Annotated in this window: 75 protein-coding genes, 1 tRNA gene and 1 pseudogene; 32 read left to right on the top strand and 45 right to left on the bottom strand. The window is 46.2% G+C overall.

Going from position 1 to position 91,130, the window contains the following annotated elements:
- The 8 genes from DN062_RS14885 to DN062_RS14920 form a co-directional block, all read right to left on the bottom strand.
- Window positions 1–700: IS91 family transposase (locus DN062_RS14885; protein WP_112160098.1), on the bottom strand; the 700-nt coding region annotated here is incomplete at its 3' end.
- Complete coding sequence (locus tag DN062_RS14890; protein ID WP_112160099.1) at window positions 697–1,548, bottom strand: tyrosine-type recombinase/integrase; 852 nt, start codon at window positions 1,546–1,548, stop codon at window positions 697–699. The genes DN062_RS14885 and DN062_RS14890, both read right to left, overlap by 4 nt.
- A 516-nt stretch (window positions 1,549–2,064) precedes the next feature.
- Window positions 2,065–3,243, bottom strand: a complete 1,179-nt coding sequence (gene prpF / locus DN062_RS14895) for a 2-methylaconitate cis-trans isomerase PrpF (protein WP_112160100.1) — start codon at window positions 3,241–3,243, stop codon at window positions 2,065–2,067.
- 21 nt (window positions 3,244–3,264) lie between these two features.
- The gene (gene acnD / locus DN062_RS14900) at window positions 3,265–5,850 is read right to left on the bottom strand and encodes a Fe/S-dependent 2-methylisocitrate dehydratase AcnD (RefSeq protein ID WP_112160101.1); all 2,586 of its coding nucleotides are present in this window, start codon (window positions 5,848–5,850) and stop codon (window positions 3,265–3,267) included.
- A 97-nt stretch (window positions 5,851–5,947) separates the two neighbouring features.
- Window positions 5,948–7,078 carry a bifunctional 2-methylcitrate synthase/citrate synthase gene (gene prpC / locus DN062_RS14905; protein ID WP_112160102.1) on the bottom strand — a complete coding sequence of 377 codons (1,131 nt, stop codon included), beginning with the start codon at window positions 7,076–7,078 and terminating at the stop codon, window positions 5,948–5,950.
- 57 nt (window positions 7,079–7,135) lie between these two features.
- Complete coding sequence (prpB, locus tag DN062_RS14910; protein ID WP_112160103.1) at window positions 7,136–8,029, bottom strand: methylisocitrate lyase; 894 nt, start codon at window positions 8,027–8,029, stop codon at window positions 7,136–7,138.
- Window positions 8,022–8,735, bottom strand: coding sequence for a GntR family transcriptional regulator (locus tag DN062_RS14915; RefSeq protein ID WP_112160104.1), 714 nt, complete (start codon window positions 8,733–8,735; stop codon window positions 8,022–8,024). Before DN062_RS14915 ends, prpB begins: the two co-directional genes overlap by 8 nt.
- Before the next feature lie 300 nt (window positions 8,736–9,035).
- Window positions 9,036–9,896: an alpha/beta fold hydrolase gene (locus DN062_RS14920; RefSeq protein WP_112160105.1), complete on the bottom strand. Its 861-nt coding sequence runs from the start codon at window positions 9,894–9,896 to the stop codon at window positions 9,036–9,038.
- Between the two features lie 108 nt (window positions 9,897–10,004).
- Here DN062_RS14920 and pabB point away from each other — a divergent pair, with 108 nt between their 5' ends.
- Both pabB and DN062_RS14930 read left to right on the top strand, forming a co-directional pair.
- Window positions 10,005–11,393, top strand: coding sequence for an aminodeoxychorismate synthase component I (gene pabB, locus DN062_RS14925; protein WP_112160106.1), 1,389 nt, complete (start codon window positions 10,005–10,007; stop codon window positions 11,391–11,393).
- Between the two features lie 249 nt (window positions 11,394–11,642).
- Window positions 11,643–13,472, top strand: coding sequence for a methyl-accepting chemotaxis protein (locus DN062_RS14930; protein WP_162301310.1), 1,830 nt, complete (start codon window positions 11,643–11,645; stop codon window positions 13,470–13,472).
- A gap of 47 nt (window positions 13,473–13,519) precedes the next feature.
- Here DN062_RS14930 and thrH read toward each other — a convergent pair whose 3' ends face one another.
- The 3 genes from thrH to DN062_RS14945 form a co-directional block, all read right to left on the bottom strand.
- Window positions 13,520–14,137: a bifunctional phosphoserine phosphatase/homoserine phosphotransferase ThrH gene (thrH, locus tag DN062_RS14935; RefSeq protein ID WP_112160108.1), complete on the bottom strand. Its 618-nt coding sequence runs from the start codon at window positions 14,135–14,137 to the stop codon at window positions 13,520–13,522.
- Between the two features lie 80 nt (window positions 14,138–14,217).
- Window positions 14,218–15,192, bottom strand: a complete 975-nt coding sequence (gene cysB, locus DN062_RS14940) for an HTH-type transcriptional regulator CysB (RefSeq protein WP_112160109.1) — start codon at window positions 15,190–15,192, stop codon at window positions 14,218–14,220.
- 93 nt (window positions 15,193–15,285) lie between these two features.
- Window positions 15,286–16,395: a DNA-binding protein gene (locus DN062_RS14945; RefSeq protein ID WP_112160110.1), complete on the bottom strand. Its 1,110-nt coding sequence runs from the start codon at window positions 16,393–16,395 to the stop codon at window positions 15,286–15,288.
- A 331-nt stretch (window positions 16,396–16,726) separates the two neighbouring features.
- Here DN062_RS14945 and acnB point away from each other — a divergent pair, with 331 nt between their 5' ends.
- The 3 genes from acnB to DN062_RS14960 all read left to right on the top strand — a co-directional run bounded on the left by acnB (window position 16,727) and on the right by DN062_RS14960 (window position 20,123).
- Window positions 16,727–19,324 carry a bifunctional aconitate hydratase 2/2-methylisocitrate dehydratase gene (acnB, locus tag DN062_RS14950; protein ID WP_112160111.1) on the top strand — a complete coding sequence of 866 codons (2,598 nt, stop codon included), beginning with the start codon at window positions 16,727–16,729 and terminating at the stop codon, window positions 19,322–19,324.
- Between the two features lie 125 nt (window positions 19,325–19,449).
- Window positions 19,450–19,884, top strand: coding sequence for a DUF2185 domain-containing protein (locus DN062_RS14955; RefSeq protein ID WP_112160112.1), 435 nt, complete (start codon window positions 19,450–19,452; stop codon window positions 19,882–19,884).
- Window positions 19,881–20,123, top strand: a complete 243-nt coding sequence (locus tag DN062_RS14960; protein ID WP_112160113.1) for a hypothetical protein — start codon at window positions 19,881–19,883, stop codon at window positions 20,121–20,123. Before DN062_RS14955 ends, DN062_RS14960 begins: the two co-directional genes overlap by 4 nt.
- A gap of 9 nt (window positions 20,124–20,132) precedes the next feature.
- Here DN062_RS14960 and DN062_RS14965 read toward each other — a convergent pair whose 3' ends face one another.
- The 16 genes from DN062_RS14965 to leuC all read right to left on the bottom strand — a co-directional run bounded on the left by DN062_RS14965 (window position 20,133) and on the right by leuC (window position 37,489).
- Window positions 20,133–21,107: a tRNA dihydrouridine synthase gene (locus tag DN062_RS14965; protein ID WP_239995806.1), complete on the bottom strand. Its 975-nt coding sequence runs from the start codon at window positions 21,105–21,107 to the stop codon at window positions 20,133–20,135.
- An 8-nt stretch (window positions 21,108–21,115) separates the two neighbouring features.
- Window positions 21,116–22,330 carry an O-succinylhomoserine sulfhydrylase gene (locus DN062_RS14970; protein WP_112160114.1) on the bottom strand — a complete coding sequence of 405 codons (1,215 nt, stop codon included), beginning with the start codon at window positions 22,328–22,330 and terminating at the stop codon, window positions 21,116–21,118.
- A gap of 9 nt (window positions 22,331–22,339) precedes the next feature.
- Window positions 22,340–23,866 (bottom strand): amidophosphoribosyltransferase, encoded by a 1,527-nt coding sequence (purF, locus tag DN062_RS14975; protein WP_112160115.1) that lies wholly within the window; start codon window positions 23,864–23,866, stop codon window positions 22,340–22,342.
- 50 nt (window positions 23,867–23,916) lie between these two features.
- Window positions 23,917–24,414 carry a CvpA family protein gene (locus DN062_RS14980; RefSeq protein ID WP_112160116.1) on the bottom strand — a complete coding sequence of 166 codons (498 nt, stop codon included), beginning with the start codon at window positions 24,412–24,414 and terminating at the stop codon, window positions 23,917–23,919.
- A 64-nt stretch (window positions 24,415–24,478) separates the two neighbouring features.
- Window positions 24,479–25,054 (bottom strand): SPOR domain-containing protein, encoded by a 576-nt coding sequence (locus tag DN062_RS14985; RefSeq protein WP_239995807.1) that lies wholly within the window; start codon window positions 25,052–25,054, stop codon window positions 24,479–24,481.
- 14 nt (window positions 25,055–25,068) lie between these two features.
- A complete protein-coding gene (folC, locus tag DN062_RS14990) occupies window positions 25,069–26,355 on the bottom strand; it encodes a bifunctional tetrahydrofolate synthase/dihydrofolate synthase (protein ID WP_112160117.1) in 1,287 nt (428 codons plus the stop codon).
- A 2-nt stretch (window positions 26,356–26,357) separates the two neighbouring features.
- Window positions 26,358–27,290, bottom strand: a complete 933-nt coding sequence (gene accD / locus DN062_RS14995; RefSeq protein ID WP_112160118.1) for an acetyl-CoA carboxylase, carboxyltransferase subunit beta — start codon at window positions 27,288–27,290, stop codon at window positions 26,358–26,360.
- Window positions 27,291–27,325: 35 nt separating this feature from the next.
- Window positions 27,326–27,496, bottom strand: a complete 171-nt coding sequence (locus DN062_RS15000) for a tryptophan synthase subunit alpha (protein ID WP_112160119.1) — start codon at window positions 27,494–27,496, stop codon at window positions 27,326–27,328.
- A gap of 177 nt (window positions 27,497–27,673) precedes the next feature.
- Entirely contained in the window at window positions 27,674–28,303 is a 630-nt protein-coding gene (locus DN062_RS15005; RefSeq protein WP_112160120.1) for a phosphoribosylanthranilate isomerase, read from the bottom strand.
- Between the two features lie 38 nt (window positions 28,304–28,341).
- Window positions 28,342–29,181 (bottom strand): tRNA pseudouridine(38-40) synthase TruA, encoded by an 840-nt coding sequence (truA, locus tag DN062_RS15010; protein ID WP_112160121.1) that lies wholly within the window; start codon window positions 29,179–29,181, stop codon window positions 28,342–28,344.
- A 17-nt stretch (window positions 29,182–29,198) separates the two neighbouring features.
- Complete coding sequence (locus DN062_RS15015; RefSeq protein ID WP_112160122.1) at window positions 29,199–31,853, bottom strand: motility hub landmark protein FimV; 2,655 nt, start codon at window positions 31,851–31,853, stop codon at window positions 29,199–29,201.
- Window positions 31,854–31,944: 91 nt separating this feature from the next.
- Window positions 31,945–32,949: an aspartate-semialdehyde dehydrogenase gene (locus DN062_RS15020; RefSeq protein WP_112160123.1), complete on the bottom strand. Its 1,005-nt coding sequence runs from the start codon at window positions 32,947–32,949 to the stop codon at window positions 31,945–31,947.
- Window positions 32,950–33,106: 157 nt separating this feature from the next.
- The gene (gene asd / locus DN062_RS15025; protein ID WP_112160124.1) at window positions 33,107–34,222 is read right to left on the bottom strand and encodes an aspartate-semialdehyde dehydrogenase; all 1,116 of its coding nucleotides are present in this window, start codon (window positions 34,220–34,222) and stop codon (window positions 33,107–33,109) included.
- A 79-nt stretch (window positions 34,223–34,301) separates the two neighbouring features.
- Entirely contained in the window at window positions 34,302–35,384 is a 1,083-nt protein-coding gene (gene leuB / locus DN062_RS15030) for a 3-isopropylmalate dehydrogenase (protein WP_112160125.1), read from the bottom strand.
- A 33-nt stretch (window positions 35,385–35,417) separates the two neighbouring features.
- Window positions 35,418–36,056: a 3-isopropylmalate dehydratase small subunit gene (gene leuD, locus DN062_RS15035; RefSeq protein WP_112160126.1), complete on the bottom strand. Its 639-nt coding sequence runs from the start codon at window positions 36,054–36,056 to the stop codon at window positions 35,418–35,420.
- Between the two features lie 11 nt (window positions 36,057–36,067).
- Complete coding sequence (gene leuC / locus DN062_RS15040; protein WP_112160127.1) at window positions 36,068–37,489, bottom strand: 3-isopropylmalate dehydratase large subunit; 1,422 nt, start codon at window positions 37,487–37,489, stop codon at window positions 36,068–36,070.
- A gap of 125 nt (window positions 37,490–37,614) precedes the next feature.
- On the opposite strand from leuC, the gene DN062_RS15045 reads away from it, so the two are divergent.
- The 3 genes from DN062_RS15045 to phaC all read left to right on the top strand — a co-directional run bounded on the left by DN062_RS15045 (window position 37,615) and on the right by phaC (window position 40,565).
- Window positions 37,615–38,487, top strand: a complete 873-nt coding sequence (locus DN062_RS15045; protein ID WP_112160128.1) for a LysR family transcriptional regulator — start codon at window positions 37,615–37,617, stop codon at window positions 38,485–38,487.
- A gap of 109 nt (window positions 38,488–38,596) precedes the next feature.
- Window positions 38,597–39,514: a poly(R)-hydroxyalkanoic acid synthase subunit PhaE gene (locus DN062_RS15050; protein WP_112160129.1), complete on the top strand. Its 918-nt coding sequence runs from the start codon at window positions 38,597–38,599 to the stop codon at window positions 39,512–39,514.
- Window positions 39,507–40,565, top strand: coding sequence for a class III poly(R)-hydroxyalkanoic acid synthase subunit PhaC (gene phaC / locus DN062_RS15055; RefSeq protein ID WP_112160130.1), 1,059 nt, complete (start codon window positions 39,507–39,509; stop codon window positions 40,563–40,565). Before DN062_RS15050 ends, phaC begins: the two co-directional genes overlap by 8 nt.
- A 38-nt stretch (window positions 40,566–40,603) precedes the next feature.
- Here phaC and phaR read toward each other — a convergent pair whose 3' ends face one another.
- The 5 genes from phaR to DN062_RS15080 all read right to left on the bottom strand — a co-directional run bounded on the left by phaR (window position 40,604) and on the right by DN062_RS15080 (window position 44,422).
- Window positions 40,604–41,122, bottom strand: a complete 519-nt coding sequence (gene phaR, locus DN062_RS15060; RefSeq protein WP_112160131.1) for a polyhydroxyalkanoate synthesis repressor PhaR — start codon at window positions 41,120–41,122, stop codon at window positions 40,604–40,606.
- Between the two features lie 26 nt (window positions 41,123–41,148).
- Window positions 41,149–41,418: a DUF6489 family protein gene (locus DN062_RS15065; RefSeq protein WP_112160132.1), complete on the bottom strand. Its 270-nt coding sequence runs from the start codon at window positions 41,416–41,418 to the stop codon at window positions 41,149–41,151.
- Between the two features lie 66 nt (window positions 41,419–41,484).
- The gene (locus DN062_RS15070) at window positions 41,485–42,639 is read right to left on the bottom strand and encodes an MFS transporter (RefSeq protein ID WP_112160133.1); all 1,155 of its coding nucleotides are present in this window, start codon (window positions 42,637–42,639) and stop codon (window positions 41,485–41,487) included.
- Window positions 42,640–42,792: 153 nt separating this feature from the next.
- Complete coding sequence (locus DN062_RS15075) at window positions 42,793–43,668, bottom strand: ATP-binding protein (protein ID WP_112160134.1); 876 nt, start codon at window positions 43,666–43,668, stop codon at window positions 42,793–42,795.
- A gap of 115 nt (window positions 43,669–43,783) precedes the next feature.
- On the bottom strand, window positions 43,784–44,422 hold the full coding sequence (locus DN062_RS15080) for a TetR/AcrR family transcriptional regulator (protein ID WP_112160135.1): 639 nt from the start codon (window positions 44,420–44,422) through the stop codon (window positions 43,784–43,786).
- Window positions 44,423–44,509: 87 nt separating this feature from the next.
- Here DN062_RS15080 and fabF point away from each other — a divergent pair, with 87 nt between their 5' ends.
- Window positions 44,510–45,775 carry a beta-ketoacyl-ACP synthase II gene (gene fabF, locus DN062_RS15085; RefSeq protein ID WP_112160136.1) on the top strand — a complete coding sequence of 422 codons (1,266 nt, stop codon included), beginning with the start codon at window positions 44,510–44,512 and terminating at the stop codon, window positions 45,773–45,775.
- A 331-nt stretch (window positions 45,776–46,106) separates the two neighbouring features.
- Here the strand turns inward: fabF and DN062_RS15090 are convergent, their stop codons facing one another.
- Window positions 46,107–46,475, bottom strand: coding sequence for an MATE family efflux transporter (locus DN062_RS15090; protein ID WP_338039982.1), 369 nt, complete (start codon window positions 46,473–46,475; stop codon window positions 46,107–46,109).
- 300 nt (window positions 46,476–46,775) lie between these two features.
- Complete coding sequence (locus tag DN062_RS15095; RefSeq protein WP_112160138.1) at window positions 46,776–47,894, bottom strand: beta-ketoacyl-ACP synthase III; 1,119 nt, start codon at window positions 47,892–47,894, stop codon at window positions 46,776–46,778.
- A 275-nt stretch (window positions 47,895–48,169) separates the two neighbouring features.
- On the opposite strand from DN062_RS15095, the gene hrpB reads away from it, so the two are divergent.
- The gene (hrpB, locus tag DN062_RS15100) at window positions 48,170–50,662 is read left to right on the top strand and encodes an ATP-dependent helicase HrpB (protein WP_112160139.1); all 2,493 of its coding nucleotides are present in this window, start codon (window positions 48,170–48,172) and stop codon (window positions 50,660–50,662) included.
- A 138-nt stretch (window positions 50,663–50,800) separates the two neighbouring features.
- Here the strand turns inward: hrpB and DN062_RS15105 are convergent.
- Window positions 50,801–50,877: transfer RNA gene (locus DN062_RS15105), tRNA-Pro, on the bottom strand.
- Window positions 50,878–50,940: 63 nt separating this feature from the next.
- Complete coding sequence (locus DN062_RS15110; RefSeq protein WP_112160140.1) at window positions 50,941–52,077, bottom strand: PQQ-dependent sugar dehydrogenase; 1,137 nt, start codon at window positions 52,075–52,077, stop codon at window positions 50,941–50,943.
- A gap of 184 nt (window positions 52,078–52,261) precedes the next feature.
- Between DN062_RS15110 and DN062_RS15115 the strand changes: the two genes are divergently transcribed.
- The 6 genes from DN062_RS15115 (at window position 52,262) to DN062_RS15140 (ending at window position 58,251) form a co-directional block, all read left to right on the top strand.
- On the top strand, window positions 52,262–53,269 hold the full coding sequence (locus DN062_RS15115) for a DctP family TRAP transporter solute-binding subunit (protein ID WP_112160141.1): 1,008 nt from the start codon (window positions 52,262–52,264) through the stop codon (window positions 53,267–53,269).
- A 68-nt stretch (window positions 53,270–53,337) separates the two neighbouring features.
- Window positions 53,338–53,817 (top strand): TRAP transporter small permease, encoded by a 480-nt coding sequence (locus DN062_RS15120; RefSeq protein ID WP_112160142.1) that lies wholly within the window; start codon window positions 53,338–53,340, stop codon window positions 53,815–53,817.
- Window positions 53,814–55,118, top strand: coding sequence for a TRAP transporter large permease (locus DN062_RS15125; RefSeq protein ID WP_112160143.1), 1,305 nt, complete (start codon window positions 53,814–53,816; stop codon window positions 55,116–55,118). Before DN062_RS15120 ends, DN062_RS15125 begins: the two co-directional genes overlap by 4 nt.
- Window positions 55,119–55,160: 42 nt before the next feature.
- Window positions 55,161–55,955 carry a D-hexose-6-phosphate mutarotase gene (locus tag DN062_RS15130; protein WP_112160144.1) on the top strand — a complete coding sequence of 265 codons (795 nt, stop codon included), beginning with the start codon at window positions 55,161–55,163 and terminating at the stop codon, window positions 55,953–55,955.
- A gap of 144 nt (window positions 55,956–56,099) precedes the next feature.
- Window positions 56,100–57,794 carry a glucose-6-phosphate isomerase gene (gene pgi / locus DN062_RS15135; RefSeq protein WP_112160145.1) on the top strand — a complete coding sequence of 565 codons (1,695 nt, stop codon included), beginning with the start codon at window positions 56,100–56,102 and terminating at the stop codon, window positions 57,792–57,794.
- Window positions 57,787–58,251 (top strand): methylglyoxal synthase, encoded by a 465-nt coding sequence (locus DN062_RS15140; protein ID WP_112160146.1) that lies wholly within the window; start codon window positions 57,787–57,789, stop codon window positions 58,249–58,251. Before pgi ends, DN062_RS15140 begins: the two co-directional genes overlap by 8 nt.
- A 122-nt stretch (window positions 58,252–58,373) precedes the next feature.
- Here the strand turns inward: DN062_RS15140 and DN062_RS15145 are convergent, their stop codons facing one another.
- Both DN062_RS15145 and edd read right to left on the bottom strand, forming a co-directional pair.
- Window positions 58,374–59,318 carry a glucokinase gene (locus DN062_RS15145; RefSeq protein WP_112160147.1) on the bottom strand — a complete coding sequence of 315 codons (945 nt, stop codon included), beginning with the start codon at window positions 59,316–59,318 and terminating at the stop codon, window positions 58,374–58,376.
- On the bottom strand, window positions 59,319–61,142 hold the full coding sequence (gene edd, locus DN062_RS15150; RefSeq protein ID WP_112160148.1) for a phosphogluconate dehydratase: 1,824 nt from the start codon (window positions 61,140–61,142) through the stop codon (window positions 59,319–59,321). It lies immediately after the preceding gene.
- A 165-nt stretch (window positions 61,143–61,307) separates the two neighbouring features.
- Between edd and gap the strand changes: the two genes are divergently transcribed.
- Both gap and pyk read left to right on the top strand, forming a co-directional pair.
- Entirely contained in the window at window positions 61,308–62,312 is a 1,005-nt protein-coding gene (gap, locus tag DN062_RS15155) for a type I glyceraldehyde-3-phosphate dehydrogenase (protein WP_112160149.1), read from the top strand.
- An 11-nt stretch (window positions 62,313–62,323) separates the two neighbouring features.
- Entirely contained in the window at window positions 62,324–63,772 is a 1,449-nt protein-coding gene (gene pyk / locus DN062_RS15160; protein WP_112160150.1) for a pyruvate kinase, read from the top strand.
- 46 nt (window positions 63,773–63,818) lie between these two features.
- On the opposite strand, the gene hexR is transcribed toward pyk, so the two are convergent.
- Entirely contained in the window at window positions 63,819–64,679 is an 861-nt protein-coding gene (gene hexR / locus DN062_RS15165) for a transcriptional regulator HexR (protein ID WP_193483900.1), read from the bottom strand.
- A 226-nt stretch (window positions 64,680–64,905) separates the two neighbouring features.
- On the opposite strand from hexR, the gene zwf reads away from it, so the two are divergent.
- Genes zwf through DN062_RS15180 form a run of 3 tightly spaced genes read left to right on the top strand, consistent with a single transcriptional unit; the run spans window position 64,906 to window position 67,799 of the window.
- Entirely contained in the window at window positions 64,906–66,378 is a 1,473-nt protein-coding gene (gene zwf / locus DN062_RS15170) for a glucose-6-phosphate dehydrogenase (protein WP_112160151.1), read from the top strand.
- Entirely contained in the window at window positions 66,365–67,081 is a 717-nt protein-coding gene (gene pgl / locus DN062_RS15175) for a 6-phosphogluconolactonase (RefSeq protein ID WP_112160152.1), read from the top strand. The genes zwf and pgl overlap by 14 nt, the downstream gene beginning before the upstream one ends.
- 46 nt (window positions 67,082–67,127) lie before the next feature.
- Window positions 67,128–67,799: a bifunctional 4-hydroxy-2-oxoglutarate aldolase/2-dehydro-3-deoxy-phosphogluconate aldolase gene (locus DN062_RS15180; RefSeq protein ID WP_112160153.1), complete on the top strand. Its 672-nt coding sequence runs from the start codon at window positions 67,128–67,130 to the stop codon at window positions 67,797–67,799.
- Between the two features lie 55 nt (window positions 67,800–67,854).
- Here the strand turns inward: DN062_RS15180 and DN062_RS15185 are convergent, their stop codons facing one another.
- Window positions 67,855–68,910, bottom strand: coding sequence for a LacI family DNA-binding transcriptional regulator (locus DN062_RS15185; RefSeq protein ID WP_239995808.1), 1,056 nt, complete (start codon window positions 68,908–68,910; stop codon window positions 67,855–67,857).
- Between the two features lie 88 nt (window positions 68,911–68,998).
- Window positions 68,999–69,982, bottom strand: a complete 984-nt coding sequence (locus tag DN062_RS15190; RefSeq protein ID WP_112160155.1) for a carbohydrate porin — start codon at window positions 69,980–69,982, stop codon at window positions 68,999–69,001.
- Between the two features lie 568 nt (window positions 69,983–70,550).
- Between DN062_RS15190 and DN062_RS15195 the strand changes: the two genes are divergently transcribed.
- The 5 genes from DN062_RS15195 to DN062_RS15215 all read left to right on the top strand — a co-directional run bounded on the left by DN062_RS15195 (window position 70,551) and on the right by DN062_RS15215 (window position 78,058).
- Window positions 70,551–72,587 (top strand): diguanylate cyclase domain-containing protein, encoded by a 2,037-nt coding sequence (locus tag DN062_RS15195; protein WP_112160156.1) that lies wholly within the window; start codon window positions 70,551–70,553, stop codon window positions 72,585–72,587.
- Between the two features lie 165 nt (window positions 72,588–72,752).
- A complete protein-coding gene (locus DN062_RS15200) occupies window positions 72,753–73,943 on the top strand; it encodes a thiamine pyrophosphate-dependent dehydrogenase E1 component subunit alpha (protein ID WP_112160157.1) in 1,191 nt (396 codons plus the stop codon).
- Window positions 73,936–74,913: an alpha-ketoacid dehydrogenase subunit beta gene (locus tag DN062_RS15205; protein ID WP_112160158.1), complete on the top strand. Its 978-nt coding sequence runs from the start codon at window positions 73,936–73,938 to the stop codon at window positions 74,911–74,913. The genes DN062_RS15200 and DN062_RS15205 overlap by 8 nt, the downstream gene beginning before the upstream one ends.
- Before the next feature lie 27 nt (window positions 74,914–74,940).
- On the top strand, window positions 74,941–76,194 hold the full coding sequence (locus DN062_RS15210) for a 2-oxo acid dehydrogenase subunit E2 (RefSeq protein WP_112160159.1): 1,254 nt from the start codon (window positions 74,941–74,943) through the stop codon (window positions 76,192–76,194).
- Between the two features lie 13 nt (window positions 76,195–76,207).
- The gene (locus tag DN062_RS15215; protein ID WP_112160160.1) at window positions 76,208–78,058 is read left to right on the top strand and encodes a protein kinase domain-containing protein; all 1,851 of its coding nucleotides are present in this window, start codon (window positions 76,208–76,210) and stop codon (window positions 78,056–78,058) included.
- Here the strand turns inward: DN062_RS15215 and speE are convergent.
- The 4 genes from speE to DN062_RS15235 form a co-directional block, all read right to left on the bottom strand.
- Window positions 78,055–78,900 carry a polyamine aminopropyltransferase gene (gene speE / locus DN062_RS15220; protein WP_205126750.1) on the bottom strand — a complete coding sequence of 282 codons (846 nt, stop codon included), beginning with the start codon at window positions 78,898–78,900 and terminating at the stop codon, window positions 78,055–78,057. The genes DN062_RS15215 and speE overlap by 4 nt on opposite strands.
- Complete coding sequence (gene speD / locus DN062_RS15225; RefSeq protein WP_239995809.1) at window positions 78,897–79,352, bottom strand: adenosylmethionine decarboxylase; 456 nt, start codon at window positions 79,350–79,352, stop codon at window positions 78,897–78,899. The genes speE and speD overlap by 4 nt, the downstream gene beginning before the upstream one ends.
- A gap of 28 nt (window positions 79,353–79,380) precedes the next feature.
- Window positions 79,381–80,472 (bottom strand): chorismate synthase, encoded by a 1,092-nt coding sequence (aroC, locus tag DN062_RS15230; RefSeq protein ID WP_112160162.1) that lies wholly within the window; start codon window positions 80,470–80,472, stop codon window positions 79,381–79,383.
- A 274-nt stretch (window positions 80,473–80,746) separates the two neighbouring features.
- A complete protein-coding gene (locus DN062_RS15235; protein ID WP_112160163.1) occupies window positions 80,747–81,508 on the bottom strand; it encodes a response regulator in 762 nt (253 codons plus the stop codon).
- Window positions 81,509–81,964: 456 nt separating this feature from the next.
- Here DN062_RS15235 and DN062_RS19235 point away from each other — a divergent pair.
- From DN062_RS19235 to DN062_RS15265, 6 genes and pseudogenes are all read left to right on the top strand, one after another.
- Window positions 81,965–82,069: pseudogene (locus tag DN062_RS19235) on the top strand (hypothetical protein); the annotation flags it as partial.
- Window positions 82,070–82,528: 459 nt separating this feature from the next.
- Window positions 82,529–84,802: a tellurite resistance TerB family protein gene (locus DN062_RS15245; protein WP_112160164.1), complete on the top strand. Its 2,274-nt coding sequence runs from the start codon at window positions 82,529–82,531 to the stop codon at window positions 84,800–84,802.
- Between the two features lie 4 nt (window positions 84,803–84,806).
- Window positions 84,807–86,132: an ATP-binding protein gene (locus tag DN062_RS15250; RefSeq protein WP_112160165.1), complete on the top strand. Its 1,326-nt coding sequence runs from the start codon at window positions 84,807–84,809 to the stop codon at window positions 86,130–86,132.
- Window positions 86,129–88,333, top strand: a complete 2,205-nt coding sequence (locus tag DN062_RS15255; RefSeq protein WP_112160166.1) for a DEAD/DEAH box helicase — start codon at window positions 86,129–86,131, stop codon at window positions 88,331–88,333. The genes DN062_RS15250 and DN062_RS15255 overlap by 4 nt, the downstream gene beginning before the upstream one ends.
- A gap of 230 nt (window positions 88,334–88,563) precedes the next feature.
- On the top strand, window positions 88,564–89,406 hold the full coding sequence (locus DN062_RS15260; protein WP_112160167.1) for a nuclease-related domain-containing protein: 843 nt from the start codon (window positions 88,564–88,566) through the stop codon (window positions 89,404–89,406).
- Between the two features lie 216 nt (window positions 89,407–89,622).
- On the top strand, window positions 89,623–91,050 hold the full coding sequence (locus DN062_RS15265; RefSeq protein ID WP_112160168.1) for a 7TMR-DISM family protein: 1,428 nt from the start codon (window positions 89,623–89,625) through the stop codon (window positions 91,048–91,050).
- Window positions 91,051–91,130 lie beyond the last annotated feature (80 nt).

Consider the following 91,130-nt stretch of genomic DNA (forward strand, 5'->3'; position numbering starts at 1 on the left):
ACTGAATCGCAGCCTTGCTATAAACGCACCAAGGCTTACTCATTACCTGCGTTAAGGTGCGATCGAATTCATCAGTGCAAATCGATGAGAAACCGCCATTCACTTTCGTCTCTCGAAGTGCACTCACCATCAATCCTCTAAACCGTTTAGAGAGCGCTTTTACTGGCAATAAGTATCCTTTGTTTCGACCTATCCATGACTGTGAGGACCTAATGACACCTGCAGGTATTAAACAGTGCAAATGCACATGGCGCGTTAGTTTCTGTCCCCATGTATGAAGAACGGCCGTCATTCCAAGTTGCCCATGCAGTTTACGCTGCCCCATCACATGAAGCGTCTTCCAACATGACTGAAATAGCAATCGGTAAATGACATCTGCGTAATCGTTTACCCAATCATTAAGTTCATGGGGTAACGTGAATACCAGATGAAAGTAAGATACTGGCAGTAACTGTTCCTTTTGTTTTTCACACCATGTGCGGCTGGCATTTGTCTGGCACTGAGGACAATGCCGATCCCGACAACTGTGATACCACAGCCATTGCGAGTGACATGCATCACATCGATACAACGCTGCCCCCATAGCTGAAGTACGGCAATCACAGATATGATTGAGAACTTGCCATTGTCTGGGTGTAGCGCGAAGGGTTCCTTGTTGTTTACAGTGCTCGATCACTTGCGCCAATCCTAACACGTTCATGAAACGCACCATGCAGGACCGAGTAAATCTTCCGAGACCTTTTGACAGGGCTCCATCATCGCTATCCATTGTAGATAGACTAGAGTCGTCGACAACTGCCGATGCCCCAATAGAAGCTGCAAACGGGTCAAAGGCATACCCGCCATCAGTTGATGGGTGGCAAAGGCATGACGCGGGCTATGGAAACGCACAGTTTTGCTTATACCTGCTCGTTTGGCTGCATCCTTAACCTCCAACCTTAAGTACTTGGGATCATAGGTACGATGCTTATCTAGACCATAAAACAACACATCTACTGGCCGATAGCGTTGCCAATAACATCGTAACTGCCGCTTAACACCCTCAGGAAATAGAACGTATCGATCTTTATTGCCTTTACCTTGGCGTACCTTTATGCGGTTATGTGGGCCATCTAAATCATCAATACGAAGTGCACAAATCTCTCCAATGCGCATCCCTGTCGCATACGATAATGCGATAGCCGATTGCTGCTTCAAATGCGTACAATGCTGAATAATCGAATGCACTTCATCTGGATAGAGTAAGTCTGGGATCTTTTGATCTTTCTTCTGATAAGGAAGCTGTAGGTAGTTCAACGGCCTACCGAGCACTTTATTGAATAAGAAATGAATAGCATGAACCGCTTGCCTGCAACTGGATCGCGACCAGGCACGTTCTCGTATCAGGTACAAAACATAGGCTTGCAGATCACGTTCCGTAAGCTCATCAGGTGAGCGATGAAAGTATCTAGCCAACTCCGTAAGCTGGTATAAATAAGCTCGGCAAGTACTTTTGGTGAAACCTTGGAGAGTCATCTTATCGATGACGTGTTGACGAAGTGGCGACATGGCTTAAACCTCCTAGTGATTAAAGGAGATTTAAGTGTGGACAAAAAACTAAGGGANCGCATATACTCACCTGTTTTTAAAGCACTTTTTGAAAATTCACTCAAGTCAATATACTTCAAAACGAGCACGCACGGTTCGTCAAATCACTCAGGCACGTTATTCTGGTCGCAAAGTTAATAATACATTGATCCTAATATAGTTTTTTTGAAATAACCAGTACAAACCGAGCGACCTAATAACATATTTAATCGACTATTCGTGCCAATCGATTGAAACACTAAAATAAACTGTATATTTATACAGAAACTCAACCCCTAAACAACAAACCCTAGAAGCGATTCGCGACCAGACATATGCCCCCCGACAATCTGCTGGTGCACACAAAGCAAATACAAACACTCATAAAAAACCCCGGCAAGCCGGGGACAAGATAGGTGAGTCCGAAGACTCAGATGCACATTTGCACAGGGCAAACTTCTAAAGCTCAGAACCTGAAACCTGAGCCTTAGAATGGGGTTAGAAGGTGTCGCCGGGGATACGTACCCACCCTTCCATTAATACTCGCGCACTGCGGCTCATCACCGCTTTGGTGGCCGTCCATTCGCCATCCACTTCAGCCGCCGCTGCACCAACACGCAGGGTGCCGGATGGATGACCAAAGACAACCGCATCACGTTCAACACCACCCGCTGCAAGGTTAACCAGAGTACCTGGAACCGCAGCCGCGGTCGCGATTGCAACAGAGGCTGTGCCCATCATGGCATGATGGAGCTTACCCATGGATAGGGCGCGCACACACACGTCAATATCATTGACGCTGATCGACTTACCACTGGATGCCTCATAGTCCGTTGCTGGTGCAACAAAGGCGATCTTGGGCGTGTGCTGACGCGCAACCGCTTCAGAGATATCCTGAATCAAGCCCATTTTCACCGCACCGTATGCACGCATAGTCTCAAAACGAGCCAAGGCTTCTGCATCGGAGTTGATGTCTTTTTGCAGCTCTGTGCCTGTATACCCTATATCCGCCGCATTGACGAAAATAGTTGGGATACCGGCATTAATCATGGTTGCTTTGAACGTGCCAACACCCGGAACCTCAAGATCATCCACTAGATTACCCGTTGGAAACATCGAACCTTCACCATCGGCGGGGTCCATGAACTCAATCACTACTTCAGCCGCAGGAAAGGTCACACCATCCAGCTCGAAGTCACCGGTCTCTTGAACTTCACCATTGGTAATGGGGACATGGGCGATGATGGTTTTTTGGATATTCTTTTGCCAAATTCGCACCACGCAAATTCCGTTTTCAGGTACACGCGCAGGATCAACCAACCCTTTGCTAATCGCAAAGGCACCGACGGCAGCGGTCAAATTGCCGCAATTGCCCGACCAATCAACAAAGGCCTTATTGATCGCGACCTGACCAAACAAATAGTCAACATCATGATCCGGCTGTTCGCTTTTGGCCAGTATCACCGTTTTAGAGGTGCTGGAGGTTGCGCCCCCCATACCATCAATTTGTTGGCCATACGGATCTGGGCTTCCAATTACACGTAACAAAATTTTGTTGCGTGCTTCACCCGGAACTTGTGCCACTTCTGGCAAATCAGTCAGGCTAAAAAACACCCCTTTCGAGGTGCCGCCACGCATATAGGTGGCGGGGATCTTAATTTGAGGGCGACTCGACATGGTCTCGCTCCTGCCTGTTAATTAGTGGGTCGACTCAAGAAAATCTTGAGCAAAACGTTGCAAGACACCACCCGCTTGGTAAACGCGCACTTCTGCAGCGGTGTCTAAACGGCATAGCATCGGCACTCGCAGGATTTCGCCATTTTTACGGTTGATGACCAATGTCATCTGTCCGCGTGGTGTCAGCTCGCCTTCTACGTCATAGGTTTCGGTACCGTCAATGTTAAGGGTCTGACGCGTCGTCCCCTCTTCAAACTGCAACGGCAGCACACCCATGCCAATTAAGTTGGTGCGGTGAATACGTTCAAAACCTTCAGCGGCAATGACTTCTACACCGGCTAAGCGCACGCCCTTCGCCGCCCAATCACGCGAAGAACCCTGACCATAGTCGGCTCCGGCTACAATGATCAGTGGCTGTTTACGCTCCATGTAGGTCTCAATCGCTTCCCACATACGCATCACGGTACCGTCCGGCTCGACTCGCGCAAGAGAGCCTTGCTTGACCTTACCATCCACAACGGCCATTTCATTGATCAGTTTCGGGTTCGCAAAGGTGGCACGCTGGGCCGTCAGGTGATCGCCGCGGTGCGTCGCGTAGGAGTTGAAATCTTCTTCAGGCACGCCCATTTTATGAAGATACTCACCCGCTGCGCTGTCCATCATGATGGCATTTGAGGGCGACAAGTGATCGGTGGTGATGTTGTCAGGTAAGACAGCTAAAGGACGCATACCCTTCATGCTACGCTCACCCGCCAATGCACCTTCCCAATAAGGAGGACGACGAATATACGTCGACATCGGACGCCAATCGTAGAGCGGGCTCTTAGCGGCTTCACCACGATCCAAATCAAACATAGGAATGTAGATTTGGCGGAACTGCTCAGGCTTCACACTCTTCGCGACAATGGCATCGATTTCTTCATCGCTTGGCCAAAGGTCCTTCAAGGTCACTGGGTTACCTGCTTGATCTGTCCCCAATACATCTTTTTCAATATCAAAACGTATGGTACCCGCAATGGCATAGGCCACGACTAAGGGGGGTGACGCAAGGAAAGCTTGCTTGGCATACGGATGGATACGACCGTCAAAGTTACGGTTACCGGACAAAACGGCTGTTGCATAGAGATCACGATCAATGATTTCTTGCTGAATGACGGGATCAAGGGCACCGGACATACCATTACAGGTAGTACACGCATACGCAACGATACCAAAGCCCAGTTTTTCCAGCTCAGTTAATAGACCCGCTTCTTCTAAATAGAGCTTGGCCACTTTGGAACCGGGGGCAAAGGATGACTTGACCCAAGGCTTACGCAGCAAGCCCAGCTCATTGGCTTTTTTCGCCAACAAACCCGCCGCTACAACGTTACGTGGGTTAGAGGTGTTGGTGCAACTGGTGATGGCCGCGATAATAACAGCACCATCAGGCATCAAACCTTCTTCTTTCACCCAAGGACCGGCAATACCTTTTGCGGCCAAATCAGCTGTAGAAACGCGCGCATGGGGATTAGACGGACCTGCCATGGTACGCACAACACTCGACAAATCAAATTTCAAAACACGCTCGTATTGAGCCGTGCTTAGGCTATCCGCCCACAGCCCTGTTACCTTCGCGTAGTTCTCAACCAACGCCACCTGCTCAGGTTCACGCCCGGTGAGCTTGAGATAATCGATAGTTTGTTCGTCAATGTAGAACATTGCTGCAGTGGCGCCATATTCTGGCGTCATGTTGGAAATAGTGGCACGATCACCAATGCTAAGGCTTGACGAACCTTCACCAAAGAACTCTAAGTAGGCACCGACAACACGCTCTTTGCGCAAAAACTCAGTCAGGGCCAGTACAATATCCGTTGCAGTGATGCCTGGCTGACGTTTGCCAACCAACTCCACCCCAACAATGTCAGGCAGGCGCATCATGGAGGGAAGACCCAGCATAACAGTTTCGGCTTCCAATCCACCGACACCTATCGCAATAACGCCCAGTGCATCGACATGTGGCGTGTGGGAATCCGTACCTACGCAGGTATCCGGAAACGCAACGCCATCACGCGCTTGAATAACGGGCGACATTTTTTCGAGGTTGATCTGATGCATGATGCCGTTACCCGCCGGGATAACATCAACATTTTCAAAGGCCGTTTTAGTCCATTCAATGAAGTGGAAACGGTCTTCGTTGCGACGGTCTTCAATCGCACGGTTTTTTTCAAACGCGTCAGGATCAAAGCCACCGCACTCAACAGATAAAGAGTGATCGACAATCAACTGGGTCGGTACGACTGGGTTTACCTTCGCAGGATCTCCCCCTTTTTCGGCGATTGCATCACGTAAACCGGCCAGGTCAACCAGTGCGGTTTGACCGAGGATATCGTGACAGACAACACGTGCAGGATACCAAGGAAAGTCGATTTCTTGCTTACGCTCAATCAACTGCGTGAGCGCGTCTGTCAGCAGCTCAGGTTCACAACGACGCACCAGCTGCTCAGCCAACACGCGAGAGGTATAAGGAAGTTTTTCGTAAGCACCCGCTTCAATCGCGTCAACAGCCGCACGGGTATCAAAATAATCTAACGTAGAGCCAGGAAGGGCTTTGCGGTATTCAGTATTCATCTGGGTAGACTCCGTTGAGTCGTTATAATGTCATTGACAGGCCTGATTAGGGTGCGGCGATACTCGGCCAGTTAGAGTAACTGGCCGAGCAAAGGCATTACGCACGCTGGTCGATAGGCAACCAATCAAGGTTATCAGGACCTGTGTAATCAGCGCTGGGGCGAATGATGCGGTTATTAGCACGCTGTTCCATCACATGAGCTGTCCAACCCGCGACACGCGAGCACACAAAAATCGGGGTAAACAGCTTGGTCGGAATCCCCATGAAGTGATAGGCCGACGCATGGAAAAAGTCCGCATTGCAGAAGAGCTTTTTCTCACGCCACATGACGGCTTCGACACGCTCAGATACGGCATAAAGATGGGTGTCGCCCACTTGAGCAGAGAGTTTTTTTGACCATTCTTTAATAATGGCGTTGCGCGGATCAGAGTCGCGGTAAATGGCGTGACCGAAGCCCATGATCTTATCTTTACGAGCCAACATACCCATGATGGCATCTTCAGCCTGATCAGGCGAAGTCCAATTCTCGATCATGTCCATCGCAGCTTCATTCGCACCACCGTGCAGAGGTCCACGTAAAGACCCGATCGCACCTGTCACACAGCTGTGAATATCCGACAGAGTCGATGCACAGACACGTGCCGTAAAGGTGGAAGCATTAAACTCATGCTCTGCGTACAGAATCAATGAAGCATGCATCACTTCGACATGCAAAGGCTCTGGCTTTTCTCCATGCAACGTCCACAAAAACTGCTCAGCAATCGAGTCAGCTTCAGTGTTAACATCAATACGTTTACCGTGATGTGTGAAGTTGTACCAGTAGTTAATCAAGCCCGGAAACACAGCCAACATGCGGTCAATTTTGTCATGCTGCTCTGAAAAATCCATTTCTGTTTCTAAATTACCCAGCATAGAACAGCCCGTGCGCATCACATCCATCGGATGTGCATCGGCAGGGATTTGCTCTAAAACGGTTTTTAATGCAGTCGGTAAATCACGCATAGACTTCAAACGTGCTTTATAACCGTCCAACTCAACTTGAGTGGGCAGCTTTCCGTAAAGCAATAGATAAGCCACTTCTTCAAATTGTGCATTGTCTGCTAGATCTTTAACATCGTAACCACGGTAGGTCAGGCCTGCACCCGTTTGACCCACAGTACAAAGTGCGGTTTGACCTGCGGATTGACCACGTAAACCTGCACCACTGAGTTGTTTTGCTTCTGCCATTTTGGTCTCCTTCTACACCGGAGAGCTTTGCCCCCCAGAAGCTTAATCTGAATTGAATTACTTGTTTTTACCTTCGGCAAACAGCGCATCTAGCTTTTGCTCGAAATCGTGGTAATTCAAGAAATCATAAAGATCCATGCGTGTTTGCATGGTGTCGACCACTGCTTTTTGGTCGCCATCGTTTAGAATATGTTCAAAGACATTCAGTGCCGCTTTGTTGGCAGCGCGGAATGCAGACAAGGGATACAGCACCATGCTGGCACCATTTTCGGCCAACTCTTTGGTGTTAAATAAAGGCGTTGCACCAAACTCAGTGATATTCGCCAATAAATGACGACCTTGAATACCTTCTGCAAAGGCTTTGTAATCTTCAAGCGTGTGCACCGCTTCTGCAAAAATACCATCAGCACCGGCTTCTAAGCAGGCTTGAGCACGCTCAACCGCGGCATTTAAACCGTCTTGTTGGAATGCATCAGTACGTGCAATGATAAAGAAGTCATCATCGGTACGGGCATCAACAGCGGCTTTAACACGGTCAACCATTTCCTCTAAAGACACAATTTCTTTGTTTGGACGGTGGCCACAACGTTTCTGAGCGACTTGGTCTTCGATATGAACCGCAGCGGCTTCTGCTTTAATCATTTCTTTAACCGCACGTGCAATATTAAATGCACCACCCCAGCCTGTATCGATATCAACCAACAAAGGGGTTTCGACAGCACTGGTAATACGACGAACATCTTCCAACACATCATTTAAAGAGGTCATACCCAAATCAGGTAAACCGTAAGATGCATTCGCTACTCCACCACCTGAAAGGTAAATTGCTTTATGGCCCACACGCGTTGCCATCATTGCGTGGTAAGCGTTGATGGTGCCAACAATTTGTAGCGGTTGGGTTTCTGCTAAGGCTTTGCGGAAACGAGCGCCCGCTGATAATCGATTAGCCATTTTTTTCCCCTTTCAAATGAGTCACAGTGTTCAGTTTATTTTCGATATTACGACGTGCCGCACTGATGTGACGACGCATCAACATTTCTGCTAATTCGGGATCTCGTGCATCAATTGCATCGATGATTTGACGGTGCTCTTTAAGCGCACGTTTTGGGCGTGAGCTAGAGACACTGAATTGGTAGCGGTACATCCGCACCAAGTGATATAGATCGGCACCTAAAAGCTCTAAAAGCTTTTCATTTTTGCTGCCTTGAACAATTCGGTAGTGGAAATCCAAGTCGCCTTCCTTTTGAAAGTAACTGCTCCACTCTTTCTCTTCTACCGAGCGCTCATGATGGTCTAGCAAGTCTTTTAATGCCTTAATTTCAGCGTCGGTCATGTTTTGCGCAGCTAAGCGGCAAGCCATGCCTTCTAAGGCTTCGCGTACATGGTAAATTTCAATTAGCTCATGCACCGACAACTTGACCACGCGGGCGCCGATATGTGGTTTTCGTTCGATAAGACGCAAGCCTTCAAGGCGTCGAATCGCTTCTCGAAGCGGCCCACGACTGATGCCATACATACGAGCCAGTTCTGGCTCACTGATTTTATAGCCTGGAGGTAACTCGCCTTTGACGATAGCCGTAACAATCTGTTGACAGACTCTATCGGCTAAAGTGCGTGTAGCGGGTTCGAGAGGCGTTACATTGTCTTTATTTATCATTGCGACCCTTCACATTGTCGACAATTTTTATGTAACGCTACATTACCGAGCAAAAAACGACCAGTCAACACCTGAAACAGGCTAAATTGTCTACACTAGACAAAAGTATGAAATGCGCATTAAGATTTACCCTTACAGGAAAAAATACTCAAGCACTTGAAATTAAAGCTATTTTAAAAAATCACTTAAAATAGCTTTTTAAGCTAACCTTAACCCCTTACCAAACTGTCTACAATCTAGCGAATAGCCAGATCTCTCGAGGCGATTAGAAAAGTTGATTGAGTGCTCGCCTTGTTGTCATCAAGACAAATAACGAAGCAACTCATCGTTCATGATTCTGGCAATTTGCCGAGGCTTCTGAAAAGGCAGGGAATGATCCGTACCTGCTACCATAATATAGTGCCAATTTGGCATTTGTTCGGCCAGTTGCAAGTGTAACTGATGCATCATCTGCACACTTTGGCTTCCGATGAAACTGGTTACATCCCCCTGTGCGGCCAACAACTTGGATCGATCCAGTTGCCGAATGGCCTGACTTACGGCATCAAGTGACCAAGAAAATCCCACGGGACGCCGAGCCAAACGACTGACAGCAAGATCATCCACTTGAGCGGTGGTTTTTCGATTAGGCGAAATGGTATTCAGAAACTGACGTATCCCCTGCTCCTGATCTTGAGAGCGCAGAAACTCGGCTGCTTGCGAATATCGATCACGAAGCCTAATCGTTTCATCAAGGCAAGTGCGATCTAACAAGGCGGATTCGAGCAGAAATTGCTTTTCTACTCGATCAGTAAAGCGCTCTTTTAACAGCATAGCGACTAAACCACCCAATGAATAACCACCTAAATCAAAGACCCTCCAATCTAAATGATCAACCAATTGAGCGATATCATTTACGAGTTCTATTAAGGTAAATGGATGCTCAATGCCATCGGGGTATTGGGTTTCTCCCGCACCACGCAAATCGGGCACAAGTATTTCATCCCATTGCTGAGTATACTGAATCAGCATTTCCCAAGTATCTTGACCCGCAACACCTGCTCCATGCAAAAGCACTAAGCGTCTCGAAGACGTGGCATTGGGATTACGATAAAGCCGATAAACAATGCGCTGATCGAGCACAAGCAGTTGCTGCTTTTCACTAGGGCAAATTTTTCTCATAACCTAACCCAAACTTAAATGAAGCGAACATTATACCTTTGTTAAGCAACAATCTCGCCTAAGCCTACCAAGCAGAGTAGAATTAGACTTTTGTCACAGGACTGCACGGTGATTGAGTACATTTCGCTTCCTTTCAAATTGACAGCAATCGAGATTTTTAACCAAATTCGCGAACTGGGCGATGCCGTTTTATTAGACAGCTGTCAACCTGAAAGCCAATTTGGACGCTATGACATTATTGCAGCGGCACCTGATCGTAAGCTAAGAGTGAACAATCAAGGCACTTGGATTCGAGGAGTCTCTTCATCTGACTGGAGCCTGACGCAAAAAGAGCCTTTTTCAATCTTAAATGAGTGGTTGGAGGAGCTAAAAGTACCCACTGATCTTCAAGCCCCCTTCAACACAGGCCTGATCGGTTCGTTCAGTTATGATCTTGGGCGCCATCTAGAAAAGCTCCCCTCGATTTCGGAAGCCGACATTCACTACCCGGATCTTGAGATTGGACGCTATCTTTGGGCAGTGGTGATTGATCACCATCAACAACACAGCCATTTGGTTTATCACTCAGACTGGATAAACAGCCAAGATGCTGAACGCTTAGTTGAGCGTTTGACCCAACCTGCGCACCACGCTGCAGAAAGGCCAAAATTCAAACTCAACAAGCCCTTTATCAGCAACCTCAGTGCAAAGCGCTACGCAGATGCTCTTGAGAAAGTGGATGAATACATCCACGCGGGTGACGTTTACCAAATCAATTTTGCACAGCGCTTCCAATCCTCTTTTGAAGGAGACCCATGGCAAGCCTGGACAGCACTAAGGCGTATTGCCCCTACTCCTTACGCCGCATATATCGAAAATGACCAAGGCGCTGTTCTATCTTTATCACCAGAGCGTTTTTTATGGTGCAATGCCCAAGGAGAGGTTGAAACGCGACCGATTAAAGGCACTCGCCCCCGCGACTCGGATCCCGATCTTGACTTAGCCTTACAAGAAGAACTTAGCAATTCTGAAAAAGACCGCGCAGAGAATCTAATGATCGTTGACCTTCTACGCAATGATCTCAGTAAAGTGTGTCAGCCAGGTTCGGTAAAAGTCCCAGAGCTTTTTTCTTTAGAGACCTATCCAAATGTACACCACCTCGTCAGCAGCATCACAGGAAGATTAGACAAGCCTTTCACTCCGCTCGATCTGTTAAAACACAGTTTTCCGGGGGGGTCCATTACGGGAGCGCCTAAGATCAGAGCGATGGAAATCATTGATGAACTTGAGCCACACCGCCGCTCAATTTACTGTGGATCGATTGCTTACATTAGCGCCTGTGGGTATATGAACAGCAGCATCACAATCCGAACGCTGCTGTGTGAGCAACAACAGATTTACTGTTGGGCAGGCGGCGGCATTGTCGCTGATTCTGATATCGCTTCGGAGTACCAAGAAACCTTTAACAAGGTTAACAATCTACTTCAAAATCTTGAAATGCACTTTTTGGATTTCTAAATTGACGAATTGCATGGCTTTCATTTGACAGATGCCAGTTTATTAACAATTCTTTAACTGAACCGTTTAATACTATTTATTAAATGCGGTTAAGCTAACCATAGTGGAGTAGTTGCATATAAGACGATAGACACATTCAACCTGACAAGTGCCAAGCATAAGGCATAGATAAATTATAACTCATAAACAGTACAGACTATGGGGCTTCCACTGATGCCGCTCTCATTTCAATCAAAGATTCTCAGTTCAATGCTTGCATTGTTGATTATCGCCTTAGTTTCCTTAGGGGTCCTTTCTTCACGCCTACTTCAGCAGGAGGTGAACAATGGCATTCAAGCCGAAATCAACAGCACGTTGAAAAACATACAAACCTTTGCCAATGGCTGGCTAAATGCTAAGTTCGATATCATCAACGCGCTAACGGCAGAGTTGCCCGGTAGCGATGATGAAGCAAAGGCTCCTCTAACGCTCTCCCGAATTGCGGGTAATTTTGATCTTGTTTATGCCGGCACAGATCAAGGCGGAATGTGGCAATCCCAACCACCGGCTTCACTGCCTTCTGATTACGATCCGAGAACACGGCCTTGGTACCAACAAGCCTTGCAAGCAAACCGTATGGTCGTCACTCCACCTTACGTAGATGCAGGCAGTGGCGAATTGATTATTTCGTTAGCAGCTCCCCTGCGTAACGGTGCTCGTGGGGTCATTGGCAGTGACATTAGTATCAAAAATGTCATTACTCAACTCCTAGCGATAGACTCTCGCTGGACATCAGAAGTTTGGATGCTAGACAAGGATATGAAAGTAATCGCACATCCGGATGCCTCTCAGGTGAGCAAACCCTTCTCACAACTGCTCTCTAACACTAATATTCCGGCTGTCTACACCATTAACGACATTCAATATAAAGGAGAAAAGTGGTTACTGTCTTCCATCAAGATAGAGTCGGCTGATTGGACTTTTTTACTCTTGGTAAAACGCAGTGATGCCTATGCCGCTATGAATACCTTAGCATGGCGTTTAGGCATACTCAGTATTCTTATTCTTGGCATTGCGGCACTATTACTCTACATGCTTGTTCAGTACTTAATGCGCCCACTGAAAAATCTCGCAAAAGCGCTTGATGATATTTCTGAAGGTGAAGGTGATTTAACTCGTAAACTCAGCGCTGACACAGATGATGAATTTGGTCGCATGAGCAATGCCTTCAACAAGTTTACAAACAACCTGCGTCAAACTATTCAAGAGATTATTCACCTGGCAAATCGTATTAAAGACGATGCTGGCAATACTGCCGCTCAAGTGAAGCTCAACTTAGATCAAATTGCAGATCAGCATCAAGAGTTAACGCAACTCGCAACCGCGGCCCAAGAAATGTCATGCGCGACAGCCGAGATCGCTGGAAATGCCGAAAAAACCGCTCATGCAGCTCGCAATGCAGCCGATTCAACTCAGTTAGGCTTGTCTGTTGTGAATGAAAACCGAGTCAAAACAACTGAGCTAGCCGAACAAATCTCTCTTAGCACCAGTGCGATTAATGATGTCAATGGACATGTTCAAAACATTTCCAGCATTTTGGTTAACATTCAGGGAATAGCTGAACAAACCAACTTATTAGCACTGAATGCGGCCATTGAAGCGGCTCGCGCTGGAGATCAAGGCCGCGGTTTTGCTGTAGTCGCGGATGAAGTCCGAACGCTATCGCAACGCACTCATCAAGCGACTGAAGAAATTCAAAAGATGATCAGCGAACTGCAGCATTCGACATCTCGCTCTGTGACAATGATGACAAGCAGCTTAGATCAAGCTTACGAAAACGCAGACCGCGCTGCTCAAGCGGCAAGCCGTCTTCAGTTAATTGATAAAGCAAGCTGCGACATCAGTGACATGGCCGTACAAATTGCGAGTGCTGTTGAAGAACAAAACGCAGTAACCACTGAAATTAGCGGCAACACTGAGCGTATTAAGCTATTGGCTGACAATTTAGCCGATCAAGCTGATATTTCAAGAGGACGTTCAAGAGAGTTGAGTGATATGGCGAATACGCTAAAATCTCTCACAGATCGCTTTAAAGTTTAATCTATCACACCTCTACCCAAGCCCGCTTGGGTAGAGGCTATCTAGCCTTATAAGGTTAAATCCCTCACACTGGCCTTGATAAATTCTTTCTTTAAATCTTCGTAGGTGTGCACAGCCGGAAATTGAGGAAACTCTCGGATGACATTTTCCGGTGCATGAAACAAAATACCGGACTCCGCCTGTGTCAGCATCGTGGTGTCGTTGTAAGAGTCACCCGTCGCAATGACGCGATAATTCAACAATTGAAAGGCTCGTACTGACTGACGCTTTGGATCTCTCTGACGCAAGGTATACCCTGTAATACGCCCCTGATCATCAGCCTCTAACTTGTGGCAGAGCAAGGTCGGAAAACCCAACTGACGCATTAATGGCTGAGAAAACTCATAGAAGGTATCTGACAAAATAACGACTTGAAAGCGCTCTCTTAACCAGTCAACGAACTCAACTGCACCTTCCAGAGGAGATAAACGACTGATGGTTTCTTGAATTTGCGGTAAGGTAAGTCCGTGCTCATCCAAAATACGCAAGCGCTGCTTCATCAAGACGTCGTAATCGGGAATATCTCGGGTCGTGGCTTTTAACGCATCAATTCCTGTCTCTTCTGCGAACGCAATCCAAATCTCAGGAACCAACACCCCTTCTAGGTCAAGACAGGCTAACTCCACAAACACCTCCACTATTGATTTAAAAACGCTAATCTACTGGGTGACACAGTGATATTCAACAAAATCCTTAGGGTTTTGTCTTAGTGCATCGGCAACTCAATATCAGCAAACAACTCATCCACTTCGTATCGATTACCACAGGCTTGAACTTTATCCACCATTTCAGGCGTTAAGTGTGGGGCAAACAACCGAATAAAATCATACATATAACTGCGCAAAAAGCTGCCTTTACGAAAGCCGATTCGAGTTGTACTCGCTTCAAATAAATGCGAAGCATCCAAAGCAACCAAATCGCTATCTTGCAGAGGATCAACCGCCATTGACGCAATAATTCCCACACCCAACCCTAGACGCACATAGGTTTTGATGACATCCGAATCCACTGCCGTAAACACAACCTTAGGCTCCAGACCACGCTTAATAAAGGCATCATCCAGCTTAGACCGCCCTGTAAAGCCAAATACATAGGTCACGATTGGAAATTCGGCCAAGCGCTCCAAGGTCAACTCTTTCACTTGGGCTAACGGGTGATCCTTCGGAACAACAACGGAACGATTCCAGTGATAACAGGGCATCATAATTAAATCAGGAAAGTGTGCGAGCGCTTCGGTTGCAATGGCGAAATCAACCTCACCGTCTGCTGCCATCTCAGATATTTGCATAGGCGTTCCCTGATGCATATGCAGTGCAACGTCAGGGTACATTTTAATGAATTCATTGATGGTGGGCGGTAAAGCATAACGCGCTTGTGTGTGAGTAGTTGCGATGCTCAAGCTTCCTTTGCGCTCATCACTAAACTCTTGGGCAACTTGCTTGATGCTTTCAACTTTTTGCAGAATCTCGCCCGCAATCTGGAGAATTGCAGCACCTGCAGGGGTAACACGCGTTAAGTGCTTTCCACTTCGGGCAAAAACTTCAACGCCTAGCTCATCCTCTAGCAACCTAACCTGCTTGCTAATACCAGGCTGCGACGTGTAAAGGCTTTGTGCGGTGGCCGAAACATTCAAATCATGCTTGGCCACTTCCCATATATAGCGTAATTGCTGAAGCTTCATGTTATTAGTACCTGATTATAAAAAATTAACCATTTATAACGGACAAGAATAACAGAAGTTTAGAAACTCGCCAATTTTCTGATCAAATAATCATCAAACTCGTGAGCTTAAACGACGGATTTCCTCGTCATTGCTAATGATCCTTTTCTCTAACGAGTTGACCTTGGCTTCAGCACGAATAATGATATTTTCTTTCTCTACTAATTGAGAACGCAGCATATTTTCACGCTTTGTATTTTCATTGGAAGCCGTAATGTGTTTCTGGTTAAGGCGCCGAATATCTTCCTGAAGCTCTTTGACCTTCGCTTCAAGTCGCTTCGTTTTATTCACCTCGGTTAAGAGCTGAGCATTAACACGCGACAGATCGCGCTGCAGCACACCGCTGTCCTGCTTATACTTCAGCAACTCAGCCTCTTGGCTCTTAACTTGCGACTTAAGCGTATCTGTTTTTACGTCTTTACGAGCAATACGTGCCTGTAAATCATGAATTTCACGGACCAACTCAGACTCTTTTTTACTCGCTTCTTCACGGACTTTTTCAAGGGTATTACGATAGTAGCGAGTATCTACCTCTTCCTTAGCAATCGCCTCCATCATATGACGCTGCTCGTCCTTGATACGTTGGTCAAAGACTCGCTTAGCATCATCATAGGCTTTTCGTAATTGCGCTAACTCATGCTCTATCGTAACGCGCGACTGCTCTTCTTTCTTACGAGAGTTGGTTTCAATCGCTAAATTATTTTTGAGAACCGCAATTTCGGCTTCTAGGGCTTTAAATTGCTCACGTGATTCCTCAAGCTTAAGGGACTGCTCACGATAGCGGCTTTCGAGGTCCAAATAGAGATGCTGTGACTTCTGCAAGGCGTCGTCATTAACACGACGATCTTCTTCAAGACCTACATCCACCATTTGCCGTGTGAAATTCACTTTTGAATTCGCTTCTTGCAGCGCATGCAACCAAATTCGAGTAAAGGCCTGTGCAAGTGTATCAGGCATCCCTGGCACACTAATCGCCCGATCGGTTCGATCCGTCATTACAATTCTTTGCGGCAACTCATACCACCACTGTGAAAGGTAACGAGAGACCTCTTCAGGCTCGATCTCAAGCGTTTCGGCTATCGCTTCTGATCTCGGGTAGCTCGCCGATAAAAGCAAGTCATCTGCAACTTCGTAGACTCGTGATTTGAGCTGTTCTTTATCCATGTAGCACACTAAACCTAATTAACATAAAAAATGCGAGTAACATCATAACCCGAACAATGAGACCAAGACATAGGCTCTATCATCCTTTATACGAGTACATCAACGGCTATTGAAACATATCTTTTCTAGTAATGCGATTTATAGATTAAAGGCCTATAGTAAGTAATGTTGGTACAAAGTCTAAGCTCAGGATTGTCGACAATACTTAACTTTAGCCCCTCCATAGGCTAGAATTCCACCGCCAATCCACATTCGATAACATATTATTCGAACCGGCATCGGCAGTATTAATGTCCGATGTACGATTGTGACAACAGATGAGGGCTAAATCGTGCTTGAAGCTTACCGTAAACATGTCGAAGAACGTGCCTTAGAAGGCATTCCACCAAAGCCACTGGATCCAGAGCAAACAGCAGCACTGGTTGATCTGGTTAAGAATCCACCAGCAGGCGAAGAAGAGTTTCTCCTAGATCTGTTGACCAACCGTGTTCCAGCCGGTGTTGACCAAGCAGCATACGTAAAAGCAGGCTTTTTAGATGCCGTTGCTAAAGGTGAAGTCACCACTCCTCTTGTTTCTCCTGTTAAAGCGGTTGAATTGCTAGGCACCATGCTTGGTGGCTACAATATTCAGCCTTTGATCACTGCATTAGATACTGAAGCCTTGGCACCAACTGCCGTTAAAGCCTTATCTCATACATTATTGATGTTTGATGCATTCCACGATGTTCAAGACAAAGCCGAAGCGGGCAATCCCTATGCTAAGCAAGTCATGGAGTCTTGGGCGGCAGGCGAGTGGTTTACTTCAAAGCCAGAAGTTGCTGAAAAAATAACCGTTACTGTCTTTAAAGTACCTGGCGAAACCAACACAGATGACTTGTCACCTGCTCCAGATGCTTGGTCACGCCCAGACATTCCTCTTCACGCAAACGCCATGCTTAAAATGGAACGTGAAGGCATCGAGCCAGTTAACCCAGGCACAACGGGTCCGTTAACACAAATCGAAGCAGTTAAAGCAAAAGGCTTCCCTGTTGCTTACGTTGGAGATGTTGTCGGAACAGGCTCTTCTCGTAAATCAGCGACCAACTCCGTGTTATGGTTCTTTGGTGATGATATCCCCAATATTCCTAACAAGCGTGCTGGCGGTTTCTGCTTCGGTGGCAAAATTGCACCTATTTTCTATAACACTATGGAAGATGCAGGCGCCTTGCCAATCGAAATGGATGTCAACCAAATGAATATGGGAGATGTCATTGATGTCTATCCATATGAAGGCGTTGCGAAAAACCACGAAACAGGTGCAGAGCTGTGCAGATTTGAATTAAAAACTCAAATGCTGCTGGATGAAGTTCGTGCAGGTGGACGTATTCCCCTGATCATCGGTCGCGGTCTGACTCAAAAAGCGCGTGAAGCACTTGGCCTAGGCCCGATTGATATTTTCCGCACACCTGACCAACCTAACGATACAGGCAAGGGTTACACCCTAGCTCAGAAAATGGTTGGTAAAGCCTGTGGTGTAACGGGTGTTCGTCCTGGTACGTCTTGCGAACCAAGAATGACCACTGTTGGCTCACAAGATACCACAGGACCTATGACTCGTGACGAGTTGAAGGATCTTGCATGCTTGGGCTTCTCTGCTGATCTTGTTATGCAGTCATTCTGCCATACGGCTGCTTATCCAAAACCAGTTGACGTTAGCACTCACCACACGTTACCTGATTTCATCATGAACCGTGGCGGTGTTTCTTTACGTCCTGGAGATGGTGTCATTCACTCTTGGCTAAACCGCATGCTATTGCCTGATACCGTGGGTACAGGTGGTGACTCACATACCCGTTTCCCACTGGGCATTTCGTTCCCTGCGGGTTCTGGATTGGTTGCATTTGCGGCCGCTACAGGAGTTATGCCATTGGATATGCCAGAATCCGTTCTGGTTCGTTTCAAAGGCAAGCGTAACCCTGGCATCACTTTACGCGATCTGGTTCATGCAATTCCTTACTATGCAATCAAAGAAGGTCACTTAACCGTTGCTAAAGCGGGCAAGAAAAACGTCTTCTCTGGTCGCGTTTTGGAAATTGAAGGCCTAGAAGATCTAACCGTTGAGCAAGCATTTGAACTGTCTGATGCATCTGCTGAGCGTTCTGCTGCAGGCTGTTCTATCACACTTTCCGAGAGCTCAGTTGCAGAATACCTAAGATCAAACATCGTGATGTTGAAGTGGATGCTGGCTGAAGGCTATGGCGACCCACGTACGATTGAGCGCCGCATCAAGGGTATGGAAGAGTGGCTGGCTAACCCAAGCCTAATGCGCGCTGATGCTGATGCCGAGTACCACACCGTTATCGAAATCGACATGTCTGAAATCAATGAGCCTATTCTTTGTGCTCCAAACGATCCAGACGATGCTCGCTTACTGTCAGATGTTGCTGGCGACAAAATTGATGAAGTGTTCATCGGTTCTTGCATGACCAACATTGGTCACTTCCGTGCAGCGGGTAAATTGCTAGAAGCGTCAGGCAAATCGATCCCAACACGTATGTGGATCGCTCCACCGACAAAAATGGATGCCGCACAGCTTTCTGATGAAGGTTTTTACAACGTCTTCGGTAAAGCGGGCGCGCGCATGGAAATGCCAGGCTGTTCATTGTGCATGGGTAACCAAGCACGCGTTGCGGACAAAGCCACCGTTGTTTCAACCTCAACTCGTAACTTCCCTAACCGTTTAGGAACAGGTGCGAATGTGTACTTGGCCTCTGCTGAGTTAGCCGCTGTCGCTGCACTCGAAGGCAAGTTGCCAAGCGTTGAAGAATACATGGCCTACGCGAGCAAACTCGATAGCATGTCATCTGAAGTCTACCGTTACTTGAACTTCGATCAAATGGACAAGTACGTAGAAAAAGCAGCAACTGTTATTCCAACCACCAGCCTTTAATACGTTAAACGGCTGACAAAAAAGCCCTGAACCAATCAGGGCTTTTTTACGTCTAAATTGACCTTAATGCAGCGCTAAAGCGTACCTGTTAAACTGTGCATATTATTAACTCAATTGAGGGTGGTATGAAGCCTTTAAATTCTGACACAGCTCCTGAACCCGGCTATGAAACAGCCCAAACCAAAAATGGATTTTTAGTTCTTGCATCCAGACTGGTATTTGATGAAAAGCTCCCTATTCGCTTTATTTACAAGACCGTACCCGAGCATTTAAATGATACGGGGTGGCGAATGTTTACCGGATACGAAACAGACGATTTTTTAGCGGATGAAATGAAGAACCTTCTCCCCGTACCACTTGAAAAAATCTGCCTGCTTGACCCTTCTCTTACTCCACTGGTTGACTACAATGCTGGCACTGTGTGGGAAAGAGCTCCGGAAACAGATGGCTGGACACAAGTACATGACTATCAAATTCCTGTCCCAACAACGGAAGTTATGATTACCAACGATGTTGAAGAATTCATTCGGACAAAATTTGCCAATAAGGAAACGTTATGACCATGGGTTCATTCATGACCTACGTCTTGCACTTCAGTGGATTACTGGTGGTCATAGTGGGTTTAAGCATTAAGCCTAAAATGAAGGTATTAGGGCTTGTTATCGCAGTAGGTGGGTTTTTATTAGGCACCTCCCCTGTTTGGTATTCAGCAATCACTCAACCAACAGACGAAGAGATGTATGAAGCCTGGCGGGAGCAGCAGCGCCTTCATCAAGAACGTATGGACAATCGCCACTAAGGCCTATGTTTATTCGGCTGGAACAGAGTAACACTCTCTTTCAGCTCGAATACACTCCATGATCCTAAGCGGATCTCGTTCAGACCGTATGCGGTCAAACAATACTGACGCTTGCGGGTAACCCAATTTCAACATGCTTAACCACTGCTTTATCCGTCCATGCACATGCCGCTCGGATAAGTCATCGATAACCTGTTGATGATAACGCTCCAACAGGGGGATGAGCGCAATCCATTTCTCATCTGAAGCTGCACTAACACCTTCACCTTGTTTAATTTGATCGGCTAGAAAAGGATTGGCTAACATTCCACGACCGATCATCACATCAGCACAGCCTGAAACCTGCTTGCAGCGCCGATAATCCTCTGGCGTCCAAACTTCACCATTGGCAACCAGATGCAAAGACACATGGTCACGGATTTTCGCAATCCACTCCCAATGAGCAGGAGGTTTGTACCCTTCTTCTTTTGTTCGGGCATGAATGGTTAACGTCGAAGCACCGGCTGACTCTATGGCTTGTGCATTTTCAATCGCCAAACTTTTATCGTAATACCCCAAACGCATTTTTGCAGTCACAGGGATAGCTGAAGGGATGGCCGCTCTAACAGCGTTTACGATGGAATGAATTAGCTCCGGCTCTTTTAACAGAACGGCTCCACCTCGACTTTTATTCACTGTTTTCGCTGGGCAGCCAAAGTTAAGATCAACACCTGGTGCCCCTAACTCAACAACACGGGCTGCATTTTCGGCAAGTACAGAAGGTTCACTCCCCAGCAGTTGGGCAAAAACAGGCACGCCAGAACGAGTTTTACCCCCATGATGCAATTCAGGCATCATTCTATAAAAGACAGAGACGGGTAATAGGCGTTCAGAAACTCGAATAAATTCAGTAACGCAGTGATCAACATGGCCAGATGCCGTTAAGATATCACGCAGGGTGTAGTCAACTACACCCTCCATGGGCGCAAGGTAAATTAAAGACATGTATTGATCTAGACCGCGGCTAAGCCTTTCAACAAGTCAGCCTTAAGGTCTGCAACAGACTCAAGACCCACTGACAGACGGATCAAGTTATCTTTAATTCCTGCATCGGCACGTTCTTCTGGCGTCATACGGCCGTGAGTCGTTGTTGCCGGATGGGTTATTGTCGACTTAACATCACCAAGATTGCCAGTGATTGAGATAATCTCTGTCGCATCAATGAAACGCCAAGCCGCATCTTTATCACCCTCAACTTCAAAGGACAAAACACCACCAAACGCGCTCTGTTGCCGACACGCCAATGCATGCTGAGGATGATCCTCTAGTCCTGAGTAGTAGACTTTGTTAATACCTTTTTGGGTCTGCAACCACTTCGCCAAAATTAATGCGCGCTCGCTGTGTGCCTGCATGCGCAGCGGCAACGTCTCTAAGCCCTTTAAAAAAACCCAAGCATTGAAAGGACTTAAACAAGCACCACCCGTGCGAATAAAGCCAAAAATAGCCTCCATCTCGGCATCACGCCCAACCAGCACACCGCCAATGCAGCGACCTTGACCGTCTAGATACTTGGTTGCCGAATGCATAATGATATCGGCACCTAAGGCTAAAGGACGCTGCAATGCGGGCGTTAAAAAACAATTATCAACAACAAGCAGCGCACCCGCTCCATGAGCGATCTCGGCAACAGCTGAAATGTCCGTAAGTTCAGCCAAGGGATTTGAGGGCGTTTCTAAGAAAAACATCTTAGTCTCAGGCTTAATTGCTGCAGACCAAGCATTTAAATCGGTTGGATCAACAAAGGTGGTTTCAATACCCGCACGACTTAAATAGCGGGTAAAGAGTGCCACTGTTGACCCAAACACGCTTCTTGAACACACCACGTGATCGCCTGCCTTCATTAAAGCCAGGCCCAGACTTAAAATCGCCGCCATACCAGATGCCGTAGCAACTGCACGCTCTCCACCCTCTAGTGCAGCGATACGTTTTTCGAATGCACGCACCGTTGGGTTAGTAAAACGCGAATAGATATTCCCGTCTTCCTCGCCACCAAAGCGAGCAGCCGCTTCACGCGCGGTCGAGAAAACAAAACTCGACGTGGGAAAAATGGCATCACTGTGCTCACCCTCATCACTCCGATGCTGACCCGCTCGAACGGCTAAGGTCTCAAGGTCATACTCCTGACCGGAGAATTGAATGCGAGAAGCACGCTCAAACGAATCACTCATGGAGATACCTCAATTAATACGAGTATGAAGATCGGCAGACTCATCTTCTTCTGCATCGCTATCTGAATCGGCCATTGTTTTAGCGTCATCATTGCGCTTGCTCTCAAGCTTTTGTAAGTATTCAGCGTTAACCGAACCCGTTACGTATTTGCCATCAAACACACAGGTATCAAATTCTTTAATATCTGAATTTAATTCTGTAATACATGCCTTAAGATCATCTAAGTCTTGATACAGCATCCAATCACAACCGATATAGTTGCCAACATCTTCAGCTGAGCGGCCATGCGCCACTAATTCGGTCGCACTTGGCATATCAATGCCATACACGTTTGGAAAACGAACCTCTGGGGCGGCAGACGCAAAATACACTTTTCGAGCGCCGGCTTCACGTGCCATCTGTACAATTTGCTTAGAGGTGGTTCCTCGCACGATAGAGTCATCAACTAGCATGACCACTTTATCTTTAAACTCAGATGCAATTGGGTTTAGCTTTTGACGAACAGACTTTTTCCTTAATGTCTGGCCCGGCATAATGAAGGTACGCCCAATATATCGATTTTTAATAAAGCCTTCTCTAAAGGTAACACCTAATGCATGCGCCATTTCCAGAGCCGCCGTTCGACTTGTATCCGGTATGGGAATAACGACATCGATGTCGTGATCAGGACGCTCTTTCTTAATTTTATCCGCAAGCTTCACCCCCATGAGCATTCTTGATGAATGAACAGAGATGTTCTCTATAATGGAATCAGGGCGAGCTAAATAGACATACTCAAACAAACATGGAGCCAGAGTCTGTTGAGCAGCACACTGCTGCAAGAAGAGCTGGCCTTCGTTGTCGATGTACAGCGCCTCACCTGGTACTAAATCTCTTACGCGCTCAAAACCTGAGGTATCAAGAGCGACACTTTCAGATGCCACCATGTATTCTACTTTGCCATCAACCACACGCTTGCCATACACCAATGGACGAATACCGTAAGGATCGCGAAAAGCCAAAACACCGTAACCTGTGATCATGGCAACAACTGCGTAGCCACCCTGACAGCGCTTGTGCACTTCCTCAACAGCTTTAAACATATCGACAGCAGTTGGTGTCAGCTTACCGATACGTTGAAGCTCATGAGCAAAGACATTCAATAAAACCTCTGAATCCGAAGTCGTATTAATGTGTCGCAAGTCAGCACGGAAAATATCATCCGCTAAGGCTTCGGCATTGGTAAGATTTCCGTTATGAGCTAACGCTATGCCATAAGGTGAGTTTACATAGAACGGCTGAGCTTCGGCAGAGCTAGAACTACCGGCTGTTGGATAGCGAACATGCCCTATCCCCATATTACCCATCAAGCGCTTCATGTGACGCGTTCTGAATACTTCGTTAACTAGACCGTTGTCTTTGCGCATAAAGAAACGATCACCCTCACAAGTCACCATACCGGCTGCATCCTGCCCGCGGTGTTGTAGCACTGTTAGTGCATCGAAAATTGTCTGGTTAACATTGCTTCTGGCAAAAATGCCGACGATACCGCACATTCAATCAACCTCAAGAGAGACGCGTTAATTCGAGATCCATTTAAGATAGCTCAGCGACCAATATTCCAGATCGCTTGCCCTATATCCTGTGCCATATCCCTTGACCAGGTTTCCATCACCAAAAAATGCGGAATAAGCACAGAGTCATTCCACCATGGGTCTTGTATAGCGGGTGTCATTTTTAATAAAACAATCATGATCACAACCACTAAGCCGCCTCTTAGCACTCCAAAACCAATACCAAGAATCCGGTCTGTTGCGGATAAACCTGTTGCATGAACCAAGCCGCCAATCAAGGAAGCCAAAAGGTTTCCAACGATTAACGTGGCTATGAACAGCACAGAAAATGCGATCAGTAAGTGGACGGATGGCGGCACATCTAGATAGCCTGCAATAATATCCGCCAGAACGTCTGAAAATAGACGTCCCACAATAAAAGCGGCGACCCAAGAAGCCAGCGAAATAGCCTCTTTGACGAAGCCTCTTCTAAGACTTAACACTGCCGATATGGCAATAATTCCAATAATTGTCCAATCAACCCAATTCATCATGAATCCAATTACAACCTCAATGTGCCTAGTTTAACAGAGCAACTGCAGCAAACCTATCGCGTTATTGCGTTGAAAAGCGAACAATAATTCCATCTAAGCCATATTCATTTTTAAGACTGACTTTCAACTCTTCCAGACGGGTACGCTGCATCTCTGGGCCGACAAACACTCTGACCACATCATCTCCATGACGAATATACACACGATGACCAGCATTAATGAGCCGCGTTCTAAGCTCACGTGCATTCGCCTCTTGACGAAAGCTCGCTAGTTGAAGCGCCCAAGCAGCAGGTATCTGATCAGCATCTAACGCTGGCGCTTCTTGTACCGGGTTTAAGGTTGGAGCTAGGGACTCCAGCGGCCGGGATACCGAAGCCTGTGGCGGGTCAATACTCACAACCTGCTGAACCGGTGCAGGCGGGGTCCGCTCGACCACAACAGGATCAACCTCAACTTCAACATCAGGCACTGGCTGAAGCACGGGCTCTGGCATGACAGGCCGCGGTGCTATTTGCACTGCAGGGGCAACATAGCGCTCACCATGCCCTGCACCATCGAATGCGAACGGAACTAACGCCGCTAAGATAACGCCAAGAATCAAGGCGCCTGTCACTCTATATTTAATCACATCACTCATCTGTATTTACAAACCTAAGGGGAAGTTAAATAGGTTAAAGCGTCTGTCACCGTATAGAACGAGCCTGCGACAACCACTCGATCTTGTTCAGAAAGTTGCTGGGCAAGATAGGTTAAGGCGCTCGATACATCTGAATAAAGAGTGATCTTATCTAAATGATTAGGTGCATAGTCTTTAAAAAATGCTTGGAGCTGTGTGGCTGTTGCCCCACGAGGCGTATTGAGACTGACAAGATGCCAATGCTCAACCTCTAAGCTAAATGTTTGCAAAACTTGACCAATATCTTTATCAGCCAACATCCCAAGCACGATGTGTGTCTGTTTTGGGGGAAGCTTACTCAAAGCCGAATTGAGATATGCCGCTGACTCTGGGTTATGTGCCACATCAAGAATACATTGCGACTGATTCAGCTTAAGCATCTGCATACGCCCAGTTAACGAAGCATTGCTCAAACCGGAGCGCATGTGGGCTTCAGTAACACAGAACGGAGAGAGCAAGATGGCTTGTATTGCTGTAGCCGCATTTTGCAAAGGCACTGAAGGCATACCTAGATCAAAAAACTCTAGAGTTTCACCCTGCTGATTTCGCCCTTTCCAATCCCAGCTTTCATCCTTTTCAAAAATTGAAAAGTCTACATTTCGCAGATACAAATGGGAACCAATAGACTGTGCATGATCTATGAGAGTTTGCGGTGGATCAAGATCACCACAAATTGCAGGCTTTTCAGACCTAAAAATACCTGCTTTCTCAAAGCCAATTGCATCTCGGGTGTCGCCTAGCCAATCCATGTGATCCATCGACACAGTGGTCACGATTGAAATATCAGCATCAATGATGTTGATTGCATCAAGACGTCCGCCAAGCCCCACTTCCAGAACAGCGACGTCAGGCGCGGTCTGAGTAAAAAACAACAACGCAGCTAATGTTCCATATTCAAAGTAAGTCAGGGGTATATCGGACCTTTTGGCCTCGATTTGTGCAAAGCAACGACATAAATCCTGATCACTAATGTCTTGGCCAGCTAAGCGTATCCGTTCATTGTAATGTTGAAAATGAGGCGAGGTATAGGTCGCAACCACTAAGCCCGCAGCGGAAAATACTGACTCCAAGAGACGCGTGGTGGTCCCCTTTCCATTGGTCCCTCCCACTGTAAAAACAAAACTCTTGTTTAAGTTAATTTCAAGCTTAGTGGCAACTTGACTGACACGATCCAAGCCCAGATCAATTTCGCCAGGATGGCAAGATTCAATATACTCCAGCCATTGGGCAAGCCCCCACGTCGACGATCCAACCCCTGCCACAGTTATTGACTCACTTGATTTTCAATAGGTTCATCCGTTGAGGCCTCAGACTCCGGCGCATCCGACACTGGACACACTGTCGGATGGCCCATGAGTTTGCTGAGAATAGCCGCGACACGCGTTCTCATCTCTTTCCGCTCAACAATCATGTCTACTTGACCATGAGCTAGCAAAAACTCACTTCGCTGAAAACCTTCGGGTAATTTTTCACGCACTGTCTGCTCTATAACACGGGGACCTGCAAAGCCGATCAAAGCATTCGGCTCAGCAATATTGAGATCACCAAGCATAGCAAGACTCGCAGACACTCCACCATAAACAGGGTCTGTCAATACGGAGATATAGGGCACACCAGCCAGCTTCATTTTTTCTAAGGCCGCACTGGTTTTAGCCATTTGCATCAATGAAAATAAAGCTTCCTGCATACGGGCTCCACCTGATGCCGCAAAACAAACCAGTGGAATTTTTCGCTCTAATGCAAGATGAGCGGCTCGTACAAATCGCTCACCAACGACGGCACCCATCGAGCCACCCATAAAATTAAATTCAAAGGCTACGGCAACAACAGGCTGACCTTCAAGCATTCCACTCATTGCCACCAGCGCGTCAGTTTCGCCCGTACTCTTTTCAGCGGCCACTAAGCGATCTTTATACTTTTTGGAGTCTTTAAATTTAAGACGATCCACGGGCAACACGTCAGCACCGATTTCTTGCCGACCCTCAGAGTCTAGGAAAAGATCCAAACGGCGGCGTGCTCCTATGCGCATATGATGATCGCACTTAGGGCAAACATTTAAGTTCTTATCCAACTCGGGCTTGTACAAAACCGAATCACACTTTGGGCATTTTTCCCACAATCCCTCTGGTACACTCGTACGTTTAGCTTCTGTACGTTTTACCAAAGAGGGTACTATTTTATCCAGCCAGCTGCTCATTACATTAATCCAGATGAAAAAGTTGCATTATCAGATCAGGCATCCATTGCCGTTCGCATGTCTGCAATTATCGCGCTTACCCTCGATGGGATCAACTCCGGACTATCGACCAAAGACGCAATTTGATTCACAAGTACGCTTCCAACTATCACACCATCCGATACATTTGCGATGGTTCTTACCAAATCAGCATCACAGATGCCGATGCCTCACACTTAAGACAAGTTGGTCATAAGACGAACTTGAATGATTTTAACAGTGACTTTTGCATATTCAGCACTAAAAATTGCCACTATTGTTTACAAACACATGATAAAGCCAGGCTGCTTTATCGTCATAATTTGTTACTCTCGAGTTTTTGACAAATGGCTCGGCCTATTTGATCAAGTAATACTGACACGATTTACCTCGTGAATGAACTGCCTGACTTTCGAGACATCTTTCAAACCTTTTGCTTTCTCGACCCCCCCGCTCACATCAACCGCGTAAGGCTTAATACGTAACACAGCATCCGCAATATTGTCAGGATCTAAACCACCCGCTAAGATAATTTTGCCTGCTAGGCTAGCAGGAATTAAGCTCCAATCAAATCGCGCTCCCGTTCCTCCCGGTACACCAGTAACATAGGTATCTAACAATACGCCCTTAGTAACATCGGCGTAAGCTTCAACTTCGCCAACCAAGTCCATTTCATTATTAACACGTAGTGCTTTAATACTAGGTTTTGAAAACCCTTGACAAAATACTGGAGGCTCATCACCGTGGAACTGCAAAAGATCAACTTGAGTGAGGTTTGCAATTCGTTCAATTTCGTTACGTGTCTCATTGACAAATAAAGCAACACTGGTGACAAAAGCGGGTAGTTTTTTAATGATTTGAGCCGCTGCATTAGGCTCAATGTAACGCGGGCTTGGTCTATAAAAAACAAAACCGAGCGCATCTGCACCCGCATCAACAGAAGCAAGGGCATCATCAAGATTGGTTATACCACAAATTTTCACTCTGGCGCGCATGCAATACCTACTTCATCTGAAGGTCAATTTAAAACTCGTTAATCCTGTAAGCCGAGAAAATATGGACCCAAGGGCATTCTCGGCAACTCGTGAGCCTCATCATAGTCAACATCAACAAAGTACAACCCGAAAGGAGGCGCCGTAACACCACCCTGCCGACGGTCTTTTGCATCTAAAACCTCTTTTGCCCAACTGACGGGTGCCTCTTGCGCACCGATTTTCATTAAAACACCTGCAATATTACGCACCATGTGATGCAAAAAAGCATTCGCTTTAATGTCAATGACAATCAAATTGTTCACCTGATGCAACACAATGTCTTGCACGGTTCTCACGGGACTCTTGGCTTGACATCCGACTGCACGATACGACGTAAAGTCGTGCTCACCTATCAGAAATTTTGATGCTTGACGCATCAACTCAACATCTAGGGTCTTCCATGTCCAAGTCACACCCTTATGTAACAAACCGGGCTTCACTGGTGATGAATAGATGATGTAGCGATAGCGCCGAGCTTTTGCAGAAAAACGTGCATGAAAATCTTGTGTAACAGGTGTTGCCCATAAGATAGCAATATCATCGGGCAGATACGTATTGGTCCCCATTATCCATGCGCGCTGATCACGCACAGCATGAGTATCAAAGTGAATAATTTGACAGCTCGCACTCACGCCTGCATCTGTTCTTCCTGCGCAAATCACATTGACTGGATGATTCGCCACTTTTGCTAGGGCTTTTTCGACCTCACTTTGAATACATCGCACGGAGTCATGCTCTTGCTTTTGCCAACCGTGGTAAAGACCACCGGCGTATTCTACTGCTAAAGCATAACGATAAGGGGCGGTGGAAACCGCCCCTTCTGGTATTACATCAGTCATAAAGCCATTCGTATATATCAGGATAAAGAATTCAGCAGTTTCTCTGCTTCGGAACGCTGCCCTTCATTTCCCTCACGAGCGATTTCACTTAGAATTTCCCGCGCCCCTTCAGCATCATCCATTTCGATGTAGGCACGCGCCAAGTCCAACTTAGTCTCATTCTCGTCGGCACCGTCCAGTAGGTTTAAATTATCAAGAAGATCGATTGCTTCTTCATAAGAGTCGGATTCATCAAGGGCTATATCATCATCGGTACTTGCCAGAATATCGTCTAACTCATCATCCAAGCCCATCTCCAAATCATGAGCAATGTTTGCCGTTAATTCTTCTTCGGTTTTTTTACCCGGTGATGATTTAGGCGTTTCTGCGTCTTCAGCCACTTCCTCAGTATCGTCTAATTCAAAAGCAAGGTCGTTTGCCAGCGCTTCTAAATCATCGTCCAAGGTTTCATCTTCAGTAGCGTCAAAATCTGCTTCTGACAAGGAGAACTCAAGCTCATCCATACCATCGCCTTTCGACACTTCCTCTTCTTCATCTGCTTCTGCTTCCTGTGTATCGCTAGATGCTAAGTCACTAAAATCAAGCAAGTCTTCATCGTCAACATCAGGGTCTGCATCCGATACTCGCTCATCAAGCGGATCCCTTTGCACAATATCGTCAATTGAAAACTCAAGATCAATATCGTCCTCTATAGAAGCATCAGGGGTGCTCTCATAAGTATCTAGTGCATCTGGCGCATCCGTAATGTCCATCAAATCGTCGAGATCCAACTCTTCAACAGTTTCATCATCAGCCTGCATTTCTGATTCGATGTCGTTAAAATCTAATTCATCAAAACCATCTGCATCCAGCTCATCTAGACCATCCGCATCCAGCTCATCTAAACCAGTCTCATTTAACTCATCAGCATCTAAAGTTTCTTCAGCTTCAGGTTCAGGTTCAACAACTGCTGATAGATCAAACTCCTCGTCAATGACTTTAACATCATCGACCGGTTCATCTTCAAGGCTTAAATCCAAGTCTAGATCCATATCAAGATCTAAATCTGCAAAATCGTTTGTATCAGCACCGGAGGTGTCTAACTCTTCAGAGGTAAACTCATTAGGTTCGTCTGCTGCAGCAAGCTCATCCTTTTGCTCTTCTTGTGCTTGAGCGACAGCAGCACCAGCAAGCGCTGCAGCAGCGGCGGCTGTTGCCACTTTGGGAATTGTATCCGAATCTGAAGCTTCCTCTTTGACGGCAACGTTGTATTTGGAAGATTTAGAGGCCGCATTTTTACGGCGTCTGCCAACAAGTAAGGCCGCAATTGATGCCAACAAGGCTGCAATAGATATCGCTCCTATGCCATAAAGCATAAACAGCTTACCAGACTCTTCACGACCTTCAGGCGAAACGTTTTGCTCAACCAGGGCTTGCAAGGCAGCCAAGTCCTGATCTTTTAATTCAAACATTCGCTGCATTAAAGCCAACTGATCTTGAACAGATTCAAGCTGCTCGTTAAGGTCAATATTCTCACGTTCAAGCTTGTCTATCGTCTCAAGCGTGAACATTAATTGCTGTTCAATTTCTCCACTGCGCTGTAGGAGACCATCAACACTTGGGGAGGTTGCATCAGGCACCTGAGCAACAGTTCGCTCTTGATCACCTGCAACAGCAGGCTGATCAGACGTTATACGTTGATCTAGGTCTGGAGTAACAATGCGCAATTCTGCCTCTACTGGCGGCACAACTGGCTGAGCTTGGGCAACCTCAGATTCTACTCGTTCCGTCGCTTCGACTGGCGCAACGGGTTCAGACGGTGCTTCTGTTGCCGCCACTTGCGACACAGACTCGACTGGAGCCGTTGTACGACCGCGCAGACGCCACAAGTCATTCTGCCTTGCCACTTCAAGTGATGCTTCACGCGATGTTAACGAACTCACTTCGGCAGCTGTCGGAATTGACATCACAGTGCCAGCCGACATCATGTTGATATTACCAGTCGGGAAGGCTTGCGGATTCTTACGCTGGATGGCCAACATCATCTGGTCAGTCGAAATCGATGCATCTGCTTTAAAGCGGTTAGCCAAAACCCAAAGGGTATCGCCTCTTTGCACCTGAATCTGACTAGGGTCAGCGGGACGTGTCGTCGGAACTGGAGATGAAGCAGGTGCTGGCGTATCGGCTAAAGGTGCAGGCAGCGGCTGAACCGGACGCGCTGGTTGAGCCGGAGTAACAGCAACAGATGGCGATGTAGAAGCCGCTGGCTGAACGCTGCGAGCTACGGGTGCTGGATCAAATGCCGGAGGATCCAGCAATACTGTATATTCTCTGACTAAGCGCCCACTTGGCCAGTTAACCTCTAACAAAAAGTTGAGAAAAGGCTCTCTGACTGGGTCGTTAGACGTCAAGCGTATGACACCCGTTCCATCAGGGGAAGCATACACTTGAAATCGAATATTATTGATAATGCCTGAGCGATTTAATCCAGCTAAAGAAAAATCATCTGCATTTGCCATTTTGGGTTGGATTTGCAATGGCGACAGATCATTCAACTGCATTAACCGTATCTCTGCATTCAGAGGCTCGTTTAAGGCGGATTTGATATTGATCTCGCCAAGTCCCAACGCGTGGGCATTCGGCATCCCAAGTACCCCGGCAACAGCGAGGCTTAAGGCAAGTTTTCGCAGCATCTGATTTCCCTCATGATCCGCAACTCGTGTTTAAATATCAGAAAAAACAGAAAGTTGCATCCAAATTTATAGCTTAGTATTATTGAAAACCCTATCCACGGTCAAGCAGAGTAACGATTTCCTCTGCAATCTGCACGGCATTAAGGGCTCCACCCTTCCTTAAGTTATCTGTTACGGCACACAATGCAAACCCTGTAGCTGAGTTTGGCTCAATTCTTAAGCGCGAAACAAACACTCCATCCTGTCCAGCTGCATGCGTCACTGGCGAGTACAATTCACTTTTAGAGAAAGTTAAATCAGGTACTTTGCCGAGTATTTCAGCGGCATCATCAAGATCAATTGGATGCTGACATTCAGCATGGACAACAACACATTGTCCATAAAACAATGGAACTTGCAGAGCACTAACCATAATCTCTAACTGATCATCATTTAGCAATGACTGAACTTGACTAACAAGACGCTGCTCTTCTAACGACTCTCCGGAGGCCGACAAAGATCCTGCAGCAGGCAGAATATTGAAAGCAATTTGCTGACCAAAATATTCGCCCTCTGCAGGCCGACCATTTAGCAGCCGAGACGCCTCAAGCGCTAAGGCTTCCACTCCATCTCGCCCTGCCTCAGCCACTGAGTTAAGGCAGGTTAGATTCAAGCGTAAAACCTTGTATTTTTCATTCAAAGCAGACAAAGCCATAACTGTGACTATCGCCGCAGACGATGGGCTGACAATATACTCATGACACATTGTTGCCGCATCTTGATTGCCAACACTGGGAATCCAACAATGCGACAGGTCGGCATCATAACTTGGACACAAGTCGATAACCGTTACTTTTTCATTCAAAAGCTGTTGTAAATCCTGCTTTGTTAGGCCGTCAGGCTTGCAGTTAAACAAAACACCAACGCCCGCCAAATTGGTTTTCTCTAACGACCGAATACGCGTTGCATGTCCTTTAAACATGACACTACGCTCAGTGATTTCTCCAACATCTGCAAGCCGAATATCGGTTACGGGAAAATTTCGATCTGCTAAGATTTCTAGCAAATTTTCACCCAGAAGAGTTGATGCCCCGACCACTGCTACCGCTATACTCATGAATACTTATAATCCTAAATTGCCGCAAAGACATAACGTTAATCTAATGTAATCAATCATAATTTACTATGATTATTACCTCAGAATGAAGATAAACGCTATAAACAAAGCAGCCCGAACAAATCGGGCTGTAAATATGACACCTATTAATGGAGCATTATGCCTGAATCAAGATCCGAAGCATACGTCGCAAAGGCTCTGCAGCACCCCACAACAACTGATCACCAACACTAAAGGCATTTAAATAGTCAGGTCCCATCTTCATCTTACGCAAACGGCCGACTGGAATACTCAACGTGCCAGTCACTTTTGTCGGACTGAGTTCTTGCACTGTAATATCACGCTCGTTAGGAACAACTTTTACCCAATCGTTCGCCGAAGCAATCATGCTTTCAATTTCATCAAGTGGCACATCTTTTTTCAGCTTGATCGTAAAGCCTTGACTGTGGCAGCGCATTGCACCGATACGAACACAGGTACCATCGATCGCTATCGGATTTTCCGAACGGCCAAGAATCTTGTTGGTTTCAACAAAGCCCTTCCATTCTTCTTTACTCTGCCCATCTGCAACCGCTTTATCAATCCAAGGGATCAGAGAGCCTGCCAAAGGTGCACCAAAGTTATCAATTGCAAATTCCGGGCTGCGCATAGCCTGTGCGACTTGACGGTCAATTTCTAAAATCGCTGATGCCGGGTTATCGAGTAGGGATTTAACAGAGGCATTTACCTGCCCCATTTGCGTAATTAGCTCGCGCATGTTTTGAGCACCGGCACCTGATGCGGCTTGATAGGTCATGGAACTAACCCATTCAACCAAGTTCTCTTTAAAAAGACCGCCAAGACCCATTAGCATCAACGAAACCGTGCAGTTACCACCTACGTAGGTTTTAACACCTTTTGACAACCCTGACTCAATAACATCAAGGTTGACTGGATCCAGAATAATAATGCTGTCTTGATCCATACGCAGAGTCGATGCCGCATCTATCCAGTACCCTTTCCAACCCGCTTCACGCAGTTTGCCATAGACCTCTAAGGTGTAATCCCCTCCTTGGCAGGAGATAATAGCGTCCATTTGCGCAAGTTCGTCAATATTGCGAGCATCTTTCAGTGCAGGGATGTCCTTGCCGATATCTGGGCCTGGTTTTCCTGCTTGAGATGTCGTAAAGAAAACAGGCTCGTCAATAAGATCGAAATCCCGCTCTTCAATCATTCTCTGCATCAGTACTGAACCGACCATACCACGCCAGCCAACAAACCCTACACGTCTCATTCGTGCCCCCAACTAATAATAAAATTTAAATAACGCAAAAAGGCGGCAGACACTCTACCGCTTACCTACTCAAGCATCTTTAGGCTTGCAGCGCTTTTACAACCGCCGCGCCCATTTCAGATGTGCTCACACGCACCATACCCTCTGACATGATATCAGCTGTGCGTAAGTTTTGATCCAACACCTGGCTAACCGCGGCCTCTATTTTGTCCGCAGCCGCTCCTTCTCCGAGAGAGTATCGTAACATCATAGCGGCAGAAAGGATGGTTGCCAACGGATTTGCGATTCCTTGGCCCGCTATATCCGGTGCTGATCCATGACAAGGCTCGTACATGCCTTTGTTGTTCGCATCTAGAGACGCGGATGGCAGCATACCAATCGAACCTGTCAGCATTGCAGCAGCATCGGACAAAATATCACCAAACATATTGCCTGTAACCATAACATCAAACTGCTTAGGCGCTCTTACCAACTGCATAGCGGCGTTATCCACATACATATGGCTTAATTCAACATCTGGGTATTCGGCTGAAAGTTCATTCATGACTTCACGCCAAAGTACAGTGACTTCTAGCACGTTTGCTTTATCGACAGAACACAGCTTTTTATTGCGCGCTCGTGCGGCTTCAAAAGCAACACGCCCGATTCTACGAATTTCGTTTTCATCGTACACATACGTGTTGAAACCCTCACGAACACCACCTTCTTTCGTGCGATAGCCACGTGGTTGGCCAAAATAAATCCCGCCCGTTAACTCACGTACAATTAAGATATCCAATCCAGATACAACTTCTGGCTTTAACGTTGATGCATGTGCGAGCTGTGGATAGAGTATTGCTGGGCGCAAATTACCAAATAATTGCAAATTAGAGCGAATACCCAAGAGGCCTTTTTCTGGACGAATCTGGAAGTCAGGGTTAGTATCCCACTTAGGCCCTCCGACGGCGCCTAGAAGAATTGCATCGGCTTTTTGAGCGGCGTCCAAAGTTTCAGCAGGCAATGGGACCCCAGTAGCATCAATAGCCGCCCCACCCACAAGCGCTTCAGATAAAACCAGCCCTAATGAAAACTGCTCATTAACGGTTTCCAAAACCTTACGTGCTTCTGCAACAATTTCTGGCCCTATGCCATCACCTGGTAAAATCAGTATCTGTTTAGACATGACGCGAAGAATCCTTTTATCTATCGTGAAAAATTATGAAAACAACCAAGGAGCCGTTTCTTTCCGCTTACTCTCATACTCGCGAATGGCGTTCGCATGCTCTAGAGTCAAGCCTATATCGTCCAATCCTTTCAGCAAGCAGTGCTTACGAAAGCCATCTATCTCAAACGCTAAAGCGGTTCCATCCTGTTTAATCACCTGTTGATTTTCGAGATCAATAGTGAGCTGATACCCTTCATTCGCTTCAACCTCAACGAAGAGTTGATCGACGTCTTTTTCGTCAAGAATGATTGGCAAGAGTCCATTCTTAAAACTGTTATTGAAAAAAATGTCTGCATAACTTGGTGCAATGATGGCTCGAATACCAAAATCCTCTAATGCCCAAGGCGCATGCTCACGACTTGATCCACAGCCAAAATTCTTACGCGCCAATAAAATACTGCAGCCTTGGTAGCGCGATTTATTTAAAACAAAATCTGGATTCAAAGGGCGTTGACTGCAATCCTGATCTGGTTGCCCTTCATCTAAATAGCGAAGTTCATCAAATAAGTTTGGGCCAAATCCTGAGCGTTTAATTGACTTCAAAAACTGCTTCGGGATGATCATATCCGTGTCGACATTCGCACGATCTAAGGGTGCAACAATGCCTTGATGGGTTGTAAACTGTTTCATACTCGTGCTCCTTAGGCATTATTCACTTGGCGAACATCAACGAAATGACCCGCAATCGCAGCAGCGGCAGCCATTGCAGGGCTTACCAAATGCGTCCGACCGCCAAATCCTTGCCGTCCTTCAAAGTTACGGTTTGACGTAGATGCACAATGCTCTCCAACGCCGAGTTTGTCTGGGTTCATTGCCAAGCACATTGAGCAACCGGGTTCACGCCACTCCATTCCGGCTTCCAAAAAGATTTTATCCAATCCTTCTAATTCTGCTTGTGCTTTCACCAATCCAGACCCTGGCACCACCAAAGCCTGCTTGATTGTGGTCGCTACTTTTTTACCTTTAACGATGGCGGCCGCTTCACGCAAGTCTTCAATACGGGAGTTGGTACAAGAACCAATAAAAACACGATCCAATTGAATATCAGTGATTTTTTGCTTTGGCTTCAAGCCCATATAGTGCAAAGCGCGCTCGGCTCCTTCGCGCTTAACCGGATCTTCCATCTCAGCAGGATCAGGAACACTGTCCACGACCGAGGTGACCATTTCGGGGGATGTTCCCCAAGTGACTTGAGGCTGTATGTCTTCAGCACGAATAACAACGACTTCATCGAATACCGCGTCCGCATCAGAAACCAACGTTTGCCATGCATTAACAGCCTTTTCCCAGTCCTGCTCTTTTGGCGAGAAAGGACGGCCTTTTACGTATTCAATGGTTTTTTCATCAACTGCAACCAATCCAACACGAGCGCCTGCTTCAATGGCCATGTTACAAATGGTCATTCGCCCTTCAACTGAAATACTGCGAATAGCCTCTCCACCAAACTCAATTGCATAGCCTGTTCCACCGGCTGTTCCAATGACTCCGATGATATGTAAAATAACGTCTTTAGCCGTCACGCCTAAGCCTAACTGGCCGTCAACGCGAACCAGCATGTTTTTCATTTTTTTGGTAATCAAGCATTGAGTCGCTAATACATGCTCAACTTCAGATGTGCCAATCCCGTGTGCAAGTGCTGCAAACGCGCCATGTGTCGCCGTATGGGAATCACCACAGACAACCGTCATACCAGGCAAAGTTGCACCCTGCTCAGGGCCCACAACGTGGACGATGCCTTGGCGGATATCGTTCATTTTAAATTCGGTGATGCCAAAGGTATCGCAGTTATCATCCAGCGTCTTCACTTGGATGCGTGACACGGGATCAACGATACGTTCAACTCCTCCGGAGCGTTCGGTCGTCGGCACGTTATGGTCTGGAGTCGCGAGGTTTGCATCAATACGCCAAGGCTTACGTCCTGCTATACGCAACCCCTCAAATGCTTGCGGAGAGGTTACTTCATGCAATAAATGACGATCAATATAGAGAAGTGCGCTGCCATCTTCATTTACGCGCACCAAGTGATCATCCCATAATTTGTCGTACAAAGTCTTACCGGCCATCACAATCTCCAAGACAGGTTTAAAATAGTTATAGCGGAATACTAATTCACTCCGTTACAATAAACAAATTCATAATTTTTATCTCATCCATTCCTATCAGGAATACAAAGGCACTGATCAACTCCATGGACAATGCAAGCTTAACGGCCTTCGTTACAGTTACTGATTGCCAATCGTTTTCGGAAGCCGCTGATCGTCTTTTTCTAACGCAATCGGCCATTAGCAAACGCATTGCACTTTTAGAAAGCCAGCTCAATTGTCGTTTGTTTGATCGAATTGGACGGCATGTAATGCTCACCGATGCGGGCCGCCATTTACTACCAAAAGCACGAGAAATATTACTCGCGATCAAAGATGCAGAAAGACTCGTTTCTAATTTAAGAGGTTCAGTCAACGGCCGTCTTTGTGTTGCCGCCAGCCATCACATTAGCCTGCATAGACTTCCTCCCGTACTTAAACACTATGTCGCTAAGTTTCCAGACGTTGAGTTAGACTTGCGCTTCGATGAATCTGAGCTGGCGTATGACAGTGTGCTGCGTGGCGATATTGAATTGGCGTTAATTACCCTTGCACCGGAGCATGATGCTCGCATCATTTCACAAGTCATTTGGCAAGATCGACTTTTCTATGTAGTTTCGCAACAGCATCCCTTAGCAAAAGAAACAAGACTAACCTTGGCAAAACTAAGCCAATACCCTGCTATTTTACCCAGAAGCCATACATTCACTCACCAACTGGTTCTGAAACAATTTTCAGAGCATAGCCTTGAACCCAGTGTACACATGAGCACAAATTACCTCGACACGTTGCGCATGATGGTATCCATCGGGTTGGGTTGGAGCTTACTACCTGAGACGATGATTGATGATTCTTTAGTACGCTTACCACTGGATGTAGAGCCAGTTGAACGCCCCTTAGGCTATATTTATCATCGTAATCGAACCCTATCGAATGCCGCACTTGAGATGATCCAACTTCTTGAGCAAGCCCGATCATAACCAAGCATCAATCACTATTTGATAAACGTATAGACGACTCCAATGAATAAAAAAACTGTCTTAGGTACAATAAAGACACTCACCCCAAAGCAATCAAAGGAAGCCGTTTGTGACAGATGATCTGCACACATTGATTCAACAATGGTTGACGATGCAACAACAAGGCACAGCATCTTCTGATGATCCGCTGCTGGATTGGTCTCGTCTCATGGCACGTCTACAGCAAAGCAGTTGGGAGTATTTACCTGAGCAGCACGCTGAGCTCATCAGTTTAATGACACAAGAGTCCATTGAATTCACGCGCTTTGCTAGCCAACTGATTCTACAAAGCCATGCATTTCAAGATACGCATGATTTTGTTAGGGGGTTTAAACAACACATCAGCCAACTAAGTCGCGACTGGATTTTAAAGCGTTGGCAGATCCCTGAGCAGCTTCATGCACTCATTCACACTAGCCAATTAACCTTTCAAGGCTTGGGTGAGCAACCACTGCTGCAAGGTCTAAATACGCTACTTGAATCCAATACTGAACACCTGACATTAAAGCAACAACGTTTAATTCGCGAAGGTACTCAACTGCTTTACGAGTATCAAATTGCGTTTGGACAGTACTCTGAGCTTTTTGATCAAATTAATCAAAGTGCAATTAAAGACCTTACGGATACGCTGGATAGCGCACCTGAACCGATTAACAGCCTCAAAGACTTACACGAAGCTTGGACACAAGCCTACGAGAAAGAGTATGCAAGCGTTGTCGCAACGGAGCACTACCAAACTACCTATGGGCAGATTAGCAACGCCTCTTTTGCCCTGCGTGCGTTCTATCAGACGTCTCGTAATGAACAACTCGCTCAGATAGGTATTGCATCAGAAACCTCTCTGAGCTTAGCATTTGAACACATACATAGCTTACGAAAACAAGTTAGACAATTACAAAAAGAATTGTCTTTGATTCCCGAATTGCAGCGATCATTAACCGAGCTACGCTCGGAGATTGATCAACTCAGGAACAACTCGAATGACTAAAATTCAGCTTGATGCTGAGACATTAAAAAAAGAAATACTCGAATTCAATCAAGCCCTGATTGACAGTTATGAAGTATTAAAACAGCTACCAGAGGTTAAGACAGGACAAACCCCTTATCAGGTCATTTACACGATTGATAAAGTCCAACTCAAGTACTTCGAACCCAAAGAAATCGATCCCTCACTGACACCCTTAGTGATGTGCTATGCCCTAGTGAACCGCCCTTACATGCTTGACCTAACCCCAGAGCAATCTCTAATTCAGTCGCTCCTTGATCAAGGTCAACCGATTTACTTGATCGACTGGGGCTATCCAGATGCCAGTGATCGTTTTTTGGATCTAGACGACTACATTCTTTACTATATGGATGCTTGTGTAGAGGCAACACTCAACGCATCCAAGACGACGCAAGTCGGCTTACTAGGAGTTTGTCAGGGTGGAACCTTTAGTCTTTGCTACACAGCACTCAACCCACACAAAATTAAACGCCTGATCACAGTCGTAACTCCTGTTGATTTCAGTACGGAGGATTTTACGCTCAGCCGATTGGTTAAACACGTCGATGTCGATCTCGCGGTTAAGACTTATGGCAACATTCCAGGCAGCTTACTAAACGAAACTTTTAATGCGTTACTGCCCATGCGCCTTGGTGTCCTTAAAAACTTACAAATGCCAAACAATTTAAGCACAGCGTCAACGGCCGTTCGCTTTTTAAGTATGGAAAAGTGGATTTACGACAGCCCCGATCAAGCAGGCGAAGCATTTCGATCTTTTTTGAAAGATTTTTTTCAGCAAAATAAACTCATTCATAAGACACTTGTTATCGGCAATCAACTCATCGATCTCAAGCGTATTGATCAACCCATCTTAAATATTTATGCGTCTCAGGATCACTTAGTGCCACCCTCTTCTTCGATGGCACTTAAAGGGTTAACAAGCAGTTTGAACTATCAAGAACGAGTATTCAATGCGGGGCATATCGGTATTTTTGTTAGCCCGAAACACAATCTGACGTTAGCGGCAGAAATTACAGGGTGGATGCGAGATTAAATCGAATTGCCATAACCTTGCTGTTATGGCAGTTTCATTTACTTTGCTGGCTCGTCTTTTATCGGAGCGTCGCTAGCGCCTTCTTTAACCGAACCTTTTTTGGCAGCTTGCTCAGCCCGGTAGTCAGACTCACGTAAATTGGGATTAAACATTTTCCAAACAGCAAGATTCTGATCGGCAATGCGGTTCATCATGGTCAAAGGGTTTGCAACGCCCATCATGTTTTGCATCTGATCGCGAATACGATCCTGATGTTCAAGAAAAGCCGCTATACTTTGCTCGAGGTACTGGCTCATCATTCCTTGCATACTGTCGCCATAAAAGCGGATGAGTTGCTGTAAAACCTGATTGGTCAGTAACGTGCCATGACCTTCAGCTTCTTGCTCGCTAATGATCTGCATTAGAATGTTACGCGTTAAATCTTGTCCCGTTTTTGAATCTAAAACTTGAAACGCTTCTGACTTTAAAACTAAAACTTTGACATCCTCCAGAGTCACGTAACAGCTGCGCGATGTATCATACAATCGTCGATTGGTATACTTTCTCAGAATACGCATGCTCGGCTCCTTAACATTCTCACTACTCACTTAGATTCCCTACCATCAGACTCGGAACCCATTCGGGAATACTGACTCATCATATTCATTAACAACCTTTGAAATCCTTCTAAAGATCCAACCCCTGTTGCCATAAAGGGCTTGAAGAGTGTTAAAGGATCATAACCCTCGACACCCGCTTGCATTCGGTCACGTATTTGTTGCAACATCTCTTCGTGAAACCCAGACACATCAGGCAGGCCTAAGCTGTCCCTCAGCTCCTGCGGGGTCATTTCGATGTCAATTTTAAACTTCATTATGAGCGCCTCTAGCTTTTAACTGCATAAGCTTCAGATAGTTACTTACACTATAACAAGAAACCTCTAAGAGTCCAGCTTAAGCACCTTTTCAGGGCGAATCCACACCCATGCTAAGCCAAATCCGAGCAAACTCACCAGTGCTGCAATATAAAAGGTTGCACTGCCCATAACGCCCCATAGAACTCCGGATAGAATTGCACCTGCAGCCCCACCGGCGCCAAAACCCGCGCTTGAAAACAATGCTTGCCCCCGCCCCTGTGTTGATGGACTGAAATAATGACTAACCAGTGCAATTCCGACAGCATGCAAGCTGCCAAATGTCGCCGCGTGCAGCAACTGAGATAGCATCATTAACCAATACTGCTGTGAAAACAGACCGATCAACATCCAGCGTAATACGCACAATGCCAAACTAATCAGCATAACGCGTCTTAAGCTAAAATGCTTAAAGATCCAAGGCATCATCCAAAACAACGCCACCTCAGCCAACACACCTACCGCCCATAGCCAGCCAACTTGGACTGAGCTATACCCTAAATCCAACATCATTAACGAGTAGAACGTATAGTATGGCCCATGACCTAACTGTATGAGAAAAAAGATCAGAAAAAATACTTGGACCTGAGGAGTAAAAATAATATGTCGCATGGAGCGTGTGTCGTGAAGATCAGCAACAGCAACCTCTTTAACAGTCTTAATCAGTAAACTGTTCAACCAAATCAACAGCATGATCATCAACAAAACCCAAGGAAGAATACTGATAGTGACAACTTCCAATAACGCGCCAATCAACACTACAGCAAAAATAAACCCCACTGATCCCCATAGTCGGATGTGGCTGTATTTCGCTTTATCTTTACCGAGCAGTTTCAAGGTCAACATCTCAAATTGCGGTAAAACGGCATTCCAAAAAAAGCTAAATGCAAGCATCGTCAAGCCAACGCCAAGGGCCGTACCTTGCCAAAAAATAGCAATGAACACGATCCATGCCATTAAAGCGCCTAATTGCACAACCTTTACACGCTGCCCCGTATGATCCGCGATCCAACCCCAGAGGTTTGGTGCAAATATTCGAGAAATGTGAAGCGTTGCCATCAGAAGCCCAATGGTTTGTGCATCAAAGTGAAGTGATTCTAAATATAAGCTCCAGTAAGGGATTAGAGCGCCAAGTAAAGCAAAGTAAAAAAAATAAAAACCGGACACACGTAAATAAGGCATAGAAGGCTACATTATTGGATAGCAATTGCTTTAGAGATACAGGAAGCCCATGATTATTTCAACACTGCTCCTCCCCTATCCAAAACCCTAGCTGATTGATTTATCGCATTTTCGAATTTCTTTTCTCAAAATTTTTATGCTATAAATGGTACATCATAACTTTTTAAGCAACTCACGCCCCACCCAATACTTAGCAAACTGCTGTGCCACACGACCATTACGAACGCCACGCCCTTGCGCAAAACGCACGGCCTCTAACTGTAATGCTTCACAAAAATCAGGTTCTAGTCCATGGCTCTGACATAATCGCTTGGTCCAATGTTCAGCGGCACGTAAATAGGTTGCTTGATCGAAAGGATAAAAGCCAATCCACTCACCAAACCGATCCGATAAGGATATCTTTTCTTCAATCGCATCACCTGGGTGTAGCTCACCTTGTACCCATTCGGTTTGCAGATTATCCGACGCGGCCTCGGGCAACAAATGGCGTCGATTGGACGTAGCATACAGCAGGACATTGTCCGGTGTCCGCGATAAAGCGCCATCCAATGCACTCTTCAAGCGTTTATAACTGACATCATCCTCCTCAAAGGACAAGTCATCACAATAAATAACGAAACGCCAAGGTTGATCGGCTAAAGCATTCAAAATATAAGGCATCTGGATGAGATCTTCACGATCAACCTGGACCAATCGCAGCCCTTGATCGGAGTATGCTTGCAATAAAGCTCGGACAAGTGAAGATTTACCTGTACCGCGCGCTCCCCACATCAACACATTATTGGCAGGTAACCCATGCAAAAACTGACGCGTATTGCTGACAACACGCTCACGCTGAGACTCAATACCGATCAAGTCCTCTAGACTCACGGGACTGCTTGTTACAACAGGTATCAGAGCTCCCTGCCCTCGCTCCACACGCCAAACAGCGGCAAACTGAGTTGACCAATCAATCAAGGGGGAATCAACGGGCAAAGCCGCTTCAAGTGCAACCGCAATTCGATTCAGGAAAGAATGTAGTTTTTTCATACTCAGGAAACCTGCTTATAAGGAATACAACGCGACTCTCAAACGTCGTTAATCTGCGCTATTAGTGGTCGTCGTAAACAAACTAAAAGCCCACTGGATTGGGCAGCCATACCACTTATGAGCCTATTACCCAATCTGCATCCGCCGTTTCAACTCCCAAAATAGCGAGTATCTGATTTTGCCCTGCCAGCAAAATTTGCTGTTGCTCCTGCTCATCCGTAATACTTCTAGCAATACTGACAGCACCAATCATCGAAGCGATAATTGCACGCGATTTTTCGCTAATAATATTTCGATCAGCTGCAAATCGCAGCTTGTTCAACCTTGCTAAGGCTGTAATTCGCTTTTCCAACACGCTTTTCATATGCTGGTAAGCCTGCTCATACAGCTTTCGAATTTCAACTCGCTCACTGCCAATTTCATTGAACAATAGGGTTTCCGGCCCCGGTGTACTTTGCTCTTTCACTGCAAGAAGATTGAGATAGTCGGTTATCAGTGACGTCAAATGTCTAACCGCGAAGGGCCCCTTTGCTAAGCGCGCGACACGGCTACGCTTGAAAGTCTCCAGTATAGAGGCATTGAACAAAGCCTCCTTCGACTCAAAATGCGCATAAAAAGCACCATGAGTCATCCGTGCCAACTTCATAATTTTGCCAATTGACACCTTTTCAAAGCCGTAACGACTGAAAAGCTCGGTAGCCGAGGCCAAAATGCGCTCTTTAGATTGAGACTTATGTGCTTTGGAATAAGACACTTACCACCCCCACCCTATAAATATTATCTTGATCATATATTGGCTGAGATTATATTGCATCTAATACCACCAAATGGAGATATGGCAATGAGTTCACCGATTGTAATCACAGGTATGGGCATCGTCAGCCCTCTCGGCATTCATGTTGATGCTGTATGGCAACGACTTTTATCCGGTGTCTCAGGCATTCGCCCTATTGAACATTTCGACACCACCGACTTTCCCGTTCAAATTGCGGGACAGGTTCCCAGTCAGTTGCAGGACCCTGAAGGGGGGTTAGATGAGCTGTCTGTCGTCGGCATCAAAGAGCGTAAGAAAATGGATAAATTTACCCTTTTCACACTCGCTGCCGCGCAAGAAGCACTGGAGCAGGCTGGCTGGCACACACAGTCAGAAGAAGACAAACAGAGCACGGCGACGGTCATTGGCACTGGCATCGGTGGGTTTCCAACGATTACAAATGCTTATCAGACGCTGATAAGCCGCGGATATAAAAAAATATCGCCCTTTACTGTCCCCTCATTTCTGGCCAATTTGGCGGCTGGTAATGTATCCATCAAGTACGGTTTCAAGGGACCCATTGGTTGTCCGATCACGGCCTGTGCGGCTGGATTGCAGGCGATTGGCGACGGTATGCGCCTTATCCGTAGCGGCGAGGCAAATATTGCGCTAGTGGGTGGCGCTGAAAGCTGCGTCGACCCGCTCGCTCTTGCCAGTTTTCATGCGATGAAAGCCCTATCAACGTTGAATGAAACACCACAAGAAGCATCGCGCCCATTTGATCAGGCACGTGACGGCTTTGTCATGGGCGAAGGCGCTGGCTTACTTGTTATCGAAACGCTTGAACATGCCCTTGCACGTGGCGCCACACCTCTCGCCATGATCAGTGGTTACGGCACCAGTGCAGATGCGCACCATATTTCCTCAGGACCGGAAGATGGATCAGGAGCAGCGACCGCCATCCACCGAGCACTAAAAATGGCAGGACTTCAACCTGAAGATGTGGATTACATCAATGCACATGCCACTTCTACGCCTGTCGGTGACAATGCAGAAATCGCTGCGTTACGAAGTGTTTTCGCCGAGCGGCTACCTCACATCCCAATCTCGGCGACTAAGTCTGCCACTGGACACCTTCTCGGAGCGGCTGGTGGAGTTGAAAGTATTTTTACAGCGCTATCAGTCATGGAAGGAAAACTTCCACCCACGTTGAATTTGCAGCAAGCCGATCAAGGCATGGAAGACCTCGACTTAGTACCTGACTTGAATCGTCATCACGACGTTAAACATGCTTTGTGCAATGCATTTGGCTTTGGCGGGGTCAATGCGGCACTGATCATCAGTCGTCTATAAGACACTGAATGACGACGTGAAATAAAATTAACCAAACATTGGTGACAGCATTTTAAGCTTAAGCGCTAAAGTCATCATGGGTGAAATGCAATGGGGGTCAATAGCAACACATTAAAGGCTTACAACATTTTCGGGCTTTAGTAAGCCCGAAAATGTTAACGATTGCATAATTATGCTTTAAAAACTTCAACAGGAGTGGAGTAATAAAAGTCACTGTGCCTCAGTCTTTTTTGTGAGCATGAGTAGTTTTCGAATAATCCTTAAGACCAACACACATGCAACACCTAACGCCATCAGCTCTGCCAGCGGGATGGTGATCCAGACACCCTCATTACCCATAAATTTGGGTAAAAGTGCCACACCAAGTAGCTAAACTTGCACCCATCGTGCCCATATCGGTGCCTAAAACGAAATACAAGCTCAGGGCAACATTGATGATCACAATCGAGGTCATAATCATCATCGAAAACTTGGGATGCCCCAGCGCCTTCAACATAACATCTGAGTAAAAGCATAAGGTAATTGGAAGAATGAAGGGCACAAGTCCTTTGAAATAAGCCAGCGCATGAGGCAATAGTCGCTCATCCGCCCCCAAATGTTGCGTTAAGGGTTCTGCAAACATCAGTAAAGCACCTGTAGAAACCAAGCTAACCAATACCAACGACCACATACTTAAGAAAAAGCTTACTGACAGGGCTATGTTCTAATAAATGTCTGTTATCTAAATTACTTTGCATGTGTGGCTCCATTTCCTAATGGCCTTCCTAGATATCTGCAATGATCAAATGTTGTAAGGAGACTGAAATAGCTGGGGCGGATAAAGGTCACCCAGATCAAGATCCTGATACGTCTTAAACGCTGAGGGCTGATGAAGTCTGCATACGATTTTTTTAGACACAACGAAGGAACGAAAGCGTAACCTAAGAAACGCTCCCGTCAAAAATACACCTAAGACCTAGAAAGAGTCACTCGCTTTCACGAATGACTCCTAATCATGGCGCTAGACTTTGCGTAACACCACTGAACCAACAGAGTAACCAGCACCAAACGAACTCAGCAAGCACAAATCACCTGATTCTAATCCATCACGATAGCGCTCAAATGCAATGATCGAAGCTGCGGAACTCGTGTTACCAAACTCATGCAAAATGGTTGGCGCTTCATCTTGCGTAGGATCACGCCCCAGCACCTTACGCGCGATGAGACTGTTCATATTGATGTTGGCTTGGTGCAACCATAATCGACGAAGATCCGACGGCGGCAGCTTGAGCGAATTCAAATGATCAAGAATGAGATCTGCCACCATCGGCACCACATCTTTGAAAACCTTTCGCCCCTGCTGCACAAAATAAGTATCCGGTGCATCCAAGGAGCGATCTTCACACTTAGTGAGGAAACCAAAATTATTACGGATGTTGTTCGAAAAGGCTGTTTTCAGGCGCGTCCCCAGTATACGAAACTGCCGTGAACCCTGCGCAGTATCCGCTGGCTCAACAATCATCGCCGTACAGGCATCACCAAAAATAAAATGGCTGTCACGGTCGCGGTAATTTAAATGCGCCGAACAAATTTCTGGATTCACCACCAACACACGTGAAGCACTGCCTGCCTGAAGAGTGTTATCAGCCAATTGCAAAGCAAATGTAGCGGAGGAGCAGGCAACATTCATATCAAACGCAAAGCCACCCGCCCCCAATGCCTGCTGAACTTCAATTGCCACCGCAGGGTAGGCCCGCTGCAAATTGGAGCAGGCAACAATCACGCAATCCAGATCAGCACCCGACAAGCCCGCCTCATCCAACGCCAACTGAGCAGCCTTCACGGCTATTTCAGCTTGTAGACTCAGACTGTCATTGGCTCGTGGTGCAACATAGGGTTTCATCCGCTTTGGATCAAGAATACCCTGTTTATCGATCACGTAGCGACTAAGAATACCCGATGCTTTGTCAATAAATGCCGTAGATGAGGGCTGCAACTCTGCCAGCTCACCTTGCGCTATCTCCGCGCTGTTCTGCGCATTGTAGTCAGCCACAAAAAGGTTAAACGATTCCACCAATTCATCATTATTGATGGTATCGATAGGCGTATACAGTCCTACACCACTAATTACATTATTCAAACGGGGCACTCCGAGTAAAATATCTACCAAATACGTTCGCCCTGCCTGCTTATCTGTTCAGACGAAAGCGCTTACGCATTCTGCTGTATGTAACAGGCTAAATCCAGCCTCTCTTCGACAGGACCCTCTAAAATGATCTTGCACTATAGCCCGACACCTACTTATGTGCATTTCGATATAGAGCACTGAACTCACCCACAAGACGAGGATTGGCATCCCCTTCCGACATGGTATCATAGCGAAGCCACCGCCTCCCAACCCAATTCTGAGCTCTTATGCATACAACTGCTTTGCCTATTGATGACGTTCTTCCTCAACTCTGTGAAGCCCTGCAAACACCTGGTGTCGTATTGTTAAGCGCAGAGCCAGGAGCAGGTAAAACCACTCGAGTTCCTTTAGCTTTATTAGATGCGCCTTGGCTGATTGGGCAGCGTATTTTAATGCTCGAACCTAGGCGTGTTGCTGCACGTAATGCGGCGCTGTTTATGGCGCAACAATGTAGCGAAACGGTTGGAGAAACGGTCGGCTATCGTATTCGTTTAGATTCAAAAATTAGCCAAAAAACCCGCATTGAAGTTGTCACAGAAGGCATTTTAACGCGTTTACTTCAAGACGACCCTGAATTAACTGGCGTAGGTTTAGTTATTTTTGATGAGTTCCATGAGCGCAATTTACAATCGGATCTTGCGCTTGCTCTGGTGCACCATAGTCAACAGGTATTGCGACCAGACCTGCGCATATTGATCATGTCGGCCACATTGGATGTGCAAACACTCACATCCGCTTTAGATGCGCCTTTAATCCAAAGCAAGGGACGCAGCTTTCCAGTCAGTGTGCATTACCAACCACCCCTGAATACTCAAACATCACTGATTGATCATTGCGCTCAGGTTGTCCGTCAGGCATTGACCCATGAAGGGGATATTTTAGTGTTCCTTCCTGGTGTTTGGGAAATCAATCAGCTGCAAAATGCCCTACAAAACCTCGCTACAGATATTCAAGTCGCCCCCTTGCACGCGCAACTCAGTAATAAAGAGCAAGAAATCGCATTAAAACCCGCTGACACAGGAAAACGAAAAATCATCCTGGCGACAAACATTGCCGAGAGCTCAATTACCTTAGAGGGCGTTAGAACTGTCATAGATAGCGGCTTAGAAAAGCGCAATGTATTTCATGTCAGCAGCGGTTTGAATGAACTGAAAACGCGTCGCATATCACGGGCATCCGCGGAGCAACGCTGCGGTAGAGCGGGTCGACAAGCAGCAGGAGTTTGCTATCGCTTATGGCCAGAAAGCACTCATGAGCGTTTAGATGCATACATTCGTGCTGATATTGTAGAGGCTGACCTAGCACCCTTACTGTTAGACCTCTTACTTTGGGGAGCCGAACCTTCAGAACTTTTTTGGCTAACACCTCCTCCCCTTGCATCCTTACAGCAAGCACGTGATCTCTTGCAACAATTAGGACTGATCACACAGGATCAGGCACGCTTAACAGAACAGGGCCGAGCCTGTGCAAGCTTAGGCATTGAACCGCGCTGGGCACATGCACTTGTTTGCGCACAGCGCCTTGGACAGGGAAAAGCAGCTTGCGAGATTATCGCCCTTATTCAGGAGTGGCCAAACAGTCTGCGCAAAAGTGACGATTTGATACGCCTACTCACTCAGGCGCATAAACACAGTCTCTGGCAACAGCGAGTTGATCCCTTATCGAGACGTTTATGGCAACAGCTTCAATCCTTGGCAATCTCTGCGCCTCCGGAAAGCTTAATCAGCCAAGAAGAACTTCCTGCTTTGCTGGTCGCGCTGGCATTTCCAGATCGAATCGCGCGTCGACGTGATCACAATCTGCATTTTCTGTTAAGCAATGGTCGAGGAGCAGAACTCTTACCCCAATCGGATCTAGTGTCAGCTGACTGGTTGGCCTGCGCAGATTTCAGTATTAACCAAACAACGCGTATTCGCCTAGCGTGCGAACTATCCGGCAATCATTTGGAGTTACTGCAATCCTTAGCCCCGCAAATGTTCAGTCAGCGCACTCAGATCGGATGGCAGGACAACGGTCAGCACATCGCCCGCCGATCGTTGCATTTAGGCCAGCTTCAAATCAGCAGCGCGCCCTTGCCCGAATTAAGTGCAGATGATTGGCATAAGGCTTGGAAGGACATCATCAATGAGCGCGGAATAAACTGTCTTCCTTGGCCGGCAGCTGCAGTAAACTTAAGAGCTCGATTGAACTTACTTCATGAATATGAAGGCGGCGACTGGCCAGACGTCAGCGACACTGCCTTATTGGGTTCTATGTCTACTTGGTTGTTACCTTTTTTAACTCAAGCACGCCATCTACGCGACTTGGATAAACTGGACACCTATTCCGCCCTACTCTGTTTATTAAGTTGGGAGCAACAGCAACAACTTGATCAACTTCTACCTCTTCAGATTAAAGTACCTAGCGGTTCAAACGTTACCGTAAATTACACACACAACCCGCCCATACTGGCGGTAAAATTACAAGAAATGTTCGGCTACGAAGGCCAACCCACGGTGCTAAAAGGTCGTTTACCCTTACTGATACACTTATTATCACCTGCACGCCGCCCCTTACAGATCACAGGAGACCTCCCGCATTTTTGGCGGCATGCGTACACAGAGGTGCGTAAAGAAATGCGAGGACGCTATCCGAAACACCCCTGGCCTGAAAATCCACTCAGCGCGGAAGCCACCCGCTTAACAAAAGCGGCTATAGCACGGAAATCAGGCGCTCAATGAGTCATATCGATTAAACCAAAGGGTAACAGGAAATTAGCGCCAACTTTTTGTGGCAAAACTAAATGAAAAGGATGTATTGAAAATGATTTTACTCAACGATATTTATCGAGGACTAAAATTAAAGGAAATAAAATAAGATGGTCGGAGTGGAGGGATTCGAACCCCCGACCCTCTGGTCCCAAACCAGATGCGCTACCAAACTGCGCTACACTCCGTGCCCGTGAAGACGGTGCGTACTATATGGATAACTCATTTAAAATGCAAGCACTTTTTTAAAGTCATTCGTTTAAATGTATCGACATCACCCGCCCTGGTGATTCATCTGTCAGCAACCACAAACGTCCTTCCGCGTCTTGACGTATATCTCGGATTCGACGGCCTAGCCCTTTAAACATCTGTTCAACCTCAACAACAGACTCTGGTTGTTGCGCCGAATCAATCGATACACGGGACACCAAACGATGGCTGAGAGCACCAGATAACAACTGTCCTTGCCATTCTGGAAAATCATCCCCTGTATAAAACGTTATGCCACTGGGTGCTATTGAAGGCGTCCAATACAGCAAAGGAGACTCCATTCCCGGAAGGGTTTGATGAGGCGAAATTGAAAATCCTGTGTAATTAATTCCATGCGTTGCTTTTGGCCAACCGTAATTGAGAGACGGTTTAATCAGGTTAATCTCATCACCGCCTCTTGGCCCATGTTCATGAGACCAGATATCGCCTGTTTCGGGGTGCAGCACCAAGCCTTGTGGATTCCGATGCCCCCATGAATAGATCTCAGGTTTGGCTTGGGGGTTATCAACGAAGGGGTTGTCATCCGGAATTCGACCGTCATCATGAAGGCGTATAATGCTGCCAGCGTGATCCGCCAGATCCTGTGCTCGATCCATTTCACCTCGATCGCCTACTGACAGGTATAAATAGCCAGCACGATCAAACAACAGACGTCCACCAAAATGACGTCCTCCTGAAGATCGAGGCAGTGCTTCAAAGATATCTTCATGATCGGTAAGACGCCCGTCTTGATAACGAGCACGGATCACACGCGTTGTTAGACCTTCAGCGGTTCTATCTGAAAAAGATAAATACAACCAACGGTTCTCTTCAAACGCGGGATGCAAGGCAATGTCGAGCAATCCCCCCTGCCCAGAAGCCGCCACTTCAGGCACTCCCTCAACAGGCCTATCAAGCAGAATGCCCTCTTCTATTAAACGTAAACGACCTGGACGCTCCGTTACCAAAATCCCACCTTCAGGCAAAAATGCAAGAGACCATGGGTGTGCCAAACTATCAGCATGCGTCTTTAAGTGCACTGGATAGATGTCTGTCGAAAAACGATCATTGCTCCACCCCAAAGAGGAATGAACACCCAAAGTCAAACAGACTAAAAGCGAACACGTCTTTAATTTCATGAAATTAGCTCCTGTTTCAACTGCAAATGCGCCATCTTATCTCTGACAACTCAATCACTTTTAAATTCAAACTGACTGGTCTACTATAGACTAACCTTAGGCTTATGACTAAATATGCACACTGCACGAACAAAGGTAATAAACGTCTTCCATTTCTGGAAAATATAAATATAAAGGTCTTATTATGAATTCAAAGAACCTTCTAACAGCTCTAGCAGCAAGCTCTTTCCTGTTAATGAGTAGCCCGACCTTCTCGCAAGAAACACGTGAGTTTTCAGTCTCAACCGTTTTATCGGATGCCTTTCCCTGGGGGCAAGCAGCGGTGAAATGGGCAGAGCTCGTTGAAGAGCGCTCAGAAGGACGCATGAAACTAACCATTTATCCAAATGCGCAACTGGTCTCTGGTGACCAAACCCGTGAGTTTTCGGCTATGCGCAGTGGCATCATCGATATGGCCGTTGCATCGACCATTAACTGGTCGCCTCAAGTCCCCGAACTCAACCTCTTTTCCCTGCCTTTCTTAATGCCTGATGCAGCTGCCATTGATGCAATCACACAGGGCGAGGCTGGACAGGCTATTTTTGAGGCCATTGAAAAACGCGGTGTCATTCCACTCGCGTGGGGTGAGAACGGTTTTCGTGAGCTTTCCAACTCCCGTGGCCCTATCAGTCAACCCGATGACCTTAAGGGCTTGAAAGTTCGTGTAGTCGGCTCACCCTTGTTCCTAGACACATTCAACACGCTTGGCGCGAACCCAACCCAAATGAGCTGGGCCGATGCGCAACCTGCACTCACTACCGGAGCCGTTGATGGACAAGAAAACCCTCTGTCCGTTTTCGACGTTGCACGTATTGACCAAGTAGGCCAAAAACACCTGACCCTATGGCGCTATATGGCCGACCCCTTGGTATTTGGTGTTAACCAACGCGTTTGGAACTCACTATCAACTGAGGACCAAACACTGTTGAAAGAGGCCGCAATTGAAGCTGGCGCGTGGGAAATTGCCAAATCACGTGCTGAACTGGTTGAAACCTTAGAGCGCATCAAGGAACGTGGTGTTGAGGTATCCGAACTCACACCCGAACAGCACTCCGCATTTGTCGAAGCGACGCAAAGTGTTTACGAAAAATGGGTTCCACGCATTGGCGAGGATCTGTTTACCAAGGCAAAAGCGGCTGTAGACGCGCGTTAATTTAGCCTCCGGTATCTGCGTAAGCCACAGATACCGGAGCTCATATATGGCTTGAATCCCCCCTCATCATGTCAAACCCTAAATCGAGACCTGAATCCTGGATTGCTGCAATAGCCTTATCGGCTATCTGCTTAATCAGTCTAGGTAACGTTGTTGTTCGATATACGACCAACGCCTCCTTTGCCTTTACTGAAGAATTTTCGGTTTTTTTGTTGGTGGTGTTAACCTTTGCAGGTGCGGCGGTTGCTGCCCGTCATAATGAACATATCCGCATTACCTTTATTGAAGACAAGCTTCCGCTTTTTTGGAGGCGAATACTGCTCATCGCCCAGGCCTTCTTTAGCCTGATTCTGCTAAGTCTGATTACTTGGTATGGAGGGTTGCTAACCTATGAAGAATATCAATGGGAGTCCCTTTCTCCGGGACTTGGCTATCCCACTTGGATCTATCTGATCTGGCTTCCCATCCTCTCGCTGGCGATGATGTATCGATTACTTCAAAGCCTGATTGAGCGCCTTAAGCTCGCCGACACAGGAGCGGATCAATGAGTCCAGACTTAATTATGTTACTGGTCTTTGTGGTAATGATGCTCATGGGGGTTCCGGTCGCCTTCGCCTTGGGGCTCGGTGGCGCGGCAGGCATTGTTGTTGGCTTATCGCCAGACATGCTAGCAACACTTGGCACTAACACCTACAACAGCATTGCGAAATACCCTTTAATTGCCATTCCACTATTTATCTTAACGGGTCTGATTTTTGAACGTGCAGGGGTCGCAGCAAGCTTAGTTCGCTTTGCTCAATCCTTAATCGGACCACGCCACGGTGGTTTAGCGCTGGTCGCTGTCATTGTCTGCTTAATCATGGGCGGCATGAGTGGATCTGGCCCTGCCGATGCCGCCGCTGTTGCTATGGTGATGTTGCCCAGCATGACGAAAGCGGGCTATCCAAAACCTTTTTCGGCCTCTTTAATTGCAGCATCCGCCTCCACCGCCATTTTAATCCCGCCTTCAATTGCGCTGATTCTCTATTCAGTCGTCATGCCAGGTGTTGATCTTAGAGCGCTATTTGCGGCAGGTTTATTTCCAGGTATTTTGGCAGGTTTATCCTTACTCATTCCCGCTTGGTGGATGGCAAAGCGCCATGGTTGGGAACACCCTGACTCTGGCGAGCGCCCGCCAATTAAAGAAAGCTTTATTCAGGCCATCCCAGCACTGTTCGCGCCTGTTTTAATCCTAGGTGGTTTGCGCTCTGGGCTTTTCACACCAACTGAAGCCGCTGTCGTCGCCGTCACTTATGGCTTTTTAATTGGTGTTTTTGTCTACAAGCAACTGAATTTCAAAGCAATCGGTGCCTTGATGACCGATGCCGCACGCATTTCAGGCGTGGTCATGATTATCATCTCGCTCGCTGGAATATTTGCATGGGCAGGCACAACCCTCGGGACATTCAACAGCCTCGCCAATGTTCTGCTCAGCTTATCGGATAACAGTTGGGTATTATTGCTCTTAATCATGCTTCTGGTATTAATCGCGGGCATGTTTTTAGATGCCGTCTCTATCTATTTGATTATCACCCCGATCCTGATTCCGTTGGTGAATCACTTTGGCTGGAATCCGGTTTGGTTCGGCATTTTGCTGGCAATGAACATTGCCATAGGCCAGTTTACTCCGCCCGTCGCTGTCAATTTAATGGTCACGACCAAGGTTGCTGAGATAGGACTGGAACGAACCTTCTTATGGGCCTTATTGTTTATGGTCACCATGTTCGTATCCTTATTATTGGTCATGCTCATTCCGGGTATTGCTCTTTGGCTGCCAGATAAGCTTGGATTTGTCGTCGGCCCTTGGTAAGTCAACCCTTTAGTTAAATCAACCTATATTGGAGTCATGTAAATGGACATAATTGAGATTCAGCACCCAAGTTGCCACGCGCGTATCGCTTTGCAAGGCGCACAATTACTTGAATGGACACCCCATGGCTGCGATCACTCCTTACTTTGGTGCACGCCCCATCAGTATTTTCAACCAGGGCGTGCCATACGTGGAGGCGTACCCATTTGCTGGCCTTGGTTTAATAAGCAAGGCCAGCCCTCACATGGATTCGCCCGTACTGAACGCTGGAGCCTTTGCGCACAAGAAACACTGTCTGACCGAGTCATTGTCACCCTAGAGCTTAAAGACTCCGAACACACACGTGAACTCTGGCCCCACTCTTTTCATTTACGACTGACCCTTTCGCTCGGTCACGAATGCCAAATTGACCTTAACATCGATTGCCAAGCCACAAATACAGGCGCACTGCATACGTATTTGAACGTAGGTGATGTTCAAAACACGCTCGTCAACGGCCTAGGCTTAGAGTATTTCGACAGCCTCACTCAACAAAATGTAAAAATCGACAGCATTGATACCCCCGAGCTTAACATCAATCAAGCCGTTGATCGCATTTACACGGCCCCCTCACCTATATCCCTGGTGAAGAGTCCTTTATTTCCGAGCGCGATTGTAGTTGAACACCAGCATCATCAGGAAGTCGTCGTTTGGAATCCATGGCGAGAAGGCGCTCACGCCTTGAGCGATATGGAGACAGAAAGCTTTCAGAAAATGCTCTGCGTGGAGACAGCGAGCATCTCACGCCCCTTAAACAAGCAACTTTCCATGACACTTCGCCTCGCAGCTGACCTTTAGCCCTCAGATAAAATAAAGGTAAATTTACTATTTTTATTAGAAATAAAACCCTAAAAAGATAAAAGTATTGGTATATTTAACAAAATAATGATAAAAATTTACCTATCTTATTTCTGATCAATAATAACTAAAAGGATCTGCACTATGTCTCGAATTTACGAATCGGATGCCTGGCAAACACTCAAGGAACGTGCTGATAAAGCAAATCGCCCTCATCTCCGAGAGTTATTTACGGCCGATCCGAATCGCTTTGAAAAAATGTCGCTCAGAGTACAAAACATTCTTCTGGATTACTCAAAGAATCTGATTGATGACGAAACCTTAAACGACCTACTGGACTTAGCCAACGAAGCCAAGGTCGATGATTGGCGTCGTCGGATGTTCCAAGGGGACCGCATCAACATCACTGAGGATCGAGCGGTACTCCACACCGCCTTGCGTAATCGGACCAATACGCCTGTCTACGTGGATGGAAAAAATGTCATGCCTGCCGTTAACAACGAGCTGGCTCGCATCAAGAAGTTTGTCAATCAGGTGCGCAGAGGCGAATGGCGTGGTTATTCAGGTAAGCGCATTACCGATGTTGTGAACTTAGGGATTGGTGGGTCAGATCTCGGTCCGCGTATGGTCACCCAAGCATTAAAACCCTATGCCGATGATCGCATTCGTGTCCATTTTGTCTCCAATGTCGACGGTGTTGAAATCGCAAACACACTGCGCCCACTCAACCCTGAACGGGTATTGTTTGTCGTTGCATCTAAAACCTTCACCACCAGCGAAACCATGACCAATGCCCACACGGCACGCAACTGGCTTATGTCATCCGCATTCGATGAACGCGCCGTTGCAAAGCACTTCATTGCCGTATCGAGCAACAAAGAAGCGATCAAAGCATTTGGAATCAGTGCAGAAAACAGCTTTCAAATGTGGGATTGGGTCGGAGGACGCTTTTCTCTCTGGTCTGCGATTGGCCTTCCCATCGCGCTGTATTTAGGCTTTAGCCAGTTCGAAGAGTTGCTGACTGGTGCTCACGAGATGGACATTCACTTTAGAGATGAACCGCTTGAACAGAATGCCCCCGTATTAATGGCCTTAATTAGTATTTGGAACAGCACCTTCTTAGGCTACCAGTCCCAAGCTATTCTTCCTTATAACTGGCCGCTGGCACGCTTTTCAGCCTATCTTCAGCAAGCGGAAATGGAAAGTAATGGCAAGTCTGTCAATCATAAAGGTGAAGTGGTTCCCCATACCACAGGATCAATCATTTGGGGGCAACTAGGGATAGATGGCCAACACGCGTTCTATCAATACTTACATCAAAGCAACACCATCGTTCCGGCAGACTTTATTGGCTCAGTGGAGAGCAGCACTCCAGTACCAGGACATCATGAAAACCTGATGGCTAATTTTTTTGCTCAAACCGAAGCCCTGATGAATGGCATTACCGCAGAGGAAGTCAAAGAGGATCTGCGCAAGCAAGGCTTAGATGCCGATGAAATTGAGCGCTTGGTGCCTCATAAAATTCATAGCGGCAATCGACCAACAAATACCCTTTTGTTGCAACGTTTAGATCCTCGCACTCTTGGTGCATTGATCGCTCTTTATGAACACAAGATTTTTGTACAGGGCGTGATCTGGAATATTTGCTCATTTGATCAATGGGGTGTAGAACTGGGTAAAACCCTAGCTAAGAAAATACTTCCCGTCCTGACTGGAAAAATTGAAAATGCAGGACACGATTCATCGACAAGCAACTTGATTCGCCACTTTCAAGAACAGCGAATCTTGCTGTCTCAGCAGCAGCCTGATCGCATCGACAAAGAGAACCGACATGATTAAGCGCAAAGAAATTGTCATGCCTGCACGTAAGCGCATTGCGCTGATCGCACATGACAATATGAAAGCAGACTTACTGACATGGGTAGAAGGCAACTTAAGCCAACTTAAACAACATGAAATCTTTGCTACGGGCACCACCGGGCACTTATTAAAAAATCAACTGGGATTAGACGTGCACGCTATGATCAGCGGCCCATTGGGCGGCGATCAACAGATAGGTGCAATGTTGACAACCCAAAACATCGACATGGTGATTTTCTTTTGGGACCCCTTTGAAGCCATGCCTCATGATCCCGATGTTAAAGCACTGCTAAGACTGGCATCGGTCTGGAATGTCCCTGTGGCCTGCAACCGAACAACAGCCGACTTTTTAATTAGCTCCCCACTGTTTGCAACAGCGCACTCCTACGAGATTCCAGACTACGAATCCTATCTACGCGAACGCACTCAGACTTAACGGCAATCCACCTGTTCACTCATATTATACAGCAGAATGAACAGGTGGAATTTTATGAACATTACGCAAGCGCTTGTCTAGTAAGCTTAACGAAACCACTAGACTCAACAAAACTAGCAGACTTAACGAATAGCGGCGGCCGCACCAAGCAACCCTGGATTGTCAGCTACGCACAACCAGACCGGTACCTTCTGCATGTAAGACTGAAAGCGCCCTTTCGACTCCAAACCTTCACGGAAAGGACTGGCCTTAAAGAAATCCACCATGCGAGGCAAAATACCGCCACACAGGTAGATCCCCCCTCTTGCCCCCATCATCAACACGGCATCGCCCGCCACCGCGCCAAGAATACGGCAAAAACGGTTTAGCACTTCCTGAGAAAAGACCTCCCCCTGCAAAGCCGCTTGCGAAATTTCGGCAGGCGACGTATGCACAGGCGTAATCTGTTTGAAGTCAGCCAATGCAGTATAGAGACTCAATAAACCTTGGCCACTGAGAATCCGCTCAACAGAGACGCGCCCAAAGGTTTGAGTTAAATACGCCCAAACAGCGGCTTCAGCCGTATCCGTTGGCGCAAAGCTTACGTGCCCGCCTTCCGCAGACAACGCTTTCCACTGCCCATTAAAGGGCACGAGCGCCGACACCCCCAAACCGGTGCCAGGCCCCACGACTAAACGCGGAGCGTCATCGTCAGATTCTCCGCCACCTATCTGGATTAGATCAGCCTCAGAGACTTCCAACATTCCTAACGCCATGGCGGTAAAGTCATTTAACAAGGTCAACTGCTTAAGATTCAATGCACTTGAAAGTTGAGCCCGCGTAAACACCCAATGATTATTGGTCATACGCAGCTGCTCAACCTTAACAGGACAGGCCAAGGCAATACTGGCCTTATCCACGTGTTGAATATCCAGCTCTCTCAGATAAGCCTTTGCTGCATGGTCAATATTTTCATAGTCTGCACAGGCTAGCGTTTTCACCTGCTCTAGCTTGACTTGCCCCTCCTTTACCAAAGCAAAGCGCGCATTGGTTCCACCGATATCTGCAACCAAAGCATACTGGCTCATTTAAACCTCCGAATGAAAAAAGACACTGGCACCCTGCTCAGCATTACCTACATTATCTCGCATCGGGCTGAACAACTCTCGACCCATACCCATCATATGCGATGCTCTCACTATAGGTTGTGCAGCCTCTCTTTGTTCGACAACTGAAGGGTCGACCTTCCAGTCTAGTTGACCGGATAGCGCATCCAACCGAATAACATCACCTGTTTGCACCTTAGCCAAAATGCCACCCTCAATCGCTTCAGGCCAGAGATGAATCGCAGCGGGCACTTTACCGGATGCACCCGACATACGTCCATCGGTAACTAATGCCACTTTAAATCCACGGTCTTGCAAAGTGCCTAAATAAGGCGTCAGTTTGTGTAACTCAGGCATGCCAATGGCTTTCGGCCCTTGGAACCGAACCACTGCAACAAAATCCCGCTCCAACTCACCGCGATCAAACGCGGCCGCCAATTCATTCTGATCTTCAAACACAATTGCTGGAGCTTCAACAACCTGGTGTTCTTTCGCAACTGCTGACACCTTAATGACACACCGTCCGAGATTCCCTTGCAGAACCTTAACTCCGCCATCGGGACTAAACGGTGTTTCAATAGGTGCCAACACTTTAGAATCCAAAGACTCTTTAGGGCCATCTCTCCAAACCAAACGTTGATCTTCAAGGAAAGGCTCGGCGGTATAGCGTGATAGGCCTTGCCCCATAACCGTCATGACATCTTCGTGCAAGAAACCGCCTGCCAAGAGCTGACGAATAAGAAACGATGTACCACCTGCCGCCTGGAAGTGATTAATATCGGCTTCACCGTTGGGGTAAACGCGCGCCAACAAAGGCACTACAGCCGAAAGGTCGGAAAAATCATCCCAATTAATGATAATGCCAGCGGCACGCGCAATCGCCACAAAATGCAACGTATGATTCGTAGAGCCGCCGCTGGCCAATAAGGCCACCAAACCGTTTACGATGGTCTTTTCATCAATGATTTCATAGAGAGGGGTGAAGCGACCATTTTCTTTTGTTAGACGAATAACCTGACGCGCCGCTTCTTTAGTGAGCTCATCTCTAAGCCCCGTACCCGGATTGATAAAGGAAGATCCTGGCAAATGCAATCCCATGATTTCAACAACCATTTGATTGGTATTCGCCGTTCCATAGAACGTACAGGTTCCTGCACTGTGGTACGAATCTGATTCGCATTGCAGTAATGCATCCCTACCGACTTTTCCTTCCGCATACAGCTGACGAATCTTAGCCTTCTCTTTATTTGGTAGCCCAGAGACCATGGGGCCAGCCGGAACAAACACCGTGGGAAGATGCCCGAAACGTAAAGCTGCCATTAATAAGCCCGGCACAATTTTATCGCAAACACCTAGGTACAAAGCGCCATCAAACATATTATGAGACAGAGCGATCCCTGCTGACATTGCAATGACATCACGGCTAAACAAGCTCAGCTCCATACCCGCTTGCCCCTGAGTAACGCCATCACACATAGCGGGAACACCCCCTGCAACCTGTGCAACGGAGCCCATTTCTCGCGCCGCTTCGCGCAGCATATCCGGGTAGCGCTCGTAGGGCTGATGTGCAGACAGCATATCGTTGTAGGCCGTCACGATGCCGACATTCACTGCATTCATTAGCTTAAGTGCCTGTTTATCTTGAGGCTGGCAGGCGGCAAAACCATGTGCAAGGTTGCCGCAGGACAATTGACTACGGTGCACTCCCTGCTCTTCTGCGCGTTTCATCTGATCGAGGTAGCGACTCCGGCTGAGCTTACTACGCTCTTTAATACGTGCGGTTACGGCTTCAACATTTGCGTGCATAGAGATCACCACCTACTCTTATCATTATTCAGTTAAGATCATTTTATATCATTTTTTTAGTATTTTTACATATTTTTTAATATCCAAGCTGTAAAAATATCGTTTTAAGGAGTAATATTTACTTATAAAAAATATAATATCCATACAACAGCGAGGTAAAAGACCATGACTATACGTGTTGCTATTAACGGTTTTGGCCGTATTGGCCGCAACATCCTTCGCGCTCTTTACGAAAACAACTACCGCGACCGCATACAGGTCGTCGCCATCAATGATCTGGGTGATGCCAGCATAAACGCCCATCTTTTCAAATACGACTCTGTTCATGGCATCTTTTCCGGCGACGTCAGCCATGACGAACAGTCACTGACCGTCAATCAAGACACCATCGCGATAAGCGCAATTCGCAATCCGTCAGAACTCCCTTGGAAATCAATGGATATAGATGTTGTTTACGAATGCACAGGCTTATTCACTCATCGAGACAAAGCCGTGGCTCACATTACGGCAGGTGCTAAAAAAGTCATTATTTCCGCCCCCGGCACGGACGTTGATGCAACGATTGTCTACGGTGTAAATCACTCGACGCTCCGTGCTTCGAATCAAATCATATCGAACGCATCCTGCACGACAAACTGCCTAGCCCCAATCGCTCAAGTTTTGCAACGTGAAATTGGGATCGAAAGCGGCTTAATGACCACCATTCATGCATACACTAACGACCAAAACCTATCGGATGTTTATCATTCGGATCCGTATCGTGCTCGATCTGCGACCCAGTCTATGATTCCCACGAAAACAGGCGCCGCAGCTGCCGTCGGATTAGTTTTGCCAGAACTTGCTGGAAAGTTTGATGGTATGGCCGTCCGCGTCCCCACCATTAATGTATCCTTAGTTGATCTTACGATTATTGCGGAACGCAGCACCACTAAAGACGAGATCAATCAACTATTGAAAGCCGCCAGCGAAGACTCCAAAGTCCTGGGCTTTAACAGTGCGCCATTAGTGTCTATAGATTTTAATCATAATCCTCTATCATCTATTTTCGATTCCACCCAGACTAAAGTATCAGGCCGTTTAGTGAAAATTATGGCGTGGTACGATAACGAATGGGGCTTCTCAAACCGAATGCTAGACAACACGCTCGCACTTATGCAGGCCCCCGCCTGAGGAGTTTTTTCATGTTACGACGTACAAAAATTGTGGCGACATTAGGCCCATCAACCAGCACTCCTGAAGCGATTGAAGCTTTAATCTTAGCAGGTGCTGACGTTATGCGCCTGAACTTCTCACATGGAGAAGCACAAGATCATATTGAACGTGCGAAGCTTGTTAGGACACTCTCAGCTAAACACGGCCGCCACGTCGCGCTTCTTGGCGACCTTCAAGGCCCCAAAATTCGCATCGCCCGCTTTTCAGAAAAGAAAGTACTCCTACGTAAAGGCCAAACCTTCACGCTAGATTCTGATCTAGACAAAAATGCGGGCAATGTTGAGCGTGTTGGCATTGATTACGAAGCCTTAATTAATGATTCACGCGTTGGCGATATTTTACTCCTGGATGATGGGCGTATTGAGCTGACCGTCACACAAGTAACCGATCACGAAGTCATTACACGCGTGATTATTGGTGGTGAGTTGTCTAATAACAAAGGCATCAACCGCAAAGGTGGTGGCCTGTCAGCAAAAGCACTGACCGACAAAGACCGTGCCGACATTATTACCGCGGCTGAAGCGGGCGTTGACTATGTCGCTGTGTCATTCCCACGCGATGCGGATGACATGCATGAGGCTCGACAGCTAGTGGAGGCAACAGGTTCCACGGCAGGCTTAGTGGCAAAAATTGAGCGCGCTGAGACAGTCAATGACGATCAGATTCTCGATGACATTATTCGTGCATCAGACGTCGTCATGGTGGCTCGAGGCGATCTCGCGGTTGAGATAGGTGACGCAACACTGGTCGGTGTGCAAAAACACATTATTGCCCGTGCACGCACACTGAATAAAATCGTGATTACCGCGACACAAATGATGGAGTCCATGATCCACAGCCCAATGCCGACCCGCGCCGAAGTCTCTGACGTTGCAAACGCGGTTATGGATTATACTGATGCTGTCATGCTCTCGGCTGAAACAGCAGCAGGCGACTACCCCATTGAAGCAGTAGAGGCAATGTCTCGTGTTTGCATCGGTGCTGAATTGCACCCGATCACACACATTTCTAAGCACCGAATGCATGAAGCCTTTGAAAACATCGATGAGGCGATTGCTCTGTCTGCTATGTATGCAGCGAATCATCTTCGCAACATCAAAGCAATTATCTGCATGTCAGAAACGGGGTTGACGCCACGCCTCATGTCACGGATTCGCTCACCTCTGCCAATTTACGCCTTCTCCAGAAGGGTGGATACGCAGCACCGAGTCGCTTTGTATCGCGGCGTTCAAACCATTCCATTTGACAGCGAAACCCTACCACCAGACCAAATCAATCAAAGTGCAATTGATGAGTTAGTCAGCAGGGGCGCTGTTCGTGATGGGGATCGAGTGATCATTACGAAGGGGGATTATTTAAACGCCCAAGGCGGTACAAATACCCTGAAAATCGTCACCGTTGGCCAGAAAATCGCTTAGTTCAAGAGTAAACAAATCTAAATAGAGGGGGAAATCCCCCTCTATGTCATTCTGATTGATAGCGCGTAGGTATTAAACTGTCCTTAATACGCTTTAAATAACGCTGAAACTCTATCCCTCGTCTCAGTGTCACCCCGGTCGCCAATACATCAATCATGGTCAACTGTATTAAACGAGACGTCATTGGCATGTACACATCGGTATCTTCTTGTGCTGGCAACGAAATCAACAAACTGCACTCCCGCGCCAAAGGCGATGGGTCGTGAGTAATGCCAATCACTGTCGCCCCACTCTCTCGCCCTAACGCTGCAATTTCAACCAACTCCTGCGTACGCCCCGTGTAGGAGATAATAACAATCACATCACCTGTATGCGCCCCAGCCGCCACCATGCGCTGCATCAACACGTCTTCATACGCCATCACAGGGATATTCAATCGAAAAAACTTATGACGCGCATCTGCAGCCACTGAGGCGGAAGCCCCTAAACCAAAAAAGAAGATTTGCTTCGCTTGGCTTAAATGATCAACAGCACGCGTAATGACATTTGGCTGCAAAGATTTGCGTGCCGTGTCTAACGCCGCAATGGTTGATGAGAATATTTTTTCACTATAAGACTCGGTGGTGTCGTCATACTCAACGTTGCGCGTTACATATGGCATTCCTTCCGCCAGACTTTGTGCCAATCGTAACTTGAAATCAGGGTAGCCACGCTCATCAAACCCGCGGCAGAAACGGTTGACGGTCGGCTCACTTACCCCAGCCTCCTGCGCCAGCGCTGTAATAGTCAAGCGTATAGCGGCCTTAGGGTCCCGAAGAATAACCGTAGCCACTTTACGCTCGGACTTGTTCAGAGTCTCTAAGCGACTGCGAATTTCCTCCAGCAGATTTCCACTTTGATCGATCATAACCTTATGTCCATACGTAAATTTTCAACATATTGCAATCAGGTTGAACTATAACGGGTTATATGTGCCTTAACCAGTGAAAGGGGTCTATTTTTAGCTTAGGCAATCCACCTCAAACAAACAAATAGTAGGTAAATTTAACAAAATAATCGACTTGACACTGCATTTGTTGGCGAATAAAATCCAACTATGTATGTTAAATAACTACAAAAACAGGTTATCAACCATGACTGCACACCTATCCGCTTGCGACATTATTTTTTTCGGTGCTTTGGGCGACTTAACACAACGAAAGTTGCTGCCTGCACTTTACCAACTCGAACGCGCCAAGCTCATCCATAAAGACACTCGAATCATCTGCGTTGCGCGCAACACAGACCAAGACAAAGGGATAGGTCAAACACGTCAGAGCCTCACGAAATACGTGAGTGAAAGCCTGATGAATACCGACGTTCTAGAAGCATTTATTCAACGAATCCGTTTTTTAAGTGTTAATTTCGATGAGATAGAAAGCTACCGACCACTAAAAGACGCCTTAGACTCCTCGACAAATAAAGAACGTGTGTTTTATTACGCCACCTCCGCTTCTTTATATGGCACCATCAGTGCCAACTTAAGCGAACAAGGCTGCTTAAATGAGCAAAGCCGAGTCGTCCTGGAAAAACCGATTGGTTTCAGCCTAGAAACATCTCATCAGGTGAACTCAGAGGTGGGCAAGTTTTTTGATGAATCTCAAATCTATCGCATCGACCACTACCTCGGAAAAGAAACCGTTCAAAACCTGATTGCACTTCGCTTTGCCAATAATCTGTTTGGCACTCAATGGAATCAAAACCACATCTCCCACGTCGAAATCACAGTGGCTGAAAAAGTGGGCATTGAAGGACGCTGGGGTTACTTTGATAAAGCCGGACAACTGCGCGACATGGTGCAAAACCACCTCTTGCAGCTTCTATGCCTTGTTGCGATGGATCCACCTGCAGACCTGTCAGCCGACAGCATTCGCGACGAAAAAGTAAAGGTACTCAAATCCTTACGCCCAATCAAATCGGAAGAAATGGGCCATCACGTGGTTCGTGGCCAATACACAAGTGGCTACATTAATGACCAACGCGTTCCTGGCTACCTTGATGAAGAGGGAGCAAACACGTCGAGCCAAACCGAGACATTTGTATCTATTCGTGTTGAACTCGGAAGTTGGCGCTGGGCGGGCGTGCCTTTTTACCTGCGCACAGGCAAACGCATGGCTGAAAAATCCTCTCAGATTGTTGTGCATTTTAAGCAGCAACCCCATTATATTTTTGACCCCGAACAACGCCAACTTGCCAACAACAAGTTGATCATCAAGCTACAGCCTGATGAAGGCATTGCCCTGCATATTCTGACCAAAGATCAAGGTTTGGAAAAAGGCATGCAACTTAGAAAAGCGCCACTACAACTCAGCTTCTCACAAGCCTTCGGCATTGATCGCGTTCCCGATGCTTACGAACGACTGCTTCTTGAAGTAATCAAAGGCCAGCAATACCTTTTTGTACGCCGAGACGAGATCGAACATGCCTGGAAATGGTGTGACGCCCTCTTAAACCAGTGGCAAAAACAAAACAGCCCACCACTTCCCTACCCTGCAGGAAGCTGGGGACCTGCCAACTCGGATTTATTACTCGCAAACGACGGAAGAGTTTGGTATGAAAATCAGTGATCTCAATTTACCCGCGCACATTGAATGCAAGAGCTTCTCTAGCCGAGAAGAACTGACTCACGCCCTAGTTAATGATGTTGCTCAACAACTAGAAGAAGCGATTCATCAACACCAACAGGCCAGCATGGCTGTTTCGGGTGGACGAACCCCGATTCAGCTTTTTCATGAACTCAGCCTAACCCCATTAGACTGGGCTAAGGTTACGCTCACGCTGGCAGATGATCGCTGCTTAAAACATGAACACCCTGACAGCAATGCAGGCTTAGTTCGCCACACGTTACTTCAGAACTGTGCCAGTGATGCAGCCTTGGTTGCACTATTTGAAGATCGTTTAGATCTAACCTACCAAGAACAACAGGCTCAATGCGAAGCCCGTTTGAATCAGGTTAGCGATCCTTTAGATCTCGTCATCCTAGGACTGGGCAACGATGGACACACGGCCTCCTTATTCCCCTGCTCCGATGATATAGAATCGGCAGTCAATAGCCAGTCGCATTGTGCGTTAGTCACCCCTAAAACAGCACCCTATTCTCGCTTAACTCTGACGCCTAAACGCATTCTTAATGCCCGCCGCAGAATTCTGCACATTTGTGGTGAAGACAAACTCCTAACCTTACAGAGCGCGTTAAGCGACGGCCCTTCAATTGAAATGCCCATTCGCTTCTTTCTTGCACATCCATTAACCATTTATTGGAGCGCCTAACTCTCACTTTAGAGTTGGACTCAACGGCAGCTGATCAGGATTGACTATGAATAACGAAACATTAAAACAACAAAACATCACAGAAATTGACCGTATCTGCAGCCTTAGCCCTGTGATACCAGTATTAACGTTTAATACACTTGATGAAGTACTTCCAATTGCTGAAGCACTCGTCAAGGGCGGACTACCGGTTCTTGAAGTCACTCTCAGAACCGATATTGCCCTACAAGCGATCAAACTCATCGCTGACAGCCTGCCCAACGCACAAGTAGGCGCTGGAACGGTCTTGAATCCAAAACAATATGATGCAGCCTGTGAAGCAGGTGCTACCTTCATCGTGACACCGGGCTCAACAACAGAACTGCTAGAACATGCACTCACGCACAAAGTGCCTTTATTACCTGGCATTCAAACAATCTCAGAACTAATGCACGCGTATGCTCTGGGTTATAAACGCTTTAAATTTTTCCCTGCAGAAGTCTCTGGTGGCGTCAATGCGCTAAAAGCCTTTGCTGGCCCTATTGGAGATGTGCGCTTCTGCCCAACCGGTGGCATACGCCTTGAAACAGCAGCAGACTATTTGAACCTAAACAATGTCATGTGTGTTGGCGGCTCTTGGCTGACACCGCAAGCACTGATTAATCAGCAAGACTGGCAAGCGATTCAGCAAATTGCACGAGATACTGTCTTTCAATTACGCCCACACCAAAACATCTAATCCTCATACAAAAAAACCAGCAATTGCTGGTTTTTTTGCTAAAACGCTTTTGATTTTAAGCTGTATAAGGACAACTCTCTCTTACGATCAACTGAGTATCCAGCACAGTATGCTGCTGATCCTTTTGCCCCAATAAGACTCGTGCTGCGGCCTGACCTTTCTCGACACTTTGCTGATACACTGTTGTCAAAGACGGACGTATATTTTCATCCAAAGGAATACCGTCAAATCCAACAATATGCAGATCCTGCGGAACAGATAAACCAAGCGCACTTGCCGCCTGCATTGCTGCCAGCGCAATGGTATCACTCATGCATAGCAGTAAAGTTGGCTGTAAAGACGACAGAATATCGTATACCAGTGGGTAAGCTTGACGATGCGAATTCTCAGGCATACTCCAAACTGGCACATCGTCGAGCGCAATACCAACTTCTTGCAAAGCCTCTTGATAACCCGACAAGCGCTGCATGCCAAATGAAGATGCAAGATTCAACACTCGCTCCTCCGTCACTCGACAAACGCACTCATCCAAGACAACCCGAAGCCCAATAATTGCCACTCGTTGATGACCATGCCGCAGGGCATGCATTGCTGCATTTCTTGCTCCCCTGAGATTATCAATAGTGACAGAGGGAAAACTGTCTAGAGTAAAGTCTACGGTTACAAGGGGTTTGTGCTGCGTTAACAACCGCTGATAGCTGCTTGGACGCCTCATCATGCCGTACACAATAATGCCATCAACAAGCGTTTCCAATGAACGCTGCTGCAACACATCTATTTTGTCGAGAGACTGCAGCATTAAACAGTGATACCCCTGCTGATCAAGAACCTTACCAACACCCGATAAAAACTGGCTATCTACTGGGTCAATCATGCTTTGAGATAATCCATCTGACAAAAGCACGCCCACAATACCACTGCGCTGGTTACGACGATTTTTCAGACCATTATTTGGGCCGCTATAGCCCAGCAGCTTGCATTGCTCGATGATTTTTTTACGCAATTGAATAGACAATTGATCGGGGCGATTAAACGCATTTGAAATGGTTGCCGTTGACACATTAAGTGCTTTAGCAACATCTTTGATCGTAAGTTTGCTGACTGAACCCATTAGTTTGTTCCAAACAGGGCGCATCCTTCAGTTGCGCCCCATTTTTGCTTTACAGGCTGACTTTCTAATTGAGTTGAAGGGGGATCAATTAGAAAGTGTAGTTAAAGCGTAGTCTTAACGCGTGTAACGTTTTATCAGAGGCAACATTATCGGCCCGTGAAGTTGAACCCGCAAATGTCACACTCGCATTTTGAATATCAAACAGCGGTAATGTATAGGCAGCGTAAGCCGTCGTGACGTCTGGATCAGCAGCTTGACTTAAAGCGGTTGTTGAGTGAATGATACCGGCCCCAAAACCACCAAGCGTTAGGTTGGCACCGTAACTGTTAACCTTTACCGTTGATGGCTGACTACGATCTCTTAAGTGCGCCGCACTCAAATTAACCTGAGCATCTCCAAGAGTAAACCCAGCTGTCAAGCCAACACCACTTGCCTTGTGCGTCGTTTGCGCATCATCAAATTTTTGATGCTCATACCCAGCTGTTAGAGTAAAGCCCTGTCCCACAAATGTGACCGAAGGACGAACACCAGTAAATGCCCTCGACTTATCACCTTGACCATAGGCTGTCGCCAGTTCAAAACGAATTTGATCCGATGGATTAGCATGAAATGCAAACTGTCCTCCATCGCTCACTCGCCCTCGTACCAAGTTGGCTTCATACACACGTGCTGAGCCATCACCCGCATGCATGATGACGGTATCTTTTCCCAAAGGAAATAAATTAACTGCCTCAAATCGCCCAGCTTGAATATCCCACTGATCAGAACCAAACATCAACCACATATCATCAGTTGCCGTTTTACCATCGGTTTTCAACAACCCCGTCCCTTTACCACGGACAAAGTGATCTCCCATGCGATGCTCAGCCATAAAGTTGACTTCCAAACGCCCGCCTTGGTCATAGCTGGATTTACTTGAAGATGCTTTAACAGCATCCGTATCCAACTCTATATTGGCATCCAATGTTAGGGAAGGTGCTGCAACTGCAACACTTGGAATTCCAGCCATTGCAACAAGTGCTAAAGAGACACAGGATACCAGTCTTGGCACCCGAAAAGGCGTAAACTTCATTTTCTCACCATGCTTATTGTATTTATTTGGTTAATTTACATAAAAATAACAACTAAAAAGTCATTCAGTGGGCTTTAAAGTCGATAAAAGGAGTGTATTTAATTTTAGACCAGTGAATCAAGTGTAAAATTTACTTAAATTTTACTTATCTTTTGTGCACTCGCAAAATATTAACCAAAGGATCACAATCGATTGATAGAGTGTGAGCTCTAATTTAAGTTTTTTGATACTCTTTGTTTAAATAGAATGGAAATAAAGAAACTAACGCCCTGTTAAGCTTTAGTTTAATGTGCTTTTATTTAGCCTTCTGCTTAAGCTTAAGTGAGCAAAACGTTTGAAATATTGCTTTATTTCAACAAAGAGGTGGTCACATTCCAGCACGACTGGCGTAGAATCGATCTTATGTACTGCTGTTGGAACAAGATACTGCATACACTTTTTGCGCTTACCTTCTACACTTAAAGAGTGCCTTAAAAAACCATGCATTCTTCACGAGGCCAGTGATTTGAAATTGCGTTCTAAGCTTGGTCAACCTTCTCTGTACTTATGCATAACTCTTTGGGGTTTTATGCTTGTGTCGACCAGTGCATTTGGGTTAGAAAAAGTCAGCTTACAGCTAAAATGGACTCACGCATTTCAGTTTGCAGGCTACTATGCCGCTATCGATCAGGGGTTTTACGAGCAAGCGGGTCTTGAAGTAAGCCTGATTGAAGGAGCTCCCGGCATTAATGCAACTCAACAGGTTATCTCTCGACAAACTGACTTTGGCGTAGGGACCAGCAGTCTATTGCTGGACTTAGATCAGGGCAACGAAGTGGTTCTGCTTGCCAATATTTTTCAGCACTCACCCCAAGTGATTATTTCGAAAGCGGACACGGCCCTGCAAAGCATCCATACCATTGCCGACAAACCGATCATGCTAGAAGAAGGTGCCGACGAGCTAATCGCGTATCTAATGTATGAAAGCATTTTTCTTGACCAAGAAAAGCGTTTACCTCATACCTTTTCGATTGAGGATTTAATGACCGGAAACGTCGATGCCATGTCGGCTTATATTACACATGAGCCCTATTACTTAGACTTAGCCAACTTCCGGTACCATATCTACACACCCCGCTCGGTCGGAATCGATTTTTACGGTGACAATCTCTTTACCAGCAAAGCCTTCGCCCAACAGCGTCCTGACATTGTCAGCGCATTCACCCAAGCAAGCCTAAAGGGTTGGACTTATGCCTTACAAAATCCTGAATACATCATCGAATTGATTCTGGAGCAGTACACTCAAACACATAGCGCATCATTTCTTCAATTTGAAGCGAGTCGTATGCATCAGTTGATTAGACCAGAGCTAATTGAGATAGGTTACATCAACCCTGGAAGATGGGCGCATATTCACAACACCTATCAATCCTTGAATCTTTTGTCGACCACTCTTGACCTATCTGAGTTTGTATTCAAGCATCCCAGCCATAAAATTCAGTCCTGGTTCGCTCCACTAATCATAACCTCGCTTATAGCTTCATTGGTGAGCGGAATTGCCTTGTATATTTATCGAGTCAATCTAAAACTAAACACTCTCTTACGTCAAAAAAATAAAGCAGCCGTATTGCAGCGTCATAGAAACAAACTATTGGAAATGATTGCAGCAGATCAACCAATTGAACTTATCCTACAAGAGACCGTACTTAGCGTTGAAGCCTATAACCCGAAAACATTTTGCAGCATTTTACTGTATCATCCCGACACTGAAACGCTTCACATTGGTGCTGCACCATCCTTACCTAAAGAGTATAATCAAGCTATTGATGGCATAAAAATTGGCCCCACTGTTGGCGCATGCGGCAGCGCTGCCTACTTAAAAAAACGCGTCATTACAGCCGATATCGACCTACATCCTTTCTGGAAAAACTATAAACACCTGCCTCTTAAACATGGCCTCAAAGCCTGTTGGTCAGAGCCCATTATGCGGAAAAATGGACAGCTCTTAGGGACGTTCGCCATTTATCACACCAAAGTGTCTGAGCCAACCTTCGATGATATTCAACTCATCCGTGAAAGTGCTCAGCTTGCTGAAATTGCGATTGAGCGTCACTTAGCCTATGACGAATTACGTAAAAGTGAAGAGCGCCATCGTCATCTTGCACAACATGATCCACTCACGGGCTTGGCCAATCGCTCACTTTTTTCAGACAGACTTGATCAATCGCTCAAACATGCAAAACGCCATTCCTCATCCTTTGCAGTCCTATTAATCGACTTAAATGGCTTTAAACCTATTAATGATGAGTTTGGTCATAACTTCGGTGATTTAGTGCTAAAAGAAGTTGCTGACAGACTCACTCTAATCGTTAGAGAATCTGATACAGTCAGCCGCATAGGTGGAGATGAATTTGTGATTTTATTGCACAACGTAGACTCATTAGTCACAGCTCGACAAGTGGTCGATAAAATCCATCTGGCATTTGCTAATCCTTTTTGCGAACCTAACTCTGTTACTCTTAGCTGCAGCATTGGTATCGCCCTCTATCCTGATGATGGCGAAAGTGAAATTGAACTCACTCAGGTTGCTGACCTGCGTATGTATCAAAACAAACAAGGTCGATAACCCCCCCTTTCCTTCATTTTTTCCTTCTTTGGTCTAGGCTTTACAAATAAGCAGCAGAGTATTACATTCTCTGCGTTGAACTGTTTAGGGTGATCCCCTAGGCAATTCAATTATCGACAATCGACACAATCGATAGTCACCACAATAAGAACAAGAAGGTACATTATGACTGATAAACGCAAGACAGATGCGCTGATCGTGCATCGACCTGTATTTATTGATAGCTCTCAACTGAGCATCCCCACATTGCGGATTCTCAAGGATGATGGAACGCTATACCCTGACGCCAGTTTGCCTGATATTGATGAGGCACTCGCACTCAAAATTTACGATACATTCCTCTTCATTCGTGCCTTAGACGAGCGTATGCTCGCCTCGCAACGTCAAGGCCGCATTAGTTTCTACATGACAGAAACGGGCGAGGAAGCCGCAGATATTGGCAGTACAGCCGCTTTAACGGCTGATGATATGATCATGGCACAGTATCGTGAGCAAGGCGCACTCGCCTTTAGAGGCTTCAGCCTTGATCAATTCATGAATCAAATCTTCTCAAACGAGTTGGACCTTGGCAAAGGACGCCAAATGCCAATTCATTATGGTTCGCAAGCGCTGAACTATATGACCATCTCATCGCCACTTGGCACACAAATTCCGCAAGCAACCGGTTATGCCTTTGCATTAAAAACGCAGAATAAACCCAACTGCGTTATTTGTTACTTTGGTGAAGGTGCAGCCTCCGAGGGGGACTTCCATGCCGCATTGAACATGGCGGGGGTTTTTAAAGTGCCCGTTATTTTCTTTTGTCGCAATAATGGGTATGCCATTTCAACGCCCGCTCACGAACAGTTCGCTGGGGATGGTATTGCTTCACGTGGGGTCGGCTATGGCATCAAAACACTGCGCGTTGATGGTAACGATGTGTTGGCCGTGCTTAAAGCCACACAAGAGGCTCGAAAAATGGCCGTTGAACAGCACGAGCCTGTTTTGATTGAAGCCATGACCTATCGCTTAGGCGCTCACTCCAGTTCAGATGACCCCAGCGGTTATCGTAATAAATCCGAAGAGGAAACCTGGCGAGCAAAATGCCCAGTACTGCGCTTTAAACTGTGGCTAATCGCACAAGGCTGGTGGGATGAAGACAAAGAAGAGCATCATAAACAGGCCCATCGAACAGCCATTATGGGTGCTATGAAAAAAGCGGAAAAGATCCCCGCACCAACGTTAGAAGACTTATTCAGCGATGTCTATGACACGCCTCCATGGCATTTACAGGAACAATATGACGCCTTAAAAGCCCATATCCGTAAATACCCCGATGCTTATCCTAAAACATCCTGGAGGCTTGACCATGAGTAAAATCAACCTATTGCAAGCGATCAACCAAGCTCTCGATAGCACTCTGGCGCAAAATGACCTTGCTATCTGTTTTGGTGAAGATGTCGGACATTTTGGTGGTGTCTTTCGTGCTACCAGCCATTTGCAAGAAAAGTACGGAAAACAACGGTGCTTTAACACACCCCTAACTGAGCAAGGCATTATCGGCTTTGCCAATGGGGCTGCAGCGCAAGGCATGACAGCCATTGCTGAAATTCAGTTCGCCGACTATATTTTTCCGGCATTTGATCAAATCGTTAATGAGTCCGCTAAATTTCGTTACCGTTCAGGCAATGAATTTAACGTCGGTAGCCTGACCATCCGCACCCCTTATGGTGGCGGTATTAATGGCGCCCACTATCACTCGCAATCACCCGAAGCCTATTTTACGCACACACCCGGCTTGAAAATTGTGGTTCCGCGCAATCCTTACCAAGCCAAAGGCTTGTTATTGGCATCGATTCGCGATCCTAACCCCATCATTTTCTTTGAGCCTAAAAAACTCTACCGCGCCTCTGTCGGAGAAGTCCCCGACGAAGACTATGAACTTCCCTTAGGCAAAGGCGAAGTGCTACGTGAAGGGACGGATATTACGCTAGTGGCTTGGGGGGCACAGGTAGAAGCCATTGAAAAAGCCGCCGACATGGCCGCCGAACAAGGCATTTCTTGCGAACTTATAGACCTACGGACTCTACTTCCTTGGGATAGAGACCTGCTCGCACTCTCTGTTAAAAAAACCGGTCGTTTAATCATTAACCATGAAGCCCCTAAAACTTCAGGTTTTGGAGCTGAAATTGCCGCCGCAATTCAAGAGGAATGCTTCCTCTATTTGGAATCACCCATCATACGAGTCACAGGCTTGGACACCCCCTTCCCCTTGGCTTTAGAGAAAGAGTACATGCCCGATGCTTTGAAAACCTTCGAAGCCATTAAGGCCAGCATGACTTTTTGATGAATTGATTTTAATAGGAGCATTACCATGAAAATTGATTTTATTCTTCCCGATATAGGTGAAGGCATCGTTGAGTGCGAGCTGGTCGAGTGGCATATTCACGAAGGACAGAACATCCAAGAGGATCAACCCGTTGCCGACGTCATGACCGACAAAGCACTGGTCGAAATTACCTCTATGCACACGGGCGTCATTACAAAACTCTACTATGCTCAAGGCGAAATTGCGAAGGTGCACCAACCTCTGTTTGAGATTGAGGTAGTAAGTGACACTGAAGGATTAGTAGTTGAGACAGAGGTTGCAGATTCAAAGGTAGCCTGTGAGATAGCAACTCCAACTGACGACATAGCATCGGCCACCGCAACCAACTCAGCACTCACCTGTCCGATGACACAGTCATCCAAGGCGATTGCCAGCCCTGCCGTCAGACGACTCGCCAGAGAAATGAGTCTTGACCTAACTCAGGTAAAGGGGTCTGGCAAAAATGGACGTGTGCTCAAAGAAGACCTACTTGAGCCGTCATCCGTCGACGCAACACACACTCCAGCTCAACCCGTAAGCGCGCCCCAGTCTTCGGGTATTCGTATTGAAGCCATAAAAGGTGTTCGTGCCGTCATGGCTCGACAAATGGCAGACTCCGTGCGCAGCATCCCTCACTTCACCTATGCGGAAGAGATTGATGTTACCCAGCTTGACGCTGTCCGCCGTGAACTCAAGCCCCAGTTTGAAGCCGAAGGCCTATCACTCAGCCTAATGCCTTTTTTCATGAAAGCACTGGCACTGTCGTTGCAAGCCTATCCTATTTTGAACAGCCGACTGAACGAAGACGCAACCGAAATTCATTACCTAGATGACATTAACATCGGCATGGCGGCCGACACCCCTATCGGACTTTTGGTTCCCAATGTAAAACGTGTTCAGGATTTATCTTTGCTTGAACTCACTCGCAAACTCAATGAACTGACACATGCTGCAAGACAAGGGAAACTATCAGCAGATGATATGAAGGGCGGTAGCATTACAATTTCGAACATAGGCGCCATAGGTGGGACAGTTGCGACCCCTATCATCAATAAGCCAGAAGTGGCGATTGTTGCTCTCGGACGCATACAAACCCTGCCTCGCTTTGATGCGAACGGCAATGTCATTGCGGCTAAGATATTACATGCAAGCTGGTCTGGTGATCATCGTCTTTTAGATGGTGCAACCATGGCACGCTTCTGTTGTCACTGGAAGGCCTATCTTGAGAACCCCTTACGGATGCTGGCTGAATTGAAGTAACAAGGGGGTTCAGATGACGCGTCCTTTGCTGCAACAATTCTATATTAATGAGGAACAGTCGATTTATCTGATGAGCCATGAAGATGCTCAGAAGATCAAAGACTGGGTTCAACTCTGCATGGATCAACTCATGCGCTTGGGTTTCAGCAATATCGAATTTATCGGCAAAGGCGCGTATGGTTTTGTGTTCGGAGGGCGTGACATTAACGCAAATGACTATGTCTTTAAGTTCTCACGTATTAATCTCCCGCAACATATCCAAGATCGCCTTGAAGATGAGGCTTGGATGCAAAGCCAAGTCTTACACCCTATTATTCCAGCTGTCAGCGAATATACAAAAATCTCTCGCCAATCCGTCTTAATGATGGAACGTGCACCCGGTTTAGATCTAGATGCTTACTCAATCCAATACGGAAAGCTAACGCCACGCTTAATTATTAAAATTGCTAAACAACTTGTGGATGTATTAATTGCTCTTCGCAACGTTCGACAAGATAACCATGACAGCCCGATCGTTCATGGCGATATTAAACCCTCTAACATCGTATTTGATCCAACAACAGAGACCATCAAACTGATTGATTGGGGATCGAGCGTCTTTGCTCAAGTGGATGCAAATGGTCAAGCGATTGGACAATCCCCCTTTAATTTTTTGAGTGATAATTTACAGCAAACCAACGCCAAACTCGGTGATGTCTATTTTATTGGTGATGAACAATTAAATGGTGAACTCAGCTCACCGCGTTTTGATGAACAAGGCATGGCAGGAACCCTCTATGCTCTAGCATCGGGTCAAAGCTGTCGATATGGCTACGAAGCCATCCCAGCAACCTCTCTGGGCTTACCCAAAGAATTTGCTCTGACATTGCAAGCTCTGTTAGAAGGCTCGCCACAGGTTCGCGCTCAAGCCGGTGACTATATGTTAACCCATATGAAATACATCAGTCGCTTAGCGCTTCCCGACTTACATCTTCCACCCGAAAAGGCCCTGATCCCTGTCTGGAATCATAATGATGGGCTCGATATAGAAACCGTGGTTTACAGCTCACGCAAGAGCTTTCTGCGTGAAGGAAATATTGACCCTTACTTAATGGCTGAAGTGAAGGATGTGGAATTAGAAAAATATTATAAGAACTTCATGCACGGCATGGGAAAAACCGAACGTGCTTTTCTTGCATCCATCAGCCGTTTAGGCCGATACCCTGTGTTAGGAGGGCTTGCAATTCGTTGGGATGAAAAGGCTGTCTTCATCGACTCCAGCCTTAATTTACAAGACGACAGCTTAACACTGCCATTTACACAAGCCGTTAACACAATGGTAAATTTGGCAAGAGCCATCCATCGTGATGGGGTGTTTAAATGCTGTTTGTTCAATGCAAAAAATACACGTCACATTCGACGCGCAACAGAGAAGGATGCGTTTATTCCCCCTGTCGATTTAGTCATCCCCTTTGAAGTGATGCAAGCACCGCTATCTGAAGACAAAAGCCGTAATCACTCCTATTTTGAGGATGGGCAAGACCCTGATGAGTTTCTCACACTGCCAAGCGAAATTATGACTGAAATCGCCTACCTCAACGACATTCGACATACAGGCTTAATTATTTTCGAGGCGCTACCAACGCATCTGAAAATTCACAGTGACTATGTGCTGCTCGACCCGGCCAAACAAGACGTCTTCAAAGCGTCATTAGCACGCATTATCTCAGCCGTTCCGTTAATCAATGGTTTAGGGGTATCGGGCTTTATGAAAATGCCCTATAAAAATACTCGCCAATTCACCCTTCAAGTTCAGGCCGACGCACATTATTTTCCGAAGAATCCAAAGTCTTTTCAAAAAACACATCAGACGAAGGATTTCTAACGCAGAAGTGCTTGAATATATCCCGGCAAAGCAAACGCCGCTTGGTGAACCTCGGCCGTATAGTAGCGGGTGTGGATAGCATGCTGGGCCAAATACGCATTGATATGCTCAGCCGACACGCAACGATGCTGAAGACAATCGCTTGCCCAAGCCAACGCCATAACACCGCCAGCATAAGTGGGTACCGTGAGGGTATAGAAGGTTTGTTCATTAAAATATGCACCTAAACGAACCTGCGTATCCTTAAGCTCTTGAGGTTGCATAAACGGCACGCCATTCTGAGCCACAAAAATACCATCGGCTGATAAAATTCGTTTGCAGCCAGCGTAAAAGTCACTTGTAAACAGAACTTCGCCAGGACCAATCGGGTCGGTACAGTCGGAAATGATGACATCAAAGGTTTGCTGAGTTTGACTTACAAACTCAACACCATCTTGTATCACAATGGAGACACGCGGGTCATCAAAAGCCCCATTGGAGTGGTGCGGCAGGTAGGTATTACACATGTCGATGACTTGAGCGTCTATTTCAACTTGCGTGATTTCTTCAACGCCCGAATGTTTGACTACCTCTCGTAAAATACCACCATCACCGCCACCTATGATGAGTACACGTTTTGCCTGAGCGTGGGCAATGAGCGGCACATGCACCATCATTTCATGATAAATAAATTCATCACGCTCCGTTGTTTGCACCACGCCATCTAGCGCCATAACAGTGCCAAAGACCGAATTACGGAAAATAATCAGGTGTTGAAAATCGGTTTGAACTTCGTACAAAACGTCTTCAACACTAAAGGACTGTCCATAACCAGAACTCAACGTTTCTGTAAAGGTCATCATAAGGGCTCCAGCGGCATCTTCCCTCGAAGGTGCTCTGTTACCTTCACCTCATCTGGCGAAAAAAAACGTTTTAGTACAGGTAGGGTATTATCAGGGGTTGCATTACCACACATAAATACATCAAACGCAGCATAATGACGCTCAGGCCAAGTATGAACACTGATGTGAGACTCAGCTAACACGGCAACACCAGACACTCCACCATTCGGGGTGAAATGATGTAAATGCAAATGCAGCAATGTCGCGTTTGCAGCGATCACCGACTCACGCAGCGCCTGCTCCATTGTCTCAATGTCATCTAGGTGATCGGCTCCAAACAAATCGATAATTAAATGCGTGCCGGCAAAGCAATAATCATCACGCTGAATAAAAAAGTCTTTAGATTCAGAAGTATCGGGGATACCGACACCTCTGCTCGGAGTTAAGGCTTGTCTATCTTTTGGATCTACCAAGGCTATACTCCCCTCTTAGGGTTTAGCATTATCTAAGTTTGATCAAGTCAGTAACGACATCGGCATTTTGCCCACGATGCCTAAGTAAATGATCAAGAAGTGTCACGGCCATCATCGCTTCTGCAATCGGAGTTGCACGAATACCCACGCAAGGATCGTGCCGCCCTTTGGTAATCACTTCAACGGCTTCGCCCTGACGATTAATGCTTTGACCCGGAAGACGCATACTGGATGTGGGCTTTAAGGCGATATGGGCAATAATATCCTGTCCAGTGGAGATCCCACCTAAAATCCCACCAGCATGATTGGATAAAAAGCCCTCTGGCGCCATTTCATCGCGATGCTCCGTCCCTTTTTGGCTCACTACATCGAATCCATCACCGATTTCGACACCCTTGACCGCATTTATACTCATTAATGAATGCGCCAACTCCGCATCGAGTCGATCAAAAATAGGCTCGCCCAATCCCACGGGTACGCCCGAGGCAACCACAGTAATTTTGGCTCCCACGGAGTTACCTTCTTTACGCAGGGCATCCATGTAATCGGCCATTTCCAGAGCCGCCTGTGCATCCGGACTGAAAAAAGGATTGTTATCGACTTCTGACCAGTCAAAACGCGTAGGATCAATTGCGATCGGACCTAATTGCGACAAATACCCGCGAATCTGCACGCCTTTACTGGCCAGTACTTTTTTGGCAATCGCACCTGCGGCCACACGCATCGCCGTTTCGCGTGCAGATGAGCGACCACCGCCACGGTAATCACGGAAACCATATTTATGGTCATAGACGTAATCCGCGTGGGCTGGACGATAGGTGTCTTGAATATTGGAGTAGTCTTTAGAGCGCTGATCGGTGTTTTCAATGATCAAGCCTATGGGGGTACCCGTCGTACGCCCTTCAAAAACGCCTGATAGGATTTTTACTTCGTCGGCTTCGCGGCGCTGCGTTGTATGGCGAGACGTTCCAGGCTTACGACGATCTAGATCTAGCTGGAGATCAGCCTCACTCAGCTCGATTCCCGGAGGGCAACCATCCACAATTGCCCCAAGGGCCAAACCATGGCTCTCGCCAAAGGTTGTAAGCGTGAAAAGTTTACCTATGCTGTTACCAGACATGCTGTCATCCTGTATGAATCACCACTGGCGTGTCACCAGCGTCAGAGTTTGTGAGTAGTAAGATATCAAGCGATAGTAGAGATAACCACTATCCTTTCGGACGTAATCTTAATCGATTATGCTAGTGGCTAACAGTCTTGCTAAAAAATTATACGATCTTTCAGCAGGTTGATTCTGGATAAGGCCGCACAAGGGAATCCCGCAACGCTAGAGCAAGGACAAACGTATACATTCGCTGACTTAAGCATAAATGTGCACATTGCCAGCATTAACACTAGCGCTGAATGCTCGCAATGTATTTGGAAATATGCTCTAACTTCTCCGGATCATCGTCTACAAACGTGACTTTCACCGATACAAATGGCGTGTCAATACGATTATCAAACGCTTCCAAACGTGACACAAACCCGTTAATACGGGCCACACTATCTCCAGAGGTTTGTTCAATATCCACTACGGCTTGTTCGAGTATGTCAGGAAAGGTGCCGTTTTCTTCATTTTTGATGACCACTAACACATCTCGCAAACTGAGATCTTTAATCGCGCAGCGATACACCCCTTTACTTGTTCTGAGTTGCGCTAACCCCTTCGGCTTTTTAGCAAAGCTTTTCTGTTGCGCGATTGATCCGGTGCTGCTAACGCCCGCTTTTGCCTCTGATGTTTTACCAAAGAGCAGTTTTTGGATTTTGGTTTCAAGCGAAGCGGCTGAAAACGGCTTGCCAAGATAATCACTGACACCCGCTTGAATGGCCTTTAAGATATAATCTCGTTCACCACGGCTGGTGACCATTAAGAAAGGCACCGACTTGTAGGCATCCTGCTGACGCACCCATTTCAGCAGATCTAAACCTGACATTTGGGGCATTTCCCAATCGCAAATGATGATATTGAATTGAGCACCTTCTAAACATTTCTGTGCTTCGCGTCCATTAAAGGCAGAGACTACGCTAGCCTTAGGGTATGCATTGCGGACAATACGTGTCACATGTGTACAAATTGCTTTAGCATCGTCAACTACAAGCACAGATAAATTCATAAGCCGCCTATTTGAACAGATTGTTCATCCAATTTTTAAGTGAACCGTAAGGATTTGTTATTTTTCAAACTGTACGGAGTTGATGTGTTTTGCTAACAGCCCCACGCAATTCGAACAATCGCACCTAACAACATTAAAGAATCGCTGATCTCCAGCCAATACCCTCAACATTATTGATGGCACCACTGCCTCATTTAGGTTTTCCTTAAGAATTAGACATGAATCAGAGACTTAGGATTCTATAAAATATTTCAAAACCCTGCAATGATGCGTTAGGAGGCTCTGGGCAATTTATCGCACAAGGTCATCAGCCGCTCGGCCAGATCCGCTTGCACCGCCAACGCCTACTAGGACTCAATGCCGAACAGTGGTAAGCCGCCTCTTGGCAACACTTTATTTAGCAACGTGGACTTTACTGTCTGCCTTGTGCTCTAAACGGTCAGCTCCTTATGCTCACCCACCTGCTCTGCCCTGTATGTTGTAATGTGTCGGTTGCCCCACTTCTGGCGAAACACCTGCGCAGACGTATGCAAAGAAATGCGAGGCCGCTACCCAGCCTGAAGACCCTCTCAGTGCTGACTCAGTGTCGAAACGTTTGACCAAAGCCACCTTGCAACGTTGCAATGGTCCTGTTTAAATCACAGACAGACAATCAGGGAATACTCACAGCTGTGATGGAGCACGGGGCGGGCGGTAGCGTGTCTAGGGAAAACGCATGAAGCCATCCATCGGAAGCCCTTTCTGCTTCGCTAAAGGTCTCCACTGAAAAAACTGTATATGCTATCACCGTACTTAATATTTACCTTTGAACCAAAAACAGATAAGTAACAAAGGACGAGATCCGAATGGCACTTACGCTCCCCTAAGGACGTGGTTAAGTAAGTATTATTATCAACCTGTTTTCCAGATAACAGGTCGTCGACCAGTCTAGATGGAAAATTCCAACTGTAAGGTTGATGGAACTTGGTTGAAAAAATGTGACAGTTAACTTTAACAAGAACAATAGCGATAGAGGTGAATATGGAATTCTGGCTATTAATAGGTGGAGCAGTAATTTTTTACTACTTCATCAAGGTAAAGGCAGCCCCCTCAAAACAGCAGGCCCTGAGAGAAAACAGCCCAAGTTCCAGTAATGAAATTCGTATAACTGCGACAACAAGAAATCAGATAGTTGCGAACAGTAATCACGATGATGACGATCTGGTCACATTCAGTATATCTTACGGTTACAACGAAGAAGAAAGCCTAAACAAAACACCGGGGAAATGGATAAAATACGGTGAATCAATCACTGTAAAGGGACATACAATAACTAGCGGTAATTTTTATTTTGGCGGAGTGCTCAGTTCGTTAGATGGATTTGGAACTGAAGCATCTCTGGTTGATGACTCACTAATAATTGAAAGCCAACCATCCAGCTTTGAAGATGAAAGTTTGGGGTATTGGCCTAAATATATCACACTCACACCTCAAGGTCGTGGTGCTTACCTTAGTTGGCTCTCAGGTGACAGAAATGATCCAGAGGTACCCTTAGGTTATGTGTTTATTTATTTCTATGGACTCGAAAGACGTATTACCGTTGATTCAATTAAACAGTCAGTGGATGATGCAGAATTCAAGCTCATATTTGATGAAATACTACGATTAAAAAATATTTATGCTAACAGTCGTTCTTTTTCAAATTATTCCACACGTCTATTGGAAGTCATGTGTATACTACGCCCTCACGTAGTATCACATCCAAAGCTTGAAAAAAACCCTCAAAGGGACTCATTACTATTTAAGCATCGTCTTGCCACTAGGGTAAATGAAGGAAAGCCAGTGCCTCCTGAACTGGCATTGGCGTGGATTCGGTTTTATCCAGATTATAATCTAAAAAAATCGGCACGACGCTGTGGCTACGAATTCAGTCAGTTATTTACACGCCTCTATAGCAAAAAATATGCAGACGGTATTATTGTTAAGCCGAATAAAACACGATTAAAGATTGAGTACTATCCCGCTAGCCCCTCCCTGCGTGGCGTAGCATTACCTCAACAGGATCTTCCTGATCCTAGTAATTTAAAAGGTCCAGCAAATAAGCTCATTGCCATCGCTGATGAATGTACAGCCGAATTAGATGCCTATAGTCGGTATCTCGCTAAACCGGATACTGCCCGCACGGATATTGAAGCCGTATTGTTATTACCCGACGATCTGAGTGACTTAGGAACTACGCTAGGATTAGGGAAATTTAAAAAATGGGCAGATGAGGTAATTTCAACAAAAAATGGGTTGGTTGATGTCGAGGAGTTCTGGACATATACCAAGTCGCCCTTACCTTCCAAGATCAATAAAAAGGAAGCTGAATTAATTCAGAAGCTTGCTCAAAAAGCAGGTTATGGCATAGCTCCTGATATGCGTTACCATCATGCTAAAACGAGTGCAGATGGAAAGCTAGTTCTATTTCCTGATGGTCATGGCAAGTACTTTGAACCATCTAAAGCATATATTGAAATGGGTATGACACTACGTCTAGGAGCAATAGTCGCCACGATTGATTCGCATGTTGATCATTCGGAATTAAATTTGTTAACACAGCTTATTGACCATGATAGCTATCTTTCACCTACCGAAAAACAATCCTTACACGCTTATTTAGTTTGGCGTCTCAATACGCCTTCAAATACCACAGGTTTAAAAGCCAGATTGGAAACATTGGGTAAAGCAGAAAAAGCAGCGGTAAGCCGAGTGCTTGTCGGTGTAGCGATGGCCGATGGAAAAATAGACCCAGAAGAAATCAAGCAACTAGAAAAGCTCTATACCTTGCTAGGTCTTGATAAAGCCCTCGTTACTGGAGACATTCATGGAATGTCATCAAGTAAAGCTGGATCTCGACCTTCAAGCTCTCAGTCAGAATCTATCTCGTCAACTTCCACTTCATTCCAACTGGATGAAAGCATCCTAGCAATACACGAATCGGAAACCAAAGATGTACAAAGCATGTTAGGCGCAATTTTTATGGAAGATGAACCTGCAGACGAATCTACTACAACGGCTGTAGATATTACTGATATAGATGACGAATCCGGAATTGATAAGCAACATTATTTACTGTTTGAAAGTCTGATACGAAAAGATAAATGGACACGTAAAGAAGTGGAAGCGCTGTGCCGCGATTCTGGCCTGATGGTTAGCGGCGCTTTGGAAACAATTAATGACTGGTCATTTGATAAAGTGGATGCAGCTGTGCTTGAAGAAGATGGCGACGCTATTTATGTCGACCTGGAAATCGTAGAAGAGATAGAAGGTTAGAATCATGGAAAAACGTATCCGCTTAAAAGAACGTGACGCTATCATTCAATCACTGAAATCGGGTGTGACTCCTAAAATTGGGATTCAGCATATTCAGGTAGGACGTATTAATGAAGTCAAAGCATTGTATAAAGATATTGAAAGAATATCAGGAGGTGGCGCTTCTTTTAGACTTATCATTGGTGATTATGGCTCAGGAAAAACATTTTTTCTGAGCGTTGTGCGTTCTATTGCTCTTGAAAAAAAACTTGTTACGGTCAACGCGGATCTCTCACCAGATCGACGCATACATGCGTCTTCAGGTCAGGCTCGGAATCTCTACTCTGAGCTTATGAGGAATTTAGCAACACGTAATAAGCCGGATGGAAATGCATTAGCCAGTGTTGTAGAGCGTTTTGTAACTCAGGCTCGTAAAGAAGCCGATGAGATGAATACCGAAGTTTCGTCAGTAATACATCAAAAATTAGCAACCTTATCAGAACTAGTTGGCGGATACGATTTTGCGAAGGTTATTGATGCTTACTGGAGCGGACATGAACAAGATAATGAAGAGCTAAAATCAAATGCTATTCGCTGGTTACGGGCTGAGTACACCACGAAGACAGATGCCCGAAGGGATCTTGATGTCAGAACAATTATTTCAGACAACTCGTTTTATGATGCCTTAAAGCTTATGAGCCTATTTGTTCGTCAGGCGGGCTATGAAGGCTTACTTGTTAATCTGGATGAGATGGTCAATCTTTATAAGTTAAGTAGCACACAAGCACGTACATCTAACTATGAGCAGATTCTACGGATATTAAATGACTGCCTTCAAGGTTCAGCTGAGTATCTTGGTTTTATATTGGGTGGAACACCTGAATTTTTATTAGATCCTCGTAGAGGTTTATATAGCTATGAAGCATTGCAATCTCGTTTAGCTGAAAACAGTTTTGCGCAGCGTGCGGGTGTTATTGATTATTCATCACCTGCACTACATCTCGCGAGCTTAACACCGGAGGAGCTTTATATTCTCTTGAAGAACTTACGGCATGTATTTGCTGAAGGTGATACTTCTAAATATTTGGTTCCAGATGACGCGCTAAAATCATTTCTACATCATTGTAGTCAGACTATCGGAGATGCCTATTTCCGTACACCCAGAAACACCATCAAAGCATTTTTAGATATGCTGGCAGTATTAGAACAAAACCCTTCTATGCAATGGTCTCAGTTAGTTAAATCTATTGCAATTTTGGAAGATCGTCCAAGTGATACAGATGAAATTACCGTGAACGAAGAGACTGGTGATATTCTAAATTCCGATGGACTAGTTAACTTCAAATTATGATAGAACAATATCAGCGTCTTGATAAGCGTGTTCAAAAATGGTTATTTAATCAGGGGTGGCCTGATTTAAGAGAAATTCAAAAACAGGCAATTCCACCAATTTTAGCAGGTGACAGAGATGTGCTTATTAGTGCATCAACGGCAGCAGGTAAAACAGAAGCATTTTTTCTTCCGGCATGCAGCGCAATAGCAGAAGAGAAACATGGTTTTGGTATTCTGTATATCAGTCCTTTAAAAGCATTGATTAACGATCAATACCGCAGGCTGGAATCGTTATGTGAAATGCTAGATATGCAGGTTACGCCGTGGCACGGCGATAGCCTTCAGTCCAAAAAGAAAAAAGCCAGGAGTAATCCCTCGGGCATTCTTCTTATTACTCCTGAGTCCTTAGAGTCACTCTTAGTAAGAGAAGCCGGATGGGTAAAGCAATCTTTCACGCCACTGAAGTATATTGTAATTGATGAATTTCATGCGTTTATTGGGACTGAACGTGGCCAGCAGTTACTCTCACTTCTTACCCGTCTTGAACACATTACCAATCGAATTTCGAATCCCATACCAAGGGTTGCTCTTAGCGCAACACTCGGTGAGCTTGAAAAGGTTCCTCTTTCTCTCAGACCTAATAAAAGTCTGCCTTGTGAAACGATTACCAGTAGTAAGCACCAAAGCACTATTAAAGTTCAGGTTAAGGGGTATTTAGAACCTGTAAACATTACGGCGAATGATTCACGCCCCCTCGCCGAACAACAGATTTGTCAGGAGATTTTTAGGCTCTGTCGAGGTGATTCACATTTAGTATTTGCGAATAGCCGAAGTCGAACAGAAAGCATTGCTGCACAACTATGTGACTTGTGTGAGCAACACGTTGTACCAAATGAATTTTTTCCTCATCACGGATCATTAGCCAAAGAATTGCGTGAGGATTTAGAAGCCAGATTACAAAAGGAAACTCTACCAACAACCGCTATCTGTACAATGACATTAGAGCTAGGTATAGATATCGGAAAAGTAAATTCTGTATTGCAGGTTACCGCACCACATTCCGTGTCAAGTTTACGCCAACGGTTAGGCCGGTCAGGTAGAAGAAACTCACCTTCAATTTTAAGAATACTCATCTCTGAAAATGAACTTAGTGATAAGTCTAATTTAGTAGATGGACTTAGGTTAGAACTGGTTCAGTCCCTAGCAATGATACGGCTGCTCATTGTAAGTAACTGGTTTGAGCCGGCAGACACAGAACAGATGCACCTCTCTACATTTTTACACCAAATTCTTGCCGTGATCGCACAATGGGGAAGCGTCAGAGCGGATCAATTGTACTCTTTGTTATGCCAGCAAGGAACATTCAAAGAAATATCTATTCAGCACTTCAAACAGCTATTAACTCATATGGGTACAGTTCGGTTGATACAGCAACTAAATAGTGGTGAGCTAGTCTTAGGACTTGAAGGTGAACGTATTACAAACTCTTATACTTTCTATGCTGTATTTAAAACTCCAGAAGAATTTCGCATTGTATCAGGCAGTAAAATGCTTGGAACATTACCCGTTGATTCGCTTATTCTTAAAGACCAGCATATTATATTTGGTGGTCGAAGATGGAAGGTCACAGACATTGATGATGATAAAAAAGTTATCTATGTAACCTCCACAAAGGGCGGAAAACCTCCAAAATTTAATGGTAGCGGCATGTCGATTCATGACAAGGTTCGACAAGAAATGTTAAATATCTATCGTACAGGTGACTATCGTATTGAAGCAGGTAATCAGAAAATAGATTTTGTCGACAATATTGGAAGGCAGTTATTTCAAGAAGGAGCTTATTTTTTTAAAGAAGCTGATCTTGAAAAAAATCCAATTTATCAAAACGGTAAGCACTGTTATATTTTTCCATGGATGGGTGACAAGGTTGTTAACACCCTTACTATTTTACTGATTAGAAGTGGATTTGTTTGCAACAGTTTTGGCGGTGTTATTGAAATAAACAATTCAAATGCAGATGACATTAAAAACAGTTTACTTGATATTGCAAAACATGGGATACCTAATGAAACTGAATTGGCAAAAATACTCTCTATTCAGCAAAAGCTTATTGAAAAATATGATGATTATCTGCCTGAGAACTTGTTAACAGAAGGATATGGACGAAAGGCATTTGATTCCACTGCTGCTAGACAGTGGATACTAAGTAATCTTACTTGAATTCTGTCCATATAAATGCCGTAAAATTCACTACTATCGAAAATATTACTTGCCATGCTTCGAAAATAATATAAGTTGAATATTGAGAGCATCAAATATGCCCTTCGATGTAAAATAAGATCAATCAATCGAACTTGAGATCATAGGCGACAAGATAGAGGGTTTTAAAAGAGCTTAATAAAAACCTAAAAAACCAGGCAGATAGGCTCTTAATTTAACAGGAAAATCATGTGGATATAGCTAACACAATACTCAATAGCATTTTACAAATCTGGTATATCATACCATTTTTTATTTTCGTGTCGATTTTAAAAAGCCACTGGTTTAAAGGTGTATTTGGTGAGTTTCTAGTAAACAAGCTCTTAGATTCATTACCAAAAAAAGAGTACACTCTAATCAAAAACTTTACGCTACCAACCGACGATGGTACAACTCAAGTAGATCATGTTTTAGTCTCTAAATTTGGTATCTTTGTTATAGAAACAAAAAATATGAAAGGCTGGATATTTGGTTCACCTCATCAGAAGCAGTGGACACAAAAAATTTACCGCCACTCTGCAAAATTTCAAAATCCTTTGCATCAAAACTACAAACACATTAAAACGCTGGAGTCTGTTTTAGACTGTAATCCTGAGTTCATGCACTCTTTAATTGTATTTGTGGGTGATAGTACCTTTAAAACCGAAATGCCGGATAATGTGACTGCTGCACGAGGCTGTCTGGACTATATAAAGCAGTTCAATGAAGCGGTGATACCTGACACGGAAGTCTACCGGCTGGTTACAAAGCTGAACCAAATCAAGCTGAAACCCGGTCTGGTAACGGACTATAAACACCGCCAGCATGTGAAGGAGCTTGTGGTCAGTAAAAATGAGGTCACTAAAGAGGTCGGCAAGAAAGTCAGCCAAGAGGTCAGTCAAGAAGCCAGTAACATGAGTAGTGATCCCCTCTGCCCACGTTGTGGTTCTGCCATGGTCATCAGAGAAACCAAGCGTGGTGCAAATGCGGGTCAGCAATTTTGGGGCTGTTCCACCTTTCCCAAGTGTCGTGGGTTACAATTAAAAGAGTGCTGACAGACACCTTCCCTACTCCGGCATCCTCCCACTGGAACATTCAATACACTAGAACAATCCTCTATTTCCGAGTTGGGCACCCCCAGAAATTTCGTACTATACTCCATTCAGGTTTTATGTCGTAAGCACCTGCATGGGAACTGAATTCTGCAATTACTGAGTCGCGCCGGGATAGTGCTGTTCTGTCTGTTATCCACGCCTGTCGGAGCATTTGTCATGTCTTCAGGATTCACCGGAACGACAGACTATTTACATGAGCCGCTGTTCACAGCGCTGGAAGGTTCGGAGCGACTTGCGGCAGAAGATGCACTGGTAAGTCTGGAGTTCGACACCACTTTATTCCATCAGGCCAGTGATCTTTCTGCCCAGACCTATTGGCACAAAATCGAGTTTGCTCCAGTTGATACATCGACTGAGTTAATCCTTCGGCTCAGCAATATCATGATTGATGAGCTGGATTTTTATCTAATCGAGAATGGTGAAGTCGTGCGTCACTGGGTGCGCGGCGATACGCAGCCATGGAGTCCAGATGCCGCCTACGCCAGCATCTGGTTCCCGGTGGAGCTGCAGCCGGGCAGTACTCATCAGGTATTGATTCGTAAAGCCAGTGAAGGGCCGCTTCTCTTACCGCTGCGGCTGATGAGTCCGCAGCAGTTTGAACAACTGACCGAGACGAGTTTCAAGATTTGGGCAGCCGCTGCCGGTGCACTGCTGATATTGCTGATCCATAACACCGTCACTTTTTTACTGTTCCGTTATCCTGCCTACGGCTTTTACATCCTGTTTCACTCGCTAGTGTTTCTCAGCCTAGGCGTCACTCAAGGGTTTGGTCCCTGGTTGTGGCCGATGGCGTTCAATCAGTTTCTGGGTTCAATTATCTTGACCCTATATACCCTCTCAGCCTGGAGTATTTTCCACTTCAGCTTACAATTTCTGCAGATTCGCACCCGTTTACCCAGCTGGTGGCGTTATCGCCGCTTGGCGGATCTGGTCTTTGCCAGTGCTGTGCTGGTCAGTCTAGTTGTACCTGAATACGCCTATGCAACCCCCTTTTCAGTACTTCAGGGTGTGGTATCCATCTATTGCTTGTACCTCGGTTTCAAAATTTTACGCACGGGATTCTCCCCTGCCACACTGTTTCTGGTCGCCTGGTCTTTCTTCATTGTCGGTGCTGCCATTGGCGGTATGGTATTCCGTAACCAGTTACCTTTTAATACCTTAACCGAACACGCCCTGCTGATCAGTACCGTTATTGAGCTGCTGTGCTTCTCGTTCAGTCTGACTCAACGCACCCAATATCTGGAGACCGAAAAAAACCAAAAGCTGCTGACAAGCCCGGTCTCAGGATTGGCCAACCGGAACTATTTCATCAACCACCTGCACCGGCAACATGCGCTACCCAATGATAAGGTACATCTGGTACTGATTCAGTTATCCGGTATCACCGAGCTGAGCGAAGCGGTGGGACCGGAAAGTGCGGAGAAAGCCTCTGCAACGCTGGCACAACGCATCAATCAGGCGCTGGAGTCTGAGCCTCATATTATTCGCCACCGTCTGCCTAATCTCAGTCATGCCAATGTGATCGATATGGATCAGGAGAACCTCGGTAGTTTTCAACCCAGTTGTCCAAAATACTATGCTTAAGCTGCTTGTTTGTTGAGTGCCATTTCTTCAAGTCTTGCGGGATTTAGTGAGACGGCACCTTTAGGCTCCCAATTTCGAGT

It is taken from the genome of Nitrincola tibetensis (assembly GCF_003284585.1).
GTDB lineage: Bacteria > Pseudomonadota > Gammaproteobacteria > Pseudomonadales > Balneatricaceae > Nitrincola > Nitrincola tibetensis.

Excerpts from the sequence above, each read along its gene's own strand:
- DN062_RS14890 (WP_112160099.1), bottom strand. The coding sequence starts at position 1,548 with ATGTCGCCACTTCGTCAACACGTCATCGATAAGATGACTCTCCAAGGT.
- prpF (WP_112160100.1), bottom strand. The coding sequence starts at position 3,243 with ATGTCGAGTCGCCCTCAAATTAAGATCCCCGCCACCTATATGCGTGGC.
- acnD (WP_112160101.1), bottom strand. The coding sequence starts at position 5,850 with ATGAATACTGAATACCGCAAAGCCCTTCCTGGCTCTACGTTAGATTAT.
- prpC (WP_112160102.1), bottom strand. The coding sequence starts at position 7,078 with ATGGCAGAAGCAAAACAACTCAGTGGTGCAGGTTTACGTGGTCAATCC.
- prpB (WP_112160103.1), bottom strand. The coding sequence starts at position 8,029 with ATGGCTAATCGATTATCAGCGGGCGCTCGTTTCCGCAAAGCCTTAGCA.
- DN062_RS14915 (WP_112160104.1), bottom strand. The coding sequence starts at position 8,735 with ATGATAAATAAAGACAATGTAACGCCTCTCGAACCCGCTACACGCACT.
- DN062_RS14920 (WP_112160105.1), bottom strand. The coding sequence starts at position 9,896 with ATGAGAAAAATTTGCCCTAGTGAAAAGCAGCAACTGCTTGTGCTCGAT.
- DN062_RS14930 (WP_162301310.1), top strand. The coding sequence starts at position 11,643 with ATGCTTGCATTGTTGATTATCGCCTTAGTTTCCTTAGGGGTCCTTTCT.
- cysB (WP_112160109.1), bottom strand. The coding sequence starts at position 15,192 with ATGAAGCTTCAGCAATTACGCTATATATGGGAAGTGGCCAAGCATGAT.
- DN062_RS14945 (WP_112160110.1), bottom strand. The coding sequence starts at position 16,395 with ATGGATAAAGAACAGCTCAAATCACGAGTCTACGAAGTTGCAGATGAC.
- DN062_RS14955 (WP_112160112.1), top strand. The coding sequence starts at position 19,450 with ATGAAGCCTTTAAATTCTGACACAGCTCCTGAACCCGGCTATGAAACA.
- DN062_RS14960 (WP_112160113.1), top strand. The coding sequence starts at position 19,881 with ATGACCATGGGTTCATTCATGACCTACGTCTTGCACTTCAGTGGATTA.
- DN062_RS14965 (WP_239995806.1), bottom strand. The coding sequence starts at position 21,107 with ATGTCTTTAATTTACCTTGCGCCCATGGAGGGTGTAGTTGACTACACC.
- DN062_RS14970 (WP_112160114.1), bottom strand. The coding sequence starts at position 22,330 with ATGAGTGATTCGTTTGAGCGTGCTTCTCGCATTCAATTCTCCGGTCAG.
- purF (WP_112160115.1), bottom strand. The coding sequence starts at position 23,866 with ATGTGCGGTATCGTCGGCATTTTTGCCAGAAGCAATGTTAACCAGACA.
- DN062_RS14980 (WP_112160116.1), bottom strand. The coding sequence starts at position 24,414 with ATGAATTGGGTTGATTGGACAATTATTGGAATTATTGCCATATCGGCA.
- DN062_RS14985 (WP_239995807.1), bottom strand. The coding sequence starts at position 25,054 with ATGAGTGATGTGATTAAATATAGAGTGACAGGCGCCTTGATTCTTGGC.
- accD (WP_112160118.1), bottom strand. The coding sequence starts at position 27,290 with ATGAGCAGCTGGCTGGATAAAATAGTACCCTCTTTGGTAAAACGTACA.
- DN062_RS15005 (WP_112160120.1), bottom strand. The coding sequence starts at position 28,303 with ATGCGCGCCAGAGTGAAAATTTGTGGTATAACCAATCTTGATGATGCC.
- truA (WP_112160121.1), bottom strand. The coding sequence starts at position 29,181 with ATGACTGATGTAATACCAGAAGGGGCGGTTTCCACCGCCCCTTATCGT.
- DN062_RS15015 (WP_112160122.1), bottom strand. The coding sequence starts at position 31,853 with ATGCTGCGAAAACTTGCCTTAAGCCTCGCTGTTGCCGGGGTACTTGGG.
- DN062_RS15020 (WP_112160123.1), bottom strand. The coding sequence starts at position 32,949 with ATGAGTATAGCGGTAGCAGTGGTCGGGGCATCAACTCTTCTGGGTGAA.
- asd (WP_112160124.1), bottom strand. The coding sequence starts at position 34,222 with ATGAGACGTGTAGGGTTTGTTGGCTGGCGTGGTATGGTCGGTTCAGTA.
- leuB (WP_112160125.1), bottom strand. The coding sequence starts at position 35,384 with ATGTCTAAACAGATACTGATTTTACCAGGTGATGGCATAGGGCCAGAA.
- leuD (WP_112160126.1), bottom strand. The coding sequence starts at position 36,056 with ATGAAACAGTTTACAACCCATCAAGGCATTGTTGCACCCTTAGATCGT.
- leuC (WP_112160127.1), bottom strand. The coding sequence starts at position 37,489 with ATGGCCGGTAAGACTTTGTACGACAAATTATGGGATGATCACTTGGTG.
- DN062_RS15045 (WP_112160128.1), top strand. The coding sequence starts at position 37,615 with ATGGACAATGCAAGCTTAACGGCCTTCGTTACAGTTACTGATTGCCAA.
- phaC (WP_112160130.1), top strand. The coding sequence starts at position 39,507 with ATGACTAAAATTCAGCTTGATGCTGAGACATTAAAAAAAGAAATACTC.
- phaR (WP_112160131.1), bottom strand. The coding sequence starts at position 41,122 with ATGCGTATTCTGAGAAAGTATACCAATCGACGATTGTATGATACATCG.
- DN062_RS15065 (WP_112160132.1), bottom strand. The coding sequence starts at position 41,418 with ATGAAGTTTAAAATTGACATCGAAATGACCCCGCAGGAGCTGAGGGAC.
- DN062_RS15070 (WP_112160133.1), bottom strand. The coding sequence starts at position 42,639 with ATGCCTTATTTACGTGTGTCCGGTTTTTATTTTTTTTACTTTGCTTTA.
- DN062_RS15075 (WP_112160134.1), bottom strand. The coding sequence starts at position 43,668 with ATGAAAAAACTACATTCTTTCCTGAATCGAATTGCGGTTGCACTTGAA.
- fabF (WP_112160136.1), top strand. The coding sequence starts at position 44,510 with ATGAGTTCACCGATTGTAATCACAGGTATGGGCATCGTCAGCCCTCTC.
- hrpB (WP_112160139.1), top strand. The coding sequence starts at position 48,170 with ATGCATACAACTGCTTTGCCTATTGATGACGTTCTTCCTCAACTCTGT.
- DN062_RS15110 (WP_112160140.1), bottom strand. The coding sequence starts at position 52,077 with ATGAAATTAAAGACGTGTTCGCTTTTAGTCTGTTTGACTTTGGGTGTT.
- DN062_RS15115 (WP_112160141.1), top strand. The coding sequence starts at position 52,262 with ATGAATTCAAAGAACCTTCTAACAGCTCTAGCAGCAAGCTCTTTCCTG.
- DN062_RS15120 (WP_112160142.1), top strand. The coding sequence starts at position 53,338 with ATGTCAAACCCTAAATCGAGACCTGAATCCTGGATTGCTGCAATAGCC.
- DN062_RS15125 (WP_112160143.1), top strand. The coding sequence starts at position 53,814 with ATGAGTCCAGACTTAATTATGTTACTGGTCTTTGTGGTAATGATGCTC.
- DN062_RS15130 (WP_112160144.1), top strand. The coding sequence starts at position 55,161 with ATGGACATAATTGAGATTCAGCACCCAAGTTGCCACGCGCGTATCGCT.
- pgi (WP_112160145.1), top strand. The coding sequence starts at position 56,100 with ATGTCTCGAATTTACGAATCGGATGCCTGGCAAACACTCAAGGAACGT.
- DN062_RS15140 (WP_112160146.1), top strand. The coding sequence starts at position 57,787 with ATGATTAAGCGCAAAGAAATTGTCATGCCTGCACGTAAGCGCATTGCG.
- DN062_RS15145 (WP_112160147.1), bottom strand. The coding sequence starts at position 59,318 with ATGAGCCAGTATGCTTTGGTTGCAGATATCGGTGGAACCAATGCGCGC.
- edd (WP_112160148.1), bottom strand. The coding sequence starts at position 61,142 with ATGCACGCAAATGTTGAAGCCGTAACCGCACGTATTAAAGAGCGTAGT.
- gap (WP_112160149.1), top strand. The coding sequence starts at position 61,308 with ATGACTATACGTGTTGCTATTAACGGTTTTGGCCGTATTGGCCGCAAC.
- pyk (WP_112160150.1), top strand. The coding sequence starts at position 62,324 with ATGTTACGACGTACAAAAATTGTGGCGACATTAGGCCCATCAACCAGC.
- hexR (WP_193483900.1), bottom strand. The coding sequence starts at position 64,679 with ATGATCGATCAAAGTGGAAATCTGCTGGAGGAAATTCGCAGTCGCTTA.
- zwf (WP_112160151.1), top strand. The coding sequence starts at position 64,906 with ATGACTGCACACCTATCCGCTTGCGACATTATTTTTTTCGGTGCTTTG.
- pgl (WP_112160152.1), top strand. The coding sequence starts at position 66,365 with ATGAAAATCAGTGATCTCAATTTACCCGCGCACATTGAATGCAAGAGC.
- DN062_RS15180 (WP_112160153.1), top strand. The coding sequence starts at position 67,128 with ATGAATAACGAAACATTAAAACAACAAAACATCACAGAAATTGACCGT.
- DN062_RS15185 (WP_239995808.1), bottom strand. The coding sequence starts at position 68,910 with ATGGGTTCAGTCAGCAAACTTACGATCAAAGATGTTGCTAAAGCACTT.
- DN062_RS15190 (WP_112160155.1), bottom strand. The coding sequence starts at position 69,982 with ATGAAGTTTACGCCTTTTCGGGTGCCAAGACTGGTATCCTGTGTCTCT.
- DN062_RS15195 (WP_112160156.1), top strand. The coding sequence starts at position 70,551 with ATGCTTGTGTCGACCAGTGCATTTGGGTTAGAAAAAGTCAGCTTACAG.
- DN062_RS15200 (WP_112160157.1), top strand. The coding sequence starts at position 72,753 with ATGACTGATAAACGCAAGACAGATGCGCTGATCGTGCATCGACCTGTA.
- DN062_RS15205 (WP_112160158.1), top strand. The coding sequence starts at position 73,936 with ATGAGTAAAATCAACCTATTGCAAGCGATCAACCAAGCTCTCGATAGC.
- DN062_RS15210 (WP_112160159.1), top strand. The coding sequence starts at position 74,941 with ATGAAAATTGATTTTATTCTTCCCGATATAGGTGAAGGCATCGTTGAG.
- DN062_RS15215 (WP_112160160.1), top strand. The coding sequence starts at position 76,208 with ATGACGCGTCCTTTGCTGCAACAATTCTATATTAATGAGGAACAGTCG.
- speE (WP_205126750.1), bottom strand. The coding sequence starts at position 78,900 with ATGATGACCTTTACAGAAACGTTGAGTTCTGGTTATGGACAGTCCTTT.
- aroC (WP_112160162.1), bottom strand. The coding sequence starts at position 80,472 with ATGTCTGGTAACAGCATAGGTAAACTTTTCACGCTTACAACCTTTGGC.
- DN062_RS15235 (WP_112160163.1), bottom strand. The coding sequence starts at position 81,508 with ATGAATTTATCTGTGCTTGTAGTTGACGATGCTAAAGCAATTTGTACA.
- DN062_RS15245 (WP_112160164.1), top strand. The coding sequence starts at position 82,529 with ATGGAATTCTGGCTATTAATAGGTGGAGCAGTAATTTTTTACTACTTC.
- DN062_RS15250 (WP_112160165.1), top strand. The coding sequence starts at position 84,807 with ATGGAAAAACGTATCCGCTTAAAAGAACGTGACGCTATCATTCAATCA.
- DN062_RS15255 (WP_112160166.1), top strand. The coding sequence starts at position 86,129 with ATGATAGAACAATATCAGCGTCTTGATAAGCGTGTTCAAAAATGGTTA.
- DN062_RS15265 (WP_112160168.1), top strand. The coding sequence starts at position 89,623 with ATGTCTTCAGGATTCACCGGAACGACAGACTATTTACATGAGCCGCTG.